The sequence below is a fragment of the Brevundimonas sp. Br13 genome, from assembly GCF_055391505.1.
In genome coordinates, this window is record NZ_AP044008.1 from 1,628,095 (window position 1) to 1,739,432 (window position 111,338).

A 111,338-nucleotide genomic window follows, 5' to 3' on the forward strand; every position below is an offset into this window, starting at 1 on the left:
GGTGTAGGCGGCGGCCGCGATCGCGAGCGTGCGCAGCCAGGCTTCGGTCAGCTCCGGCGTCTCGGCCCAGCGCCAGACGCCGTCGGCTTCGACCCCGACCTCGCCGGGACGGTTGACGACGACCTCCGTCACCGTCTCCGGCTCCAGAAAGGGGCGCAGCGGCGCGAGGTAGTGATCGAGGACGGAGGTGTCGTCCATCACCGGGATCGCAGCCGATAGACGCCGGCGAAGTCCAGATCCTGGGCGACGAAGATCGATACCTCCGCGCCCTGGCCCTTTCGCAGCGTCGGCGGGATATCGACCGAGCCCTGCAGGGCGACCCCGGCCGCGTCGGACGGGAGGCGGGCGGTCGCGCCGCCGTCGTCGCGGCCCACGGCGGCGTAGACGCCGTCGTCGACGATCGACAGCAGCAGCGCGCCCCCGAACCGATCCCAGAAGCGGGTGTCGACCACGCCGTCGAAGCCGGATCGGCCGAGCGCATCGGCGGCCGGCGAGGCGAGGGCGACGGCGACTCCCGTGGGCGTCACCGCCCGGGTCCAGAGGACGAACAGACGGCGCCGGCCTTGCTGGAGGCCGCCGCGATACTCGCCGAGGACCCGGGTGCCCCGCTCCATCAGCACCACGGCGCCGTTGTCGGACCAGGCATCGCGGGACAGGACACAGGTCACATAGCCCGGAGTGGTGCTGTCCATGGCCGTCTGCAGCACGCAGGGGACGCTGGTCCCGGCGGTGATCAGCAGATTGCGGTCGGGCAGGCGGTGCGCGCGGGCCTGACCGACCGGGGTGACCTGCCTGAGCTGGTCCAGAGAGGTCTGCGGTCCCGCAGGCGCGCCGGGCGCCGGTGCCTGCGGAGGAATAGCGGAGCCGCCGCCCGCCCGGCTGTAGGCCAGCAGCGGCGCCCGCCGCGCGCTTTCAGCCAGAGCGCGTCGTTCCTCCGCTGGCGACGGACCGGAGCGGGGCGCGCCTTGAGGTCCGGCCTCGATCGGCGGAACGGAAGGCCCGTCGTCGAGCACGGGGGCCTGGGGATCGACGATCGGGTCGCTGAGCAAGGGCGCCGGGTCGCGACGCGCGGGCTCGAACGGCGCGGTCTGGCGCGGCGGGTCATCACGCGTCGTCGGGCCTTCGGCGTCGCGGTCGCCCCGATCCCAGCTCGCGATCAGGAAGACGCCGCAACCGGCGGCGAGCGCGGCGAGGGTGATCATCTTGCCGCGCGGTCCGCCAAACCGTCCGGCGATCGGCGAGACGCCGCGGTCCGCCGCCGTCGAGGCCGGGGACGGACTCTCGTCCGGAGGCGGCGCCGCGACCCCGGTCATGACGGATCTCCGAGGGGAGCCCGATCGACGACAGGCGAGGCCGTGCCCGTGCCCAGGCCCCTGCCGCGCGGATCGAAGGCGTCGTTGAACAGGCAGAGGACCGATGATCCGCGTCTCAGCCGCAGGCCGCGCGCGACTCCGTGGACGACCACCAACTCACCGCGCACGTCGTAGGGGATAAGCCGCTCCGAGCCGTCCTCGGCGACCTCGAACAGGGCCGGCAAGGCCTGAACCCCCGGAAAGCGCAGGATAGTGAAGCGGCCGTTGTCGCTGACCTCGCTCGGCTGCAGGGCCGCGTCGCCCTGTGCGGACCAGGCCAGATTGCGCGGACCCTCGAGCACGCCGCGGTCCAGTTCGAGGCCGATCAGGCGCTGTTCGACCGCCTCGGCCTGAACGGCAAGGGCGCGGGCGGTCTGGGCCTGATCGTCGGCCGGGTAGCGGAAGCGCACCTGATAGGCGAGGGCGGCGCGGTCGCCAGGGTCGCGCGCGACCAGTTCGAAGGCGTAGTGGCGGATGACGCCGGCCCGCTCGGTGACCACCAGCAGATTGGTCGCCTGATGGCGCTCGCGCGGCTTCAGGAACAACACCGACCCTTCAGCGGCCACCTCCCAGGCGACGCTGTCACCGATCGCGGCGTGGCGGATGATCTCTTCGGGCGAGAAGACGATTTGCGTCGCCGTCCGGAAGGCGCCGGCGATGCGATAGACCGCCGCCGGGTCGTAGACGATCTCCCGGATCCGCGGATCGGGGGGCGTTTGCGCCATCGACGGAGCGGCGAGGACAAGCCCGGCGATCAGCGCCAGGGCGGACAGGGGGCGTATCATCGGATGACCTCCGGGTCGGCGCGGTAGGAGGTCACCTGGAAGCCGAGAGGGTTTCTCAGCCGATCCGGCTCCGACATCGGCGCGCGCGTGTAGGTGAAGGCGATGGTGGCGATCCAGTCGCTGTCGACGGTCTGCTGGGCCTGCCGGACCGTGCGTCGGAAGCGGACATTGGCGACGCCGTCGTTGATGAAGCCGATGGCGCGGATCGCCACGATGGCCTCGCCGTCCGGACCGTAGAGATTCTGCGGACTGGCCGGGTTGGAGCCCCGGAACAGATCAGCCCAACGGCGTTGCTCGCCGGGCGCTGAAAGGATGGACACCAGCTGGAAGGCGTCTTCCGCCGCCGGGTCGAGATAGCCCTCCCGCTGACGCACATACTGTCCGAGGAAATATTTGCTGACGGCTTCCTCGTAGCGGACGGGCCCGTCCTCGGTGGAGAGGCCGCGCATGACATCGACCGCCCCGGTGGCCTGATCGACCCGGATCACGAAGGGCTCGGTCGATTTGAGCGGCGTCAGCAGGGCGACCGCTCCGGTCGAGATCGCGGCCAGACCCGTGGCAAGCGCCGCGGCGGACCAGGCCAGGCGGCGCGACCGCAGCGCCGAGGCCAGCCGGTCCTGGTCCCATCGCCGCGCCTCAATGAAATAGCGCTGCAGCTCGGAGGAGGGGACGCCGCTCATGCGCAACCTCCCGTGTCCGATGAGGCGACGGGTTCGGCGGGACGCTCGGCTCTGGGCGTCAGCACCGATCCGTGGGGATTGGCCGGTCGCCGGGCCATGCCGTCGCAGGTCGGGAGGGCGGGATCGCCGCCATGAGCGCAGGCGCCCAGAAACAACAGGGGGACGAGCAGGAAGGGACGGTAGGTCATGTCAGGCGCCTCTCGGTCGGATGGAGCCGCCGCTCCTCGGGGGCTGGCGGCTGGATTCCTGCGGCCCCTGGGCGCGGCCCGAGCCGCGTCCGCCCAGGGCGGCGGCGTTGGCGAAGTCGGCCAGGCCGGCGCTAGCGCCGCCGGCGATCCCGGCGGCGATGGCGGGGGTCTGCAGGAAGAAGATCGCGCCCAGCAGGCACAGGGCGATGAAGATCAGGCCGCCAATCATCGGATCGGCGCCCTGGATCGCGCCCCATTGATCTCGCACCAGCGACAGCACGAGCTGGAAGATGACGATGATCAGGGCGAACAGGACGAGATAGTTCACCGCCTGGCTGAGCCAGCCGAAGAAGAAGCGCCGGGTCGCGTCGAAGAGGGCGCAGGCGATGAAGATTGGGCCGAGGGTGACGAGCAGGGCGAGGGCCAACTTGGCCACCAGCACAACGCCGAAGCCGAGGGCCGCGGCCAAGGCGCCGACTAGGAAGACCGCCGCCGACACCACATAAGGGCCGGGGTTGAAGGCCGACGCGTCGCGCGAGATGTCCTCGCCCAACCAGGCGGCATAGGCGAAGAACTGGTCGAAGGCCGCGCCGACGCTGGGCGTATCCGCTCCGCTGACCGCGCGGGTCAGGGCGTTGGGCAGTCCGGTGAACAACGGCTCGGTGACGAAGGTGGAATAGGCCGCTGTCGTCGCCAGCAGATAGAGGAAGGCCAGCTTCAGCGAGCGGACCGCGAAGTCCATCACCGGTTCGCTGATCGCGCCGCGCAGGATGGCGACGCCGTAGAGCACGACATAGAGGACCAAGGCGATCCGCAGCGGACCTTCGACCTCGGCGATGACCGAGGACAGGCGGTCGCCGAGAAAGACGTTCAACCGCTCGTCGATGAAGTCGTAGCTGGGCTCGAAGACGCGGAAGCTCATGGCCGGTCCTCAGAACGCCTGCTCATAGGCGCGCATCCGGGCGTCACGCCGGGCCTCGGCCAGGCCGCGGCGCGCCGCCTCGCACTCCGTTTGCGTCCGGCCGGCGTCGCAGGCGGCCACGACCCGGGCCGCCGCGTCAGGGTCGGCCGCGAATTCCCCGGCCGTTCGGTCCGGCGCGCCGCAGCCGGCGAGCGCGAAGGCGGCGAGCAGGGCGATCCGCGTCACTGGAAGGCCCTCTCGTAGACGCTCATGCGCGCCGTGCGGGCGGCTTCGGCCCGTTCCCGGGCGCGTTGCTCCTCCAGCCGGGCCTCGGCCGCCTGGGTCAGGGCCAGACCTTGCAGCCGCACCTGTTCGTTCTGGATCAGAGCCTGTTCCGCCGCGAGCCGCGCCTCCAGATCCATCACCGCCCGGGCGTTGGGCGCGGTGTCGAGGGCCGAGCGCAGCGTCTCCAGACCCTCAAGCCGCCGGTCGGCGGCTCCGGCCACCGCCTCGCCCACGGCGAGATCGCGCGCCGTGCGGGCGCCGGCGCGTTCGAGGCTGTCCCGGTAATAGGCGTCGGCCGGGCTCAGATCGCCCGTCGGCGGCGTGTACAGCCGGGTGTCGCGACGGATGGCGTTGGCGCGGTCAGCCAGGTCGCCGAGCGCGCCGAGGTCGCCGTTCGCCGCCGCCCGCATCGACCGCATATCGGGCAGGGGATTGCGCACGGTCGGCAGGCCGAGCTCGCCGGCCAGGGCGTTGACGTCGGACAGGTTGTTGAGACTGTCGAACAGCCGCTGGCCCTGTTCGACCTGGGTCTGCAGCGCTTTCAACTGATCCAGGGTGGTGCGTGCCTCCTCGATCATCTGGGCGAGGGCCCTCGGGTCGTGGACGATCTGCTGGGCCCGGGCGGCCGGAGCGCCAGCGACAACGAGGGCGGCGACGGCCGCGGCGGACAGGATTCGGGCTCTCACAGGAACCTCCTCTGGTTATGGAAGGGGGCGCGCCATTGCGCGTAGTCGTCGCCCGCCTCGGCGCGCAGACGGTCGAGCAAGGCGACGGTCTCGGTCCGGCCGGACAGGATGGCCAAGGCGTCGTCCATGCCGCGCAGGTCGAGTTCGACCACCACGCTGTCGTGACCCTGTTTGACCAGGAAGCGGTGCGACTCCGGGGTCAGCACCTCGCGGACGAGCCGGAACTCCTCCTGGGTCAGGCCGAAACCGTCGACGTAGTCCCGGGCCTGGCCGTGGGCGTTGGGCAGGAAGATCTTGGTCGCGCACTGCTCGAGGATGGCGTGGGCGATGGGCGAGCGGAGCGCGTCGGCCGGCGACTGGGTGCCGAACACCATCAGGGCGTTCTGCTTGCGCCAGGTCTTGAGACCGTCCCGGGCGAGCTCGGTGAAGGCCGGATCGTCCAGCACCTTCCAGAACTCGTCGATGTCGAGCACGAGGCGTCGGCCATCGACGCGCTCGGCGATGCGATGAAACAGATACAACATCGCGGGCGTGCGAACCTCGTCATGGTCTAGCATCTGGGTGATGTCGAAGCCGGCGAACCGCGCCTCCAGGCTCAGGGCGTCCTCCTCATTGTCGAGTACCCAGCCCAGCGGACCGCTGCGCTGCCAACGCTCCAGGCGCGCGCCCACGCCCCCGGCGTCGCCCTGGCCGAGCAGGCTGCGCAGGGCGGCGATGGATCGACGCTCGCGAGGCAGGGCCTCCAGCGCCGCGACGCCCTGATCGATGGCGCGCGCCTCCGGAACCGTCAGGGTTTCGTGGGGGCGGTCGACCAGGGCGCGGACGAGGCGAACCAGGAAGGCGCGGTTCGCCGGCGTCGGGTCGAGCGCCTTGAATGGGGCGAAGCCCGTCGGCTCGCCGTTGCGCAGGGCGAGATAGGTCCCGCCGCAGGCGCGCACGAAGATCTCGGCCCCCCGGTCCTTGTCGATGAACAGCTGCTGGGCGCCGAAGCGTTCGAGCTGGGCCAGCATGAAGTTCTGGACGACCGTCTTGCCCGATCCGGACGGCCCGCAGATGAAGGTGTGGCCCAGATCGCCGACGTGGAAGTTGAACCAGAACGGCGAGCCGGCCGTGGTGCGCAGCACCGCGACCGCCTCGCCCCAGTGGGCGCCGCGCGCCTTGCCGACCGGATGGGCGTGGAACGGCGCCAGGGCCGCGAAATTGCGCGAGGTGATGGCGGCCGGCCGGGTGCGGCGGGCGAAGGCGCCGGGGAACTGGGACCAGAAGGCCGCCTCCAGTCCGAGATCCTCCCGGGCCACGACCAGACCGGAATCGGCGAGAATGGCGCGCGCCTTGGATAAATGGTCCGCCAGCGCCCCCGGCGTATCGCCGTGCACGAGGATCGAAGCCTGGTGCTCGCCCATCACGAAGCGGTTGCTGACCAGGTCGTCGAGCGCGTCCGACAGGCCGGTGATCTGAGAGGCCGCGCGGTCGCGCGCGGAGACCATCTGGTTCTGCTTGCGCTCCATCACCGTCCGCGCGGCGGCCTTGGACAGGAACGCGAAGGACTGGCTCGCCACGAAGCCGAAGCGGACGCTCAGCAGATCGTCCCACAGCCCCGGCCGGGTCGTCGCCGGATATTCCTTCACCGCCAGGACGCCGGCGTAGCGAGCGTCGGCGACGTCCCGCAGCTCCAGGGTCTCGCGACCGAAGATGACGCGCACCGTATGAACGGCCGCGCCGAGGTGGCCGAAGACGATCGGAACCGCCGAGCGCCGACCTGTCAGAACCAGTCGCATCACCTCCATCGGCTCGGAGAACCAGAGACCGTCACGTTCATACAGGCCGAGCCGGAGCGGCGCGTAGCGGTCGAGATACTGGATCAGGTCCCGGCCCGCTTCCTCGATCCGCTGGAGGTGGGCGGTCTCGACCTCGGCGTCCGCCCGCCGCGCCGCCTTCAGGCGACGCGCCAGGGCCGCGGCGCGATCGCCCGCCTCGCGGCCGGGGTGGAGGACGAGGGTGACGAAGAGCTCATTGATCCAGAGCCGACGCTCCGCGACCCGATCGTCGTAGAGCGCGCCCAGTTCGCCGGCGAAGTCCGAGCGGAAGCCGGCGGACCGCTCGAGTTCGGCCGGGCGGCGCACCACATGGTGCCAGATCGCCAGGCGATCGTCGGCCAGATTGCGCCAGGCCTGGTTCAGCTTGATATGCCAGTCGTTCAGATCGCGCGCATCCGCGGTCTCGAAACTGGCCCCGTCGATCTGGAAAACCATCATCAGGGCGCCGTTGTCGAGCGCCACCACGGCGTCGGAGACGTGGCGCGCGTAGGGCAGATGAGGCCGGGCGTCGGCCTCGCGCCGCAGGCGCATCGCGCTGACGCCGCCCTCAGCCACGGGCCAGCTCCGTCGGACGGTAGCGCCGGATGAGAGGCAACGGTGTCGCCGAACTGCCGCCCCAGAGGGCGGCGTTGCGCGACCGGCCCTTGGTGTCGACATAGACGAACAGCAGCCGGAAGGCGTTGTGATCCGCCCGACAGATCGCCCGGAACACCAGGTGCAGGGCCGGCGCGACGAGGAGATAGAGCAGGCTGCCGCCGACCAGGAAGACGACGCCCGAAAGGATGACATTGACGCCCATGGCCTCCATGGGGACGCCCAGGATCATGGCCGGTCGGGTGCAGGCCAGGAACAAGGGGTCTTCGGTCAGGCGCTCTTCAGCCATGCGGGCCTCCGGCGGACAGGCGCGACAGGGCCAGGCCGATGGCGACGCCGGAGGCGAGGCCGGCGAAGATCTGGGCGAAGCGCTTGGGCGAGATCAGCTTCAGGCCGAGCATCAGGACCAGCGCCAGGAGCACCGAGGCCGATCCGATCACGACCCAGGAGAGGGCGTCGTCCATCAGGCGCCGCCCGTGATCAGATTGACGATCTCGGCCGCGCCGAAGACGACCACGATGCCGAGCACCACGATCGCCGCGCGCCGCAGGTCGAACAGGCCGAACATCCAGAGAATGCCGACGACCACGACCGCCAGGACGGCGAGCAGCCGCGCGGTGTTGCCGGTCAGCATGTCGACGACGTTCTGAAGCAGGCCTTCGACGTTGGCGGAGGCGAAGGCCGGCTGGACCAGAATCAGGCTGGTCGCCAGGGCGATGGCGCCGACGGCGCCGAACCGGCGAGAGGAGATGGAGGCGGTCATTCAGAACTCCCGGTCTGGGTGGCGGTGAAGGTCAGGACCAGGCTGGTCCGGGCGCGCGCGAAGACGTCCCAGTCCGCCGCTGGCGCGGTCTGGACCGGGTCGGGCAGCGGCGCGGTCGCAAGGGGCTGGACGGGGCGCAAGGCCTGAACGCCGAGGCGGACGGCGGCCGCCTCGACCCGGGCGACATAGCCGTTGCGGAAGCCGCGCTCGGGATGACCGGTGTTGTAGCGGGAGAGGGCGATCCTCAACGTCGTCTGCGGATCGACGCCCTCGGCCGGCCGATAGCCCGCGCGAAGCACCTGACCGGCGGCGGCGAGGTTTCGGCAGGGATCGAAGGCCGCCTCGACCGACAGGCCGAGCCAGTCGAGGTTGTCGCTGTTGATCTGGGCGACGCCGAGATCGAGGTTCGCGCCTCGGGCCAGAAGGTCGCGCGCCACGCGCGCCGCCTCGGCGGCGTCGCGTGGCGTCCGCGCCGGCCGGGGGCCGCGGTTGACCCCGATGGCGTTCGGATTGAAGCGGCTTTCCGCATAGGCGACGGCCGCCAGGGTTTCGGGGGCCACATGCGGGGCGCAGGCTTGGGACAGGCTGAGGATGAGGGCGAGGTCCAGCAAGGGAGGCTCCATCGTGAGCCCCGAGCAAAGCCGATGAGTCCCGGCCGCCGCGACCCGCGACCCTCCCGCCGGGCGTTTACGGTAGGAAGGTCCAGGGTTCAGGCGGCCGCTGGGCGGCCGCGAGCCGCGCCACGGCCTGGACGCGCGTCCGCACCCCGAGCGCACGGCAAGCGCCCATCAGATGTTCATCGACCGTGCGGGCGGACAGGCCGACCCTTTCGCCGATCGCCGCCGATGTCAGACCCTCGGCGGCCAGGGCAACGCACTGCTTCTGCCGATCGGAAAGCCGGTCGAGCGTGGAGGAATCTGAAAGAGGGTCGGCGGGTAGCGGGCGCATCCGGTCATGAGGCGCCGAATGGAACCCTTGGACCAGTCCGTAAGCCCGCCACCCGGGATCTACGGTGCGCCCTTGTCCGAGCCGCCGTCGTCTCCGGTGGGGGAAACGAGCCGATGTCGCCGTTCCTCAAGCCAGGCGTCCGCCGCGCTCTCCCGGCGGACGGACTGCGCGGCCAGCTCGCGCAGGGCCTTGGTGAAGGTGTTGATGATGGTCAGGGACTCCAGCTCCGCGATCGCGTCGCCCGCCTCCTCGTCGAACTCTTGCAGCACGACCGCGAGAATGGTGGCGAGCTTATTGTCGGCGCACCGCAAGGCGAAGGCGGGCGACCCGAGCGCCAGCGCCGCGAGGATCGCGTGGGGATCGCTGTCCGTGACCTCGGCGAAACGATGGACGCGCTCGATGTTGATGCGTCCGCCGCCGGACTCGAAATGCTCGTAGGAGCGCAGCGCCATGTTCATGGACTTGGCGACATCCGCCGCCCGCAGCCGACGATGGGTGCGGATCAGCCGAAGGGCGGTGGACAGGGTCTCGCTCTGGGACTGACGGTCGGCGCTCTCCATGACGTCGCTCCAACTCCGTTTCCGAGCACCGCGACTCGCGCGCACCGCACCCCTACTGGTTGAAAAATGAAGCAACCGTGCATCAAATGAAAGGTGGGAAACAAACGGGTCTATAAACCTTGTGTATTTGCGCAAAATATCTGCGGGTCGCACGCGAAATATTTGCGGAAGTCGCCGATTACATGGTCGCATTCTCATCGCAACCCGAACTCGGCGTGGGTCGCGGCTTGAGCGCCCTCGCTGGGGGTTGGTCGTGATGCGATCGCGAGACCCCTATAACGACGCCCTGACCGCCTTGGCGGCGTTCGCCGGATCAGGCCGCTTCGGCTGGGGAGAGCCGTTGGTCGCCACCGCCTTGGCCGCCGAACTGGAGCTGTCCCAGACGCCCGTGCGCGAGGCCCTGGCCCGGCTCGCCGGCGAAGGTCTGATCGAACATCGCCCCGGGCGTGGCTACTACGCCCCCAGTCCCAGCGCCGACGACATCGTTGATCTCTACGAAATCCACCGGCGGCTGGTGCATTTGGCGATCGACCTTCTTGACGCCGCCGGAACGACTGTGGCGCTCCAGAGCGTCGGCGAGAGGAGCGAGGAGCGCTTCTACGCCGCCCTGGTCCGGTCGCCGGGGCGGGCGGTCTTGGCGCAAACCCATTGGCGCCTGACGCTGCGGCTTCGACCCATTCGGATCGTCTCGGCCGAATTGGCGCCGCCGGACCTGGCCTGGATCGTCGGTGTCGAACGCCACGTCGCGGACGGCGCGCTCGTCGCGTTGCGGCGCGAGGTCGATCTGCATCATCGAGAGAGATCGGCGCTCGCCACCGCCGTCGTGGCAGTCATGCGACAATCTGTCGAAAGTATAGGACAGATATAGTTTGAATATAGAGCCTCGCGGGCGCTGGCTTAGGGTGCGGGGCGTTTGGCCCCGTTCAAGGAGGCTACGACATGAAGACCAATCCCCTTCCGGGCCTGATCGGGCTCGGCTGCGCCAGCGCACTGACCCGCGCCGGCGGCGGCGTCGAAAAGATGGAGCTGATCCCGCTCTATTTCTACGACGACGCGTCCACGACCCAGATCGTCGGGCTCGGTTCCGCGGTGGAGCAGACCCGCGCCGACGGCCCGGGGCACAATCGGGAACTCAACCCGATCTACACCTACGTCGATCCCTCGGTCGCCCGCATCGGCGGGGCCGCGGAGCAGACGCGGGCGGACCAGCCCAGCGGCAATCGCGAGCTGATCCCGGTCGAGCGTTGGACCGCCTGAGCGCGACGGCTCCGACGGGGGGCGACGGCGGCGACGCCGCCGCCCCTGCCGTGCGCCTGTATTTCGCGCCGGACGTTCACCACGCCTGCGTCGGTGGTGACGCCGTCCTGCTCGACGTGCGCGGCGACGGTTATCATTGCCTGCCGGACGGCGCCGCCCTGTGCCGGCGGCTCGCGGGAGGCGGTCTCGTCCGGATGAACGGCCCCGTCTCGGCCCTGATCGCGGCGGGGTTGATCGGAGCGGAGCCTTCGCCGAAGCCCCGGGTTCCGCCGGCTCGCCCGGTGCGTTCCGTGATCCACGCCGGAGGGCGTCTGGACCTGATGCGGGACCTGATCCCGGGGCTCTGCGCGATGCACGAGGTGCGGGCCGCCCGGCGCGGGGCCGGCCTGTCGCCTTATGTCAGTCTGGGCGGCGCCGAGCCTCGTGACGACCCTATGGCCGCGATCGAGGCCGGTCGGCGGTTCTGGACCCTGATGGCCTATTTGCCGATCGAGGGGGAATGCCTCGTCCGGTCGGCGCTGCTGGTCCGTTTTCTCCGGCGTCAGGGGCTTCGGGCCGACTGGGTGTTCGGCGTGCGCCTGTGTCCGTTCACCGCCCATTGCTGGGTGCAGGTCGGCGAGGTCTGTCTCAACGATGATGTGGAGCGGCTCGTGGCCTACACGCCGATCATGGTGCGATGAGCGGCGACGCCGGCTATCTCCTCGTCGCCGACGCCGCGGACGCCCGCGATCCCGCCGTCGAGGCGGCCCTGGCGGCGCTACTGCGGAGCGGCTGGACCCTGCGGCTCGACGGCTTCGGTCTGAGGATTCTGACCGGACCGCGTTTCCCATGGCCCGTCGCGCAGGTTCATCGCGCCCATGCCCTGATCGGGGAATGGCGCGGGGAGGGCGCGCATCCTTCCGCGATCGCAGGCCGCTTCCCCGAAGGACGCCCGCTCGGCGCGGGCCTCATGAGCGAAGGCTGGGGCGCCTATCTGATGGTCTGGCGAGATCGCGACGGCCACCTGAACCTGGTGCGGGATCCGACCGGAGCGGTGGATGTGGTGTGGTGGCGGCGAGGTCCCGTCACCTTGGTGACCGACTGTCCTCCGCCGGCGCTCGACGCCGTCTTGCCGGACACGCTCGCGATCGACTGGCCACAACTGGGCGCCCTTCTGGCGACGCCTTCGCTTCTGACCGACGGATTGCCCCTCCAAGGTTTGACGCCGGTCGGCGCCGGTTGCTGGAGCCGGCCGGACCAAGACCTTCCCGACGAACCCCTGTGGCGGCCGGCCGACTTCGTCCGTCGGGGCGCCGACGACGCCCCGGACGCTCTCGTGCGGGTCGTCGATCGCACCATCGACCGCACCATGCGCTCGCGTCGCCGGGTGGTCTCCGAACTCTCCGGGGGACTGGACTCGGCCATCGTGGCGGGAAGCCTGAGGGCGACGGGGCACGCCGAGCGCGCGGTCTTCATCAACTACTATGGCGACGACGCCGAAGGCGACGAGCGTCGTTACGCGGAGGCGGCCGCGGCGCTGAGCGGCGTTCCGCTCGAGACCGTTCGCAAGCCGGTCGAGGCGATCTCCGACGCGGACTTCACCACCCTGGCCTCCGGACTCCGTCCCGCCCTCCAAGGGGTGGACCCGGCCTATGATCGGCACGCCGCGGGCCGACTGGCGGCGCTGGGCGCCGACGGCCTGTTGACGGGACAGGGCGGCGACAGCGTCTTCTTCCAGGCCCCGGATCCCCTCGTCGCCGCCGACCGGTTCCGCCGCCAGGGCTTGCGCGCCCTCAATCCGGCCTATCTGGCGGCGGTGGGCCGCTGGACCCGCCACTCCGCCTGGACCGTCGGCCGACTGGCGGTGCGCGGCCGGACGCAGACCGGATCGGGGCCGCGTCACCGGTGGCTCGACGACGCGGCCGAGCTTGCGCCCGCCAAGCGGGGGCAGCTGGAGCGGTTCGTGAACTGTCAGCTGTTCTGGACGGACTGTCTGAGGGCGCGCCAGGCCCCGCTGCTCAATCCCTTCCTCAGTCAGCCGGTCGTCGAACACTGCCTCGGCGTGCCGTCCGACCGGCTGACCCTGGGCGAACGGGACCGGGGCCTGGCCCGCCTGGCCTTCTCGGAGCGCCTGCCGCCCTTGATCGCCGAACGGCGGGACAAGGGCGATCTGAGCCACTTCTACGGCCAGGTCGTACGGGACAGCGCGCCGGCGCTCGCCGCCTTCCTCCTGGAGGGACGACTAGCGGCCCAGGGCGTCCTCGACCGGGCGACGCTCGAGGTTGATCTCGACCCGGCCCGCCTGCTCTGGCGCGAGGGCGCCAACGCCCCGTTGCTGGCCGCCGTCCTGGAGGCCTGGGCGCGCCACTGGGAGGGTCGGATCGCGCGTCGCCGGACCGAGGTAGCGCGCCAGCCAGTCGAGGATGTGGGCGTGTAGGTCGCGCAGGTTGCCGGGGCTGGCGAGCACATGGCCCTCGCCATAGTAGGTCAGCAGAGCCGCGTCCCGGTTTAGTCGGTAGAGGACGCCGAACAACTTGCCCATGCGCGGCCGCTCCAGATCGCTTTCGATCAGCAGGGCCGGCGCCCGCAGGTCCGCCGCCGAGAACAGCGGGCTCATCTCGACATAGCGGGCGGCGTCCGCCGGGAAGGCGCCGATCGCCGCCTGGCCTGTCTCCGCCCAGCCGGACAGCTGGCCGATGGGCACGCCCTCGTCGGGTGCGGAGCGGAAGAAGGGCGGCAGTTCGAAGGCGCTGATCAGGTCGGCGTAGCCGTTGGAGGCGATCACCGCCGCGACCCGGTCGCTGTGGGGCGCCGCGTTGAGCACATTGAAGGCCCCGTAGCTGTGACCGAGCAGGGCGTAGCGGTCGGCCCGGACCCGGCCAGTGGCGCCGGCCGCATCGGCGATGGCGTCGATCTGCGCGGCAAGGGCCGCGCCGGACCAGCGCCCATCCGGCGGGTTCGGCAGGCTGACATAGAGAACCGCATAGCCGCCCCCGGCGATGACCGCCGGATTGTTCTGGAGCATGGCGGAGCGGCGCGTGAGCGGTGACGGCGGACGCGACGAGACGCGGCCGGGGTAGACCTCGACGACCAGCGGCGCCTTGACCCCTTCCGGCAATCCCGGCGGCAGGAGCAGCCAGCTCTTCAGCGCCTGGCCGGCAGGACCGGTGTGCGCAACTTCGATGATTTCGCCCCAGTCGAAGGTCGCGCGATCGAGGTTGATCTCCGCCAGGGTCAGGCCGGCGTTGGCGCGATGGAGCCGGAAACGGGCGGATCCGTCGGCGGAGTCCTGACGGGCGACGACGAAGGCGCCGTCAGGGCTGGAGGCGACGCGGGTTTCATCCGGTTCCAGCGGCGAGACGCAGACCGGCGCCGCGTCGATCGCGGCCTTGGCGCAGCCGTCGCTGATCAGGGTGCGGCCGGGGGTCGCCTCGCGCACATAGGCGGCGCGGAAGCCGGCGTCGCGAGCCTCGCCGAGGTCGCTGATCCGGCCGGCGACGTCCGGGCCTCCGTTCAGGGACAGAAGCCGGTCGCCGCGCTCGATACGGGTCTCGCCGTTCCAGTCGACGAGCCGATCGCCCGTCTGGGCCGGGATCGGCGCGAGACCGCCCGGCACGCGCCATTGGGCGACGCCGGCGTCATCCAGGACCCGGAGCACGGGCGTGTCGCCGAGCCAGCCGCCCAGCGCCACCGGTTCGTCCCACGGGCTTCGCTCCGTCGCCGGCTTGTCCGCGAACCTGGAGACCAAGCCGTCCAGCCCGATCGCGACATAGGCGCCGGACCGCTCGAAGCCGGCTTGGCCCACGTGGCGCGCGAAGGCGAGAAGCCGACGGCTGTCGGGGCTCCACGCCATCAGATAGGGGCCGTAATCGAGAGCGGGGTCGATCCGGGTTTCGGCGCCGGTGTCGATGTCGATCAGGCGCAGGGCGCGTCGGCGGATCGGGTCGCCGACCAGGACCGGGCGATCGGGATCGGGCTGCAGATCCTCGCGGTCCTCCAGCACGGCGATACGGGCGCCGTCCGGCGACAGGGCGAGATCGAAGATCGCACCCGCGGCGAGCGGCGTCTGCGCGCCGCTACGCACATCCAGGCGGAGGAGCGACAACGGTGGGCGATGTTCGCGGGTGTCGCGGGCCGAGCCGCTCGGAATGAAGGTGCCGCCGACGGATCGGCCGGACGCTGTCGCCGCCCAGAGCGCCGCGATACGGTCCTGGGCCTGGAAGCCGGTGCGGGCGATCTCGGGCAGCTGTCCGCCCGGCTGCACGACGACGAGCAGTTCGTCGACGGTTCGCCAGAGCGCCGTCAGCCCGAGCCGCGGGTCTTCCGGCGCGAGCGCGGTCCAACGGACCGCGCCGGTCTCGAGCGACAGGACGCCCAGCCGCCAGCTGTCCGGCGTCAGCTCGTAGACGATCAGCCGGCGACCGTCGGGCGAGAACCGTCCAGCCGTATAGCCGGCGGAATGGTCCGGGGTCTCCAGGGTGCGGACCACCTCGCCAGAGCGCGCGTCCACGATCTGGACGGCGCTGAGGAGGCGGTCGGTGTCCCTGGACAGCTTGTAGGAGGGCGCGCGGTCGTAGCGCGCCCGGCGTTCCAGCGCGATCCAGCGGCCGTCCGGACTGACGCGCGCATCGCCGAGACTCTCCTGACGCAGCAGGGCGTCGATGGTGAAAGGGCCGGAGGACTGGGCGAGCGCGGGACAAGCGAAGGCGAGCCCGGCCGCAAGGCCGAGCATCAGAACTGTGCGGTGCATCACCAGCTCCGGGTCAGCTGGAGCGAGACGTAGCGGCCGATGACGTCCGAGTTCGCCGCGTCATAGGCCACGCCTTCGGGCGCGTCGTAGAAGGGCGGATCACGGTCAAAGAGGTTCTGGATCGTCAGGGCGACGGCCGTCCCGGCGAACGGACCCGTCTCCGGCGCATAGCGCACCTGAAGATCGGCCGTGGTCCAGGAGCCGATGCGACGCCCGGAGGTGTCGGCGTAGTCGGAGACATGATCCACCGCTCCGCCGAGGGTGAGCGGGCCCCTCGTCCAGCTGAGATGGGTGCGACCCCGCAGGCCCACGGGATAGTTCGGTCGATCCAGCTGGGAGACCACGGGGGAGGTGGGCGTGGCCCGGGCGTCGAAGCGCTCCAGCCAGGTCAGGCTGCTGGTCAGATCGAAGGCGTCAGGGCCGACCGCGAAGGCGTAGGCGACCGTGAGGTCGGCGCCCTGGACCTGGACGCTGGCGGTGTTGACGTAGCGGGCGTCGACGATGGCGCCGTAATCGGTGGCCGGGAACAGGTCACGCAGGTTGGTGGTCGGCAAATCGAGGATCGCCTGCATGTCGGCGCGATCCTGGGCGTTGTTGGCCGGATCGATGATCCGAACGAACGGGCTCAGGGTGGTGTCGCTCAGCGCGGTGAGGATGTTCTCCAGAGCCGGTTGGCCGATCCGGTTCTCGAAATCCGTGCGGAAGGCGTTGACGCTGATCCGGAGACCCTGAACCGAGGCGGGCTCGAAATCGCCCCCAACCGTCCAGGTGTCGGCGGTTTCGGGCTCCAGATCCGGATTGCCGCCATACAGGATCATGGTCAGGATCTGGTTGGGTCCGCGGGGCAGGATCGAGGGACTGGCCGTCGCCGCGTCATTCACCTCGCGCAGGGCCGGCGCCCGGAAGGACCGGCCGTAGTTGGCCCGCAGGCGCGCGCCCGCCATGGGTTCCCAGACCAGACCGACCTTGGGGCTCGTCGTCTGACCGACATCGCCATAGTCCTCGAACCGGGCCGCCAGCGACAGTTCGAGCCGTTCCAGTCCTGGACGGCTGTTGCCGGCCCCGAACAGGGGAATCCGCGCCTCCGCATAGACCGCCGCCACGTCGCGCTCGCTGGCGTTCAGCGCGCCCAGGACGGGCGCGATGCCGGAGGTGAAACTGTCCACCTTGCGGTCGAAATTCTCGCGCCGGAGCGCCGCCCCGACCGCGAGTTTCAACGGGCCGCCGGGCAGCTCCAACAGGTCGCCGTCCAGCATCACGTTCGCCGTGGTGATGCGGCTCTCGCTCCACAGATGGGTCCAGCCGCCCGTGATGAAGTCCAGCGCGGCCTGCGGATTGACGTTCCCCGCCCCGAACGGATTGAGAAAGCCGTCCCTGGCGGCGCTGTAGCCCGTGGCCGGATTGTCCGCCAAGGCGCCCAGCGCCTCGCGCAGATAGGTCGATTGCAGCGTGCCCGACGACCCGAAGCCGGCTTCTTCCGCGCCGTAGGCGAGATAGCTCGACAACCGCCACGAGCCGCCCAGGTCGAGATCGGCGCCGATCGTCGCGGACAGGGTCTCGACCTCCCCGGATTGCACCGGGTTGGGCGTCTGACCGGCGAAGGAATAGGCGATCAGGTGCGAATTCGCGCCCGTCGGGGATTCGAAGAAGGGGTTATTGCGGTTGACGGTCAGCAGCGTGGCGATCGGCGACGATCGGGTCTCATAGTCGCGCCGGGCCCAGCGCGCGTCGCCGGACAGGGTCAGCCGGCCGCCGAGATCCTGCCGTCCCGCCAGATAGGCGATATGGCGGGTCTGCCGCGGAAAGACGTTCATGCCGAACCGCTGATTGGTGCGGTTCTCCTGCCCCGGCAGGAAATCGCCCGGAGCCAGGTTGGTCCCGTCCTGACCGCCCGGGATGGCGAAGGCGGAGACATAGGCGCCCGACGCCGGGTCGATCACCATGATGTTGCCGGGGTTGCTGTAGTTCAGTCGGCGATCCGATCCGCCGAAGCGGCGCAGATCGGCGTCACCCGCGCGATCGCGTTCGGCCGCGGGCAGGGCTTCGCGGTCCTGGTATTCGTAGACGCCCATAAGACTGCCGCTGCCCCATCGCCGCCCGATCGTCTGGGCGAACAGGACATCGGAGAAGGCGCCGTCGGCGGCCGTGCCGTAGCGCGCTCTGGTCTCGGCGCCGTCGTAGTCGTCACGCAGGACCACATTGATGACCCCGCCCACGGCGTCGGCGCCGTAGAGAGCCGAGGCTCCGTCGAGCAGGACGTCGATCCGCTCAACGGCGGCCGTCGGAATCGACGAGACGTCGGCGAAATCGCCCTTGGAGCCGGTCCCGGCGATCCGCCGGCCGTTGACCAACACCAGGGTCGCGTCGCTGCCGAGGCCGCGCAGGTTCACCCCATTGGAGTAGTTGGCGTTGGTGCCGCTGCGGTCGCCGCCGTTGCTGAGGGTGGCGTCATTGGCGGTGCCTGCGAAATTCTGCGGCAGCGCCGCCAGGGCTTGAGCGACGGTCGCGTGGCCGTCGCGATCAATCTGGTCGCGGCTGACGACCACCACCGGCGAGGGGCCGTCGAGCACCCCGCGCAGCAGGCTGCCCGTGACGACGACCTCGTCCAGCTGGACGGCTTCCAGCTGTTCGGCCTCGGCGCGTTGCGACGGGTCGATGAGGACGAACACATTGGGCCGGCTCCGTCGATAGGTCAGGCCGGTGTCGCGCAGGAGCAGCGCCAGCGCCGTCTCGACGGAATAGTCGCCCGAAAGTGACGCCGAGGCCCGGTCCGCCACCAGGGCGCTCGGATAGAGGATCTGCTGACCGCTCTGGCGAGCGAAGGCGGGGAGGGTGCGCGCCAGCGGCCCTGCCGGGATGTCGAAGCGACGCGCGGACTCGGCCTGCTGGGCGCAGACCGGCGTCGCCGACGCCATCAGAAGCGCCGCGAGCGCCGTTGAAGTGAAGCCCTGTCTCATGTGTCTCCCCCGGTTTCTTATCCGCATTGATGCGGGACCGGGAGGAGACGACCGGTCGCGGGCCTTACCCTAAGTCCGGGGTCAGATTATTTTTCGATGCGCCCGAAAGCACCACATGACCGTCCTCGGCCCGTTCGGCGGTGAGCGGATAGAGGTCGCGCAGCGCCGCCACGAAACCCTCGACGTCGCCGGCGTCGAACACCCCGCTCACCCGGATGGAGGAAATGTCCCCGGCGCGCAGTTCGATCGGATGACGGGTGTAGCGGTTGACCTCAGCCACGGCGACGCCGATCGGCGTTTCGTGGAAGGTCAGTCGGCCCGCCGCCCAGCTGGTCGCCGCGGGTAGATCGGTCGTGACCACCCGGGGTCGGGGGACGGACGTCACCAGCTGCTGTCCCGGCTGCATCGACCAGCGCCGGTCCGCCTGTTCGCCCTCGCGCACATCGACCCGGCCCTCGACAAGCACCACGCGTGCGCCCGTCCCGAAGCGCCGGACGTCGAAGCTCGTGCCCAAGGCCGTAACCTCGGTGTCGCCGGCCTTGACGACGAACGGCCGGTCCGGGTCGCCCTCAACGTCGAACCGGGCCTGGCCCGTGACGAGGGTGACCAGCCGGCGGCCCCCGGTCAGGCGAACGTCGATCCTGGAGTCCGTGTCGAGCGTGATCGTCGAGCCGTCGGCCAGTTGAACGACGCGGCGTTCGCCGACCTGGGTGAGATAGGGGGTCGGCTGCTGCGCTGACCACAACCACCAGCCCACGGACAGGGCCGCGATCGCGGCGCCGACGGCGCCGACGGGGGCGAGAACACCGAGCAGGCGGGGGCGGGCCCTGCGGCGGGAGGCGGCGCGGGTCCGGGCGTCCGCCGAAAGCGCGGCCATCTCGGGTTGGTCGGCCAGGGTGCGACTCGCGTCCCACATCGCCTGCATGCGATCGAAGCTCTCGGCGTTCCTGGAGTCCCGTCGCCAGGCGCTGAAGGCCTTCACGTCCGCCGTGGTGACCTTGCGCTGGTTGAGCCGCGCGAACCAGTCGGCGGTCTCCTTGCGTCTGATGTCGGCGTCAGCCTCGGTCGTCATCAGTCTTCGCCTAAAGGTCCAGCCGCAGCGCGCAGTAGTCGAGCGCCTTGGACATCCGCCACTCCACCGTCTTGACGCTGATCTCGAGCTCCTTGGCGATCTCGGGATACGTCATACCGTCAAAGCGGCTCAAGACGAAGACGTCGCGGTAGAGTTGCGGCATGGATCGTATGATCTGGGCGAGCAGAACCTGATCGAACTGGGGCGCGCCTTCGGATTCGGGGGATTGGAGGTCGGCGTCGCTTGGCCGACGGCGCCTATGTTTGGCGTCATCGCGCACCAGATTGAGGGCGACCCGGAGCAGGAAGGCGCGGGGATGGGCGATCCCGCCGTCGGCGAAGGGCGCGATGCGGATATAGGTTTCCTGCACGACGTCGGCCGCATCGTCCGGACCGATCCGAGCCCGGAGGCGACGGTTCAACCACGCAGCGTAGCGGCGGTACAGGCCGTCCAGGCCGCCGCCGACCTCCGCTTGCAATGGCTTCGCTTCGCTCACCCTGCCTCTCCGACCGCAATTCAGACGGCTGGAATCCGGGGCGCGAACGGACAGCCGGGCGCAGGCGCTCACACGCCTGACACGGTGATCCGGTCAGCGACAGCCACGCCGCGCGTGGGTCGTCGAAGAAGATATCGCACAGGGGATTCCAAGCCCCTGCCGACGCGTAGGTCGGCCTTGGCGAGCATGAATCAAACGGAATCCCGACGCAAGCGGGAGGGGTCGGGCGTTGGAATCCTCTGCGAACGAGGCCCGTTACTTCAGCGCGCAGCGCCGCCTCCGTCAGCGACGAACCCCGGCTCCGGCTGTGCGCCTATCTCGCGGCGCCCGACGGCCCCGCTGTAGTCGCGACCTGTCTGCGGTTCAACCGGCGGGGAGGCTTCCGTCCCGCAAGAAACCTGCGGGCGACCCGCAATTCATCGACGTTGCCCGGGCGCGAACCCGCCGTGTACGGAGGGAGTCGGACAACCGGTGGTGTAATATGGAAGCTGTATCCGAAGATCCGGGCCGTGGATCGCACGCGGTCACCCTGAGCCCGCGCGAACAGGAATGTCTGCAATGGGTCTGTCGCGGGAAAAGCTCTTCCGACATCGGAATCATTCTGTCGCTGTCGCCCCGCACCGTGGACAGCTATCTTGAGAAGGCCTGCTCCAAACTCCGGGTCCGGACCCGGATCGAAGCGGTCGCCTCGGCGGTCCGGCAAGGTCTGATCGACCCGGGATGAGGGGAGGGGGCGGGCCAGGAACTTCTGTGATGAAGCCCGGCGTTTCGCCGCCGATCGCCGCCGACGTTTGCACGTCCCCTGGCTCTTGATCGGCGCCTATCGTTCCCGGAACCCGCCGCCGGCGAGTCTAGATCGGCCAGCCCAAGCGCGCCAGCCGGGCTTGACCCCCGGCAGCAGTGGAGCAAGACACCCAGATGGCTAAATACGCGCCGCTCGCAGCCTTTCTCCGACGTCAGAAGAGCGCCGAGGTGGACCTGTCCTTTCGGGACATCGAGCGGATCGTCGGCGGCATTTTGCCCAAGGCGGCGTCGCTGGAGGTTTGGTGGCGCGTGGATACGGCGAGGGCGCCGATGCCCCAGCATCTCGCCTTCGCCGAGGCGGGTTTCGTCGCTGAACCGCGGACGCGGGCCGAGACCGTCCGTTTCATCCGGATTGCGGCAGGCGGCGCCCCAGGGAGCGAGGCGCGGCTCAGCGCGGCGAAGACCGAGAGTTGACGCCTGTCCGCTCCGGGCAGACCTCCGATCAGTCGGAGCGCCTGCCGGAGCGGTTCAGATCGGCCGGTCAGTTATGGTCGGCGTGACCTTGGGGAGCCGGAGCATCCGAGGGCGCCGGCGCGGGCGGCGCGGGTTCGGCGGGCGGCGAAGCGTCAGACTTCATCTTGTCGCAGCAGCTCATGGCGGCGTCAGCGGCCATGTCCTTGCAACAGTCGCAGCCTTCGGCGGCCAGGGCCGCTCCAGCGCTCAGGGCCAGGATCGCGCCGGCGGCGGCCAGCAGGTTGGAAACTCGCATCGTCGTTCTCCTAGTGAACCATGAAGTTGACAGACCCGGACATCTTGTGCCCGTCCGCGCCTTCCGCCGTCCAGGCGGCCCTGTAAGTGCCCGCCACGAGGCGGGGCAGGGCCACGCTGACGGTCGCGGCGGCCGGCGCGGCAGGGGCGTTGACGACGACCGGGGCACGTCCTTCGGCGGTGAGGGTCACGGTCTTCAAAATCATCGCGTGCGGGAAGTTGACGCTGAAGCGTTCGGGCGAACCGGATGTCATGGCGCCATCGGCAGGGACGGTGACGATGCCCGATTGCGGCGCGGCGGCTTGAGCCGGCATGGCATGGCCAGCGTGCGGGTCTTGGGCGGCGGCCGCTCCGGCGAAGGCCAGGGCTGCGGTGAGGACGAGGGTGCGGATCATCAATGATCTCCTTCGGTTAGAACCAGGCGTTGAGACCGACGACGAAGCGTGTGTCGTCTATCTCGCCGCCTCGGGCTTTGATGTAGTCGGCGGTATCGCCGAGCGCGCGGCTCCATTCGACGCCGACGTAGGGGGCGAGCTCCTTGCGAAACTCATAGCGGAGACGCAGGCCCGCCTCGACCGAGGACAAACCGGAACCGAGCTCCAGTTCCGGAATGTCGCTGGCGGAGGCGTCGATTTCGAGGCGCGGCTGGAGGATCCAGCGCTGGGTGATGCGCTGGTCGTATTCGGCCTCGACACGAGCGGTCAGGTTCCCCTCGGTCGACAGGAAGGAGGCGGCGTCGATCTCCCACCAGTAGGGCGCCAGACCCTGAAGGCCGAGAACCAGATGCGTCGTATCATCGCCCTCGAGGCGGAAGTCCTGGCGCACGCCGGGCTGGAGGTCTCAGAAGGGCGTCACAGCCGGCTGTAGCGCCTCGGATGATGATGACGAGGACCACCGCCCAGGGGCATCAACCTAGACCGGCGCGTTGAAGGTCAAGGTCGCGTTGTTGGTGACAAACCGCTCTCCGGGTTGCGACGGCGCGTCAATAGTTACCGCGACCAGCATGATGGGGCCGCTCACGCCATCCTGAAGCTTCAACCGGCCGTCGGCGTCGGTGACGACCGTGCGACGTTCGCGAGGGCCGAAACGGATAGTGACGGGGTGCGCCGCTAACGGCTCACCGTTTCTGATCAGCTGAAAGCCGGCGGGCATCGATTGACCCGGTTCGAACAGCGGCAGAAACTCCACCTCCAAACCCGTTGGGCCCTGCGGGATCGGGGTGCAGGTCTGGAAACACACGAGAGATTTCGCTAGGCGGCGCGATCGGATCTGGAGCGTCGCGCCAGCGGGAAGCAAACGATGGACTGTCGCGATGTCCTCCGCCGAGAACGGGTGCTCGTCAAGGTAGGTCTCGACCTGGTCAGGGCGCCAGTTGGACTCGCCCCAAACCGTCTGAAGAGTGACAGCGGCCATGCCCTCGTCGGCGCTGGAGACGGTTAAACGGAGGGATTGCCGATGGGCGTCCACGGCGACTTGGGCGGGCCTGCCGTTCACCATCGCTCGTGCTTCTCCGACCCGCGCCAGCGGCGAACCGACATTGAGAGCGGGAAAATCTGACGACGAGGTCGCGTGAACGATAAGCGGTTGTCCGGCCGGTCCGACAAAGCGCTCGGGGATGAGAAAGAAGTCGTGGGCGACCGCGCCGCCGGCGACGAGGCTGAGGCTCGTGGCCAAGGTCAGCATCAGACGAGTGTTCATGAGATAGGGCCTTCCTTTGCGTGATTTCAGCAGGACGCGCCGAGTATCGGTGGGATCAGAAGCGAGCCATCAGTCCGACGTAGTATCGGCGTCCGACCAGATCGTAGGTGGACGGGTCGGTATTGGCGGCGATCGCGGGCGCATAGACGGGCGGCTGTTCGTCCGTCAGATTGTTGACGCCCGCGCGAAGTGAGACGGTCGAGTTGATCTCAAATCCAGCGTTCAGATCGAAATAGTGGATGGCGTCGATGACTTGGCTTCGATTGTTGAAGTTCTCGACCTCGCCTTGGTAACGCCAGCGCAGACCGAGGGTCCACGGATCCTGAGTCCAGTTCAGGGTCGAGAGCGCCTTCCATTCCGGGAGGGTTAGACCGAAGCTGTTGGAAACGGTGCCTTTGCGATCGGTGTAGGGGCCGCCCGGGATGTCCTGCCGCTCCCATTCCAGCAGCCGGGTGCCAGTGACGTTGAGGGCTAGGGCGCCCCAGTCTGGTGCGCCTATGTCGGTCAGATCGAGCCGCCAGTCGATCTGGAAGTCGATCCCCTTGGTCTTCAGCGTGCCCAGGTTGGCATTTGTCTCGAACGTGCTGGTGATCTGGCCGGAGTTCGGATCCCGGCTGAACAGGCGGCAGAACACGTTGTTCGGATCGTAGGTCGGGTTGGAGACGCCGTCCTGATTGTAGCAGCGGCGCAGCTGTTCGGTCGTCGAGACCGTGCCGACCACCTGCTCGATGGTGATGTCATAGTAGTCGATGGATCCGGATACGCCGCTAAGCCACGCGCTAGACAACGGCGACTGTAAGATCGCGCCGACCGTGAAGGAGTCCGCGGTCTCCTCCTGCAGGTCGGGATTCCCGCCGGTTACGCCCGACACTTGCGAGTTGGAGAAGGTGTAGGAGTCGATCACCTGCGCCGGGACATTCTGCGCCAGACAGAGGCTCCGCACCTGGCCGGCGTTCGCGGCGCCGGGCGCGCGATAGGCGCCGCGGATGTCGCAGGGGTCGCCGGAGAACTGCCGCACCCCGGTCGAGGACACGGGTACGCCGATCGACGGGAAGCTCAGGTTCTGGGCGGCGAAAAGCTCCCCGATCGAGGGCGCGCGCACCGCGCGTTGCACACCGCCGCGCAGCCGCAGCCCGTCGATCGCCTCCCAGCTGAGGTCCGCCTTGTAAGACGCGACCTGTCCGATGGTGTCATAGTCTGACACACGGTAGCCGAGGTTGGTCTCAAGCTGGCGAATGAACGGCAGGTCGGCGAGCAGCGGGATCAGTACCTCGGCATAGAGTTCCGACACCGTATCCGATCCCGACAGCGGCGTGCCGGAGTTGCCGGCCAGTTCAGGTCCGGTGACGCCGTTAAGGGTAAAGGTGCTGATCAGCAGGTTGTCGGGCGAAAAGTCGTAGTTCTGCTCTCGGTAGGCCGCGCCGACAGCCGCGCGCACCTCGCCGGCGGGCAGGGTGAACAGCCCACCCTGCAGATTGGCTTCCACTACACGCTGATCGTTCGTAGTTTTATTGCGCGGCACCCGGCTGACATAGGCGATACAGCTGGCGCTCAACGGATTGGCGCCGAAGGGGTTGAAACCGCCGGTGCAGAGCGACGCGCCGCCGTCTGACGCCTCCAGGAGCCGCTGAATGGCGGAGCGAGAGAGATAGCCAGTGTAATTGGTGTCGTTGTCTACCCGGCCATAGGTCAAGTAGGCGTCGTAGGTCCAGTCGCGCAGACCGACCAGATCGCCGCGTAAGCCCGTGGTGATCTGGTAGACGCTGTAATTTTCGTTCTGGCGGCGCGGACCGAGCTCGTTGAATCGTTTGTCGAGGCGGAAACTCCCGGCCGGATTGGGTCGCGAGTTGAGGACACCGCGCAGTTCAGTAGGAATGAACGGATTGGTAGATGGGATACGGAAGCCCGTAGTGGGGCCGGTACCCGGGTTGGACGCGAGCTGGTTGCCGGCCTGATACTGAGAAAACAGGACGTCCGTGTAAAACTCGACCGCTTCGGTGAGCTCGTAGCTCGCGGCCGCATACACATTGTACCGGGTCTGGGGAATAATCAGATAGTTGCGATCAACGGTGCTGTAGGTGAAGTCCGTCTGCTGCAACGGACCCGGCTTGCGGAACCCCTCATAGTCTATGCCGCCGGGACTCACGTAATCGCGCGCGCCCTGATAGGTGAACAAGGTTCCGTTGTTGTTGAAGCCGAACGTATCGCCCCGTGCAGCGCCGGAAACGGCGGCGTTGACGGCGGCGGCTGTCGGCAAGTTTGAGGCGTCGAACACCGTCGACCCGAGCGGCGAGGTGCCGGCGAACCCGCCGATGAGCGAGAAAGAGCGACTGGCGTTGAGCACGGACGCCCGGTTGGAATAGCTGGCCGAAAGAACAGCGCGACCCCGTCCCTCGGCGAAGTCCCCGCCGAGCGTTAGGCTGACCGCCTCCGCCTCCGCGTCGCCCTGGTCGGAGGCCCCGTACTGAGCGTCTAGCTTGAAGCCTTCAAAGCGGCGGTCGAGCAGGAAGTTGAGCACGCCGCCCACCGCGTCCGATCCGTAGGTCGAGGAGGCTCCGCCCGTGATCGTCTCGACGCTAGCGATCAGGGGGGTGGGCAACAGGTTGAGATCGACGACCGACGAGGCGTTGGATGGGACTATCCGGCGCCCGTCGAGAAGAACGAGGGTTCGCGTCGATCCAAGACCACGGAGTTGCACATTGGCTTGGCCCGCCAGATTTGGGCTGTTAGAGGCCGCGTTGCCCAAGGCCGTGAACTGCGGCAATTCGTTGATCAAGCTCTCGATGTTGACCGATCCCGTCGCCTGGAAATCCTCTTGGGTCACGGTCACGATCGGGCTGTTGGCGATGTAGTCCTGTCGGGCGATGCGAGACCCGGTGACGACAACAGCTTCCAGCTCTGCGGCCGGTTCGGATGACGATGTCTCGGAGGAGGGACGGTTTTGCGCCGCGACAGGCAGGGCCGTCGCTGTCGCCACGATCGTGATTCCGGTCAGGACAGAGGAGGCGACGAGCCGGCTCCTGAAAACTTATTGGCCAATGGTTTCCCCCTAGCGACATTGCGGCCAAATCGCGGCCCCTCTTTGTTGACTACGCGGCGTCTCCTCCCTTCCCTCATATGTCGCGAATTTTTCAGTCGACCGGGATGGTCGGAGCTCTCGGACGCGTCGAACAACGCTTTCCAAGCCGGTGGGGATTGCTCGAAGAGGTGCAGAAGACCGGATATCGGCGCTCGACGACGGTCGAGGACGTTAGTGCAGTACCTCGCCACCGACAGGATCGACCTGTCTAAGCTGGCCTGCCGCGTCCTGGACGAAAACTTCGACGGTCTCGCCCTTTTCGATCAACGTGGTAGCGCGGACCAGGGCTGACTCGATGGCGTCGACGCTGAAATCGAAGTGGCCGGCGTCTCGGCCATCGCGGAGGACGCGCCAATCGCCTTCGCCTCGAATGACTGTGAACTGGATGGTGTCCGAAAGCGCCGTCAAGAAACTGCTCCAACTGCGAGCCTGGGTGACGATGGTTTCAGCTTACCCGACGTTTCGGGAACGGTTCAAACCAAACACCCCTCAAGGTTGACCCTCGCCGCTGGCGTCGCCGAAATGGGGGTACGGAAGGCATGATCCGTTGGCGGGTGATTTGCGACGGCGGCGCAAAACCGAGTGCGACTAAGCTTCTGCGGCATCGAACGGATCATCGGCGGTCTTCGGCCGAAGGCGTCTAGTGACCTAGGCTGGCGGTCGCACGGCGCAGACGACGCCGATGGCGCGCCGCAGAAGTAGGCTCGGGTTCGGCAGGGTTCGCAGCTGAAGTCGATCTGAAAGCGGAGACGGTGCGCTTCGTCGGAAGAGAGCCCAAACCAATGTGTGCAGACCGGCAGGTCGGATAGCGCAGGCGCCGTGGCGCACCAGCCTCTACCCCGCGTGGTTCTCAGGCGCCCTGTTCCTTCGATTCTTGAGGATCGGGTTCACAGTCTGCGGCGAGCCTGTGGTGCCTGTCGTTATGGCGCGTTGCGAACTGATGGGTAAGGCTCGCGGGATATCCAGTGACCGGTTGAACCGACTGCTAGCGTTTACGCAGGCGCTGGTGGGCCCCGAAGCGCATGAACTTTCGACTATGCGCCGACGAGCAGTAATCGGCGAATTCTCGCGTGATGCTCGAGTTCCGCGTCTAGGCGATCGGCGAGGCGGCGCTTAGCGACCTGCGGTCTGCGACGCGGCGGCGCCTCTACAAGGCGTTGTCGTCCAGACCGGCGCCCTGCCGGTGACAGCGGTTGAGCGGACCCGCTGTGCCGAAGCGCGACTGGACCGTGACTCACTTTGTCCGGCCTTCCCTTGGTAGATGTGTCTCTGCTTGCCGGCCGCCACCAACTGATCCGGTTTAAATCCCTGAAGCCGAGTTTGTGGATGAACCCGCCGTCGAGTGTTTTTGTCGGGGGCCGGCCGGCTTCAGTTTCATTTCGTGAGGGGCGGGGGCGCGTGCCGCGTAAGAGACAGTAGGGGCGTCCCTTCCTAGGAGTTTGAGTTGACCCGTTTCAAAATCGCATCGCTCGCCGCGACCGTCGCGGCGCTTTCCCTGGTCGCCGGTCAGGCGGATGCACACGCGCGTCTCGTGAGCGCCACGCCGGCCGCCGGCGCTGCGGTCGCGGCGCCGCGCACCATCAGCCTCACCTTCAGCGAGCGCGTGGCGCCGGCCTTCTCCGGTTTCGATCTCGTCAATGCGGCGGGCGCGACCATCCGTGTCCAGACACGGGTGTCCGAGGACGGCAAGACGATCTCGGGCGCTCCGGCGAGGCCGTTGGCGGCCGGGGCCTACGTGGTCAACTGGCGGGTGGCGTCTCCGGACGGGCACCGGATGACGGGGTCCACCAACTTCTCGGTCCGCTGATCAGATGGAGACAACGGTCGTCCTGCTGAGGCTGGGGCAGTACATCGGCGCCGTCCTGCTGTTTGGCGTCCCCCTGTTCTTCGCGTTCAGGATGCCCATGTCGGACGCGGCCGCCGAAAGGTGGCCGCGAACGACGCTGCTGGTCGCCGCCGTGGCGACCGTCCTGGCTGCTCTCGCCAACCTCGTGGTCCAAACCGCCGTGATGGCGGGATCGCTGACCGAGGCGCTGAAGCCGGAGTCGCTGTCCTACGTGGCATTCGGCACGGGCCTGGGCGTCGGCTTCCTGGTTCGCGCGGCGATGGCCCTTTTGGCCGCCGTTCTGCTGATCAGTCTGAAACCGGGACGCGGCGGCTGGATCGTGCTGACCGTCGTCGGCGCTGTGGTCAGCGCCAGCCTGGCCTGGACCGGTCACGGCGCGGCGACGGAAGGCGCGGGCCGCTGGCCGCATCTGATCGCCGATGTCGTTCACGCGCTCGCCGCCGGACTCTGGCTCGGCAGTCTGGTCGCGTTGTTCCTGATGCTGCGGACCCGCCACGGGCACGCGGCGGGCGCGCCGGTGACTCACGCCGCCCTGGAGGGGTTCGCCGGTCTGGGAACGCTCGCCGTCGTCCTGCTGACGATCACGGGTCTGGTGAACAGCGCCTATCTGATCGGGTTCAGCCGGCTCGGGAGCCTGTTGACGACGCCCTACGGCGTTCTTCTGATCCTGAAACTCGTCCTGTTCGCCGGCATGCTGGCCCTAGCGGCCTCGAACCGCTTTGTCCTGACCCCGCATCTCGGATCGGCGCTCGAAGACGATCACGCCCGTCCGCTCGCCTTGCGCCGCCTGCGGCGCAGCCTGGCGCTGGAGACCGTGCTGGCGGCCCTGCTGCTTCTGATCGTGGCGATCATGGGCACCCAGGCGCCCCCCGCCGCCATGATGTGAACCTCGCCGAGCTTTTGTGAAGGATCGGCCTACAGCGCGGGAACGGGAGACTTGGCCGCGGGGGAGGTCGATCGCGACCCCGACTGCGGACGATTGAACCAGGCCTGGGTCGGTCGGTCGAAGGCGTAGCGGAAGACGGCGGCGCCGCCGAAAGCCGCGGCCAGGCCGACCGCCCAGGCGGTCCATTGCACTGACGGACTCCAACTCCGCCAATCGACGGCGTCGAGCACGCCGAACCACACGATCCGGATCACTTCGTTGGTCAGGAAGATCGCGAACGCCATCAAAGCGAGGTGCTCGACCAGCCTGGACGGGCTCCGAACCGGCAAGGCCCCGGTGGCGAAGATGATGACGGTCAGGAGGCCGAGGGTCGCCAGATTATGGGGTCCCAGAGCCTGCAGACCCGCCACAGCGACCACGGCGGAACCGCCCAGACCGGCGGCCAGACGGGGCGGGCAATAGACCTGCCGGGCGAACAGAGCCACGGCGACGCCGAGGGCGAACAGCGGAAAGGCCCGCAGGAAGCCGAGGCGCAACGGCATCTCGTAGATCGGCAACCCGAAGGCGGCGTGGGCGGACAGGTTGGCGGCGAGCAGCCCGCCCACCCCAAGAGCGAGGATCAGCCATGGGGACAGGCCGCGCGCCGCGCGAGCGAGGAAGGGCAGGCTGACGTAACAGCCCAGGAGCGCCGAGAGCGTCCAGGTCGGCGCGTTCCATCCCTCTCCGCCCGGCACCCCATAGGCCTGCACCAGAAAGAACTGGGCGGGAAACCGGGACCAGTCGAACCATTCCGGGTGGCTGGGTGTTTGGCCCAGGATCGCCGCCGTCAGCACCAGCCCCGCCAGGGCGAGGCTGACGGTCATGTGGGCCGGAACCACCCTGAGAAATCGCTGACGGTAGAAGACGGAAAGCGGAATTCGCCGGTTCGCGAGCCGCTCGCCGTAGACGCGGGCGAGAACGTAGCCGGAGTCGATGATGAAGAAGTCGGTCAGCAGATAGCCGCGGTCGAAGACCGGATGGAAGAGCGGCAAGGGGATCGGAGCGGCCTCGCGGAAGTGATAGAGGACGATCATCGCCCCCACGACGAAACGCAGAAGGTCGAGCCAGCCGCCGCGCGCGATCGGCGGCGGGCATCGGCGCTCAGGGTGTGCTGGATCTTCCGTCATCCAGCCATCATCCCCTACAGGCGCCAAGGAAGGCTTGCCCGACACGGTGAACGAGGCCTTGCCGCCGGTGGTCCCGCATAGGGGTTCGCGCGGGGCCGTGTGAGTGCATCAGGCCTGGAGTGGCGACCGGCGGAGGGTAGGGCCGTGGATCAGGCAGACCCTTCCGCTCCCTCGCGCGCTTGTCCTCGGCGGGTCGGTTTCGACCGAGGCGAGCGCCGTCGGGGTTTTCCCAGGAATGCCCAGGCGCCGACCAGCCCCAACGCCGCCATGGCGACGCCGCTGAGCGCCGTCACCGCGTCATAGAGCCAGCCGCCGACCGAACTGGCGTGCAGGGGGTAGAAGGCATTGTAGGCCCGCACGCCGCTCGGCAGGGCGTTGGCGTCGGAGGTCGCCACCGCCCGGCTGGTGGCCGGATCGATGGTCACGGTCGTGCGGCCGTTGGGGTGCCACTCGCCGGGCTGCTTCAGACGGATCGTGGCGGGCCTGCCCGGCGCGGCGGGGCGGACGGCCATGCGCGGGGTCGCTTCAGGGAAGCGGGCCTGGGCTTCCGTCAGCGCGCGAGCCCAGTCGACGTCTCCCGTCCCGACCACCGGCGCCGGCGGCGCCGGGACGGCCCCCAGCAGGGCTTGGGTCGTGCCGTGAAAGACGATGGCCCCTCCGGTGAGGCTGAAGACGACCAGCGGGATGGCGAAGATCAGGCCGAGATTACGATGGCTGCCGATCAGTTCGCGCCGGGCCCCCGAGCGGGGCCAGACCCGCCAGCCGGTGGCGCGCCAGGCGGGAATCCAGACGATCAGGCCGGTCAGGATCATCAGCGCGAGGGCCAGGCCGGCGCCGCCGGCGACCAGCTTGCCGGTGTGACCGGCCAGCAGCTCGTGGTGCAGGTCGAAGATCCAGGTCTCGGCTCGCGCCGCGCCGCGCCAGCTGTCCACCACCTTGCCGTCGGCGTCGGCGTAGCCGAAATCGTCGTCGGCCAGGTAGAGCCGGTGAACGCCGACCGCCCCGCCCGGCAGGACCACCGAGGTGAGGCGGGGCTCGGCCGCCTCGAGCCGGTTGAGCGCCGCACCCAGACGGGCGGCATCGAGATCGATCTCGGCGCGCGCGGCGGGGACGGTGGCGCGGATCCAGTCGTCCTCGAACACCAGCAACGATCCCGTAAGGCCGAACAACACGGCCAGGATCGAGAGGGCGGTCCCGGCCCAGGCGTGGAACGTGCGGATCGCGCCCATCACCGGCTCAGAAACTCTGGGTCAGGGTCAGGGTGGCCGTGCGCCCGCGACCGGCGAAATAGCGAAGGTTGTCGGTCGGGCCCTGAGTGTCGGAGAAATAGGAAATGTACTGCTCGTCTAGCAGATTCTGAACCCCCAGCGACACCGCGCCGAAACCGGTCTCGTAGAGGGCCACGGCGTCGAACACGGCATAACCCTCGAAGCCGTTCGCCGCGGGCTCGCCGTCGAAGTCGCGCGCGAGGAAGGTCTGGGCCTGAAGGCGCAGGGCGATCGGGCCTGTCTCGTACTCGCCCCACAGCAGCAGGCGGTCCGGCGAGATGTTGGCCCCGTTCAGGTCGCGGTCCAGGTCGCCGTCGCCGTCGCTGTCGCTCTGGCCGTCGAGCGCGGCGTAGCTGCCGCCAAGGGTCAGGGCGTCCGTGGCGCGCCATAGACCCTTCAGCTCCAGTCCATCAATCCGCGTGGGCTGCCGCTGCACCTCGAAGATGCCCGAGGGCAGGCGGTTCAGCAGCGAGCCGCGTTCGGCCTCGGACCGGAACACGGCGGCGGACAGCTCGACGCGCGCACCGCGGTATTCCACCCCGACCTCGGTGTTGTCCGACACGACCGGTTCGACGTTGAGGAAGGTGTCGACGTCCTGGTTTGGACGGTTGATGCCGCGCAGCACCCGACCGACGTCCGGCATGGTGAAACCCTGGGCGAAGGAGCCGTGGACGAGGAGAGCCGGCGTCACCTCGAAGGCGGCGCCGACGTTGAACAGGGTCTCCTCGAAGCCCGGCTCGCCGCCCGCCACCGTCTGAGGGCCGTAGGCGTACAGGGTCTGGAAGTCGTCGACCTTAAGCTTCGCCGATTCGTGCCGCACGCCCGCCGACAGGCTGAGGCGGTCGGCCAGGACCGACTGATTCAGCTGCAGGAAGGGCGACAGGCTCTCGTAGGCCGTCTCGGGCACCCAGTTGCGCCCGGTCAGGATCAGTTCCTGATAGGTCCGGTCGCGCAGGCCGTCGAGGCCGACCAGTGCCTTCAGGCCCGTCAGGCCGGGAACCTGGCCCTGCCAGTCGATCTTGAAGCCCAGTTTTTCCGAATTGTTGGCCGACTGGTCGAACAGGGTCCCGACCGGGGCGATGCGGGGATCCTGGAAGTCGGGGAAGCTGCCGCCGCCGAATACGCCCTGGTAATCGTGGGCGAAGACCTGGGCCCGCAGGACGCCGCCGAACAGGTCGCGGTCGGTGTAGGTCAGGGCCGCAGAGGTCACCGCGTTCGAGGGCTGCTCGCCCGGCGCCGCGCCGCGCACGGCGGTGGTCGGGACGCCCGTCGCCCGGTCGCCCGCCACGGTCACATAGTCGCCGTCGCCTTCCAGATCGAACCGGTTGACCCAACCCTCCAGCCGGCGATCGCCGTCTAGATCCCAGCCGCCGCGCGCGAACAGCGAGAGGACCTGCGAGTCCTGCACCTCGCCCTGGGCGCCGTCGAAGCCGATGCGGCGGCCGTCGGCGTCGTAATAGGCCCCGCGGGTTTCGAAGACGGCGCCCAGGGTCAGGTCCAAGGCGCCGAAGTCACGTCCGCCGATGGCGGCGATCTTGGCGCCGACGCCGTCGCCCTGCAGCTCATCGTCGGTTGTGATCTGGGCCATCATCCGGCCCGTCAGGCCTTCGCCCTCGGCCGGCGTGCGGGCGGTGACGTAGTTGACCACGCCGCCGGTGGCCCCGACGCCCTGGATGGCGTTGGAGCCGAAGATGACCTCGACCCGGTCGATGAAGAAGGGATCGATGGTGTAGCCGTCGCGGCTGTCGTCGCGCAGCGGCGTCGACTGCGGCACGCCGTCGACCAGATAGAGCGGCGAACGCCCGCGCAGCGTCTCGCCGAAGCCCGACAGCTTCTGCCGCGTCGGCGAGAAGGAGGGCACCAGGGCCGCCACCGTGTCGACGGCCGAGGCGGCCAGCGCCGTCTGCTGGGCGATGGCCTCGGCGTCGATGAGCTCGACCGTGGCGGCGATCGCGGAACGGGGGGCTTCGATCCGGGAGGCGGTGACTACCACCTGATCCAGAAGCGTCGTGTCCGGGGTGGGGTCCTCCTGAGCCGCCGCGGGAAGCGCGGCCAGCAGCAGCGGCAGAAGGGCGCCGGTGGCGAGGAGACGAGGGGACATGGAGCACTTCAGTGGGAACGACATAGAGGGCGTCTGACCACAGGCCTTCTTGCGAGTCAATCGCACTCGCATCTAGCCAGCCTGGCGTTGGCTTCTTCGTGGCTATCACAGGGGCCGAGCAGCGCTTGACCTGCGGGGCGGCGAGAGGAAAAGAGGTTGATGGCCAAATACGCGCCTCTCGCAACCTATCTGCGGCGTCAAAGGCGGACCGAAGTGGTGCTGACGTTCCGCGATATCGAACGCATCATCAGCGGCCTTTTTCCGAAGGCTGCGGCGACGGAGGGCTGGTGGAAACCTGAGCGCGGCGCGCCCGCGACGCCACAGCATCTCGCCCTGGCGGACGCCGGCTTCGTGGCCGAGCCGCATCTCCGAACGGAGACGGTGCGGTTTATCCGCGACGGAGGTCCTCGCGACGGGTCGATCGGAGGTCGGGATCGGCCGGTTCTCGACGACGGCGGTGTCATCGCCAACGAGCGGACGGCCGTCGCGAAGAGCGAAGAGACCGGTCGGCTCAGCGGTCGCCAGGCTCACGGAGCGCCGGCGGGCTGAGCGCGGCCGGGGCGAGCTCGTCGCGACGCCTGTCGAACCGGCGCCTTATCCAGGTTCGGCCGGGCTTTTCGACGAGCAGATGCAGCGCCGCCGCGATCAGGGCCGTGGCGATGAACAATCCGATCAGTTCGACCGGCGTGATGCGGAAGGTGCTGTCGACGCCGCGCAGTTCGGCCACGACGCCCTTCCAGGCCACGATCACCGGCATGTGCACCAGATAGAGGGCGAAGGACGCTTCTCCGGCGAAGACAAGGCCCGGGGCGGCGAGGGGGCCCTCGCAATCCGCCCGCGCGAGCAGGGACCAAGTCAGAATCACGGGGGCGGCGAGGGCGACGATGATGCGATCGTCCAGTGATAGCTGCATCGCGCCCAGCAGCAGGACGGTCGTGGACAGGGCGGCCGCGGCGGCCACGGGCGGGCTCCAGCGCCAGCGATGGCCCAGCCCGTAAAGCGCCATGCCGACCAGGAATTCCGGGGCGATCCGGAGAATGCCGAGCGAGTCCTCGGCTCGCGGAAGAACCTTGCCGAACGCCTGGACGTAGAAGGCGTCGAGGACGACGAACGCCGCGGCCCCGATCCCCAGCAGCACCCAGGGCCGCGTCCGCAGACGCAGGGCCAGCCAGGCGTAGGCGGGGAACAGCAGATAGGCGAACCATTCCGCCGACAGCGACCAGCTCGGCCCGCTCCAGTTCAATTCCGCATCGGTCGGAAACCAGGCCTGGATGAGAAACAGCGTCTGGAAGAAGGCCAGCAGCCCATAGCCCTCGCCGTCGAAGCGAACGCCCGCGGCGGTCGCGCCCAGCACCATGATCAAGGCGCCCGTCAGAACCGCGACGTGCAAGGGGTAAAGCCGCGCCAGCCGGGCGACGATGAAACGCCGGTAGCTGAAACCGCCGCTTGCGAAGGCCGGGCCGTAGACGTGGGCCAGGATGAAGCCCGACAGCATGAAGAAGGCGTCCACCGCCAGCCGGCTGCGCTCGATAATCGGGCTGAAGCCCAAGGCCGGATCCCATTGGAGCTGATAGTGAAACAGCACCACCCCCACGGCGAGGAAGGCGCGCAGACTGGTCAGAGCCCTGAGATCGGCGGGGTAGCCGTCTCGGGTCGGCGGTACGGATGTCATTCGCGATGGCCCCCCAAGGGCGGCGGATCAGCACCGCCGCCATATTGAGATACGCATCGGGCGGAAACATCCCTCATGCGCGACGCCAGACGGGGCCGGCCGGTCATACGGGACGTCCAAGTCTGGCTCGGGGCTCGGAATGCCCTCGGCCGGTTTGCCAGCCTGGACCGCTGCGCTCTAGGTGAGGCCGCCCCCCAAGACATGTCATGTCCCTCAGCCGGACGAGAGGATGTCCAGGCCGACCGCCTGGCCTGGCGACCGAACGCCGGAAGTCCGTCCCTGACTAGCGGGAAGCGCGGCCGAGAAGTTCGATCAGTTCGGTCGCCTTGGCCTTGCGGTCGGCGAGATCGTCACCCGCGATCGCGCCCATGACGCAGTGATCCATGTGGTCCTTCAAGACCTCGCTCTCGACGCGCGCCAGCGCCGCCCGCACGGCCTGGAGCTGGGTCAGGATGTCGATGCAGTAGCGGTCCTCCTCGACCATTCTGGAAAGGCCACGCACCTGCCCCTCGATCCGGTTCAGGCGGTTCAACACCTTCGGCTTGACCTCGATCTGCATCCTATTCCTCGTTCCGATCGTTCGATCCTAGCTCACCGCCACGCCTTGCGCGATACCCATGCGGGGTATATTTTTAACGGTGAAGTCGTCCGAGGAGCCGCCATGGCCATGTCTTCCCCCTCCCAGCCGGCCGGCCGCGGCTGCTGTTCGAACATGGCGCCTCAGGCCGAAGGGCGGGCAGTCGATCCGGTGTGCGGCATGACCGTCGATCCGGCGACCGCGGCGCATCGGACCGCCCACGAGGGGCAGGCGTATTTCTTCTGTTCGGCGGGCTGCCGGACCAAATTCATGGCCGACCCGGCTCGTTATCTCGGCGAGCGGCCTGAACCGGCTCCCGTCACGCCCGGTGCGATCTACACCTGTCCGATGCATCCGGAGGTGCGCCAGGAGGGACCCGGCTCCTGTCCGATCTGCGGCATGGCGCTGGAGCCGGAGACGGTCACCGCGGAGGCGCCGGTCAATCACGAACTGATCGACTTCACCCGCCGCCTTTGGATCGGCGCGGTTCTGACGCTGCCGGTCTTCGCGCTCGAAATGGGCGGCCATCTGACCGGGCTGGCGATGCGGATTCCGGGCCAGACCTCCAACTGGATCCAGTTCGCCCTGGCGACGCCGGTCGTCCTGTGGGCCGGCTGGCCGTTCTTTCAGCGGGGCTGGGCGTCCCTCCGCAAACGCAGCCTCAACATGTTCACCCTGATCGCCATCGGCGTCGGCGCGGCCTGGATCTACAGCGTGGTCGCGGTGCTGGCGCCGCATCTGTTCCCGGCGGCGGTCCGGCGGATGGACGGCAGCGCGCCGGTCTATTTCGAGGCGGCGGCCATCATCACCGTCCTGGTGCTGGTCGGCCAGATCCTGGAGCTTCGGGCGCGCGAGCAGACGTCAGGGGCCATCCGCGCGCTGCTCGACCTCGCCCCTAAGACCGCCCGGCGGGTTCGCGACGACGGCGGGGACGAGGACGTCACCCTCGACCTGGTCGCGGTCGGAGACCGGCTGCGCGTCCGTCCCGGCGAGAAGGTGGCGGTCGACGGCGAGATTCTGGATGGGCGGGTGACCCTCGACGAGTCCCTCGTGACGGGGGAGTCGATGCCGGTGACCCGGGACATCGGCGACAGGGTCGTCGCCGGATCGCTCAACAAGACGGGATCGTTCGTGATGCGGGCCGACAAGGTCGGCGCCGACACCCTGCTGGCCCAGATCGTCCAGATGGTCGCCCAGGCCCAGCGCAGCCGCGCCCCGATCCAGCGGTTAGCCGACAAAGTCTCGGGCTGGTTCGTCCCTACGGTGATCGGCATCGCGGTTCTGGCCGCGGTCGTGTGGGGGCTCGCCGGCCCCGAACCGCGGCTTTCCTACGCGCTCGTCGCGGCGGTTTCGGTCCTGATCATCGCCTGTCCCTGCGCCCTGGGGCTCGCCACGCCCATCTCCATCATGGTCGGGGTGGGGCGCGGAGCCCACGCCGGAGTGCTGATCAAGAACGCCGAGGCGCTGGAGCGCTTCGAAAAGGTCGACACCCTAGTGCTCGACAAGACCGGCACCCTGACGGAGGGGCGCCCCTCGGTGACGGCCGTCCGGCCAGCCGATGGGTTCGACGAGGCCGAGCTTCTGAGACTTTCCGCCAGTCTTGAGCGGAGCAGCGAGCATCCGCTGGCGGACGCCGTCGTTCGGGCGGCGAGCGACCAAAATCTGGTTCTGTCCGAGGCGTCGGACTTCGACAGCCCCGTCGGGCGCGGCGTCACCGGGGTCGTCGACGGCCGCCGCGTGGCGCTCGGCAACAGCCGTTATCTGGCCGAGATCGGCGTCGACGTGGGGACGCTGGAGGTCGAGGCCGAAGCGCTTCGCCAGGAGGGCGCCACCGCCATCTTCGTGGCCGTGGACGGGGCTGCGGCCGGCGTGCTGGGCATCGCCGATCCGGTCAAGGCGACCACCGCCGAGGCCATCCGCGATCTGAAGGCGTCGGGGCTGCGTCTGGTGATGATGACCGGCGACAACCGCACGACGGCCGAGGCGGTGGCGCGCCGGCTCGGCATAGACGACGTCCAGGCCGAGGTCCTGCCTCAGGACAAGGCGGCGGTCGTCGAGCGGCTGAGAGCGGAGGGTCGGATCGTCGCCATGGCCGGCGACGGTGTGAACGACGCCCCGGCCCTGGCCGCCGCCGACGTGGGGGTGGCCATGGGGGCCGGGTCGGACGTGGCGATCGAAAGCGCCGGCGTCACCCTGCTGGGAGGCGATCTCCAGGGCCTCGTCCGGGCGCGCAAACTGTCCCGGGCGGTGATGAGCAACATCCGTCAGAACCTGGTCTTCGCCTTCGGTTACAACACCCTCGGCATTCCGATCGCGGCGGGACTGCTCTACCCGGTCTTCGGCCTTCTGTTGTCGCCGGCCCTGGCGGCGTTGGCGATGGCCCTGTCCTCCGTCAGTGTTATCGCCAACGCGCTGCGGCTCCGGGCCGTCCGACTCTGATGGATGTCCCCTGGCCAGAAAGCCGTCGCAGACGAGAGCCGCGGGGGGGCGCCAATACGCATTCCGGCGACCGATCCCTCGCCTGATCCAACGGCGTTCGGGAATATTTAATCACGGCGGAACCGTGGCGCCGGGGCTGGATTACGCTGGACGATGTCCGGCGTGGGCAGTCGGGGCAAGGGACCAAACTCGCACCCGCCGCAGCGTTGTCGGACGCATCGTTCGTCTGGCCGTCCGGCGATCCGCCGGCGACCCCCTCAAGCGGAGACGCCCTATGCTCATCCCGACTTTCACCCGCACGTCTCTCCTGGTCGCCGGCTGTTCCGCTCTCGTTCTGGCGGCCTGCAGCCCGTCGGCGGAACCGCCGGCGAACACGGAGGCCGAAGCCTCGGCTCAGACGCAGGAGCCGATGGCCATGGCGCAGACTCCGTTCTCCGCCGCCGAGGCCAAGATGCACGAGGCCATGATGTCCGCCATGGGCGCGGATGCGGGCGAGACATGGGCCCGCAAGATGATCCCTCACCACCAGGGCGCGCTGGACATGTCCGAGATCGTGCTGAGGGACACACAGGACGCGGATATCCGTCGCATGGCCCAGAAGACCATCGAGATGCAGCCCGGCGACATCGCCGAGCTGCGGCGCTGGCTTGAAACGAACGTGGGCGCCGCCGCCGGCGCGGCGGCTCCAGGCGGAAGCGCGGAAAATCCATACGCGACGGCCGAGGCCGAGATGAAGGACGCCATGATGGCCGCGACCGGGGCCGACACGGACCAGACCTGGGCTCGCAAGATGATCGCGCATCACCAGGGCGCCCTCGACATGGCCCAGGTGGTGTTGCGCGAAAGTCAGGACGCCGACATCCGGCGCATGGCGCAGAAAACGATCGAGATGCAGACCGCCGACATCGCCGAGTTGCGCGCCTGGCTGGACTCCCATCCGGCCGGCGCTGCCTGATTGGCGATCGGAATGTGATTGAAGAGCGTTGTCGCGAAAGGACCGATCCATGGAAAAGATGAAGACGATGGACTCAAAGATGAAGACGATGGACTCGATGAAGGGGAGCTACCGTTCCTTCGGCGTCGAGCTCATCGTGGATTTCATCATCATGTACCTGGTGATGTACACGATGATCGCGTCCCTCAATCACTTCTATTTCAACCTCAACAACGTCTACATGACGCTGATGATGGTGTCGCCGATGGCCATCCTCATGCTGATCTTTATGCGATCGATGTATCCGTCGAAACGGACCAACCTTCTGATCGGCGGAGCCGCCGCCCTGGTGTTCGCGGTGAGCTTTTACGGCATGCGGACCCAGGCGGCGGTGGGCGACACCGAGTTCTTGAAATCGATGATCCCGCACCATTCCGGCGCCATCCTGATGTGTCAGCAGGCCTCGCTGACGGATCCGGAAGTGCTGGGTCTGTGCGAGGAGATCGTCAGCTCCCAGGAGAGGGAGATCGCCCAGATGAAAGCCATCCTGGCGAGGCGCTGATCCAGCGCTAGGCGACGGGAGTTTCCGGCCCGGTCGGCTCTGCGGCAGCGTGTCGCGAGGGCCGACCGGGTCGCCTGCGTAAAACCATATAGATCGTCGCCTCGCCGAGGCGCGGTTCTGACTTTGAGGAGTATCTTATGAAGCTGGATCGTCGACTGCTGCTGCGCGGCGCCGTCGCGGGCGGCGGTCTCGCCGCCTTGCAGGGCCTGATGCCCGCCTGGGCGCAGACGGGCTCGCCGGGGCTGCGGTCGGACCTGCCTACCCTGACTGGGCCGAATATCGATCTGACCATCGGTCAGACGCCCTTCACCGTGAACGGGCGCACCGCGACGGCCACGACCATCAACGGCGTGCTGCCGGCGCCGGTGTTGCGGCTGCGCGAAGGCCAGAACGTCCGTCTGGCGGTGACGAACACCCTGGACGAAGACACCTCGATCCACTGGCATGGGATTCTTCTACCCTTCCAGATGGACGGGGTGCCCGGGATCAGCTTCCCAGGCATCAAGCCGCGCGAGACCTTCGTCTACGAGTTTCCGATCAGGCAGTCCGGCACCTTCTGGTATCACAGCCACTCCGGCCTGCAGGAGGCGCTCGGCCACTACGGGCCGATCGTCATCGATCCGGCCGGCGCCGATCCGGTCGCCTACGACCGCGAGCATGTGCTGGTCCTGTCGGACTGGAGTTTCATGCATCCGCACGAAATCCTCGACAAGCTGAAGAAGAGCCCCGGCTACTTCAACCGGCAGCGCACGACCCTGGCGGGCCTCTTCTCCGGCGAGGACCGCATGAGCCTGGAGGAACGGCGCATGTGGGGCCAGATGCGGATGGACCCGCGCGACATCCTCGACGTCAGCGGATCGACCTACACCTATCTGATCAACGGCCATGGGCCGCAGGAGAACTGGACCGGCCTGTTCCGGCCCGGCGAGCGGGTGCGGCTGCGCATCATCAACGCCTCGGCCATGTCCATCTTCAACGTCCGCATCCCGGGCTTGCCGATGACCGTGGTCCAGGCCGACGGCGAGAACGTGCGCCCGGTCGAGACGGACGAGTTCCAGATTTCAGTCGCCGAGACCTACGACGTCATCGTCCAGCCGACCGAGGACCGGGCCTACACCATCGTGTCCGAGGCCATTGACCGTTCCGGCATGGGGCGGGCGACCCTTGCTCCGCGCCTGGGCATGACCGCCGAGGTCCCTCCCCTGCGCGAGGTCCCGAACCTCACCATGCGCGACATGGGCATGGGCGGAATGGATCACGGTTCGATGGACGGCATGTCCGGAATGGATCATGGCGCGATGACCGGCATGGATCATGGAGCCTCGACGCAAGGCGGGGCTCCGATGGGAGACATGGGCGGCATGTCCATGAGCGGAATGAACATGCGCGACCCTGAAAACGCTCCGCCAGACATGGCGGTTGGCGTCGGCGTAGACGCCATCGCCATGGATCCGGCCAATCGCCTGGGTGAACGGCCGATGGGGCTGGAAGACGTCCCGCACCGGGTGCTGGTCTATACCGACTTGGTGTCGCTAGTCCCCAACAGGGACCAGCGCCCCCCGTCGCGCACGATGGAAATCCACCTGACCGGTAATATGGAGCGGTTCATGTGGGGCTTCGACGGCCGCAAGTTCAGTGAGTTGGTCGAGCCCATCCGTTTCGAGCGCAATGAGCGAGTGCGGGTGACCCTCGTCAACGACACCATGATGGCTCACCCAATCCACCTGCATGGCCACTTCTTTGAGTTGGTCACGGGCGGACCGGCCGGGCATCAGCCGCTCAAGCATACCGTCAACGTCGCCCCCGGCGGCAAGGTGACCTTCGATCTAACCGCCGACGCACCGGGCGACTGGGCCTTCCACTGCCACATGCTGATGCACATGCACGCGGGCATGTTCAACGTCGTCACCGTCCGCCCGATGTCAGGAGCCTCGTCATGATCCGTCGGTCCGTGGGTCTCGTCCCTCTGCTCCTCGCGGCCTCGGCCGGCCCGGTGTTCGCCCAGAGCCACGCCGGGCACGGCGCGGCGGCTAACGCCGTCCAGACCGCCGTCCAGCTGCCCGCCGGTTGCGTCCGGCGCGGCGCGCCGACGGCGGATCCGTCCCGCGTCGGAACGCCCGGGGCGCCGGTCTGCCCGACCGGCGCCGTGCCCGAGCGCGCGCCGGCGTCGGCGGATCCCCACGCCGGGCACGACATGTCGACGATGGGCCAGACCGCGCCCGCGCCGGCCATGCCGGCGGGACATGACATGTCGACCATGCAGAGCGGCCAACAGCCGGCCGCCGCCGGTCAGCCGGATCCCCACGCCGGGCACGACATGTCGACGATGCGGCAGACCGCGCCCGCGCCGGCCACGCCGGCGGGCCACGACATGTCGACCATGCAGAGCGGCCAGCGGCCGGCCGCCGCCGGTCAGCCGGATCCCCACGCCGGACATGACATGTCGACGATGGGCCAGACCGCGCCGGCGCCGGCCATGCCGGCGGGACATGACATGTCGACCATGCAGAGCGGCCAACAGCCGGCCACCGCCGCTCAGCCGGATCCCCACGCCGGGCACGACATGTCGACGATGCGGCAGACCGCGCCCGCGTCGGCCATGCCGGCGGGACATGACATGTCGACCATGGGGCAGATGCCCCCGGGTCATGACATGTCGGCCATGGCGATGCCGCCCGACGTGCCGACCAGCGCGGACAACCCGGGACGCCCTCCGGAAATGCCCCTTCCGCCCGGGGCGACCAGCGGCCCCGCTCACGCCGCCGATACCCTGTTCGATCCCGCGGAGATGGCGGCGGCCCGCGAACAGCTTCGCGTCGAGAATGGCGACGTGCGGACCACCGCGGTGATCATTGACCAGCTCGAAGCGAGTTTCGGAGACGGCGAAGAAGGCTACGCGCTGGACGCGCAGGGCTGGACCGGCGGCGACATCAACCGCTTCTGGTGGAAGTCGGAAGTCGAGGGCGACTTCGACGGCGAGGTCGAGGAAGCCGAGATCCAGGCCCTTTACAGCCGGGCGTTCCGGCCCTTCTTCGACTTCCAGACGGGTCTGCGACAGACCTACCGTCCGGAGGGCGATCGAACCGATCTGGTCGTGGGCGTTCAGGGCCTCGCGCCCTACTGGTTCGAGGTCGATGCGGCGGCCTTCCTCTCCAACAAGGGTGAACTCACGGCGAGGGCGGAGGCCGAATACGATCAGCGGATCACCAACCGCTGGATCGTGCAGCCTCGCGCTGAAGTCGTGCTGTCGGCCGAGGACATCCCCGAGCTCCGGATTGGATCCGGCCTGACGTCGCTCCAGATCGGGGCTCGGCTGCGGTACGAATTCCACAAGGAGTTCGCCCCCTATGTCGGCCTGGAATGGACCAAGAGCTTCGGGAATACGGCGGACTTCCTCGAAGCCGATGGGCGAAGCTCGGAAGACACGCGCCTCGTCGTCGGCATCCGGACGTGGTTCTAGCGAAGGTCGGCGGCGGCGGGCCTCGTCTGATCCTTGGCCCCGATAGGCGGTCGCGGATCGTCGCCGAGGCGCGGCGTCCCCGGTCTCGGCGGCTGGAAAGGACGGGGAGGTCTCGGTGAGGCCGCGGCCCCTCTCGGCCGTGGTCATCGACCTCGACGACACCCTACTCTCGGCCTACCGCCGGCCGGATCTGGCCTGGCGGAGCGTCTGCTTGACGATGCAAGCCGAGTTGGGCGGCCTCGCCCCGGATGTCGCGGCGCAGGCGCTGACGCGGGCCGGGCAGGCGTTCTGGCGCGACCCGCGGTGTCATGAGTTGGGTCGCGCCGACCCACAACACGCGCGGCGCCTCATCGCGACAGTGGCCTTCGAGACCCTGCTTCGGGAAGGCCATCCCGCACCGGCTTGCGAAACGGTCTCGAGCCTCGCCGACGCCTTCAGCCGGCGGCGGGACGAAGAGATGCGGCTCGAGGCGGGGGCTGAGGCCCTGCTGCTCGACTTGCGCGACGCGGGCTATCGCCTCGCGCTTCTCACCAACGGCGCCGGACCGTTGCAGCGCGCCAAGATCGAACGGTTCGGTCTCGAACCGTATTTCGATCACATTCAGATCGAGGGCGAAGTCGGCGTGGGAAAGCCCTTTCCCGACGCGTTCAGGCGTGCGTTCGCCGCCCTGGCCGTCGAGGCTCCCGAGGTCTGCGTGATCGGCGACAGCCTCGAATGGGACATCCGTCCGGCCAAGGCTCTGGGCTGTCGGACCGTGCTGTATGATCCGGAACGGGCCCTTGAGGCCGAACCCCGTCGCAGCGACGCCGACGTGGTGGTCAGGACCTTGACGGGCCTGGCGCGTTGTCTGCCTGCGCTTCACACTCAGCGTGAATGAAGGGTTCGGCGTGCGGGATACCGCCGCGTCGCTTTTAAGCCGCCCGCGATCGAGGTGCGCCAGATCGACGATCCGATCGCGCAAGAAAAGCGCCGCGCGGCGAGCCGCGCGGCGTTCCCCACTTCGGTTTCGGCCCCTCAGGAGGCGGGAGGCCGCCTCCTCAGTGAACCATGAAACGGACGACGCCGTTCATCTGATGGCCGTCGGCGCCCTTCGCGGTCCAGGCGGCGGCGTAGGTGCCGGGCGCGAGGGCCGGAAGCGGGGCGCTGACGGTGACCGCGGGTGCAGCCTCCGCTGACAGGGCCACATCGACCGCCTGGTTCGACGGTCCGCCGGTCAGGCGAAGGGACGTCAGGACCATGGCGTGCGGGAAAGTCGCCGAGAAGGTGGTCGGGGCGGAGGACAGCATGGCGTTGTCCGCCGGAGTGGTCGCCACGCCATTGGCCGGCGCCTGCATGGCGGCGTGGTCCTGCGCCGACATGCCGGCATGCGACTGGCTCTGGGCCTGGGCGGCCGACAGAGGAGCGAAGGCCGCGAGGGCGGCGAGAGTGGCGAGTATTGAACGGTTCATCGAAAACTCCTGGACTTCAAGCGAACTACTGTTTGGGCGGCATGGTCATGCCGTCCATCTTCGACATGTCATGGCCGGCCATCGGATCGGCAGGCGGCGGTGTCGGCTCTGGCGCGGGCGCGGGCCGGGGGGCCGGGCGGGGCGCCGATGCCTTGGGAGGCGCGGCCGGGGTTGATGCGGCAGGGGCGGGCGTGGCGGCCTGCGGCGGCGTCGCCTCGGGGGTTGCGGCCGGCACGGCTTCCATCGGAGCCATCGCTGAAGCGTCCGGCGTCGGCTCGGCGTCCACCGGTTGAGGCTCGGCGGCGGGCTGGCAGGCGCCCAGGGTGACCGCCGCGGCCGCGGCGAGGATCGGCAATCTCATGTGGCAAGCTCCTGATAAGAGGGCGACGGTCAGGTATTTCCATCGACGCCTTCATACTGGTTTACGCGGGCGAGCGCCGCAGCCCTCGCCGTCCGGCCTTCATCCGCGTCATTTCGGAGCCGGCGGGACGTCGCCCGCGCCGCCCAGGACATCGAACAGCTTGCGACGGGCGCGCGCCACGCGCGTCTCCACCGTCTTGACGGTCACGCCCAGAATTTCGGCCGCTTCCGCCTGGCTGCGCCCCTCGATCGCGGTGAGCAGCAGCGGGGCCTTGAGATGCGGCGGCAAAAGGCTGATCGCCTCGTTCAGACGGGCGAGTCGGTCGCCGGCCTCCATCCGTTCATCCGCCGGCTCGTCGCCGTTCGCCACGGCCAAGGCTTCCGGCGATGCCAGATCGACGTCGCCCCGGATCAGGCGTCGGACGAACCGGCGGCGGCTCCAGTCCCGGCATTTGTTGAGCGCTATGGTCCGGATCCAGGCTTCGAAGGGCCGGGTCGGGTCATAGCGGCGGATGTTGATCCACGCCGCCGCATAGGTCTCCTGCAACAGATCCCACGCATCCTGTTCGTCGCCGACATAGCGCCGGACGAAGCGGAACAGGGCCGTCTTGGTCTGCTGCATCAGCGCGCCGAAGGCCGCCCGATCGCCGCCGGCGGCGCGCGCTGACAGGTTCGCTGGACTCTCCACCCGGAACGCTAGCCTTCGTCGGGCGCGAGAGCCGCCACGATGCGGTCGTCGAAGACCTCGGCCTGGGCAGGGGTCAGCACCGACCGCATCTCGAAGACGTGGGCTATCGTCTCCTTCTGAAGGGCGCCCATGGCGACGTGGAAATGGTCGACCGCGGCCTGAACCGGGGGACCGTCGCCGTCGCTCTGTTCGATCGCGCGCGCCAGCTCGAGGTTGGCCGCGCGGACATCGGCTTCGAGCGCGGGCCGACGCGCTGCGAACCGGGCCTCGACCGCCTCGATGCGCGTCAACTGGTCAGGCGACAGCTTGAGATCGTGGTGCACGATGTCGTGCAGGGACGGCGGCTCGCGCCGGCTCAGCACCCAGCTGGCGCTGATCCAGGTGCCCGCGCCGCTGGCGACGGCCGCCAGCACGGCCGTCAGGACGATCGCGCGCCAGCCGCGCATCACCGCCCGGTTTCCAGTCTCACCAGAGGCGACAGGCCCGCATCGACCGTGAAGATGGCCATCTCTCCCGGCGGGCTCGGCGCGGCGGCCGCGCCGACGCCGCCCGCCGTCAGACCGGTGGCGAGGGCCACGGCGACCGCGCCGAGACGGACCTGCGTGGCCAGTCTTTCGCCGCGAAGCGTCTCGACCCGGCTCCAGACCAGCGGTTCGAGCCCGTCGAGCGACCGGCCGATGGGCGTCATCGCGGACTCGGCCAGAATGTCATCCAGTTTAAGCGACATCGAACACTCTCCTTGCGCCCCTACATCCTACTACGGCCAAGACCGTGACATCCCTCGGGCGAGGGGGCGGACCTCGCGCTGCGTAGATAGCAGAAGGGACAGGAGTGGAGAGGGTTTATGACATCACGCGGATTTTTCCCGGCATTGGGACTCGCGCTCGCCTTGTCGGTGAGCGCGCCCGCGATCGCGCACGAGGATCATGACGCCCCGGCGGTTCGCGGCCAGAGCGCCGCATCGACCGCCGAGGGGCCGCAATCGGACATGACGGCCATGCCCGGCATGGCGGCCGACATGGACCACGGGGCCATGATGGCGGACGAGGGTCCGAAACCCATGCCGCAGCGCCTGTACCGCTGGCTCGGCGCCATGCACCCGGCCGCGGTGCATTTTCCGATCGCCCTGTTCCTCGTCGCCGCCCTCCTCGAGATCGCCGCCCTGACCCTCCGGCGTCCGGTCCTGACCCAGGGCACGCGCGTCATCATCGCCTTGGCGGCCATCTCCGCGGTCGGCGCAGTGGCATTGGGCTGGTTCGCCATGGGGATGCCGGGACGGGACGACGCGACCCACGCCTCTCACAGATGGCTCGGCACTTCGATCGCCGCGCTGGGCCTCCTCAGCTGGTGGGCGAAGGAGCACTGGGTCCGCCGGCCGGGGCCCGGGCGCGAGAGAGTCTACATCGGCCTGTTGACGCTCACCGCCGTCGCCGTCGTGATCAACGGCCTCTTGGGCGGCATGCTGACCCACGGCGTGAGACATCTGATGTTCTGAAGGCCGCGCCGTCGTTCAACCTTCTCGTTTTTTCACCCACGCCCGTCCGACACACCTTTCGCGGCCGGCAAACAGGAGCCTCGCCCACGATGTTTCGTTCAACCTTCGCCGGACTGGCGGTCGCCGCTCTCCTCGCCACCGCCTCGCAGGCCCAGACCGCGGACGAACAACAGGTCCGCGCCGTGGTCACCGCCTACAAGACCGCCATCGAGCGGATGGATGTGTCGCAGACGCCGGCCCTGTTCTGGTCCGACTCCGAAATCTTCGAGAACGGCGGCGTGGAGGGATCGTTCGCCTACTATCTGGAGCACCATCTGGGTCCTGAGTTCGCCGATCTCGCTGGGTTCGACTTCCGCGACCACGACATGAAGATCGAGGTCGATGGCGATACGGCCTTCGTAAGCGAGACCTACACCTACCACATCACCTTCAAGGACGGCGCGCGAGCTCCCATAGAACGCCGCGGCGCCGCGACCAGCGTCCTGCGCAAGCGAGGTGACGAGTGGAGGTTCGACATCTATCATTCCTCGGCGCGGCCTTTCCGTCCGGCGGCCTGAGCGCGACCGCGACGGTCAGCGCCGTTTGCACATCGTTTTCTTGAGGTCTCATGGGGTCCCAGTCCATTCCACTCTCACGCCGCAGTCTCATCGCCATGGGAACGGGCGCCCTGGCGGTCGCGGCCTGCGCCCCGGTCGGTCGCGCGTCGAACGAGCTCGCCGTCTACAAGACGCCGACCTGCGCCTGTTGCACGGCCTGGGTGGATCACATGCGCGCCGCGGGCTTCGAGGCGCGGATCAGCGAGCTTCCCAGTCTCCGCTCGATCCGCAGCACCCAAGGCGTGCCCGAAGCCCTCGCGTCCTGTCACACCGCCCTGATCGGGGGCTATGTTCTGGAGGGCCATGTGCCGGCCGAGGACGTGAGACGGCTTCTGGCCGAGCGTCCCAAGGCCGTGGGCCTGGCGGTTCCGGCGATGCCCCTGGGGTCGCCGGGCATGGAGACGCCGGACGGCCAGCGCGAGCCCTATGAGACCCTGCTGATCCTCGAGGGCGGCGGCACACGCGTCTTCGCGCGTCACGGCTAGTCGGGTTCGTTCCATGAAGGTTCTCAGGCTGTCGACCCAGCTTCACAAATGGGTCGCCCTCGTGGTGGGGCTGCAGGTTCTGTTCTGGGTCGGCGGCGGTCTGGTCATGACCGTCATTCCGATCGAGACGGTGCGTAGCGAACATCGCGCGGCCGAACTCAAGCCGGCTCTGCTTGAGGTTGGAGCTCTTCCGACCCTCGCCGTCGTGGCCCGTCGCGCGGGCGTGGCCCCTGTCGAGGCGGAGCTGCGCACGACGCCGCGCGGACCCGCCTGGACTTTGAAACCGGCGGACGGAGAGCCCGTCGTCGTGTCCGCCGTCACGGGCCTTCCGTTCGGGCCGATGTCCGCTGGCGAGGCCTCGGCGTTCGCCCGGACGGGCTACAAGGGCGAGGCGAAGGTGTCCGACGCCGTGCTGCTGGCCATGGCGCCTCAGGAAACCGGCCGGACAGGACCGCTCTGGAGGGTCGATTTCGCCGACCGCGAACGGACGACCTTCTATCTGTCGCCGGCCACCGGAGAGGTCGTGACGCGCCGCTCGGGCGTCTGGCGGTTCTATGACTTCTTCTGGCGGCTCCACATCATGGACTGGAAGACCGGCGAGAACTTCAACCATCCGCTGATCATCATCACGACCTTCCTCACCCTGAGCATCGTGATCACCGGGATCATCCTGCTATGGATCCGCCTGGCGCGTGATCTGAAGGCTTTCCGGGCGTCTCGGCGGACGGGCGGTTCGAGTTGATGCGGGTTGCGCCCGGGCGCGGGCGGGTGGTCAGGTCAGGCGGTGAGAGATTTCGGTCAGGCCTCGCAGGTCGGAGCCGAAGCGCGCGATCGATCCCCGGTGCCGGTCCAACTCCCCATAGGGCAGATATCGGACGTCCAGGTCCGAGATCCGGCTGAAAGCCGGCCGCTGGAGCTGGGCCCGGACATCGCCTTCCCGGCTGTCCGGCGCCACCAGAAAGAGACCGGCGGACGTGTGGAGTTCACCCGAGAGCGCCAGATCCAGCATGCGCACCACGCCGGAATAGATGGTGGTGGAGTGCTCGACTTCGAAGGCCGCCGCTACGCGATCCGGCGAGGCATCGAGCCAGAGGACGTCGATCAGACGGATCGACTCGGCGCCAGCGCCGTTCGCCAGCGCCGTCGGAAGTTGATCGAGACAGCCCTCGCCGAGACGCGCGCCGTCATGGAGCCGGCTCCGGTCGTTGGCGGCGATCCAGACCCGATAGCCGAGCGCGCGTCCCAGATCACGAAGCCAGGCCTGGATTTCCGTGTGCGTGCGATCCGTCTCGCGTTGCTGCGCCGTCGCCTTCTCGAACTTCAGGGCTTCCGCGCGGGCTTGGGCGAGCCGTTCTTCCCACCCCTGGCGCGAGAGCGCGTCACCGGCGGGGGGCGGCGCCGGATACCGCCCTGACCCGACATCGAACAGGAATCCCGCGAGGGCGCCCAGATCGTTCGACAGAAGGTCACGATATCGGGCGTTCAGCGCCAGGAGGCCCTCCCGCATGGCCAGATAATGTTCCCAGCTGCCGAGCTTCACCTTCGAGCCGGTGATCGCGTTGTAACCGTTGACGATGGCGGTGTTGAACGGGGGCGCATGCGTGGGGTGCAGGAAATAGATCAGGTTGGCGACGGCCGGCCCGAGGCCCTTGATCTTGAGTTGATCGATCGTGCGGATGCCGGAGAGAATCTCGTCGGCTGTGGAACAGCCGCTGCAATGATGCAGCAGGCGGCCGAAGGCGCGCTGGTTCGCCGGGTTCTCGTAGATGTCGGGGATCCTCAACTTGGGCTTCCACAGAAAGGCGTGGTCGGCGCCCTTGAAGATCTGTCGCTGCTCGGCGACGGAATGGACGATGGTCTCCAGGGACGAGCCGCGATAGGCGACACCGAAGCGGCCCGTCTCGATCTCCTCGACTACCTGGCCGATGCCCCGGCGGATCGACCGGAAATTCTTCAGCCGTTCATCCCACAGGAACCAGGTCTGGTAGGTCGCCGAGGGATCGTTACGCCATTGCGCGATGAGGTCTCGAAGTCTGTCCGGCACGCCATCCTCTCAGATCCTGAATCTTCCCTCCCAGCGTAAGCGGGTCTGCGCTGAAGCGCCACTGGAGCGGCTCTTCTGCGGTCGATCATGCTCCCGACGGACGGCGATGAAGGGCGTTCGTCATGGTCGCGACTGAAGCGGACGGCGCGCGCCGTCCGGCGCGGTCGCGTCTTGACTCGAAGGGCCTCGAAGCGCCTATCTCGGCCGCCATGTGGAATATTGTCCGCGTCCTTCTGTTCGCCCTCGCGGTGGCCGGGTTCATCGGCCAGTCGTCGGCGCACGCCACTCCGGTTCAGGTGTTCGAGGCGACGGCGGCAATGCCGGAGGCGGACTGCGCCGAGATGATGGACATGGCGGACGAAGCCGTCGACGACGCCGAAGGCCCGTGCAGCAAGATGACGCCGGATTGCATCGCCAAGATGGGCTGCGCCGCCGTCGCCTCGCCGATGCCGCCCGCGCCGGCGATCGAGCATCCGCTCGGGTCGGGGGCGAAATCGTTCGCCGAGGTCGATGTCGCGCTGGAAGGCGCGGGTCCGCTTCCACTGAAGAGTCCGCCCAAACCGCTGTCGTAGACTGCTTTCGCTGATCGGAAAGCCGCGCACCGCGTCGCGGCGTCCGCCGATCGACTGAGGTCTGCGCCTGCGTCACGCCGCGAGGTGGACGCGGCGGTTATCGAGAATTCTCATGATCATTCGCTTCGGCACGGCGGCCTCTGTCGTGCGCCGTCTTTCGGCCGTTCCCTTGCCGCGACGCGTGCGGCGGCCTTGCTGGTTGGGCGCCGTTCACCGGCCGTGGCCACTGTCGGCAGTCCTCGTGGTGGCACTCTGGACCGCGCCGGCCCGCGCCGATCCTCAGACCTTCGACGAGGCTCTGGCCCGCGCCGCCAGCGATGCGCCGCGCCTGAGAGCCAGCGCTCTGGGCGTCGACGCGGCTCGGGCCGCCGCGCCCGCCGCCGGGCGTCTGCCGGATCCGCGTCTCAAATTCGGCCTCGACGGTTTTCCGGTGACTGGGCCGTTGGCGGGCCAGTTCGGCGAGGACGATTTCACCGCCCTGCGGATCGGGGTCGAGCAGGATCTGCCGAGCCGGGCGCGCCGCCGGGCGGAGCGGGACCTGGCCGAGGCCGCCGTCGGCGTCGCCGTGGCGGATGAGGCCACCGCCCTGCGGGAGGTTCGGATCGCGGCCGGCGTGGCCTGGATCGACCTCTACTACGCGGACCGCAAGCTGGCGGTCGTCGATCAGATTCTGGCGACCCTGCAACCCCTCTGGGAGGCGGCCCCGTCCGGCGTGGCCTCGGGCTCCGAACGGCCGGCCGCCGCCCTGATCCCGATCCAGCTGAAGGCGGCCCTGGACGACCGCCGGAGCCGGCTCCTCGCGGATCGGGACGCGGCCCGGGCCGAGCTGACCCGCTGGACCGGCGATCCGGCGGCGAGCACGCAGGGAGAGCCGCCCCGGGCGGGACTCGATCCCACGCGTCTGCGAGCGGGACTCGAGGATTTGCCGGCGCTCCGGGCCTACGCCGCCGAGCGACGTCGCGCCGACGCCGAACTGGATCTGGCGCGCGCCGGCCGCCGGCCGGACTGGTCGGTGGAGGCCAGCTATCAACGTCGCGATCCCCGGTTCGGAGACATGGTGTCCGTGGGCGCCAGCGTCAGTCTGCCGCTTTTTCAGAGAGAACGTCAGGAATCCTTGATCGCCGCCCGGGCGGCCGACGCGCTGAGAGTGAGCTCGGAGCGCGATGCGACGCGGCGACGCCTGGAAGCCGATCTGCGGCGCGCCCTGGCCCGGCAGGCGACCGATCAGGACCTGTGGATCCGGGCGCGGGACGTGGTGCTGCCCGCTGTGGTGCAGCAATCAGACCTGGAGACGGCGGCCTATGCCGCCGGCCGCATCGGGATCGGCGACATCATCCGTGCTTTCACCGCCGTGGCGGAGGCCCGGCTCGACGTGCTGGACAAGGAAGCGGCGGCGGTTCGGGGCGCCGTCGAGATCAGCCTGACCTATGGGGGTGACAGATGACCGGATTTGGCGACAAGCGTCTGGCGATGGCGGCCGCGGCGCTCCTGCTGGTCGCCATCGGGGCCGGCGCGGGCGTCCTGATCTCCCAGCGGACGGGAAGCGGGGCGAATGACGCCGCTACGGAGCGGAAGGTGCTCTACTGGTACGATCCAATGGTCCCGAACGAACGGTATCCGGGGCCAGGCAAGTCGTCCATGAACATGGACACCATCCCGAAATACGCGGACGAGGTGGGTTCGGGGGCTGGCGTCCGCATCGATCCGTCGCTGACCCAGAACCTGGGCGCCCGGTTCGCCTTCGTGCGTCGCGGCGTGCTGGAGGCCGATGCCGAGGCCACCGCCGTCATCGACTTCAACCAGCGCGACATCGCCGTGGTCCAGGCGCGCGCGGACGGATTCGTGCGAAGGGTCTACGATCGCGCGCCGGGCGATGTGATCGCCGCCGGCGCGCCCCTGGTGGACCTGCTCATCCCGTCCTGGGGCGGCGCCCAGGCCGAATATCTGGCGGTGCGACGCACCGGCGATACGTCCCTGATCCGCGCGGCGCGGCAGCGACTGGTCCTGTTGGGCATGTCCGAGGCGTTGATCGCCGCGATCGAGCGCAGCGGGCGGGCGCGAAACACCATCACGATCACGGCGCCCGCCGGCGGCGTGGTCAAGACCTTGGGCGTGCGTTCGGGCATGAGCGTGGCTCAGGGCGCGACCTTGGCCGAAATCAACGGCCTGACGACCGTCTGGCTCAACGCCGCCATTCCGGAGGCGTTGGCGGGCCAGCTGCGGGTCGGGCAATCCGTCGCGGTCACCCTGGCCGCATTCCCGGGCGAGCGCTTCACCGGCCGCCTGACCGCCCTGTTGCCGGAGCTCGTCGGCGATAGCCGTACGGTCACCGCGCGAATAGAAATGGACAGTCGGGGAGGGCGTCTCAGGCCCGGCATGTTCGGCCGCATCACCTTCGGCGGCGGTTCGACCTCGGCTCTGCTCGTGCCGACCGAGGCGGTGATCCGGACCGGCGAGCGTGACCTCGTCATGCTCGCCCTCCCGGAAGGCCGCTTTCAGGCGGCGGAGGTCCGCATCGGACGGGAAGCCGGCGGCCGGACCGAGGTTCTCGCCGGCCTCAGGGAGGGCGAACGGATCGTCGCGTCGGGCCAGTTCCTGATCGACTCCGAAGCCAATATGTCGGGGGTCGCGGCCCGGCCGATCGGGGAGGTCGAACGGGCCGCCGCCGCGCCGTTGGCCGAAGGCCGGTCGGTCGCCGGCGGGCCGGCGGCGTCCGCTGCGCGCGCGAGGCCCGCGCAATGATCACTGCCGTCATTCGCGCCTCGGTCAAGGGGCGTTTCCTCGTCCTGATGGCCGCCTTCGCCCTGCTCGCGGCCGGCCTGTGGGCGGTGCGAAGCACGCCGGTCGACGCCCTGCCGGACCTGTCGGATGTGCAGGTCATCATCCGCACCAACTTCCCGGGCCAGGCGCCCCAGATCGTCGAGAACCAGGTCACCTATCCGCTGGCGACGACCATGCTGTCGGTGCCCGGCGCGCGGACGGTGCGGGGCTACTCCTTTTTCGGGGACAGCTTCGTCTATGTGCTTTTCGAGGACGGGACCGATCTCTACTGGGCCCGGTCCCGGGTGCTGGAATATCTGAACCAGGTTCAAGCGCGGCTTCCGGCCACGGTCCAACCGGCGCTGGGTCCCGACGCCACCGGCGTGGGATGGGTCTATGAGTACGCCCTGGTCGATCGGACCGGCCGCCACGATCTGGCGCAGTTGCGCAGCCTGCAGGACTGGTTTCTCCGCTACGAGCTGAAGACCGTGCCGGGCGTGGCGGAGGTCGCCAGCCTGGGCGGCATGGTGCGGCAGTATCAGGTGGTGCTCGACCCCGTCCGGCTCGCCGCGTACGGCGTGACCCATCAGACCGCGGTGGAGGCCATCCAGCGCGCCAACGGCGAAACGGGCGGGTCCGTGCTGGAGCTTGCCGAGGCCGAGTATATGGTGCGCGCCAACGGCTATCTGACCGAGCTGGAGGACTTCCGGGCCATACCGCTCCGCACCGCGGCCGGCGGGGTTCCGATCCGGCTCGGCGATGTCGCCACGGTTCAGATCGGTCCGGAGATGCGGCGCGGGATCGCCGAATTGAACGGGCAGGGCGAGGTCGCCGGCGGCGTCGTCATCCTCCGGTCCGGCGGGAACGCGCGGTCAACGATCGCCGCCGTCGCCGAGAAGCTCGAGACGCTCAAGGCCGGACTGCCCCCGGGCGTCGAGGTCGTGACCACCTACGACAGGTCCCGGCTCATCGATCGGGCGATCGAGAACCTGAGCGGCAAGCTGATCGAGGAATTCCTCATCGTCGCCCTGGTCTGCGGCCTGTTCCTCTGGCACGCGCGATCCGCGCTTGTCGCCATCCTGACACTGCCGCTCGGCGTGCTGGCGGCCTTCCTGGTCATGAATGTGCAGGGGGTGAACGCCAACATCATGTCGCTGGGCGGGATCGCCATCGCCATCGGGGCCATGGTCGATGCGGCGGTGGTCATGATCGAGAACGCCCATAAGCACATCGAGCGATGGGAGCACGATCATCCTGACGACAGGCTGGACGGCGAAACCCGCTGGGCCGTGATCACCGAGGCCGCCGTCGAGGTCGGGCCTGCGCTGTTCCTCAGCCTGGTGATCATTACCCTGTCGTTCATCCCCGTGTTCAGCCTGCAGGCGCAGGAAGGCCGGTTGTTCGCGCCTCTGGCCTTCACCAAGAGCTATGCGATGGCGGCGGCCGCGATCCTGTCGATCACCCTCGTCCCCGTGCTGATGGGCTATCTGATCCGCGGGCGGATACCGGCGGAGCGGAGCAATCCGATCAATCGCTGGCTGACACATGCCTATTGCGGACCTTTGGACTGGGTGCTCAGATATCCGAAGCGGACCCTGCTGATCGCCCTCGCGGCCTTCACGACCACGGCCTGGCCGTTGAGTCAGCTGGGCGGCGAGTTCATGCCGGCGATGGATGAAGGCGACCTGCTCTACATGCCGTCCGCACAGCCCGGCCTGTCCGCCGCCGAGGCCGCGGAACTGCTGCAGCAGACGGACCGCATGATCCGCACGGTGCCGGAAGTGGCGACCGTGTTCGGCAAGGCGGGCCGGGCGGAAACCGCGACGGATCCGGCTCCGCTGGAAATGTTTGAGACCACCATTCAGTTCAAACCGCGCGATGAATGGCGCCACGGCATGACTCCGGAGAAGCTGGTCGAGGAGCTCGACCGCGCGGTTCAGGTGCCGGGATTGTCCAACGTCTGGGTTCCGCCCATCCGCAATCGCATCGACATGCTGGCGACGGGCATCAAGAGCCCGGTCGGCGTCAAGGTGTCCGGCGCTGACCTCGGTCAGATCGACCGCATCGCCGCCGAGGTCGAAGAGATCGCCCGATCCGTGCCAGGCGTGAGCTCGGCGCTGGCCGAGCGGCTGACGGGCGGCCGTTACATCGATATCGACATCGACCGCGACGCGGCGGGCCGGTACGGGCTCAACATCGCCGATGTGCAGTCGATCGTCTCCGGCGCGATCGGCGGCGAGACCATCGGCCAGACCGTGGAGGGCGTGGCGCGCTATCCCATCAGCGTGCGCTATCCGCGCGAGTTGAGGGACAGCGTGGAGCAGCTGCGAGCCCTGCCGATCCTGACGCCTTCAGGCCAGCAGATCACCCTGGGCACCGTCGCCGATCTGCGGGTCGCCGACGGGCCGCCGATGCTGAAGTCCGAGAACGGCCGGCCGACCACCTGGGTCTATGTCGACGTGCGGGGACGCGACCTGGCCTCGGTCGTCGCGGATCTGCGTCGAGCGGTGGCCAGCGATGTCACCCTCACGCCTGGCGTGAGCATCGCCTACTCGGGCCAGTTCGAATATCTCGAACGGGCGACCGCGCGGCTCAGGATCGTTGTCCCGGCCACGCTGGCGATCATCTTCATCCTGCTCTACCTGACCTTCGGGCGCTTCGACGAAGCCCTGCTGATCATGGCCACCCTGCCGTTCGCCCTGACCGGGGGGATCTGGCTGCTCTATCTACTCGGCTTTCACCAGTCCGTCGCCACCGGCGTCGGCTTCATCGCCCTGGCCGGCCTCTCGGCCGAGTTCGGCGTGGTGATGCTGATCTATCTGAAGCACGCATTGAAGGATCGCGGAGCCGACCCCGATCGCGGACAGGTCGAAGACGCCGTTCGCGAAGGCGCCCTGCTGCGGGTCCGGCCCAAGGCCATGACGGTCGCCGTTGTCCTCGCGGGCCTGTTTCCGATTCTGATCGGCCACGGCGCGGGCTCGGAAGTAATGAGCCGGATCGCCGCGCCGGTGATCGGAGGCATGATCACCGCGCCTTTGCTCTCGATGCTCGTTATCCCGGCGGGCTATCTTCTCCTCAGGCGCCGCAAGGCCCGTTCGACCCTCTCAACCCAAGGAGCGACTCCATGACTCGAACCTTTATCGCACTCGCCGGCGCGGTCATGATGCTATCGGCCTGCGGCCAACCCGCAGACCCGGCCGCCGAACCGGACGCTGCCGCTCCCGTCGACACGGCTTCCGCGGCCGGCGCGACGGACACGGCGACATCCCCTGCTGCGGGCTCCAGATCCGGCAGCGGCGCGGGCGTGGTCACCGCCGTGGATGCGGCGGCCGGCACCGTGACGATCAATCACGAGGCTATTCCGGCGGTCGGCTGGCCAGCGATGACGATGAGCTTCACGGCAGACCCCGCCGTGGTACAGCAAGCCGCTGTCGGGGATCGCGTCGAGTTCGACCTGACCGTTCAGGGCAACGCGGGTGAAGTCACCGCCATTCGCCCGGAATAGCCGGACTCGCCTTCACCGTTCGTGCGGGGCGTTGTCAGCGCACGCACGGTGAAGGCGGTGCTCCATCAACGGCTCGACGGAGTGATCGTGCCAGCCGCCTCCCGGCACGCCTCTTCGCAGCGGCGGCAGGCCTCGGCGCAGATGCGGCAATGTTCATGCATGTCCGCGTGCTTGTCGCACTCCGCGGCGCAGGCCGCGCAGATGTGGGCGCAAACCTCGAGCTGGCCCTTGATGACCGCCTCGTTGCTCCCCGTGCGGCGCGCGCCGACCGCGCCGGCGGCCGCGCAGACGTCGGCGCAGTCGAGGTTGAGCCGAATGCATTGTACGAGATCGGCGACCATGGCTTCGCCGAGACAGGCGTCGGCGCAGATGCGGCAGGTCGCGGCGCACGCGTAGGCCGCCTCGACGGCGCGGATCAGCGCGTCGTTGGTCGAGCCTTTGACGTGAGGATGGGCGCTGATCATGGACTGGATATGCATGGGATTCTCCGATGGCGGACTCGGTCAACCCGCCGGAACGGCCGCCGTTCCCCGGTGATCGCGTGCGCCGTGAAACGTGAACAGCGTGCCTCCCCGGACGCACAGCTAGGCTGGGATCACGCTGTCCGGTCATGCTCCTGAGGGCCTATCTGCGGTCGGCAAGCGCCCCATCCTCCACCCGAATACGCCACGCCAGAAGCATGGCGTTAGCGATGGTCCATGCGAGGGCGATCCAGATTTGGCCGAACGCGAGCGGCAGGACGAGGATTTCGAGGGACGCGATCACATATTTTGGGTGACGAGTGAACCGGTAGGGGCCGCGTCTTGGAACTGCAGCGCGATCACGATGGTCACGGCGAGGCCGGCGCAGAATTGGCGGAGCAGTCGCGTCAATACAGGTTTCCTGACCTTCGACCCATACTGGGTGACCCGGACTCGCGCAACGACTCGATCGTCGCACGGGTTTGAAGGCCGTCAGGCTTCCTTGAGCCGACGGGTCACGCCAGCCGCTGCGACCGCCTCCGGAGCGGGTTGTAGATCCAGCCTGTTCGTCAGATCGTTCGGTTGTGGTATCCCGTGTCAGCGAGGTATATCGGCTCGCTTCTCTCGCAAACCAAGCTTTCGGCATTGTCAATACATCTCGAAAGATGTCGTGATCACGCGCTTTTTACATCAGACTATTTCTTCATTGTTTTCAACATTCCTCGATCTATTCGGACTGCGACACGGCGCTGTTGACGCCCATTGGCATAAAGCCCATATGGATCAAATCATTACCAGCGTTCGTGTAATCGAGTGGGAGTGAGGGACGACGGGCATGCAGGGGCGGCCTCTGGTGAGGGGATTTCGTTGATGACGGAGGAACTTTAGCGGACGGGTTCGGTCGGTGCGATCCGTAGCCTTACGGTGGTAGATCTACGGGGGCGGGATGGTGTTGGCTACGGTCTCCCGGAGGTCCGCTCCTGACTCCAAGGCGACCTAAGGAATGTCAGCTTCTAGGCAACTAACTTCCAACCGCGACCGCTCGATAACGAGGATAGGGTTAGACCCTTGGCTGATATCGCAACGCCAGTTGCTGGACGTAACGGCTGCGCTTGAGTTAGTTATGCTTGCTGACGCCGGGGTGAAGCTATGGGTACAGCTTGGATCGGCTGGGTTGCTGTGGGCATTTTGGCCGGATCAGCGCCGAACGCCCTTGCGGCGGTCTCCCAAGTTCAGGCTGCACCCCAAGAGGCGGCCCAAGGCGACGCTACAGTCGCTCTGACCTATGCGGCCGCTCAGCAACGTATTCGCTCCAACTCCAGTCTCGGTCGCGCTGCCGGCTATGGGATGCAGGCCGCCAGGGCCCAGGCGGATGTGGCTGCCGGGCTAAATCGGCCGACCGTAGCGCTCGATGCTCAGTTAATCCATTATCGCAAGACATTCGATCTCTCGCTGGGCGACACGCTGGACCGCGCACAGGCCGAGCTCGGCGCCGCCATTCCTGGGCTCATCGCGGACTTGCCCGGCGTGCCGGGTGACGTGTTGCAGAGTGTCGGTCAGCGGCTGGAAGCGGCGCTTCCCGAAATTTTCGCCGCCTTGCCGCAAGATGTCCGACTGCAGGTCGACGATACGACCTTTCGCCCCACGGTGACGGCGCTCCAGCCGATCTATACCGGCGGCGCAATTCCAGCCTTACGACGAGCGGCAGCGGCCAATGTGGATCTGGCGCAGGCGAAGCAGCAGGAAGCGGTCAGTCTGGAGGACGTAAATCTGGCGCGGGCGTACTTTGGCCAGGTGTTGGCAGCCGAAGCGCTGAAGATCGCACGCGAGACCCGTGACGGCTTCGATCTGCATTTGCGCAACGCTCGACTGTTGGAATCGCAAGGCGTGCTCAGCCACGCCCAGACGCTTCAGGTCGAAGTCGCCCGCGATGCGGCTCAGCGGCAGGTCAACAGGGCCGAACTGGAGCACGACAACGCCGTGGCGTCCCTCGCCAGGGTTGTTGACACCAATGGCCCCGTCGTTCCAACCACGCCCCTGTTCGTAAACCGTGACCCAATCGGTCCAGCCGGCGTTTTTCTTGACCAGGCAAGCCAGACGAACGCTCGCCTTGCGCAGGCTCAAGCCGGGCGCGATCTGGCCGAGGCGGGCGCCGATCTCGCGGCGTCACGAATGAAGCCGTCCGTCTATGCATTCGGAACCTACAACCTGAACCCAGACGACGCTCTGCCGACCGAGCCGGATTGGGCGGTTGGGATCGGCGCCCGTTACACTCTGATTTCGACGGTGGATCGACGACGCATGCTGGGCGCAGCGCGCGCTCAGGCCTCGGCTGCTGCGGAGGTGGAACGACAGGCCCGAGACGACGCCCGATTGCTGGTCACGCGAGCGTATAATCAGGCAGAGTTGGCGCGTCGTCAGTTTCTGAGCATGGACAGCAGCCTAGAGGCCGCCAGCGAGAATCTTAGAGTTCAGGAGGTTGGGTTCCGTGAAGGCGAGGCCACAGCCGCCTCGGTCGTGGACGCCCGCAATCTTCTGGGGGCCGCGCGTTTGCAACGCGCAGCAGCAGCTTACGAATATGATCTCAGCCTGGCCGCCTTGCTGGCGGCGTCGGGAAGCGATCTGACCTTGAACGACTATCTGCAACGCGAAGACCGGATAAGCGCGCCATGAGCGAGACGCCTCCCTTTGCCGATGCCCCGACAAACGGTGCGCCGACCATCGCGGCCAGTCGTACATCTGCACGGCGACGTATTCTGCCTGTGATCGTGGGCGTCGGCCTCGTACTGCTGATCGGCTTCATCATCGTGGGCCTCTTCCTCGCGGCCCGTCCTGCCAGGGATCAAGTTCAGGGCATGGTCGAGGCGGAGACCTTCACTGTTGCGACCAAGGTGCCCAGTCGCGTGGAGCGCTTCCTGGCTTCAGAGGGCGATCAGGTGAAGGCAGGTCAAGAGTTGGCTCTGATGAGCAGCCCGGAGGTTGCAGCAAAGGAGGCTCAGGCCCGGGCCTTGCTTCAGTCGAGTGAGGCCATTCAGTCGATGAGCCGCGAAGGCGCTCGCCGCGAGGATGTGCAGTCGGTCGAGTCCGTCTGGCGCGCCGCGCAGGCGACGGCTCGTTTGGCGGACCAGACTGCGCGGCGGGCGGAGAACCTGTTCGCCGAAGGCGTGATTTCCGCCCAACGCCGTGACGAAGCCGTGGCCGCTCGCGCTGCTACAGCCTCGCAGTCCGAAGCCGCCCGTCAGCAGTATCTGAAGGCGTTGGCAGGGACACGGCCGCAGGAAAAATCCGTTGCCGACGCCAATGTGCAAGGCGCGCAGGCCGCCGTCGCCGAGGTCCAAAGCCTCCAAAGTGAGACACGACTGCTTGCTCCAAACGACGGCGAAGTTGCGGAGCGTTTCGCCAATGTCGGCGAGCTCGTGCTCACGGGCGTGCCAGTCTTCACAATCGTGGACATCGGCGACCCTTGGGTTACGTTCAGTGTGCGCGAGGATCAGTTTCGCGATCTGAAAATCGGCGCGATCGTGCGTGGCGACGTGCCCGCACTCGGCCTCGCTGACGTGGCCTTCCGGATCACCGCCATCAATCCTCAAGGCGAGTTCGCCACTTGGCGCTCAACCCGGCAGTCCAGCGGCTATGACGTGCGAAGCTTTCAGGTCAAGGCCAAGCCTGTTCGACCCGTCAACGGCCTGAGGCCTGGCATGAGCGTGCTGTTCGATTGGTCCGCACGGTGAGACGCCTCGCGGCCGTCATTGTATCGGCCGTTCGGGACGAGGCGCGCGTCTTGGTGACCCGACCGTGGGACGCGTTCGTCGCCTTTGGTCTGCCGCTGATCCTGCTGATGGTTATCGCGGCGATGCTGGCCCCTGGAGTGATCCGTCAGGCCCCGGTCGCCGTGGTGGATCAGGACCATTCGGCCTTCAGCCGCGCCGCAATTCGCAACATGGAGGCAAGCGCCGATGTTCGCGTGACCCATGCTCCAGCGACGATGACGGAGGCCATGGCCTTGATGCGGCGAGGCGAGATTTACAGCGTCGCTCATTTTCCAGCAGATTTTTCTGATGGGGCATTTCGTCGGCCGGAACAGGTGACCGTGTCGTTCAACGGCGCCTTCCAGACGGTCGGCGCCTTGTCGGCCTTGGGGCAGAGCGCGGCCATCGCATCAGCGGCCGGCCAGCAGTTGCAAGAACGCGCGCGACAGAGAGGATTGCCCGAAACAGCCTTGCAACTCCCCGCTGTCCAGGTGTCGGTCGTCGGCAATCCGCAACTCAGCTTCGAGCTTTTTCTCGGCGGACTTCTGGCGCCGGGGGTTCTTCATCTGCTGGCGGCTTGTTCCGCGGTGCTGGCGGTTGGTCGGCTGATGCAGGGCGGCTCCTTCAAACGCTTCAAGACCGAGACGGACGGCTTCACAACGACGGCTCTGATCGGGCGACTCATTCCGCACTTCGTGATCTTCAGCCTATGGGGGTTGGCCTGGATCGCTTGGCTCAGCGGTGTCCGGGGCTGGGGTGTGGCAGGGTCTCTCCCTCTGCTGATCCTCGGCATACTCGCCTTGATGGCGGTGAGCGTTGTCTTGTCGGCTTTTCTGGTCGCCGCGCTTGGCGAGGTGGATATGGCGTTCTCGGCCACCGCCATCTATTCGGGCGCGGCTATCGCCTTTTCCAACGGCACTCTCCCTCTGGACCATGGACCGCGCTTCGCCCGAATCTGGAGCGATATTCTTCCGTATACGCACTATCTACGCCTGCAGACGGGCCAGCTAGTCACGGGTGCGACTTCCGCATCGGCATGGCGAGACTTAATGTTCCTGAGCGGCGTCGCCGTCGTTGGTCTTATTCTATCGGCGCTGTTCATCCGGGGACGAGCGCGTCTTGTCCCCAAACCAGAAGATTTGCACTTTCCGCTTCCGCAACAGGGCGTTATCGCCGCCTTCGCCGCGACTTTCCGGAACCTGCCGCGTGCGCGACCGGTCAGCAGCCTACTGATCCTGGCGGTCGTCTTTTACGCCTTTTACTATCCGGCCGCCTATGCCGGACAGGCCGCGACGGGACTACCCATCGCCATAGCGACCCCGACGCAGACAGCGCTGACCCGCACCCTTGTCGAAGACCTGAATGCTTCGCGCGAGATCGAGGTCGCCGCCGTGATTTCATCCCCCGCTGAGGGCTTCGAACTGATGCGGCGCGGCGTGGTCGATGGTGTCGTCGTCCTGCCTCAGCGTTTTGAGGCCGATCTGTTCAGGGGGGCGCCGACGGGCGTGGCCATCTGGCTGAACGGCGGTTATCTGGTTCGTGTCACAGCGGTCGGCAGAGCCGTCGTCGCCGCAGCAGCGCAGGTCGCCGAGGCGCAGTTGAAAGGGCTGCCTGATATTGCCCGCGCCGTCAGATTGGCGCCGACCCTGAAGCAGGTTTCCCTCTTCAACCCAACTGAGGGCTATGGCGGCTATGCCGTGCCGGCGGTCAGTCTTATCATCCTGCAGCAGACGCTATTGCTGGGCGCGGGCGTGATCACAGCGGTGCGTCGAGAGACCGGTGCGGCTACGCTGAAACGTAGCGCGCGCTTGGGTCTTTGGCTGGCGCTTACGGCGATTGGGACAGCGTCCAGCCTCTTCTATTTCGGTTTCGTGTTCTGGTTTCAGGACTATCCCCGCGCCGGCAACCTGATCGGCGTTCTACTGCTGGCGCCCATTTTTTCAGCAGCGGTCGCCGCTGTGGGTCTGCTTCTAGGCGCGCTTTTCGATCGCCATGAGAGGGTCTTGCAGGTTCTGGTCGGCACTTCCGCGCCTTTGTTTTTCCTGTCCGGCGCTGCGTGGCCGCATTTCATGATGCCTGACGGTCTCGTCTGGTTCGCGCACCTTTCACCTTGCACCGCTGCTGTTCAGGCCTTTGTTCGCCTGAACGCCATGGGCGCCAGCCTTTCAGAAGTCTCAGGTTTGGCAGCCATTTTGACAGCCCTCGCCGTCGTCTATGGCGGTTTGTGGGTGGTGCGTGGACCAGTGCGGTCTGACCTGCGTCAATGACGTCAGGCGCGAACAAATCAGTTAGCTAGAGAGAAACAAACTCTATCTCGACATCGAAAGGGATGGTGACACTGCGGATGTCGGATCCTATCGCGCTTTGGCTGACGTTCGCGCTATCCATCGAAGCTGAACTGTTCAAACATCGGCGACGGGCTTAGAGCAGAACTCAGCAAGCAACCAGTAACCAAACCCACGTCGAGCTTCTAAGTCGCGTTCTTGCAACGCCGACAGTGGCCGCTTCTGGCGCATCAGCGTTGTTTGGAGCGTATCTTGAGGAGGGGGGGTGTTGATCGTCGGAGGTGGCCATGAGCCAGCCCGATCTGTTTCGTTTACCCCGCAAACCCTGGAACGCTGGTCGAATGACCGGTGCGAAGGCCCCACTTAAGCCAAAGCACATCTGGGTGATCCGTCAGCACCTGAAGTCCGTTGGATCGACACGAGATCTCGCGATGTTCAACATCGCATTGGACGCCAAGCTGCGGGGCTGTGATCTGGTAAACTCCGTCTGGGCGATATTGCTCAAGGCGGCGTCATTCGGCAGCGGTCGACGATCATCCAGCAGAAGACCGGTCGGCCCGTGCCGTTCGAGATCACGGAGGCCGCGAGGGAAGCTCTGGCTCACTGGTTGGAGCTCCGAGGAAGACGGCGTGACGACTGGCTGTTCCCCAGCCGCAGCCGGGATGGAGAGCACATATGCACCAGGCAGTACGCCCGGCTGGTCGATACCTGGGTGAGAATGATCGACCTGAATCCCAGCGCCTATGGCACCCATAGCCTTAGACGGACCAAGGTGGCCTTGATCTATAAGAAGACCGGAAACCTACGCGCCTGCCAGCTCCTTCTCGGGCACGGAAAGCTCGAGAGCACCGTTAGGTATCTCGGCATCGAAGTCGACGACGCGCTGGAGATTTCAGAGCAGATCGACCTCTGAACAGGCTTGGGGCGGCCCGCCGTAAAGCGGACTGCCCTATGTCTCAGAAGCGTGGAAAGCGGACGCTCAAACGGGTCTGAGATCACGGCTGGCGGTAAGCGGATGATCCTTGGCTATGGCCATGATGATCATCCCTGTTGACGACGATTAGACGATTAGCTAATAGTCATAGCATGAGTTCGGTCTTCAAAGCCCTTTCGGATCCCACGCGTCGCCGCGTCCTTCAGATGCTGCGTGCGGGCCCGCTGAGCGCCGGTGCGATCAGCGATCAGTTCGACGTGTCTAAGCCGACCATGTCGGCGCACTTCGCCGTGCTGAAAGAGGCTGACCTGGTTCACACGGAGAAGGCCGGCAAGGCCGTCATCTATCATCTGAAGCTCTCGGTGCTGGAAGACGCGCTGCTGGGCTTCGTCAACTCTTTCGAGCCGAGTGTCGGGACTCCGGCCGCCAAGGACACAGCGAAATGAACAAGGATCTGATCAAGAGCCTGATGGTGGCCGGAGGGCTGATCGCCGTGGCGCTCGCCGCCACCTCAGCTCGATCGATGGGCCTCATCGACGGCGATGCCGTGACCCGCCTGGTCATGGGGGCCACCGGGCTGATGCTTGTCTGGTATGGCAACAGAATGCCCAAGACCTTCGTGCCGGCGGCAAAGGCGCGCCAGGTCCAACGCGTCGGAGGCTGGTCCATGGTTCTGAGCGGCTTGATCTACGCCGGGCTCTGGGCGTTCGCGCCGCTTGACCTCGCCTTCACGGCCGGTTGCGCGGTGGTGGTCGCTGGCTTGGTCATGACCATCGGCTACTGCCTGTCGCTGAGACGCAAGGCGGTCGCCTGAAGCGCCGAGCGGGTCCTACAACGCGTCGCCAGCCAGTGACCACAGGCCTGTCCGCCTGATCGCGCCCACGATCGACTGACCCAACTTTTCCCCTCCTCGATCTCACGCGCGGACTGATCCGCGTGATCGATCCCTCATGCCCGGAGATCATCCCATGATCCAGCCAACCTTCCTCCGTCGCGCCCTTGTCGGCGCGGCGCTCGCGCTGAGCGCACTCCTGTCGAGCGCGGCGACGGCCCAGACGCCGTCATCGCCCCGCCCGGCACTGTGGGTGCTGAGTGACGCGGATTCGACCGTTTACCTGTTCGGCACAATCCATTTCATGCGACCGGACACCAACTGGCGGACTGACGAAGTAGCGGCGGCGCTGGCGGCGTCTCAGTCGCTGGTGCTCGAGGTCGCCGACCCCGAAGACCAGGCCGCGGTCGTTCCGCTGATCCAGCAGTACGGCAGATCGCCCGAGCGACCTCTCTCCACCCTGCTGAGCCCTGATGAGTTTAAGCGCTTTGACTCCGCCGCCAGCGCGCTCGGCGCGTCGGGGGCTCAGATGGACACCCTCAGGCCTTGGCTCGCCGGCGTGATGCTGTCGGCCGCCATTCCGGCGCGGGGCGGGTTCGATGCGGCTTCCGGCGTGGACGTCCTTCTCCGCGCGGACGCCAAGCGTGCAGGGTTGCCGCTCAAGGGGCTGGAGACTCCCGAGGACCAAATCCGAATGCTCTCGGGCTTCCCTGAAGACGGCCAGCTTGCCTTCCTTCGCAACACCCTCGACACGTTTGACCAGGCGCCCACCGAACTGGCGCAACTGGCGGACGCCTGGGGCCGCGGCGATGTCGACAGGATCGCCGACGTTACGCTCGACCCGATGAGGACGCGCAGTTCTGCAGTTTATCAGACCGTGATCGTTGAGAGAAACCGTCGCTGGGCGGGTCAGATCGCCCAGATGCTGGATGGCTCAGGCACGACATTTGTCGCCGTGGGCGCGCTGCATCTAGCAGGAGACCATAGCGTTCAGGACTTCCTACGCCAGGGCGGGTTTGCAGCGGTTCGCGTTCAGTGAGGTCGGACGAGGGCCGTTAGCGCGGCCCTCACCAGTCATTGCATTCCGATGTGGTTAGCTTTCACCGCAGGGTCCGGAAAGGGTCGGATTGCGAAGGAGGCATCGCGTCCGAAAGCGGACCTCTGGCCCACGGGTTCAATGTCGCGTTCGTGGCTTGGTCCGCATGACCGCTCATGGCGCTGAAGAGCAGCTGAGCGGCGAACGTGCGGGTGGCGGACTCGGTCTGGCCTCATCAGCGGAGTGCGACTTACCGCAAGGTCCGGAACGTCACCGAGTAGCGCAGCGCCGTCATCGGCGTGATGCCGTGTTCCCAGTCGGCCCTGGCCGGGCCGTCGAGGAGGTAGGCCGAGCCTGGCGCGAGATCGAGATGGCGGCGCTCCCACCCATCCGGCGTCCGCCGCCGGAAGCGCAGGCGGCAGGGCGCGCCGAGGGAGACGCCGACGACCTTGTCGTATTGCGGACGGTCCCTATGCCAGCCGATGCCGGCTCCGGCCTGGTACTCGGTGACCAGGGTCTGGACGATCGCCGCCGCCGGAACGCCGGCGAAGGCGGCGGCGCGGTCGCGCAAGGGCTCCAGGAAGGCGGGCAGGGGCGCCGCCTCGTCCAGGCGGGCGCGGCTGAAGTCGTAGCGCCAGCCGAAGGAGACCACGCGGCGCGCCCCCAGCCAGCCGTGGAACGCGAAGGGCGCGAACGGCAGAACGGCGAAGGCGTCCGTCAAACGATCCCGCTCGGCTTCGTCGACCATCGCCCCGACGTAGCGCAGGCCCGCCGGCTCGAGCGGCGGACCTCCGAACAGATCGGCCTGAGGGCTGGTCATGGGAGGACAACGCATCACACCGCCGCCGGCGCCGCCTCATCCACCCAGCGCCTCCGCCGCCTCGGGATAGCGCTGGAGCAGGCGGGCCGCCCATTCCGCCTTGCGCGGCCAAGGCCGCTGGGCCTCCCGCCGACGTTCCAGAACCATGGCCGCCGCCTCGCGGTGGGCGGGCCAGTCCATCAAGAAGCCGAGAGCCGCGCCGAAGTCGTCCGAAGCCGCCGCTTGGGCGAAGGCGCGGTCCAGCGCCTCGACATCGTCGAAGTCCGGCAGGCGGGCCAGGTAGTCGCGCAAGGGCTGAGGCGACAGGTCGCGTTCGAACATCGCCCAGCGCAGGTCCTGGGCCTCCTGCCGGTTTCCTTCGGCCTCCAGCACGTCGATCGAAGCCAACTCCCAGGCCGGCGTCAGCGCGGGCCGTCCGGCGGTGGGATTGCGGCCGAAAGTCCAGCGACGGTTCGACGGCGAGGGCCGAAGCGCGGTCTCGAGCGCGGCGCGCGCCTCGCCGATCCGCCCCGCCGCCAGCAGCCGGCGGGCCGCGCCGGCGGCGAAGTCGGGCGCGCCCTTCTCCTCGGGGGTCGCCAACGACAGCCACAGGTCCAGGTCGCCGGCCCGGTCCGCCAGCCGCCGGATCGCGCCGCGCGCCGGCCGGGCGCTCCGGACGGCGGACGGCAGGGCGTCCAGCAGGCGACGGGCGAACTCCGGCGTCAGGGCGTCGTCGGCGGCGCCGATCCAGCGAGCGTAGTCCTGCGGATGGCGGCCAACCGCCTCGGCCAGGGCGTCGAGCGCGGCCGGATCTTCGCCGGCGGCGGCGCCCGCCAGCGTCCAGAGGTCGGGCGCCGCGTCCTCGAAGGCGAACACCAGTTCGCCACGCGGGTCCTGCACGCGCGCCGTCAAGCCGCGGAACAGGTCGAACCAGGCCAGCAGGCTGGCGAAGGCGGCGCGCGCATCGGCCGGCGCCAGCCGGTCCACGATCGTGCGGCGGTGCGCCTCAAGGTCCCGGATCAGCTCCCCGCGCTTGCGCCAGGAGACGCGGACGCGCGCCGCCGCGAGCGCAGCGATGCGCTTGTCGATCTCCGCCGCCAGCCGGTCCGGCCCGGCCTCGGCCGCCAACTCCAGCCGCAGCCGGCGCTTCAGGTTGGCGTCGCCGACGCTCGCCTCGGCCAGCAGCTCCGCCAGGCGCGGCGCGCCGAGCCTAGTCAGATTGGCCGCGTTCAGGCGGGTCGGGGCCGTCGGCCGTCGCGCCATCTCATCCTTCCAGTTCGATCCAGGCCGGCGCGTGGTCGCTCGCCTTGTCCCAGCCGCGCACATGGCGATCGACGCCGGCGTCCGCCAGCCGCCCGGCCAGCGCTGGGCTGAGCAGCAGGTGGTCGATGCGCAGGCCGGCGTCGCGCTCCCACGCCTGGCGGAAGTACTGCCAGAAGGTCCAGGGCGGCTGATGCGGGAAACGTTCCAGCAGCGCATCGGTCCATCCCTGGCCGACCAGCCGGGCCCAGGCGGCGCGGCTCTCGGGCTGTAGCAGGGCGTCCTTCTTCCAGGAGCGGCTGTTGTAGATGTCGGCCTCGGTGGGCACGACGTTGAAATCGCCGGCCAGCACCACGGGCGCGCCGCTGTCCACCAGGGTCGCGGCGTGGCCGATCAGCCGCTCGAACCAGGCCAGCTTGTAGTCGAACTTCGGCCCCGGTTGCGGGTTGCCGTTCGGCAGATAGAGGCCGCCGATCAGCACTCCGGCCACCGCCGCCTCAATGTAGCGGGCCTGAGCGTCGGCCGGATCGCCGGGCAGCGCCCTCCGCGTCACCACCGGCGCGCCGATGCGCGACAACAGGGCGACGCCGTTCCAGCGTCCCTCGCCGACCCAGGCGGCGTCGTAGCCGGCCGCCTTCAGGGCGGCGGCGGGAAATTGCGCCTGGGACGCCTTCAACTCCTGCAGGCAGGCCACGTCCGGACGGGCTTCCGCCAGCCAGCGCAGCAGCGTCGGCAGCCGGGTGTTGACGCCGTTGATGTTGAAGGTGGCGATCCTCATCCCGTACCCGCGCCGTTCATGTCGTTCAGGCTGCTAATCCATTCGACGCCGTCCGGGTTCAGCCGTCCATGCCTCGGATCATCCCTTCGAGCGCGGCGACCTCGCGCTTGCCTGAGATATATGTAAGCTCAAGCTGAAACCCTTGCTTGCACTGGGATTTCCTTTCGCAGGAGAGGAGAGTCCCATGCCTAGAGGCGACAAGTCCGCCTATACGGACAAGCAGGAACGCAAGGCCGACCACATCGCGGCCGGCTATGTGAAGCGCGGCGTATCGGACAAGGAAGCCGAACGGCGCGCCTGGGCCACCGTCAACAAGGACGACGGCGGCGGCAACAAGAGCGGCTCCGGACGCGGCCGGCACACGGGTCATCCCGCCGCGCACAAGGGCGGGCGCAAGGGCGGCCAGGCCTCGGCCAGCCGCTCACGGGCCGACCGTTCCGCCGCGGCCAAGAAGGGCTGGGAGACGCGGCGCCGGAAGGCCGCGCACTGAGTCATGGCCATGAAGATCTATCGCGTCTCCATCGGCGCCGAAGGCGGACCCAGCCGCGAGGTCAAGGTCCCGTCCAAGACCGACGTCCAGGCCGCGGACGCAGCGGCCGAACTGATGCAGCCGGGCGAAACCATACTGAGCATCATCGAAACGGATGATCCCTATCAGGAGGTCGATGCGCCGCCGCCGGGAACTCAGACCCACCCGGATCAGATCACATGACCGGCGGCGCCTCCGGTCTGGTTCAGGGCGGCCTGGGCGGCCCCGAGGACCAGTTGCTCGAGGCCGGCCAGGAGGAGGTCTTCTCCCGCGCCGAGGTCGAGAGCGGCCGCATCGAACACCATGCCGACACCCAGACCCGGCCCGATCAAAAGGAGATCGAGCCGTCATCCCCCAACGCAGAGAAAGGAAACGACCATGGTTGAGAAGACCCTCGACAACCTGTTCTACGACACCTTGAAGGACATCTATTACGCCGAGCGCAAGATCGTGAAGGCGCTGCCCAAGATGGCGCGCGGCGCCCAGTCGCCGGAGTTGAAGGCGGCCTTCGAAAAGCACCGCGACGAAACCGAAGGCCAGATCGAGCGCCTGCAGCAGGTGTTCGAGATCATCGGCAAGCGCGCCATGGGCAAGACCTGCGACGCCATCGAAGGCATCCTGGCCGAAGGCGACGAAATCCTGGAGGAGTACGAAGGCACGGAAGCGCTGGACGCCGGCCTGATCGCCGCCGCGCAGGCGGTGGAGCATTATGAGATCACACGCTACGGCACGCTGAAGCGCTGGGCGACCCTGCTCGGCTACGCCGACGCCGCGCGCCTGCTGGACGAGACGCTCCAGGAGGAGTCGAACACCGACGAGAGCCTGACGGCCCTGGCGGACGCCAAAGCCAACGCCAAGGCGCAGGGCAAGGCCGCCTGACCCATGGGGCAGGGGCTGCGTGACGCCATCCCGGAAACGGCGGTCCATCTCTGTGTCGACATGCAGCGGATGTTCGTCGAGGACACGGCGTGGCGCACGCCTTGGGCGGAACGCGTACTGCCGGTCATCGTGCGCCTGTGCGAGGCGAAGGCCGAGCGCACCTGTTTCACCCGCTTCGTTCCGGCCGAACGGCCGGGCGAGGGCCAGGGGACCTGGAGACGATACTGGGAGCGCTGGCCTTCGATGACCCTCCAGACGCTCGGAGAGGGCATGGTCGAGTTGGCCGTTCCGCTGCAGCGCTTCGTCCCTCCAGGGCGCCTTCTGGACAAGCGCGTCTATTCGCCCTGGATGGGCGCGGACTTCGACGCCGCGCTCCGCCGCGGCGGCGTCGACACCCTGGTGGTGACCGGCGCGGAGACCGATGTCTGCGTGCTGGCGACCGTGCTGGGCGCGATCGATCTGGGATATCGGACAGTCGTGGTGACGGACGCCCTAGGCAGTTCATCCGACGAATCCCATGACGCCCTGATGGACCTTTATCACGAGCGTTTCTCACAGCAGGTCGAGACGGCCGACAGCGCCGAAATCCTGGGTGCTTGGCGCTAGATGGGCTCCAGCACCGCTGTCTCGCCGTGGCGGGCCCGCAGCCGCCACGGCGCGCCCCGTATCCACAAACGGTCGCACTCGATCACATCCCACCCTTGCGGCAGGACGACGTCCCGGCGGGCCCAATGTCGGGGATCGCCGTCGTCGATCCTGAGCGCCGGCAGGCCGAGCAGGAGACCGATGATGAAACCGCCGATGTTGGCGAAGAAGGGCCCGGCGGCGACCCCGTCCACCTTGTCCAGTCGATATTCGAGCGTCTGGAGGAAACGCCCGTGCTGATAGAGGGCGAAGCCCTCCTCCTGGAGCATGAGCGACAGCGTCCGATCCCCAAGCCAGGCCGCCCAGACGCCGTAGAGGGCGGCCAGCATTGGCGAACCGGCGTAGTCCTGCCATTGATCGAGGTAAAAGCGCAGGGTCCGATCTCGGGTGTCGGACTCCATTTCAGCCCAGTAGGGAAAGACGCCCATCAGCGCGCCGGGCGTCGCCGCCTTCTCTTCAGTGACGCGATATCCATCGTGATCGGCGATGGCGCCGTCGTCGCGCAGCGTGGGCCTCAGCCCTTCCAGGACCTCGCTCCACTTGGCGGGCGCCTCGAGGCCGATCATCCGCGCCATGTCGATGGCGCGGCGCAGCACCACCGTGGCGGCGAGGATGGTCAGGGCGTCGTTGTCGGCGGTCTCGATCCGTTCCGCCGGACCCCCGATGTCGCGGAAGACGAAGCGGTCCCCGTCGACCGACGCCCGGTCGACGACCCAATCCGCCACGCCCGAAAGCACCGGCCAGGCCGCCTCGCGCAGGAAACGGTCGTCGCCGCTGGCGTCGGCGTAGAGGGCGAAGGCGCGCGCCACGTGCAGGCTGACGTGATCCTCGCGCGCCGCGGCGGTCGCGCCGCCGGGCGCCGCCTCCTCGCCGTGGGCCGATCCGGCCTCCCAGGGGAACTTCAGCCCCGCGCGCCCGGCCATCTTGGCGTTGTTGCGGGCGGCCGGGACGCCGCGCACGCGGAAATCCAGCATGGCCCGCGCCGCCTGGGGCTGCAGCAGGGTCAGCGGCGGGATGGCGAAGGCGTCCACGTCCCACATCACATGGCCGAAATAGTAGTGATAGTTGGTCCAGGTCGCGAGGCCGAAGATGGAGGTCGACGACGGCGACGACGGATGGACCGAGGCGTTCAGATAGAAGAAGGCGGCGTCAGCGATCCCCTGCCACCGCTCGCCCGCCCCGACCAGGCGGATGCGGCCCTTCCAGAGGTCGGCCCAGGCTTCGTGGTTGAGCCGGCGCAGGGCGTCGAACCCGTTCTCCGTGGCGGCGGCCAGGAGGCGCACGGCCTGGCGATGCGGCTGGTGATGCAGCACGTCCGGGACCAGGGACGCCATCTGGCGAAAGCGGTGACGGCCGGCCCGGGCCTTTAAGCGATAGGTGGTGGAGAGCGGCCCGGTCTCGTCCCAGGGTTCCTGGGTGCGCTCGGCCTCTGGGGCCGCCGTCGTCGCCAGGGCGATTCCGCAGGCGCCCAAGCCGCCCTCGGACCGCCACAAGATCGCGCCGTCGCACACCGGAGGCGTCTCGCCGGGCGTGTCGAGGCGACGCTCCGCCATCGATCCGCGTACGCCCGCCGGATCGACCCGCGCCCTGAACGTCAGTTCGCAGGCCTGGTCCAGCGTGACCTGGACCTCCTGGCAGACCACGGTCGGATGCGAGCGGCTGGCGAAGGTGACGACCTCGACCTCGGCCCTGCCGGCGGGTAGCCGCACTCGAAAGCGCGTGGTCAGTTCCGCTGTCTCGAAGTCGTAACTCTGGTCCACGGGTTCGAAGCCGCCCATGACCTCGCTCGCCCAGACTCCGTCGAGCGCGATGTCGCCGCCGAGCGGATAGGGCGCCGCGACGGCGGCCTCGACGTGCCGCTCGTGATGTTCGCCGACGAAACCGCTGACGATCGCCATGCCGGGAACCAGGGGCACGTCGCGCACCCGCAGTCCGATCACGCCGTTGGAGACATAAGCGGGCAGATCCTCCGCCAGGGCGCCGGTCGCCGGCGGCGGGCTGATCGGCCGGTGCGGATCAGACCGCGCCATAGGGCGGATCCTGGTGCAGGGCCGCGTGGCCGGTGCGGCGCTCGTGATGGCGGTCGATCTCGTCGACGATGGCCAGGCCGCGCTCGCGACCGACCAGTTCCAGCAGGGCGTCCAGCTTGGCTTCCATCCGGTCGTCGTTCTCCTTCGACGACGGCGAGCCGACGTAGAGGAAGTAGGCCAGGCCGACGACCTGCCACAGCAGTTGGAGGAACTCGGATTGCCAGTTCTCGAAGGTGTCGCGCCCCATCTCCAGAAGGTACGGTGTCAGCGCGGGCGTCTGTCCGTGCTCGCGCGCCTCGTCGATGAAGGCGTACCAGCCGAACAGCCAATGCAGGCCGATGGAGATGGCGAAGAAGGCCAGGGTGATCCAGGCGTAGGCGTAGCGTTTCAGCATGATCGCTCCTCCACCGCTGCCCAAGTCGCTCGCCGCCCCCCCGGTTCCGCTCAGCCCTGGCCGGCGGGCGGCGACCTCGCGGTTTCGTGACGCAGCGCCCACACGCGCCAGGCGTTCTGTAAGATCAGGGAGGACTGCGCCATGACCGAGAACCGGCGGGCAGAAACGGCGGACGAGTCCGTCGATGTCGCATTGCTGGCCCAGCAGCTGGCGGAACGCGGCTTCTATGTGATCGGCGAACTGCGCGGGCCAGCGACGCGGACGGGCGAGCGCATCCGGCCGGAAAAACCCCGCACGCGCCCGCCGACATCGATCAGTGAGGCTTGAGGACCACCTTGGTCCATTCGTTCTGGTTCTCCTTGAAGTTCTTGTAACCCTCGGGCGCTTGTTCGAGCGGCAGACGATGGCTGATCAGATCGGTGGTGTCGATTTTGCCCTCCAGGATCATCTGCAGCAGCTGAGGCAGGTAGCGCTGGACGTGGGTCTGGCCGGTCTTCAGCGTCAGTCCCTTTTCCATGAAGGCGCCGACCGGGAACTTGTCGGCGAAGCCGCCATAGACGCCCGGGACGGAGACCGTACCACCCTTCCTGACCGCCATGATCGTCTCGCGCAGGACGTGGGGACGGTCGGTGCCGAGCTTGGTCTCCTGTTTCACCGCATCGACGATATTGTCCGGTGAGAAGCCGTGGCTCTCCATTCCGACCGCATCGATGCAGCTGTCTGGTCCAAGGCCAGCTGTCATCTCCAGCAGGGCTTCGCGCACTTTGACCTCGTGATAGTTCAGGACTTCCGCTCCGTTCGCCTTGGCCAGCGCCAGTCGGTTGGGATGGTGGTCGATGGCGATCACGCGACCGGCGCCCTGCAGGATCGCGCTCTTGATCGCGAACAGCCCGACCGGGCCGCAGCCCCAGACGGCGACAGTGTCGCCAGGCTGGATTTGGCAGTTCTCAGCCGCCATCCAGCCCGTTGGGAATATGTCCGAGAGAAACAACACCCGCTCATCCTCGATGCCCTCCGGGATTTTGATCGGGCCGTAGTCGGAATAAGGGACGCGCGCGTACTGAGCTTGTCCGCCGGCGAAACCGCCGGTCAGATGCGAATAGCCGAACAAGCCTGACACCGACTGGCCATAGGCGATTTCTGACGCGTCCGCCTTGTCCGCCGGATTGGAGTTGTCGCAGGCGGCCGGCATCGACTTCTCGCAGAAGAAGCATTTCCCGCAGGCGATGACGAAGGGGACGACCACCTTGTCGCCCTTCTTCAGACTGGTGTTGCCGCGGCCGACTTCGACGACCTCGCCCATGAACTCGTGACCCAGGATGTCGCCGTTGGACATCCCGGGGATCATGCTGTCGTAGAGATGCAGGTCTGAGCCGCAGATGGCGGTGGCGGTGATCTTGATGATGGCGTCGCGAGGATTGACGATCTGCGGGTCGGGGACAGTATCGACTTGGACGTTGTGCTTGCCGTGCCAGGTGAGGGCGCGCATGGGCGACTCCTTAGAATTGGGAAGGGGGATCAGATGTGACGGTCGGACCGAGGCGCGGCGTGGGGGGCCTTGGACGTCGAGATCTCGCCCGTCTCCATCAGTTGCTTGAAACGGCGCAGTTCGCGGCGCGCTTGGAGACGTGGCTCGCGCTGCATCACCTTGGCGACGACCTTGCCGATGACGCCGGAGGGCGGGTCGTAGCTGATGAACAGTCGCACCTCCGTGCCGCGACCAAAGGCGTTGTCACGGAATTCGATCCAGCCCTCGTGATCGACGTCCGAGTCCTTGCTAGAGGTCCAGGCGATGCGTTCACCGGAGACGTCCTCGGTGATCTCGCTGGTCAGTTCGATGTCTTTGTCGGCCGGCCCGGCGACGATCCAGCGAGAACGGCCGGACTCCAGAAGCTCGACCGATTTCACCGTCTCCGAGAAGGTCGGCATATTCGTCAGATCGCGCCAAAAGGCGTAGAGGTCGTCGCGGGGGCGATTGATCAGGACGGCCCTCAAGCTTGAGGCCTCGTATTCGCCCTCGCGCCGATCCTTGTCGACAAAGGCGGTCGAGCCAACGTCGGCGTCGGTGGAAACTTCACTATTGGACATAGGCTTAGCTCCGATGGGCTGAACCTCGTCAACCACCCGCGATGGGCTTCGTTCCAGCTTGAGCGGAGGAACAGGCACCTCGGTTAAGGGTGGGAAGAGCATCTAGCCCAGGTGCCGTCCTCATGACCGACATCCTCAACCCGACCGCCGCCGAAACCGTCCGTCGCCTCGCCGTCGTCACCGACGCTTCCTTCGGCATCGGCTTTGAATTGGCAAAGCTCTTCGCCGAGGACGGATACGACCTCATCATCGCCGCGGACACCGCGCTTGCCGAGTTCTCCCAGACCTTGACCGGGCTCGGCGACCTGGTCTCCGCCTGGCGACGGAAGAGGGCGTCAGTCCTTCTACGCCGCCATCGGCGCTCGCCCGGTCGATGCGCTTGCCGCCAATGCGGGGCAAGGGCAGCGGCTGGGCAAGGCCTTCCTCGACCAGGACTTCGACGACGTGGTCCATGTCATCAACACCAATATCACCGGCACGATCCGGCTGGCTTGGCTGATCGGCCGTCATATGCGAGAGCGCAGCCAGGGCCGCATCCTCTTCACCGGCTCCATCGCTGGCCTGATGCCGGGCAGCTTCCAGGCCGTCTACAACGGCACCAAGGCTTTCCTGGACAGCTTCTCCTTCGCCCTGCGCAACGAACTGAAGGACAGTGGCGTCAGCGTGACCGTCCTGATGCCCGGACCGGTCAACACCCATTTCTTCGAGCGCGCCGGCCTGATGGACACCAGGGTCGGCCAGGACGAGCACAAGGCCGAAGCCGCCCATGTCGCCAGGACTGGCTATGAGGCCATGAAGCGCGGCGACGGCGACGTGGTCGCGGGCATGAAGAACAAGGTCCAGGCGGCGATGGCCGCCGTCACGCCCCAGACCGTGCTGGCAGAACAGCATCGCAAGATGGCGGAGCCGGGATCGGGATCGTAACGGAAGCTCTGGCGGGAACGGACCCTCACTGGGGAAGTCTCATTCCCGCCCTTGGTCCAACTTCCGCTCCTGGCGCGACTGAGACATCTTACTTGGAGAAGGCCTGTTCGAAGATGGGCGTACGGACCCGCATCGAGGCCGTGGCGGCGGGCGTTCACAGCCGGATTCTCACGCTAGTGCAACGGCGTGCCCCAGCCCTTCCGCAACGGGATTGGTCGGAAAGATCCCAATTATTTAACGTGAGTTCGAGTCCCGCTTGAGGATTCGAACAGAGGTGGCCGACTTTGGGGCAGGGGAGGACACAACCTTTTCATTCCTAGGATGACCGCTTTGCGCCCCACATCCGGCCGTTCGGCCTTGTAGCCGACGATCCCGAAAGCCGCCCTTCGTTCCGCCAGCGCTCAACTGGTTCAGACCCGACATTGCGCTCACGGCCCAACAGGTGTGGCCACCATTATGTTCGGAGTGCAGCAATCAGGGCGTCCCGAGCCATGGCCACGCGCGGGTGTCGCAGCGATGAGCGTGCCCAGACGAGGTAGTAAGCGTTGCGCGGCACCGTGACCGGGGCGGGTATCTCGATCAGCGTGCAGGCAGCGCGTTCGCTGCGGGTGAGATAGCCGGGCATCACCGTCCAGCCGAGACCCGCGCACAATCCCGATCGCAATACTCTCAAATCGGGCGCGGTCAACGCGGGCTGGCTCGTCAGCTCGAGCTGGTTTGCATGGAGCCAGGTTCGCAGCAGCGGCCGGTCGAGGTCGTAGGCGAGGTGGGCCGTCCGGTTGAGCCCGTCGGCAAGCGGCAATTCGGCAATCCGCATGGCCACGGCGGGCGAGGCTACGGCGCGCAGGTGCTCTTCGCCCAGCGCATGGAAGGCCAACCGCGGATCTTCGGGTTGCGAGGCGGTGACGGCCAGGTGCACCTTGTCTTCGAGGAGCATGGCATAAAGCGCCTCGCGCCCGCCGATATGCAGCCGCAGGTCCAGCCCTGCTTCCAGCAGCGGAGCCAGTCGGGGCGTGATCATTTCGCCCAGCATGTCCGACGGCGCGGCGATGTGGACCGTGCCCGAGATGCGGGACGAACGGGCCCGCGCGCTGGCCAGTGCCGATTCCGCCGTGTCGAGGCTGCTTCCGATTGAAGCAGCGAGATCGTCGGCGATCGCTGTCGGTCGGACGCCGCGCGAATGGCGATCGAACAAGGGACGGCCCAGTTGCGCCTCGAGCGATGCGATGTGCTGCGACGCCGCCGGTTGGGTGATGCCGATTGCCCGGGCCGCCTCGCTCAGTGAACGACGGCGGTAGACTTCGACGAAGGTGCGCAACTGCAGGAGGGACATTCCGGTTCCATAACTGGATTTATGGCCGTCCGCCATTCCCGCTGGATTTCATGATGCCGTTCCCTGCGTATCTAAGCCGCCGAAAGGAACGATTGAATGCAAAATCGCCGCCAACTGCTGAAAGCACTCACCGCTGTCTTTGTGGCGGGTGCGGCTGCGCCGGTTGCGTTTGCTCGTGTCCCCGACATCAATGGAGAAGGACAATTGACGATGACCCGCATTCTCATGGTGGCCACCTCCGCCGACCGAATGATTCCCGGCACCGAACCGACGGGTGTCTGGCTCGAGGAACTTACCACCCCGTATTATGCCTTCCGCGATGCGGGCGCCGAGGTGACGCTGGCCTCGATCAAGGGCGGCGCCATCCCCGTCGACCAGCGCAGCGTCAACGCCGACGGCGAGAACGACGCTTCGGTCGAGCGCTATCTTAAGGACGAGGCCCTGAAGGCCGAGGTTACCAGCACCCCTGTATTCACAAGCATCGATCCCGCCGGCTACGACGCGCTGTTCCTGCCCGGCGGCCACGGCACCATGTTCGATTACCCCGGCAGCGACGAACTGGCCCGCCTGGTCGAACGCTTCGACCGCGAAGGCAAGATCGTTGCCGCCGTCTGCCATGGACCGGCAGGGCTGGTCTCGGCGAAGAAGGCCGATGGCACGCCCCTCGTGGCTGGCCGCCGTGTCGCGGGCTTCACCGACAGCGAGGAACGCGCGGTCGGCCTCGACAAGGCCGTGCCGTTCCTGCTCGAAACGCGCCTCAAGGAACTTGGCGGCAAGCACGAGAGCGGCCCCGATTTCGCCCCATTCGCTTTGCGCGACGGCAACCTTGTGACCGGCCAGAACCCCGCCAGCGCAACCCGCACCGCGGAGCTCGTGATGGAAGCCCTCAAGGACAAGGACGCCTGATCATGCGGTATCTCCACACCATGCTGCGCGTCGCCGATCCCGAGGCGGCGGTCCGGTTCTTCACGCTGCTGGGTCTCAGGGAGACCCGGCGCATGGAGAACCAGGCCGGGCGTTACACGCTGATCTACCTTGCCGCCGACGAGGATTTCCGCGGCGACGGCGAGCAGGGCGATGCCGAGGTCGAGCTGACGTACAACTGGCCGCCCGAGGATGGCAGCGCTTCCGAGAAATACACGGGCGGCCGAAACTTCGGCCATCTCGCCTACGGGGTCGACGACATCTACGAAACGTGCGCGCGGCTGCAGGCGGGCGGCGTGACGATCAATCGCCCCCCGCGTGACGGATACATGGCGTTCGTCCGCTCGCCGGACGGGATCTCGATCGAACTGCTGCAGAAGGGCGAACACAAGGCTCCGGCCGAACCCTGGGCCTCCATGCCCAACACGGGCGAATGGTGATGGCGAAATTGTTCGAACCGATTGAGGTTGGCGGGCTGCGGCTCGCCAACCGCATCGTCATCGCGCCGATGTGCCAGTATTCGGCAGTCGACGGCGCGATGACCGACTGGCACCAGATGCATCTCGGCCAGTTGGCGCTCTCGGGCGCGGGCGCGCTGACGATAGAGGCGACCGCGGTCAGCCCGGAAGGGCGCATCACCTACGGTGACGTCGGCCTGTACGATGACCGTACCGAAGCGGCGATGCGAAGCGTGCTCGAAAGTGTGCGCCGTTGGTCGGACATGCCGCTGATCATCCAGCTGGCCCATGCCGGCCGCAAGGCGAGCTGCGCCAAGCCGTGGCAAGGCGGAACGCAGATCGCCCCCGATGCGGAGAATGGCTGGCAGACCGTGGCACCCAGCGCCATTCCCTTCGCTCCGGACGACAATCCCCCTGTCGAACTGGACAAGTCAGGGCTTGCCCGCATCCGGGAGGCGTTCGCGGATGCCGCCCGGCGCGCCGGCAGGCTCGGCATCGAAGCCATCCAGATCCACGTCGCGCATGGCTATCTGCTCCACGAGTTTCTTTCGCCGATCTCCAACCGGCGCGGCGACGAATACGGCGGCAGCCTCGACAACCGGATGCGGTTCCCGCTCGAAGTGTTCGATGACGTGCGCGAAGCGTTTCCGGCCGACCGCCCGGTGACCGTCCGCGTTTCTGGGACCGACTGGGTTGAAGGCGGCTGGACAGCGGAGGAAACCGCATTGTTTGCACAGGAGCTGGAGCGGCGCGGTTGTTCGGCAATCCACGTCTCCGGCGGCGGCCTCGACCCGCGCCAGCAGATCCCTGTCGGTCCCGGCTATCAGGTGCCGCTGGCGCGGACGGTCAAGGACGCGGTCGCCATGCCTGTCGTGGCGGTCGGAATGATCACCGATCCGCACCAGGCGGAGCGCATCCTCGAAGACGGGCATGCCGACGCCATAGCGATAGCCCGCGCTGCGCTGTGGGATCCGCGTTGGCCCTGGCACGCCGCCGCCGCGCTTGGTGCATCGGTCAAGGCACCCCCGCAATATCTCCGGTCCGAGCCCCACGAAGCGGGCCGCATCCTCGAGGAAATGACCCTATGAAAACCTCCGTCAAACTGCTTCTTGCCGCTGGCGCTGCCCTCTCGCTTGCCGCCTGCTCGACGACCCGCGAGGGTGCATCCGCGCCCCAGATCGAACAGGTCGCGACCTTCGATGGCGCGATGCCGACTGGCGTGACCGTCGCCCCCAACGGGCGCATCTTCGTCAACTTCCCGCAATGGGGCGACAACGCGCCGTTCACGGTTGCCGAGCTGGTCGACGGCAAGGCGGTGCCTTATCCCGACGCCGCGACCAACCAGCCCGATCCGGCCGACCCGGCTGGGCATTTCATCTCGGTGCAGAGCGTGGTGGCCGACGGCGCCAATCGCCTCTGGGTGCTCGACACGGCGGCGCCCAAATTCTCTCAACCACAGGCCGGCGGTGCAAAGCTGGTGGCAATCGACCTTGCGACCGACCGGGTGGTGAAGACGATCGTCCTGCCGCCCAGCGTGGTGCTGCCCACGACCTACCTCAACGACGTGCGCTTCGATCTGCGTCAGGGTGCCGAGGGCGTCGCCTACATCACCGACAGCAGCAACGAGGGGATCGGCGGCATCATCGTCGTCGATATCGCAAGCGGGCGGGCGATCCGGCGCCTGTCGAACCATGCGACGACCAACCCCGAGCCCGGCTTCACCCCGGTTGTCGATGGCGCGGTGCTCATGAACCGCCCGGCTGACGGCCCCGCGACGCCGGTCACGATCGCAAGCGACGCGATTGCGCTCAGCGCCGACGGCAGCCTGCTGTATTACGGTCCACTGTCGGGCCGCACGCTGCACGCGGTGCCCACGGCAATGCTGCGCGATCCCGCGGTGTCCGAGGAGGCATTGGGCCGCGCGGTCCGCAGCCTGGGGCGCAAAGGCGCCTCGGACGGGATAGCCGAGGATGACAAGGGCCGCGTGTTCGCCGGCGATTACGAGAACAACGCGATCCGCGTGCTCGACCAGGGCAGCTGGACGACGGTGGTCAGCAACCCGCGCATCAGCTGGCCCGACACGCTGTCGATCGGCACCGACGGCTACCTCTACTTCACCGCCAACCAGCTTCACCGCCAGCCAGGCTTCCACGACGGGCGGGACTTGCGCCGCAAGCCCTACGAGCTGCTCCGCATCAAGGTGGGCGCGGCTCCCGTCCTGTTGCGCTCGCGGTGACCCCATCAGGCCGGGCGGGCTCGCGCGGGGCCGCGATCCGGCGAAAAATCAACAACTGACTTGAAGGAATACAGTCATGACCAAGGGTATCGAAGGCAAGGTCGTTCTCATAACCGGCGGCAGCAGCGGCATCGGCGCGGAAACTGCGCGTCTTCTCGCGGAACGCGGCGCCAAGGTGGCCATCGCCGCGCGGCGCAAGGACAGGCTCGACGAGGTCGTCGCGGACATCGCCGCAGTTGGCGGAACGGCACGTAGCTACGCGCTGGACGTGACCGACAAATCGGCGGTCCAGTCCGTCGTCGCCTCAATCATTGCCGACTTTGGCCGCCTCGACGTGCTGATCAACAACGCCGGGCTGATGCCGATCCGTCCGATGGCCGAGGTCAACACCGACGAGTGGGACCAGATGATCGACGTCAATCTGAAGGGTACGCTCTACGGCATCGCGGCGGCCCTTCCCGGCTTTCTCGAGCAGGGCAGCGGCCACATCATCAACCTGAGCTCGGTTGCGGGCATCAAGGTCTTCGCACCAGGCGGCACTGTCTACTCCGGCACCAAGTTCGCCGTCAGCGCGATCAGCGAGGGCTTGCGCCACGAGGTGGGGGAAAAGGTCCGGGTTACGTCAATCGAGCCTGGAGCTGTCGAAAGCGATTTGAAATTCACGACCTCTGGCGCGGCTGCCGAGACGGTGCTGGACTTCTACAAGCAGGCCATCCCGGCGGCATCGGTGGCGCGTGCTATCGCGTTCGCTGTCGAACAACCTGATGACGTCGACGTCAACGCGATTGTCATCCGTCCGACCGCACAGCAGTTCTGATTGCAATGAGGAGGCGGGGCCGCGTGTGCTCCGCCTCATGGGGAACGTATCGGCCCGCTCGTCCGTTGCTTTGCCGAATAATATGTGTCCGTTTCACTTGAGGAGTCATTTATGCCCAAACTTGCCCTGTATGTACCGCTGAAGGCCAAGCCCGGAAAAGAGCGCGATGTCGCCGATTTCCTGACCTCGGCATTGCCGCTCGTTCAAGCTGAGGCGGGCACTCTGACCTGGTATGCGATCGAGGAAGGTCCCGGTGCGTACGCGATCTTCGATACGTTCGACACAGAGGAGGATCGGCAGGCCCATCTTGACGGCAAGGTTGCCGCCGCACTGATGGAGAAGGCAGAAGAACTGTTCTCTGAACCGCCGCAGATTCACAAGTTCACCCTACTGGCCGCGAAATAGCGGAGCGGTCGGCACCCTAAGCTGCCGTCTGACTGCAGGGTAAGGCTCGTGTCTCTATCCGGAATGGATGGCCCGGTCGGATCGGGAAATGAATAAATGAATACGACAGGTCATCCGCGAAAGTGGATGGCCTTGTCTTTTGCGATTATCACACTTCTGAATTTACTGATAAGGTGCCGTTGATGTGTCCCGACGTAAGGGCGCCATTAGTTCGCGGGAGATTCTTGAGCACATCAATTCGGCGCGTTATTCGGCCGTTCTGGCCCAGTCATTCAGAAAACCGCCGTGAATTGATCCCAGGACGGCCCTACGGGAAGGAACCTCTCAGGTAGCGAAAGGTTCAGGAAACTGAGATCACTTGGAAGGGTGCGATGTCCTCCGCCGTTGCGATGGACCGGATCATCGCCAAGCTCTCGATTTGATGACTCGTTGAAAAGAGCTGCGAAAGGAAAAGATCCGTGAAAGCTGTCGTGTACAACGGGCCCAAAGATGTTTCTGTCAATACCATCGACGATCCCAAGATCGAAAAGCAGACCGATGTTATCATCCGGCTGACCACGACCAATATCTGCGGGTCGGACCTTCACATGTATGAAGGCCGTACCAGCTTCGAGAAGGGCAAGGTCTTCGGCCACGAAAACCTTGGCGAGGTCATCGAAGTCGGCTCTGCCGTAGATCGCATCAAGAAGGGCGATCGCGTGTGCATGCCGTTCAACGTCGGTTGCGGTTTCTGCGAAAATTGCGAACGCGGGTTGACGGGTTTTTGCCTCACGACCAACCCTGGAACCGCTGGCGCAGCGTATGGCTTTGCCGAGATGGGTCCGTGGCAAGGTGGTCAGGCCGAGTTTATGCGCGTTCCTTATGCGGACTTCAATTGTCTGAAGCTGCCTGAGGACGCTGAGGAGAAGGAGGATGACTATGTCATGCTCTCCGACATCTTCCCGACGGGTTGGCATGGCGTCGAACTGTCAGGTTTCCTGCCTGGCGAAAGCATCGCGATCTACGGCGCCGGTCCGGTCGGTTTAATGGCCGCGCACTCAGCCGAAATCCGCGGCGCCTCTCAGATCTTCGTGGTCGATTCTCACGATGACCGCCTGAAACTGGCCGAGGCCATGGGCGCCATTCCGATCGACATGCGCAAGGGCGATCCCGCCCAGCAGATCCTTGACGCGACCGGCGGCCTCGGGACCGACCGGGGGGTTGAGGCGGTCGGGTATCAGTGTTGCGATCGCCACGGCAAGGAGCGCAGCAATTACACGATGAACTGCCTCGTCAAAAGCACGAAGGCCACCGGCGGAATCGGCGTCGTCGGCGTGTTCATTCCGGAAGACCCGAACGCGCCCGACGATCTCCAGAAGGAAGGCAAGATGGCGTTCGACTTCGGCAACTTCTGGTTCAAGGGCCAGAAGATCGGCGCCGGCCAGTGCAATGTAAAGCACTACAACCGGCGACTGATGAAGCTTATCGAGCAAGACCGGGCCAATCCTGCCCAAATCATCTCGCACCGACTGCCGCTTGATCAGGCACCAGACGCCTACAAGCATTTCGACGAGCGCGATGCTGGTTGGACGAAGGTCGTGCTCAAGCCGGGCGCCTGACCTTAGTTTTCGACGGAATAGGAAATAAATTATGACTTTGGAAGGCAAATCAGTTGCCATTCTGATCGCACCCCGCGGGACGGAAGAACCAGAATTCTCGAAGCCCAAGCAAGCTGTCGAGGACGCTGGTGGCAAAGTGACCGTGGTCAGTTTTGAGCCGGGCAAGGCTCGCACAGTCAATAGCGATCTTGACGAGGGCGGCAGCTATACTATCGACAAGACGTTTTCCGAGGTCAAAGCCGACGATTTCGACGGACTTGTTGTGCCCGGAGGGACTGTCGGTGCCGACAAGCTGCGCGGCAGCGTCGAGGCAATTGGTTTCATCCGGGCTTTCTTCGATCAGAAAAAACCTGTTGCGGCTATATGCCATGCACCCTGGACATTGATCGAGGCGGGCGTGCTTAAGGGTCGCACCTTGACGTCCTACCCGACGCTGAAGGTCGATATCGAGAACGCCGGCGGTGCATGGACCAATGAGGAAGTCGTGGTCGACAACGGCCTTGTTACCAGCCGCGATCCCAATGATTTGCCCGCCTTCTGTGCCAAACTCGTTGAGGAGATCGCAGAAGGTGTGGGCGCGGCGCTCGCAGCAGGGAATTAAGACGGGGCGTTTCGACGAACCATGTGAGGGCCCTCTCCTTGGAGAAGGTCCGCACAAAGCAAGCGTGGCGGATGGCCAGCGATGGCCGTCCGCCACGCCGCGTATCGCACGAACACGGCACACCTGACGGGCACTCAAACCCTAAGCCGCGTCAACCGCGGTGACACATCGCCGGCTCCCGCTTCCAGATTCGACCCATTCCAACGTGTGGTTGAGATGCACCTGATCGAACGTGCATTCCGCCAGATTTACGACTACAGCGCCGCCTTGAGATAGCGGGCGGTGAGACTGCCTTCCGCTTCCGCAACGACGCCAGGGACGCCGCTGGCAACGATACGGCCCCCATCTTCCCCGGCCCCCGGTCCCAGGTCGATGATCCAGTCCGCCTGTGTGATGGCGCGCATGTCATGTTCGACGACTACGACGGTATTGCCGGCGTCTACGAGGCCCTGCAGGTGTTGCATGAGCCGGTCGCCATCGGAGGGGTGAAGCCCCGAAGTTGGCTCGTCGAGGATGTAGATCGTGTTGCCGCGTTGAGCGCGTTGCAGTTCAGTCGCCAGCTTGATGCGCTGCGCCTCCCCGCCAGACAGCTCGGTCGCCGGCTGACCGAGCCTCAGATAGCCAAGACCGATCTCCCGCAACACGTCGAGGGAGCGCATCACAGATGCCTCGCCAGCGAAGAAATCGCACGCATCGTCGACCGTCAGTTCGAGCACCTGGGCGATATTGCGCCCGTTCCATTCGACTTCGAGCGTTTGCGGGTTGTAGCGAGAGCCATGACAGGTCGAGCAGGGGGCAAAAACGCTCGGCAGGAACAGCAGCTCCACCATGACGTATCCCTCGCCCTCGCACACAGGGCAGCGGCCTTGCGCGACGTTGAACGAGAACCTTCCCGGGCTGTAGTGCCGCCGGCGGGCGAGCGGCGTATCAGCGAATATCCGTCGCACATGGTCGAACATGCCGCTGTAGGTGGATAGGTTCGAGCGCGGCGTGCGGCCGATCGGTTTCTGATCGACCCGGACCAGCCTGCGAACATGCTCCATGCCTGCGACAATGCGTCCTTCAGTGTCGTTCTGCGCAACATCGAGCAGCGGGTCGATATCCTCCTCCTCGGCCACGGGGGAGCCGCCGAGGTGTTCCGTGACGAGCTCGGGCAGCGCCTGACTGACAAGACTGGATTTACCCGATCCCGAAACGCCGGTGACAGCGGTGAAGCAGCCGATGGGAAACTCGACGTCGAGACCATGGAGATTGTTCCGTCTGATCCCTTCCAGGCGTAGCCATGCCTTGGGATCGCGCGGTGTGCGCTCACTGCGGAGCGGCTCTGCGAACAGGTAGCGGCGGGTGATCGAATTCTCGACGTCGGCAAGCCCCTCTATCGGCCCGCTGTAGAGGACTTCGCCGCCCTTTTCCCCGGCTCCTGGCCCGACATCGACGAGCCATTCCGCGCGGCGGATCACGTCGAGATCATGTTCGACGACGAACAGGGAGTTGCCCGCCGCCTTGAGACGCTCGAGGATGGTGAGCAAGGCTTCGCCATCTGCCGGGTGCAACCCTGCCGAAGGCTCGTCAAGCACATAGACCACGCCGAAAAGCTGTGACGACAATTGCGTGGCAAGCCGCAAGCGCTGCAGCTCTCCGGAGGAGAGCGTCGGCGTGCTGCGGTCGAGCGAAATGTAGCCAAGGCCAAGATCGATGAGCGGCTCTAGCCGCTCGATCAATTCGCAGGCAAGGCGTTGGGCGGCGATCCGCTTCTCGTCGGAGAGATTGGGCGTGCGGCGTACGTCGGGCGCGCTCTTGTGCGCCGAGCCGCCCGCCGCAACCCGTTGTTCGACCGCTGCATCGCGGGCCGCTTTTTCCAGAACATGGCCCTTTGAGGGGGCGGAGACCGCCCCATACGCGCCATGCGCGACGGGGATCAGCAAGTCTTTCAGCTTGAGCACCGTCAGGTCGCCGAACTCGGCAATGTCGAGGCCGGCGAATTTGACCGACAGGGCTTCGCGCTTCAGGCGCTTGCCGTCGCAGGTCGGGCAATCGCGGCCGATGATATATTGCGAGACGCGCTTCTTCATCAGCGCGCTTTTCGTGTTGGCGAAGGTCTCCAGCACATAGCGGCGGGCGCCGGTGAAGGTGCCCTGATAGCTCGGTTCCATGCGGCGCTTCAGCGCCACGCGGGTCTGTTCGGGCGTCAGACCCGCATAGACCGGCACCGTCGGCGCCTCTTCAGTGAAGAGGATCCAGTCGCGATCCTTTTTCGGCAGGTCGCGCCACGGCGTATCGACGTCATAGCCGAGTGACACGAGGATATCGCGCAGGTTCTGGCCATGCCATGCCGCCGGCCAGGCGGCGACTGCGCGTTCCCGGATCGTCAGCGTGTCGTCGGGCACCATCGTTTCTTCGGTCGCGTCATAGACGCGCCCGATGCCGTGACAGGTCGGGCAGGCCCCCGCGACCGTGTTGGGGGAGAAATCCTCCGCATAGAGCATCGGCTGATGGCGCGGATATTCGCCGACGCGCGAATAGAGCATCCGCACCAGGCTGGAGAGCGTCGTCACGCTGCCGACCGAGGATCGCGCGTTGGCCGAGCCGCGCTGCTGCTGCAACGCGACCGCAGGCGGCAAACCGTCGATCGCGTCGACCTCCGGCACGCCGGCCTGGTCGATCAGGCGACGGGCATAGGGCGCAACCGATTCCAGATAACGCCGCTGGGCTTCGGCATAAAGGGTGCCGAACGCGAGCGATGACTTGCCCGAGCCCGATATGCCGGTGAACACCACGAAGGCGTCGCGCGGTACATCGACGTCAATATTTTTGAGGTTATTCTGGCGCGCGCCGCGAACCTGCACGCAAGCGGGCGGCCCCGTATGCCCATGATCGGTGGCCGGCGTCGTCGCGTGAATATCCTTGCTCTTCAATTCAGTCTTCCTGCCCTATACGCCCGTGCGGCCCGTGGTTCATCACAGCCGGGTAACAGATGAATGCATTTCCGACTCAATACATCCAACGGCCAGGCTGGCCCGATGTTCGGTACCTTTTAAATATTTTTCCAGCATTAGACCAAAACCATTTTCCCGTTGGGTCGCGCGACGAGGCCAGACACACTCCGCTGGTAAGCGCCTGGGCCAGGCGGCCCTGGTCCGTGCCGCTATCGGCATGTAACGACCGCACTTCGGCGCTTGTTACCGCATCGCGACGCGTTGCCCATTTGCCAGAGCGCGCTTCATCATGGCAGGGGTCGGGACATGATGACGGCCGAGTTGTCGATCCGAGCGCCTCGCGCCGCTTCGGATCGGCGGGTCAGTAGTGAATGACCGTGCGGATCGACTTGCCTTCGTGCATCAGTGCGAAGCCCTCGTTGATCTCCTCCAAACCCATCGTGTGGGTTACGAATGGGGCCAGATCGATATCGCCTCTCATCGCGTCCTCGACCATGCCGTCAACTCCTCGCCCGGTTCCGGTCGGTCGCTTGTGGAGTGGCTACGCAGAAGCCGCTGTGCCGACCTATTCGTGCGAATCCGGCAAACCTCTCGGCTAGCCTGGACCGCAGAATACACTCCATCATGGTGGAGAAGCTCCAAGTTGATACTGATGTCGTTTGGGTCAAAGATGTCGTCGAAGGTCACAACAGACTGCGAAAGGCCTCGACATCACGAAAATTTTATTGATTAGAATTTCACCAATGTTTTCAATACCTCGAGATTTGTTCGGCCTACGGATCGGTTTCCTATCGATGTCGAACAAAAAATCCAAAACATTCAATGTTCTGGTCCGGCTTCAGTAATCGAATGGGAATGAGAGGCGGCGGGCATGCGGGTGCGACCTCTGGCGAAGGTGGGGGTTGCTGACAGGGCGACATTAGCGCTCTGGCTCGGCCAATGCGATCCTGTAGGACTACGGCGGTAGATTTGCAGGACGTATGCTCAGCCTATGCTCTTGAGTTGCGCCAGTTGTTGGCGCTCGATCCGCACTTGCCCACCCGTGCCCAGGTCGAAATCGCTGCGATCGGGACATCCGCCTCAAGCACTTCCGCCGCGTCGCAACCCGCTTCGACAAGCTGGCAAGAGACATCCTCGCCGCCGTCCTGCTGGCCTCGACCCGCCTCTGGCTCAGGGCTTATGAGTCCAGAACCTAGGCGAACGGAGCGTCGACGGTCGTTTTTATCGACCGTCGATGCCGGCTTTGTAACAACTGCGCGACAGCGCCCGAAAAAAGGAGGGCATCCTCCCGGTGCGGGTGATTTCAGAGATCGCGGGCTTGCTGCCTTGTGAAGGCGCGTGCCAGTCTCTGTGGCCATGGGGGTTTCAGAAGACACAGCGCGTTGGCTTGCGCGAAGCGTGATGCCGCATGAGCCTGCGCTGCGCGCATGGTTGCGCCGGGCGGCATCGCCAGCCGACGTTGATGATATCGTGCAGGAAACCTACGCGAAACTGATCGGTGTCGCGGATGTCGGATCCATCCTTAACGTGCGCGCTTATCTTTTTCGCACGGCCCGGTCTGCTGCAGTCGATCGCTTAAGACGGAAGAGCGTGGTGCCGCTCGACGCCGTCGCAGATATTGACAGACTTCAGGTGGCGGCAGATGCGGTGACGCCAGAAGACGAAGTCGCGGGCCGAAACGAACTTCGGCTTCTCGCGAAAATGATTGACCGCCTTCCCGATAAGACACGCCGCATCTTCATTCTCAGTCGGGTCCAAGGACGCTCTCAAAAAGAGATTGCGCGGGAGACGGGATTCCCGGAAAGCACCGTCGAAAAGCACATAGCCAATGCCTTTGTCCTCTTGATGGCCGCATACGCCGATGGAGGATATGATGCTCCAGATGCGTCTAGGTTGCGAAACGTGCGGATCGGACGAAGGGCGGATGGCAGAGACGGAAACGGCTGAAGAGATCGATCGCCGCGCCGCCCTGTGGGCCGCGCGGCTTGATCGTGGGCCGTTTTCACCGGCGCATCAGCGGGAATTCGACGCCTGGGCGGGAGAGGACCCACGTCGCCTGGGCGCGTTCGCCCGCGCCCGCGCCATAGCGGTTCATACCAGACAAGCGGCGGCCTTGGCAGGCGGACCCGTCGTCGAACAACCGATGGTCGCGCGACGCTCTCTGCTGGCGGCGGGCGTCGCTGTGGCGATGTTGAGCGGAACGGGTCTGGCCGCCGCCTACTGGCGGCGGTCTCAACGTCTCGACACGCAGCGCGGCGAGATTCGCTCGGTAACGCTGTATGACGGCAGCGTCGTCACGCTCAACACCCTGTCGCAGGTCAGCGTCCGCTATACGCGATCTGTGCGGGAAGTCGTCCTCATGTACGGCGAAGCCCTGTTCGAGGTGGCCGTCGATCCCGTGCGGCCGTTCGTCATGCGGGCTGCGGGCGCGGTGCTGACCACCTATGACGGCGCATTCCTGCTGAAGCGGCTGAATCAGGCGCCGCTCGAGATCGTCGCCTTGGCGGGATCGGTCCATATGCGGGTCGGGCGGGACAGGGCGCACATCCTGACCGCCAACCAGCTGATCAGCCTGGCCGGCGGCGAAGCGACCAGCCCTCGTTTCGTCGATGCGCCCCAAACCGGGCGGCTTCTCGCCTGGCGTGACGGAAAGATCGAGTTCCACAACGACAGCCTCGAACAGGCGGCCGCCGAGTTCGCGCGTTTCAGCGAAGTTCCGATCCTGCTGGCGGATCGGGACGTGGCCGAAATGAAGATCACCGGCCTGTTCGAAGCGAATGATCCTGCGGCCTTCGCCCGGGCGGCGGCGCGCAGTCTGAACCTCCGCGCGGAAATCAGCTCGACCCGGATTCAGCTTCTTCACGGTTAAATATTTTCCGGACGCTGGAGGATTTCTGTTCCATGAACCGTCTTGTCTATGTCCGGTGCGCCGGGGGAACATAGACAGACGGATCGGGGGATCTCATGGTGTCGTGGAAGAGTTGGCTGGCGGCGGGCGTCGCCGGCGGGGTGCTTGTCGTGGCCGCCCATGGGGCCGCTGCTCAGGTGAGGCAGTTCAATGTGGCGGCCCAGCCGCTGGCGCAAGCCATTCCTGACTTGGCGCGTCAGGCGGGCGTGACGATTTCAGCGCCCACCGGCCACCTCACGGGCCGAGTCGGACCCGCCGTCTCGGGGCAGATGGACGTCGAAGACGCGCTCAGCCGCCTGCTTGACGGCACCGACCTCTACGTCGCCTCGCATGAGGGATCGACCATCATCCTGCAAAAGCGAACGCACGGCGACGGACGCGCAGCCGAGGTCGAAGAGGTCGTGGTCGTCGGTAGCCGGATCAGGGGGACACGCATAAACGAAGCCCTGCCGGTCACCGTCGTCGATCAGTCTGATCTGGATGCGATCGGCGCCGCAGACGGCGACGATCTTTACCGCTCCATCGCACAGATGGGCGACGTCGGTTTCAATGAGGCGGACAGCGACAACGGCGGGATCAACAATGCGCGGGGCGATGTGGCTTCGATCGATCTGCGTTCGATCGGCACGGGCAATACGCTGGTGCTGCTGAACGGCCGGCGATTGGTGCCTCACCCCGGTACGCAGATTGAAGGCTATGTGCCGGTTCAGACGGTCAACACCAACGCCATCCCGACATTCGGCCTGCGTCGGGTCGAGGTTCTCGCGGACGGCGCTGCGGCGCTTTACGGCACCGACGCGGTGGCCGGCGTCGTCAACAACGTCCTGCGCGACAACTTCGAAGGCTTCACGGTCCAGGCCGCCATGGGGCACGACGAAGGGGGAATGGAGGAATATTCCTTCGATTTTCAGGCGGGCAAGGACTTCAACAACGGCAAGACCAACGTCTCAATCATGGGCGGCTACCTGACCCGGGATCCGCTCTACATCTGGGAACGCGACTATGCGACGGTCGCGGGACGGGTGGCCGCCTTCAACGGCCGCGCCTCTGGCCTCGACTATGGGACCTACAGCACGATCACGGCCTGGGCTGAGGGCATCAAGCTGGATCCGACGACCTACAAGAACGCGGGAACCACCACGCGCGTCAACGGAACGACCCTGACATCTACCGCCGGCACCTTCCACGTTCAGCCCAGCACCAACGCCGGCTGCATCGCCGGCGCCTATACGACGGGGACCTGTTTCGACAACTCAACCCTGTCGACGACGAGCGAGGACAACAATCTCCGATATGATCTGGACTCTATGCGGACCATCAGTTCGGCGGTGGACCGCGCCAATCTGTTCACCTTCATCAACCACGAGTTCGATAACGGCGTCGAGTTCTTCGGAGAGCTGAGCTACTACTGGGGCGAGACTTGGTCGCAGCGCCAGCAGGACACGCCGCTGGACACGCAGCGCGTCCTCATGTCGCCGACCGCCTACTGGAATCCTTTCGGCGCCACGGGCGTGACGGCTCGGCTGAGCGGATTGTCCGGGGTGCCGACAACGGGTTCAGCGATCCAAATTCAGGACTACCGTTTCGCCGATCTCGGCTATCGGGAGGTCGAGGTCGAAAACGTCACCACCCGATATCTGGGCGGTCTGCGCGGCGAACGCTTCGGCTTCGATTGGGAAAGCGCCTTGCTCTACAGCAAGGCCGAAACGACCGACGAAATGGACGGGGTCAGCATGACCTTGCTCCAGGACGCGATCAATAGGACGACGCCTGACGCCTATAATCCCTTTGTGGGCGGCGATCTGAACAGTCCCCGGAACGGCGCGACGGGTTTGAATAACCAGGAGACGATCGACAGTTTCATGGTCAAGGTCTACCGCTATGCCGAGACCGAGCTCATGCAGTGGGACTTCAAGGTCTCCAAGGGCGACTTCTATCCGGTGCCGGCTGGAAATGTGGGCCTGGCGGCGGGGGTAGAAGCGCGTCGCGAAACCTTCGCTGAAGATCGCGACCCGCGTCTGGACGGAACGATCACCTTTACGGACCTGGCAGGCGTCGTATCCCAGAGCGACGTGATGGGCGTGTCCTACACCCCGGACAGCTCGGGCGCCCGCAACGTCTACTCGGCCTTCCTCGAACTGGCCGTACCGGTCGTTTCGCCCGAGATGAACATCCCGCTGGTGCAGTCGATCGACCTCCAGATTGCGGGTCGCGTGGAGAACTACACCCTGTTCGGAACGGTCGGGGCCCCGAAGATCGCGCTGGCCTATCGCCCGACGCCTTGGCTGATGTTCCGCAGCGCCTGGTCGGAAGGCTTCCGGGCGCCCAACCTGCTGCAACTCCACCAGCCGGATTTCGAACGCTCCAACAGCCGGCGTGATTACGCCGCCTGTGCGGTGCAACTCGCTATCGGCGCAATCCCGACGCTGACGACCAGCAACGACTACTGCACCAGCGAAGATCGGATCGAAAAACGGTCGGGGAACACGGACCTCAAGGCGGAGACCTCCGAGAACCTCAGCCTGGGCCTGGTGTTCGAACCCGAACTCTGGTCCGACCGGTTCGGCGACCTGACGCTGACCGTCGATTACTGGAAGATCCGGCAGGAGGATCTGGTCGGAATTTTCGGCGGTACGAACCAACTGATCAGGGACTACTACCTGCGTCAGATCGGTAGTTCGAACCCCAATGTGGTTCGCGATACGCCCAACGCCCAGCAGATCGCCGATGCGGCCGCAGCGGGCCTCGCGCCCGTCGGCGACCTCTTGTACATCACCGACGAGTACATGAACCTGCAGCCGCGCGAGTCTGAAGGCCTCGATTTCCGCCTCTTCTACACGCTGCGCGACACCCCGGTCGGCGACTGGCGGCTCAGCCTCAACGCCAGCCAGAAGCTGAAACTGTATCAGGAGGCCAGCGAACAGCATCAAATCCTGCTGGACGCCCTGGCCGACGGCACGATCGCGGGCGTGACGGTCGGCGGCGTGGAAGACCTGATCGGACAGAACGGCCGGCCGGAATGGAAGTTCACCGCGTCCCTGACGTGGGACCTGGGGCAGTGGACCTCAGGCTGGTACACCAGCTACGTCTCCGACTTCGTCGACACCAGCGCCACCTATGTGGATACCGACGACTATTGGGTGGTGGACGAGTGGCTGACCCACAACCTCTATGTCCAATACGAATTCGACAAGGGCGGCCCGCTGGACGGCGCCCGGGTCCGGATCGGCGCGCGCAATCTGTTCGACGAGGACCCGCCGCTGGCCGACGACCGGTTCGGCTACAACGGCAGCGTCCATTCCAACCGCGGCCGCTGGTGGTACGCCAGCATCCGCAAGTCCTTCTAATGGCGACGCCCGGGCGAGGCTGAGGCCTCGTCCGGGCCTCTCTGGAAATCGACATGTCCTCCCTTGCGCCTTCGGCGGGCTTGGCCCGACCGGTGCGGATCGTCACGCGCCTATGGTTCGCCACGCCGCTGTGGCGACGGATCCTGCTGGGTCTGGGGCTGGGCGTGCTCGCGGGCCTAGTGCTCGGAGAACGCGCCCAGGATCTGAAATGGATCGGCGACCTCTTCGTTCGGCTGATCCGCATGTTGGTGACCCCGCTGGTGTTCGTGACCGTCGCCGCCGGCGTGTCGGCCATGTCCGACCCGGCGCGTCTCGGAGCGGTCGGTCTCAAGACCATGGTTCTCTACTTCGGCTTGATGCTGGTGGGCGCCGCCGTCGGTCTGGGCCTGGGCGCGCTGATCCAGCCGGGCGCCGACGTCGATCTAGCGGGCGTCGCGCCCGCGCCTCTGGCCGACGCACAGGATCTCGCCGCCGTCCTCGCCGACATTGTGCCTTTGAACCCTATCGCGGCCATGGCCGAGGGCGACATTCTCGCCGTCATCTTCTTCGCCTTGTTGATCGGCGCCGCTCTGTTGGTGACGGGCGAGGACGGACGCCCCTTGCAGAAAGTTCTGGAGTCCGGATCGGCCGTGCTTCTGCGCGTCGTCCAGTTCGTAATGGAGCTGGCGCCGTTCGGCGTCTTCGCCCTCATCGCCTGGGTGATGGGAACCAGCGGGCCGTCGGCCTTCGTCAGCGTCCTGCGGCTGTCTTGCTGTGTTGTTGTCGGCGCGGCGTTTCAGACCTTCATCGTTCACGGCGCCGTACTGCGTCTTCTGGCGCGAACGCCGGCTCTGCCCTTCTATCGCGACATCGTAGACGCGGTGGCGGTGGCCTTTTCGACCTCGTCCAGCGCCGCGACCCTGCCTATGGCGCTGCGGGTGGCCCAGAGAAATCTCGGCGTCAGCCCGGCGATCGCCTCGACGGTCTTGCCGCTCGGAGTGACCCTGAGCATGGACGGCACCGCCCTCTACGTCGGCCTCTTGGCCGCCTTTTCCGCCCAGGTTTTCGGCGTGGCCCTGGGGCCAGCCGACTATCTCGCCATAATGGCGGTCACCGCCATGGTGGCCCTGGGCGCCGCGCCCGTGCCTTCGGCCTCCCTGTTTCTGCTGGCGGCAGTGCTTTCAGTCATCGGTCTGGGGCCGGAGCAGACGGCCTTGATCGTCGGCTTCATCCTGCCCTTCGATCGGCCCCTGGACATGATCCGCACCGTGCCGAACTGCACCAGCGACCTGGCCGTCGCCGTCGCCGTCGCGCGGATGGAGGGCGAACTGGATTTCACAGCCTACAAGGAGAGACCGCTCGAATGACCCGTCCTCAACGCCATCTCTCGGCGCTCCTCGCCGCCCTTCTGGCCGCGGCGCCGGCCGTCCAGGCGCAGGAGCAGCCGCAAGCCCCGCTGAACTCTGATGCAGTTCACCACACGGCGATATCGAACGCCGTCGTCCGGCAGGGCTCGGCCACGGCTGAACAGCGGCTCGGCGAGCGGGTCGTGTTTCGCAGCATGGACGAGCCGCGAACCGAACTGGTCGGCTATCTGTTCCGGCCCGAGGGACCAACGCCCGAATCCGGCGCGCCGGCGGTCGTCCTGCTGCACGGCAGGGGCGGGGTCTATTCGTCCCTGGCCGACGGGGTCTATGAGGCGCGGAACCTGACGCTGCGACTCAAATTCTGGGCCGCGTACTGGACCGACCGGGGGTACTACGCCCTTGTCGTCGACAGTTTCGGGCCGCGAGGCTATCCGACCGGTTTCGCGGCCGGGACCTACAGTTCGCGACCGCCAGAGATCAACGAAGTGACGATCCGCCCCCTGGACGCCTATGGCGCGCTGCGGTTCCTGCGCAGCCTGGAGGGGGTGGCGGATGACCGGATCGGCCTGATGGGCTTCTCCAACGGCGCCAGCACTGTCCTTTCGGCCTTGGCTGACGACAAGCCCGGCGACATGCGGCGGATAGGCTTCCGGGCGGGGCTTGCCCTCTATCCGGGCTGCGGCCTCCAGGGACGGTTCCGGCGGGAGTACAAGGCCTATGCGCCGGTCGAGGTCTTCATGGGAACGGCCGACCAGGAGGTGTCGCCCGAAAGCTGCCGGACCCTAGTTGATCGCGCCCAAGCGGCGGGCGCTTCAGTGAACCTGACCCTCTATCCGGATGCGGCCCACGGATTCGACGATCCCAGCCGCAGCCGCCAGGCGGTCGCCGCCAACGCAGCCGCGACTGAGGATCTTCGCGGCCGCGTCGATCGCTTCTTCGAAGTTCAGCTGGCGCCCCGCTGACTCCAGATCCAGGCGGGCAGGGGCGTCGGCGTCCGGCCGACGCCCCTTTCAGAGTCAGGAGCCCGCCGCTGTCGCCGGGCCGTAGAACAGGGCGTTGAACAACAGCCGCACCGAGGCCCGGGCCTGCGCGCGATTGATTACGTCCGGCCCCAGGATGATCAGCCGACCCTGCCCCATAGGCGCATCGACCACGGCGGCGGCGCCGGCCAGTTTCTCGGGCCCTATGGCCCAGCCGCTCGACACCACAGGGGTCGCTGGGTAACGGGCGGCGATCCGGGCGCCGTCGCGCACGGTGAAGGCCGCGTTTTCGTCGAAGAAGACATCCAGTCGCGCCGGCAGGCCGTAGGCCAGGGGCTCGGCCGGATCGACGTCCATCGCCAGCAAGGCGCCGGGGATGAAGAAGTCGGTGGAGGGCAGGGGCCTGTCCGCGTTCGAGAGCACGTCCTCGATCGGCGCCCCCAGGGCCAGGGCCAGTTTATGGGCCGATCCTGCGGTCACGATCGTGCCCCCGGCCTCGGCGAAGCGGGTCAGTTGCGGCAGGGTCTTCTCTCGCGTCACGGCGCCCAGCCAGGACCGATAGGCTTCGGGAATCGTCTCGGGATCCGGCTGTCCGCGCCCGCTCCCGTTGGGGAAGTCGCCGGGCAGCAGATCAGGCGCGAACACCAGGACGTCGAAATCCCTGTTCAGGTCACCTGCGTCGAGACGCTGGGGGTAAATGACCTCGAAGGGGAACTCGAACTGCTCCAGCAGCCAACGGGTCCAGCCTGCGGACATGGAGCCGCCGTAGCGATCCACCAGACCGATCCGCACCGGCTTCAGCGCCATGGCGTCGCCCGCCGGCGCGCGCGACACCGCTTCGGCGTTCAGGCCCAGCTCGGCGACCGCCTGTTCGACCAGGACGCGCGACGTCTCGCTTTCCGGAATCCACAGGGCGCCGGGCGCCAGGGTGCGCGCGCCGAGACGAACCTCGGTCTTCTGCCAGAACACCGGCTGCCCCGCCTTCAGCAGACGGTTGCTCAGGATGAAGCTGTTGATCGCTGCATGATCGACGACGAAGCCCGCGTCGCCCCGTCCGCGAATCTTACCGGCGGGCACGGCGATCAGGTCCGGCACGCGCTCCAGCGGCGCCTCGAACGGATCGAGAATCCGGTCGAACCTCACCCCCATCTGCAGCGCCAGCGTATAGCCGGTCGCGTCATAGGGCAGGACGGGGGGACCGTCGGGATATCGCAGGTCGTGCGGATGATCCTGCGGTTCGAACATGTCCAGCACATGCGGCCGATAGGCCTGGTTCGTCCGCACGATGAAGGATCCCGCCGGATAGGAGGTTCCGGCGATGGAGAAGGCGCGGGTCGCGCAATCCACGTCCACGCCGGTCTTGATCAGGCTGTTGAGGAAGGCGATCGCCGTCGGCAGATCGGCCTGGTCTGCCGGGATGACATAGGCGCGCGGATCGCGCAGCGCCGGATCACGCAGCACCTTGTCGTAAAGGGCGGGATCGGCGGTGCGGCCGGTCTGGCCCGCAGCCGCCTTCAGGGCGTCGATCCGCGACGGCGTGACGCGCCAGGTGTCGGTCTCGCCCCGCGCGATGGCGTTCGCCCCCATACGCCAGATGTTGAACAACAGCCGGTCGCGATTGCGCGAGGCATAGTCCAGCACCGCCCGATTGATCGACAGCGAATAGTCGATCGACTGCCGGAACCGCCAGGTCTGCGGCGCGATCGGGGCCGGCAGATCGTTCCGCGGCAACTGGTTGTCCGGAACCAGGGCGATGCGGCTCGGCGTCGGGTGCCCGGTGATCTCCGTCAACAGGCCGATGGCGTTATGAAAATAGGTGATCGACCGCTCCATCCCGTTGTTCCAGGTCGAATAGGGGGCGCCGCTGCGCATGGTCGCGCCGGGCTTTCCCTCGGCGACCAGCCGGTTGTGCATGGCGGCGGCGACTTCCGACAGGGTGGTCATCGCCAAGGGGTCGTAGTTGTAGTTGAAGGGATCCCGGAACGGCGGCATGAACACGACCGTCCCGGCCGGCGCCGGCTGATGGTGGTTGTAGACGATCTGAGGGAACCACTCCCGGAACAGCATCCGGTTGACGTTGGTCGTCTCCGTCATCGCCGACAGATAATAGTCGCGATTGTTGTCGTGGCCGACGTAGGCCTGATAGAGGCGCGGCAGGCTGGCAAACTCCCGCTTCTCCGGGTCCTCCTCCCGCATGTACCAGTCCGCCACCAGATCCCAGCCGTCCGGATTCAGTGGCGCGAACAGGATGATGACGTCGTCCAGCACCCGCAGGGCCTCGGGATCCTGAGCCGTCACCCATTCATGGACGGCGGCGATCAGGGCCTGGGGCGGCACGGTCTCGGTCGCATGCAGGCCGCCGTCGATCCAGACCACGGCCTTGCCCTCGGCCGCCAGGGCGCGCGCCTCGGCTTCGTCCACGCCTTCGGCCTTGGCCAGACGGCGGGCGATGTCGCGATAATGATCCAGGCGGGCGATGTTCGCCGGAGACGAGACGGCGGCCACATACTGCGTCCGCCCCTCGGTCGTCTTGCCGACCTCCATCAGCTTCATGCGGTCGGACTGGGCGGCGAGCGTGTGGAGATAGGCTTCGAACTGCCGATAGTTGATCAACTGATAATCGTCGCCGACGTCATGTCCAAACGCCGCATTCGGGGAGGTGATATGGTCCGTGTGAGCGGCTGCTGGTCCCCCAAGCAGCGCGCTCGCGATTACAATCGCCGCCAAAATTCGGTTTAACATCTTCTATCTCCGTTCCCGTCCATTGATTTGGACGCACGGCGACCCGGGTTTCCTCCAACATGGCAACGCAGGCGCTCTAGGAAACGCATCGCACAAACGGGACCATGTCGCGGAGCTTGTCTCCTGGCAGGGCCGTCGGGTTTTCTAGATCCACGGTCGGCAATCGCACTCCTTTGGTTGGGACCCGCAGACGCTAGCTCGCTTGGGTGATCGACGCCATCGGTGGTGTTCACGACGCCGCCATAAGAGTGGCCCACCAGAATAACGTCGCCCTATTCCGGTCCTGCGCGAGGTCGATGGAACCTCCTTGGTCGCTACGCCCGACCACGAGCCGGCCGCCATGATCGCCTATGTGGAGGGACTTGGGCGCCGACCGGCCGTCAAGCCGACGGCGCCCGACTGAGCCTTTGATCTGTGTCAGGCCGGCTGTCGGATCCGCGCCCTCGCTTTCCCATATGATCGGCCAGATCGCGACATCAGATGGGATGTCGACGCTGTTCAGGATGTGCGAGGTGGTGATGCGCCCATGGTTTCGGAAGCCAGCGTGTCGCCCGTTTCGCGAGGCGCAGCCCGTCGCGCCAGAATGATCATTCCTATCGACGTCAGGACGGGGCCGGCGGCCATGAACCCGCGCAAACCCTCCGGGGTCACGCCCGGATGAATTGCGGCGGCGACGATCAGCACGCCCAGCGCCAGGGTGATTTTCGCCAGGGCGCTGAAGATGGCGAAGGCGAGGCCCTGACGGTGGGCCGGAAGGCGGGACGCCCAGTCGCTGAAGCTGGCCCATTTCGCCATGCCCAGCCCGCCGTTGCCCAGGCCGAACAGCCAAGCGCCGGCGATGAAGGCGATCGGCGCGTCGAACGGCGCCAGGAGGAAGACCACGGCCCCGGCGGCCTGGAGCAGAGCCGAAACCGTGAAAAGGGCGATGCGGCGGGACGGAGGAAAGATCATGAGCCAGAGCGGTTGGCCGCAGCAGACGCCTGCGGCGGCGGCGATGATGAGGGCGCCGCCCGTCGTCGATGACGCGAAGGCGCGGGTCGCGAAGTAAGGCTCCAACTTCTGAAACAGAGAAGGGCCCAACATCATCAGGACCATCATGGCGAACAGGGGCCATAGGGCCGCCAAGCCGAGGCCCGATCTCTTCAACGGAGACTGCACGTGAAGGTCGGCTGTATCCGTTGGGCCCCTGAGGCGCCGGTTCAACAAGATCGCCCTCGTGATGGCGATCAGGGCCGCGATCAGCGCCAGGGCGATGAGCATGACGCCGCCGCCGCCGCGCCGCTCAGCAGCGATCAAGGGACCGACCACCACGGCCACGCTCAGATTGCCCAGGCCGCTGGCGAAGATGCGCGTGACCGCGACACGCGACCGCGCCTCAACCTCTGCGGTCGCATTGGCCATCAGGGAGTTTTGAGAGACGTCATAGACGGCGAAGGCGAGGCGAAACAGGACGCCCGTCGTCAGGGCCCAGCCGACGCGCATCGGAAAGGGAAGCAGGGCGGTTGCGACCACCCCCACCAAGGCGACGCCGCTAAAGATCGCGCCGAGGGATTGCAGGCCAGCTGCGCGCCTCATGCCCGCCGACCGGCGAAACAGAATCCGCCCAGCCTGAAGGTCGAAGATCGCGCTGATAAGAAAACCGATCGCCAAGACGCCGGCCATATGGGCGGGCGTCAGACCTGCAACCTCGGTCAGAAAGAAGGCGAACAGAACCTCTCCGCCGTACCAGAACAGACTCTTTCCGTAGTGAGCTGCACCATAGACGGCGGTTGTGGACCACCGGTCACGCCTGCCCAGCACCGAAACGCCCCCCGTCTCCCGGAAGCTTTTCTGACGCGTCCTAGAGGCTTTCACCTTAGCAGCCGCTTGTGACGGTCTCGCAACTGGGGCGCTGGGCGTCGCCGCAGCCAATCTGGGCGGTTTGGGCAGGCAATACCTTAGTCCTGGTCAATGGACGAGGCATCGCCGGCGCGGCCGGGATCAAAGACGGTTTCGCAAACCTGAGCGGTATTCCGCTGAGCGCCGCGGAGCGCGCGGATATCACCCAGGCGGGTTCCTCGGCCGTTTACGGATCAGACGCCCGTCGCTCACCTCACCACCAGATCGAATAGACGAGGATCAGGAAGGCGATGACGCCGAGCCCGGCGAGGTTGAAGCCGAGCGAGGTCTTGTAGCTGATCTTGTCCAGCTTGATCTTCATGGCGTCGGGCTTGGCCGGCGCCAGCAGCGATACGACCACCGCCGCGATCAGCGAGACGATGAAGACGACGCCGACGCGGTTCATGAAGGGGAAGATGAACTGACCCGTCTCCTGCAGCCACCAGAAGACGGCCGACAGAACCACCGAGCCGATGGCGGCGGTCAGGGCGCCGGCTTCGGACGCGCGCTTCCAGAACAGGCCCAGCATGAAGATGACGACGATGCCCGGCGTGAAGAAGCCCGTGAACTCCTGGATGAACTGGAAGGCCTGGTCGAAGCCGCCCAGCAGGGGACGGGCGGTCAGGATGCCGATGATCACGGCGGCGACGGCGGCGATGCGGCCGACCGTGACCAGTTGATGCTCGGGCACGTCCTTCTTGATCTTGGCGTAGAGGTCCAGGGTGAAGATGGTCGAGATCGAATTCACCTTGGACGCCAGCGAGGCGATGATGGCGGCGATCAGGGCGGCGAAGACCAGACCCTTCAGACCGACCGGCAGCAGGTTCATCATTGACGGATAGGCCTGGTCCGGCGCCGACAGGTTCGGGGCCAGCACCAGGGCGGCCATGCCGGGCAGGACCACGATCACCGGCATAAGCAGCTTCAGATAGGCGGCGAAGGCGATGCCCTTCTGGGCTTCGGGCAGGGACTTGGCGGCCAGGGCGCGCTGGATGATGTACTGGTTGAAGCCCCAGTAGCTGATGTTCATGATCCACAGCCCGCCCAGCAGGACGGCGATCCCCGGCAACTCCTGATAGTGAGGATTATCCGGCGACAGGATCATGTCGAACTTGTCGGGGAACTCGGTCAGCAGGGTGTTGAAGCCGGCCAGCGCGCCGCCCGCGCCGCCGATGGTCGACAGGGCGATGAAGCCGATGATCAGGCCGCCGCAGACCAGCAGGGCCACCTGGACGATGTCGGTCAGGGCCACGGCCTTCAGACCGCCCCACAGCTGATAGGCCAGGGCGAAGACGCCGATGGCGACGATGGCGTAGTCCTGGTTGAAGCCCGTGACCGTGTGAACGGCGATGGCGCCCAGCCACAGGATCGAGGTCACGTTCACGAAGACGTAGAGCAGCAGCCAGAAGACAGCCATCACGTTTCGGATCGTCGGCCCGTACCGCTGCTGCAGGAACTGCGGCATGGTGACGATCTCGTTGCGCAGGAAGATCGGCAGGAAGAATTTCCCGACGATCAGCAGGGTGAGCGCCGCCATCCATTCATAGGAGGCGATGCCCAGGCCGATCACATAGCCGGACCCGCTCATGCCGATGATCTGTTCGGCCGAGATGTTGGCCGCAATCAGCGAGGCGCCGATAGCCCACCACGGCAGGCTCTTGGAGGCCATGAAATAGTCGGTGGAGGTCTTCTGCTCGCCGCCCTTGCTGCGAGAAACCCACTGGGCCAGGCCGAAGATGAAGACCGCGTAGATCGCCAGGATCGCCAGATCGACGCTTGCGAGCGACATAGTGTATCCCCCCGTTCGGCCCATTCATTCGAGCTCGAACCGGAGCCTAGGTTAGGCCCCTGAACGCCGCAACGATTTTAATAGATGCGGCTGGACGTGCTGGAGCCGCTGTCCTTGGGGGGAGCCGGCGATGACCCGCTCGCAGATGTCGGCCGCCCGCGTCCTGCACGCGGCCTCAGGCCTGATGTTCTACGCTCCCTTGGAAGAGATTCCCGAGGACGAGCGTGATGCGACGCAGCGGTGGTCCGGCTCCGCTCAGGCGGTCGCCAAGTCGATAAGGCGTGGGCGGCGCCATCCAGGATTGCCCGTTCGGTAAGGATCGGCGACGTAGAGATGAAATGTTGATGACGCCTGTCAGCTTGGTCTGATCGCTCCGTCTCTCTGTCGTCTGCGCCTTCGGCAGACCTCGGGGGATCACACCAATGAACATCAAATCGCGCTATCTGGCGGCGGCGGGAAGCCTGGCCCTGGTCGCGGCCTTCCCGCAATGGGCGGTCGCCCAATCGCAGTCGCAATCGCAGTCACAGTCACGGTCCGCCTCGACCGAGGCGGAGGAGGTCGCTCAGCCCAATCCGGCCGTCCTGGATGACGTCGTCGTCACCGGCTATCTGCAAGGCCTGCGTCGCTCGATCGACGAGAAACGCAAGAATGACATGATCTCGGACAGCGTCAGCGCCGACGACATGGGCAAGCTGCCGTCGTCGAACCTGACCGAAGCCGCATCGCGCATTCCCGGCGTCTCAGCCGTTCGCAACCACTTCACCGGCGAGGGCGACCGGGTCGTCATCCGGGGTATGGCGACCGAGTACAACGCCTATGCCGTCAACGGCGTCCGCATGGGCGGCACGGGGTCGCCGAACGACAACTTCTTCCGTGGCGTTCGGCTCAGCTTCCTGCCGACTTCGGGCGTGGACGCCATCACCGTCTATAAGAGCCTGCTCCCCTACATGGACGGCGACGCCATCGGCGGGACGATTGACATCAAGACGCCGACGGCCTTCGACTACGCTCCGACCTATGCGGCCGGTTCGATCGAGGGAACCCTGCTGCAACAGCGCGAAGACCGAACCTCATGGGCGGCTGACGTCGCCTTCGGCAAGCAGTTTTCGGATCGGCTTGGCCTCTATGTGACCGGCAACTACTCCGAGCGCGGTTCGCAGTTCGAGCAGATCGGCAACTCGGGGGACAACATGCCCCGCACCTGGTACAGCACGACCGAGAGCCTGGATTTCGATCCCAAGACCTTCGTGTCGCGGGGTCTGGAGATGTCGACCGGCGACACGGATGTGACCCGCTGGGGGTTCAACGGCTCGCTGGACTACCGCGGCGACAACCACAGCTTCCACCTGCGTGGTCAGTACAATGAATATGAGGAAACGCAGTTCAGGAACCGTCTGAACTTCCGCAACGAAGGCGGCACCAAGGTCTCGGCCCGTCTGGAGCAGATGGACAAGACGCGAGGCGACCTGGTTCAGCCCGCTGACGCCGTCGTCGGCTACGACCCCAAGCTGGGGGCGATCTACAACTACACCCCCGCCCAGATCGTGGACCGCGACAAGGACGGAAAGATCACCGACGCCGACAAGGGCGCCGCCGGCTTCTACAGCCTGAACGGCGCCTCGGGCGCCTGGGACCCCAAGGGCTTCCGTCTGCGCCGCTATTGGGAAGGCGGCACGACGGAGGGCGTGCTGCAACTGATCAACCTGGGTGGCGAAAGCCGGTTCGGCGCCTTCACCCTGGACTATGACGCCTCCCATTCGGAGTCGGAAGACAACATCATCGACAGCTACGACATGTATTTCGGCCGCAACGCCTATCTGTGGAAAGGCAACGAGGGCGTCGAGATCGTCAGCCAGGATGATCCGCAGTATCTGAAATGGGTGCTGAACCCCGCCGGCATGGCCGCCGTTCAGGATCTGAAGGAATACACCGCCTCCGGCCTGAGCGGCGAATACGGCGGCGCCAAGGAGACCTTGAATCAGGCCCAGTTCAACCTGCGCTACGAACCCGCCGGGTCCTGGCTGCAAGAGGTGCGGGTCGGCGCCAAATACTACAAGTCCGAGCGTGAACGCCGTCAGGGCACGCTGATCGATCTGGCACCCACGGGAACCATGGCTGACTATTCGGCCCTGTTCGGCGAACCGGTCACGGACATGTTCGACGGCCGCTACACCGGCCTCTACCAACTCGGCGCCGTGATCGACACGGACAAGATGATGGCCGAGATCGATCGCGCCAAGGCAGGGAACTCCACCCTGCTGGCCCTGAAAGAGACGGAGTCGCTCGATTACGCCTCCACCTGGTTCTACGACGAACAGGTGGTGTCGGCCTATGTGATGGGCACGGCTCGCTTCGGCGCCGCCGAGATCATCGCCGGGGTTCGAATGGAGGACACCGACAACGAAATCCGCGCCTGGACGGAAGATCCGGTGCGGGGCGAAGACTACGCCCTGGACAACACCGGCTTCACCAACTGGCTGCCGTCGGTGCATCTGAACTATGATCTGACGCCCAGCGCCAAGCTGCGGGCGGCGATCTGGACCAGCGTGTCGCGCCCGGACATCAACCGGATGACCTCGGTCAAGGAATACAGCTACGACCAAGATCCCGACGGCGACGGCAAGACCAATCCGACCACGGAGTGGGTCCTGACCGGCATCGTGCAGGGCAATCCCGGACTGAAGCCGATGACCTCGATCAACTATGATCTGTCAGCGGAGTATTACAACGGGCGGACCGGCGCCTATTCGGTGGCCCTGTTCTACAAGGACCTGGACAAGTTCCTGTACCGGTCATCGTCCTCCGTCATCCAAGACGGCACCTTGGGCGAGTTCGACGATCCGTCGGGCGTCTCCGTCTCCATGCCGATGAACGGCCGCAAGGCCGAAATCCACGGCGTGGAGATCAACGCCCGTCAGCAGCTGCATTGGCTGCCCGCGCCGTTCGACGGCCTGGGCGTGGCCCTGAACGCCACCATCCAGCGTTCGTCGGCCGAGACCGGCCTGTCCTGGCATCCGCAGGGTTACACCCTGCCGTTCATGGAGACCCCAGACCACATCGTGAACCTGGAGCTGTTCTGGGAACGCAACGGCTGGGAAGCCTATGTCGCCTATAACTACCAGGACAAGTCGCTGGAAGACATCGAGGACTTTGGCAACGACCCCTATGAGCAGGACTACCACTTTGTGGACCTGATGATGCGGCGTCAGATCACGCCGAACCTGACGGCGACCTTCAAGGTGCAGAACCTGATGGACAGCTATACCTACTACTACACCTTCGGCTCCGGGAAGGGCGGCGTTCGCGACTATATCGAGAACGGCCGCTATCTGAGCCTGAACCTGAACTGGCGTCTCTGACGACGTCCGGCCGCTCGCGGAAGACACCGCGAGCGGCCTCTTCTTCTCCAACCGAGGTATTCCCATGCGTCTGTCCCTGCGTCTCGCCGCGGCCCTGTCCTGCAGCGTTCTGGCCTTCGCCGTCGTCCCGGTCGCCCAGGCTGAGAGCCTGCCCGAACGGGTCATTGTCAATCTGACCGAAACGCCGGCCACCAGCCTGGCCTTCAACTGGCGCGCCGAAGCCGGGGGCGGGGAGGGGTTTATCGAATATGCGCCCCTGACGCCCGGACCGGCCTATCCTCAGACTGCGGTGCGGATCGCGGCGAAACGCACCGCCGCCGCCTTCACGACCCGCGATCAGGAGCAGGTTTCCGCCGACTACTACAGCGTTCAGCTGACCGGCCTGACGCCGGACACCCAATATGTCTATCGCGTCGGCCGTGAGGGCGCTTGGTCGGCGTGGCGTCAGGTCAGAACCGCCGCCGCCGAGGCCCGCCCCTTCACCTTCCTCTATATGGGCGACGTCCAGAACGACATCCGCTCGATGGGCGGTCTGGCCGTGCGTCGCGCCCTGCGTCAGACGCCGGACGCGGCCTTCATGCTGTTCGCCGGCGACCTGATCAATCGGGCCGACAATGACGCGGAATGGGGCCAGTGGTTCGACATGGACCCGCATCGGCTGGCGGAGACCCCGTCGCTGATGACGCCTGGCAATCATGAATATATGAAGCCCGAGGGCGCGGAGGCGCAGCAGCTGGCGCCCCAGTGGCGGCTTCAGTTCAACCTGCCGGACAACGGCCCTTCCGAACGGCTCAGCGAAACCGTCTATCGCGTCGATTATCAGGGTGTGCGCGTCATCTCGCTGGACGCCGACATGATGGATGAAGACCCTCAGTCGGCGCGTGATCAACTGGCCTGGCTCGAGCGTCAATTGACGGACAGTCCGGCGCGCTGGACCGTCATCCTGATGCACTATCCGCTCTATTCGACGGCGCGGGGACGGGACGGCGCCGAGTTGCGGGCGGTGCTTCAACCGGTGCTGGATCGCCATCACGTCGATCTGGTCCTGGCCGGTCACGACCACACCTATGGACGCGGGCGGCCGCACGATCAGGGACCGGTCTATATGGTCTCCAACGTCGGGCCGAAACAGTATCCGCTGGGCGACATCAACTGGCCTGTCCGCAAGGGCAGCGGGATTCAGGTGTTCCAGCAGATCGAGGCGACGCCGGATCGGCTGACGGTGCGGGCCTTCACCATGGACGGTCTGCTGTATGACGCCTTCCAGCTCGACAAGACCGGCCAGGGCCCGGCGCGCCTGACCGATCTGAAGCCGGCGACGCCGGAGCTGATCCTGCGGCGGGAGGACCGGTGATGCGCTGGCGCGTCGGTCTGGTCGGGCTGATCGCGGTCGCGGGGCTGGCGGCGACGCCGGCCCTGGCCGGTCCGGTCTGTGGAGAGACTGCGGCGATGTCGCGTCTTCAGACCGACCTGGCCCAGCCGCGCGGCGTCTTGCTGATCGCGGCTCACCGGGCGGGGCATCTGACTTCGCCCGAAAACTCCTTGGCCGCCGTCGACGAAGCGGTGCGCGAGGGCGCCGACATCGTCGAACTGGACGTCAAGGTCTCGGCCGACGGCGTGCCCTTTCTGATGCATGATCGGACGGTGACGCGGACCACCGGCGGCGTCGGCGAGGCGGAAAGCCTCACCTATGGCCAACTGCGGGATCTGCGACTGGCGAACAGCGCCGAACCGCCGCCGACCCTGGTTGAGGCTCTCCGCAGGACGTGCGGTCGGGTGCTGGTCGATCTGGATATGAAGACGGATCGCGTCGCGGCCGTGGCGGCGGTGGTGGAAGGATTGGGGATGACCGACCAGGTCGTCTTCTTCGACTCGGACGGAGAGGTGCTGCGGGCGGTGCGACGGCTCCTACCCCGCGCGCACGTCATGCCGCGCGTCGATCGTCCAGACGGTCTAGGGGCCGCGCTCGCGGGACTTGCGGATGTGGCGATCGTGCATGGCGATCCCGACTCCCTGACCCCGGACCTTCGGCGCGGCGTGCGCAGCCTGCCGGCGCGAATCTGGGTCAACAGCCTGGGCGAGGTGGATCACGCCGTGGCGAGCGGCGCACCGGATGTCTGCGCTCGTCTGGAGGGGCTGCTGGCGATGGACGCCAACGTCATCCAGACCGACCGACCGCGCGCATTGCGGAGCGCCGCGGCCGACTGCGGGCTTTCGGCGCGTCCGTGATGGAGGTCCCGCCGTCATGGGGGGACTGGAGGCGGGACGCCGTCGATCCGTCCCGCGTGCGGTCGGGCGGCTTTGGCCGGTCCAGCACAGGCCCCACCCCCGATCCGGCCGGTGGACGGTTCAGGGCGGCGCAGGCGTCGGTGCAAGTGAGGACGCCCCGCCGGGGGTGGGGACTGATACTCGAGATCGTGTTGGGCGAGGACGCCTGGTTCTGCGTCAGCGACGAGGCGGGCCTTTATCCCACGCGCCGCCACAGGGTCAGCGCCGGCGCGCCCTTGCGCCTTCGCCTTCCGGTTCGGGCGGACGGCGGCTACGACCTGACCGTCTCGCGCCTGGGCGGCGACTTCAGGCGGCGATTTTCGGGGCGGCTGGCGTCGAAAGACCAGGTCAGAAGCTGCGGCTGATCGCCAAGGTCACCGTGGGCCCAGTACGGATGTATTCGCGCAGATCCTCCGATCCCGAACCGAAGGTGTACCAATAGGTATGACTGTTCAGCAGATTGCGGACCTGGATCGAAGCGAAGCCGTCTGCGCCCCACCGCCGTCGAAGACTGACGTCCACAAAGCTGTAGGGCTGTTCGTACGGGTCGTTGGCGAAACTATCCATGCCTTCCAGGAAGCCCGACTGGCGGTTCCAGCCGGCCGCCGCCTCCCATCCGCCGCCTTGCCAGAACAGTTCGACGCTCGCCAGGGTCTCGGGCGTCTCGGTGAAGGGGAGACGATCGCCGCGGCGCCAGCTGATGTTGGCGTCGGCGCGGCTGAGCTGCCAGGTCAGATTGGCCGAGACGCCCAGGCCGTCCAGCGGCGCGGGCGCCCAGTCCAGGTTGTGACGGATCGCCAGTTCCATTCCGCTGATCCGCGCCTTGCGCCCGTTGGCGTAGGCCCGCACGGGCGCGCCATCCTCCTCCCCCCGCTCGATCAGCCCGCCGTCGCGAATCGAGCTGGTGGAGGCCCGATAGAGGAAGTTGCGGATATCCTTGTGAAACAGGGCGGCTGACCAGGCCGTTGATCGACCATAGCGTTCCAGCGACAGATCATAGCCGACCGCCTCCATGGGTTTCAGATCCGGATTGCCCTGGCGGATTTCCTGAAGGGTCCAGTCGGTCCTGGGATTGGTCTTGCCGTCGCGGTCGGGGTCCTGGTCATAGACATACTGCCGCGCCGTCGTCATTCGGGCGATGTCGGGCCGGGCGAAACTGGTCCAGACCGCAGCCCGCAGCACCCTGTCGCCGTCAAGGGCACGCCGCAGATGCAGCGACGGCAGCACATTGGTGAAACTGTTGCGGCGATGGTCTCGGCCGTCGCCGCGAAGCGCGTCCAGGATGGGATAGCTGACGTCGGATCGGGTGTGTTCGATCCGGACACCGCCCGTGATCTGGGTCTCATCCCATCGGGCGGCGGCCATGACATAGGCGGCGGCGTCCTGTTCCTTCAACCGAAAGCGTTCTGTGTCGGTCTGAGCCTTGAATTTGGGATCGATGGTGAAATAGGCGCTGTCCCCGCGATAGGCCCGGTCGATCTCGGCCGCCATCCGCCGATTGTCCAGGACGACGCCCAGGCGGTGGTCGCCGACATAGCGGCCGTCGAACATGTCGGTGACCGGCGTACCGAACAAGCCGTCCAGGTCGGCCAGGGTTTCCGGTCCGATCAGGTCGGGCCGGGCGGCGCCCGAGTTGCGGCGGCTGGAGCGCATGTATCGGCCCCCGACTTGTACCGACTCCAGCCAGCCGCTGCTCGGCGTATAGGTCAGATCGAACTGCGCCTGGCCCAGGGTTTCGGACGTGCGCTCCCACTCCTCGCCCAGATGTCTGAAATCAAAGGCGGCGGGGTCCTGAACCGCAGCCATGCCTGCGGGGTTGAGCCCCCACAGGCGAAAGCGCGGGTCGCCGGTCTCGATCACCTTTATCCCGCGATTGCCCAGCCATTCGACCGCGTCCGTCCGGAATTCCAGAAGCGCGCCGCCGTCCAAATCATCCCTGGACCGCGACAGCGACAGGTCATAGGCGATCCGCCAGGGACCGCCCCATCGCCGTCCGCCCAGGTTCAGGGAAGACAGGAGGCCCGATTCACGGGTCGATTCCCAGAACCGTCTCAATCGGAACCCCATCGGATCCCACACGCCCGAAGCGCCCGCCAGGCTGTAGACGGAGCGGACCTTGCGGTCGGCGTCGGTGATCCGTCCGTCTCCGTCCACATCCTTCACGTCTGCGGTCGAATAGCCGTAGATGCGCCCCAGGCTGGGATCAGACCCAACCACCATGGCGTCCGGCTGAGCCAGACCGGTTCTCCGGCTGTCCACCTGGACCAGCCGCTCGGTCCCCGCCAGGCCGTCGTTGCGGAAGTTCAAACGGTTTCGATACTCCTCGCCCTCATAGCGGTTGTACTGAAGCCGCAGGTGAAGGTCCTGGTGTGCGCCTCGCCAGTCCAGGCTTCCGTTCAGACCCAGGCGACGCACCTGGGTCTCGCCGACCGCCAACTCCATGCCCCTCATGACGAACCGGTCGAAATCCCAGCCGGTCGAATAGACGGTGTCGAACCAGACCGGCGGCAGGTCGTCGCTGTCGCCGCCGACCATCTCGAACTGCGAGCGGGCGTCGCTCCAGTTGG

At 66.8% G+C, this 111,338-nt stretch carries 106 protein-coding genes and 3 pseudogenes (2 of these 109 only partly in view); 57 read left to right on the plus strand and 52 right to left on the minus strand.

Annotated elements, in window-relative coordinates:
• The 15 genes from virB11 to ACZ5M6_RS08050 all read right to left on the minus strand — a co-directional run.
• Positions 1-198 carry the start of a P-type DNA transfer ATPase VirB11 gene (virB11, locus tag ACZ5M6_RS07980; RefSeq protein WP_054765301.1) on the minus strand. 810 nt of this gene lie to the left of the window's left edge, so the window shows 198 of its 1,008 coding nt (coding positions 1-198); it begins with the start codon at positions 196-198; the stop codon falls past the left edge of the window.
• Complete coding sequence (virB10, locus tag ACZ5M6_RS07985; RefSeq protein ID WP_197273290.1) at positions 198-1,313, minus strand: type IV secretion system protein VirB10; 1,116 nt, start codon at positions 1,311-1,313, stop codon at positions 198-200. Before virB10 ends, virB11 begins: the two co-directional genes overlap by 1 nt.
• Complete coding sequence (locus ACZ5M6_RS07990) at positions 1,310-2,137, minus strand: TrbG/VirB9 family P-type conjugative transfer protein (protein ID WP_201462399.1); 828 nt, start codon at positions 2,135-2,137, stop codon at positions 1,310-1,312. The genes virB10 and ACZ5M6_RS07990 overlap by 4 nt, the downstream gene beginning before the upstream one ends.
• Positions 2,134-2,817, minus strand: a complete 684-nt coding sequence (locus ACZ5M6_RS07995) for a VirB8 family type IV secretion system protein (protein WP_201462400.1) — start codon at positions 2,815-2,817, stop codon at positions 2,134-2,136. The genes ACZ5M6_RS07990 and ACZ5M6_RS07995 overlap by 4 nt, the downstream gene beginning before the upstream one ends.
• A complete protein-coding gene (locus ACZ5M6_RS08000; protein WP_201462401.1) occupies positions 2,814-3,005 on the minus strand; it encodes a hypothetical protein in 192 nt (63 codons plus the stop codon). The genes ACZ5M6_RS07995 and ACZ5M6_RS08000 overlap by 4 nt, the downstream gene beginning before the upstream one ends.
• A gap of 1 nt (position 3,006) precedes the next feature.
• Entirely contained in the window at positions 3,007-3,927 is a 921-nt protein-coding gene (locus ACZ5M6_RS08005; protein ID WP_112862330.1) for a TrbL/VirB6 family protein, read from the minus strand.
• A 9-nt stretch (positions 3,928-3,936) separates the two neighbouring features.
• Positions 3,937-4,152, minus strand: a complete 216-nt coding sequence (locus ACZ5M6_RS08010) for an EexN family lipoprotein (RefSeq protein ID WP_201462402.1) — start codon at positions 4,150-4,152, stop codon at positions 3,937-3,939.
• A complete protein-coding gene (locus ACZ5M6_RS08015) occupies positions 4,149-4,877 on the minus strand; it encodes a TrbJ/VirB5 family protein (RefSeq protein ID WP_233455738.1) in 729 nt (242 codons plus the stop codon). The genes ACZ5M6_RS08010 and ACZ5M6_RS08015 overlap by 4 nt, the downstream gene beginning before the upstream one ends.
• A complete protein-coding gene (locus tag ACZ5M6_RS08020; RefSeq protein ID WP_233455739.1) occupies positions 4,874-7,249 on the minus strand; it encodes a VirB4 family type IV secretion/conjugal transfer ATPase in 2,376 nt (791 codons plus the stop codon). The genes ACZ5M6_RS08015 and ACZ5M6_RS08020 overlap by 4 nt, the downstream gene beginning before the upstream one ends.
• A complete protein-coding gene (locus tag ACZ5M6_RS08025) occupies positions 7,242-7,577 on the minus strand; it encodes a VirB3 family type IV secretion system protein (protein WP_055808227.1) in 336 nt (111 codons plus the stop codon). The genes ACZ5M6_RS08020 and ACZ5M6_RS08025 overlap by 8 nt, the downstream gene beginning before the upstream one ends.
• Positions 7,570-7,752, minus strand: a complete 183-nt coding sequence (locus ACZ5M6_RS08030; RefSeq protein ID WP_055808230.1) for a hypothetical protein — start codon at positions 7,750-7,752, stop codon at positions 7,570-7,572. The genes ACZ5M6_RS08025 and ACZ5M6_RS08030 overlap by 8 nt, the downstream gene beginning before the upstream one ends.
• On the minus strand, positions 7,752-8,051 hold the full coding sequence (locus ACZ5M6_RS08035) for a TrbC/VirB2 family protein (protein ID WP_055808232.1): 300 nt from the start codon (positions 8,049-8,051) through the stop codon (positions 7,752-7,754). Before ACZ5M6_RS08035 ends, ACZ5M6_RS08030 begins: the two co-directional genes overlap by 1 nt.
• Positions 8,048-8,662, minus strand: coding sequence for a lytic transglycosylase domain-containing protein (locus ACZ5M6_RS08040; protein WP_055808481.1), 615 nt, complete (start codon positions 8,660-8,662; stop codon positions 8,048-8,050). The genes ACZ5M6_RS08035 and ACZ5M6_RS08040 overlap by 4 nt, the downstream gene beginning before the upstream one ends.
• Positions 8,663-8,738: 76 nt before the next feature.
• Positions 8,739-8,999, minus strand: coding sequence for a helix-turn-helix domain-containing protein (locus ACZ5M6_RS08045; RefSeq protein WP_201462404.1), 261 nt, complete (start codon positions 8,997-8,999; stop codon positions 8,739-8,741).
• A 59-nt stretch (positions 9,000-9,058) separates the two neighbouring features.
• Complete coding sequence (locus tag ACZ5M6_RS08050; RefSeq protein ID WP_201462405.1) at positions 9,059-9,559, minus strand: helix-turn-helix domain-containing protein; 501 nt, start codon at positions 9,557-9,559, stop codon at positions 9,059-9,061.
• Positions 9,560-9,815: 256 nt separating this feature from the next.
• Here ACZ5M6_RS08050 and ACZ5M6_RS08055 point away from each other — a divergent pair, with 256 nt between their 5' ends.
• The 4 genes from ACZ5M6_RS08055 (at position 9,816) to ACZ5M6_RS08070 (ending at position 13,232) form a co-directional block, all read left to right on the plus strand.
• The gene (locus ACZ5M6_RS08055) at positions 9,816-10,427 is read left to right on the plus strand and encodes a GntR family transcriptional regulator (protein WP_055808237.1); all 612 of its coding nucleotides are present in this window, start codon (positions 9,816-9,818) and stop codon (positions 10,425-10,427) included.
• Positions 10,428-10,498: 71 nt separating this feature from the next.
• Positions 10,499-10,816, plus strand: coding sequence for a hypothetical protein (locus ACZ5M6_RS08060; protein ID WP_112862326.1), 318 nt, complete (start codon positions 10,499-10,501; stop codon positions 10,814-10,816).
• Complete coding sequence (locus ACZ5M6_RS08065; protein WP_055808242.1) at positions 10,804-11,496, plus strand: lasso peptide biosynthesis B2 protein; 693 nt, start codon at positions 10,804-10,806, stop codon at positions 11,494-11,496. Before ACZ5M6_RS08060 ends, ACZ5M6_RS08065 begins: the two co-directional genes overlap by 13 nt.
• Positions 11,493-13,232 carry an asparagine synthase-related protein gene (locus ACZ5M6_RS08070; RefSeq protein WP_082503526.1) on the plus strand — a complete coding sequence of 580 codons (1,740 nt, stop codon included), beginning with the start codon at positions 11,493-11,495 and terminating at the stop codon, positions 13,230-13,232. Before ACZ5M6_RS08065 ends, ACZ5M6_RS08070 begins: the two co-directional genes overlap by 4 nt.
• Positions 13,233-13,250: 18 nt before the next feature.
• On the opposite strand, the pseudogene ACZ5M6_RS08075 reads toward ACZ5M6_RS08070, so the two are convergent.
• From ACZ5M6_RS08075 to ACZ5M6_RS08090, 4 genes and pseudogenes are all read right to left on the minus strand, one after another.
• Positions 13,251-15,545: pseudogene (locus tag ACZ5M6_RS08075) on the minus strand (S9 family peptidase); the annotation flags it as partial.
• Positions 15,545-18,502, minus strand: a complete 2,958-nt coding sequence (locus ACZ5M6_RS08080) for a TonB-dependent receptor (RefSeq protein ID WP_161638706.1) — start codon at positions 18,500-18,502, stop codon at positions 15,545-15,547. The pseudogene ACZ5M6_RS08075 and the gene ACZ5M6_RS08080, both read right to left, overlap by 1 nt.
• Before the next feature lie 64 nt (positions 18,503-18,566).
• A complete protein-coding gene (locus ACZ5M6_RS08085; protein WP_055808249.1) occupies positions 18,567-19,574 on the minus strand; it encodes a FecR family protein in 1,008 nt (335 codons plus the stop codon).
• 10 nt (positions 19,575-19,584) lie between these two features.
• Complete coding sequence (locus tag ACZ5M6_RS08090) at positions 19,585-20,070, minus strand: RNA polymerase sigma factor (protein WP_055808252.1); 486 nt, start codon at positions 20,068-20,070, stop codon at positions 19,585-19,587.
• A 481-nt stretch (positions 20,071-20,551) separates the two neighbouring features.
• Here ACZ5M6_RS08090 and ACZ5M6_RS08095 point away from each other — a divergent pair, with 481 nt between their 5' ends.
• Together ACZ5M6_RS08095 and ACZ5M6_RS08100 are read left to right on the plus strand one after the other, a co-directional pair.
• Entirely contained in the window at positions 20,552-20,794 is a 243-nt protein-coding gene (locus ACZ5M6_RS08095; RefSeq protein ID WP_082503529.1) for a response regulator transcription factor, read from the plus strand.
• A 194-nt stretch (positions 20,795-20,988) separates the two neighbouring features.
• Positions 20,989-21,288, plus strand: a complete 300-nt coding sequence (locus ACZ5M6_RS08100) for a DUF7662 domain-containing protein (RefSeq protein WP_112862320.1) — start codon at positions 20,989-20,991, stop codon at positions 21,286-21,288.
• Positions 21,289-21,355: 67 nt separating this feature from the next.
• Here ACZ5M6_RS08100 and ACZ5M6_RS08105 read toward each other — a convergent pair whose 3' ends face one another.
• From ACZ5M6_RS08105 to ACZ5M6_RS08130, 6 genes and pseudogenes are all read right to left on the minus strand, one after another.
• Entirely contained in the window at positions 21,356-21,583 is a 228-nt protein-coding gene (locus ACZ5M6_RS08105; protein ID WP_112862319.1) for an ammonium transporter family protein, read from the minus strand.
• A gap of 10 nt (positions 21,584-21,593) precedes the next feature.
• Positions 21,594-21,977 (minus strand): copper resistance protein CopC, encoded by a 384-nt coding sequence (locus tag ACZ5M6_RS08110; RefSeq protein ID WP_201462408.1) that lies wholly within the window; start codon positions 21,975-21,977, stop codon positions 21,594-21,596.
• 16 nt (positions 21,978-21,993) lie between these two features.
• Positions 21,994-22,410 (minus strand): annotated as a pseudogene (locus tag ACZ5M6_RS08115) (copper resistance protein B); the annotation flags it as partial.
• 84 nt (positions 22,411-22,494) lie between these two features.
• Positions 22,495-23,280, minus strand: a complete 786-nt coding sequence (locus ACZ5M6_RS08120; RefSeq protein WP_082854036.1) for a DUF4198 domain-containing protein — start codon at positions 23,278-23,280, stop codon at positions 22,495-22,497.
• 55 nt (positions 23,281-23,335) lie between these two features.
• Positions 23,336-26,257, minus strand: coding sequence for a TonB-dependent receptor domain-containing protein (locus tag ACZ5M6_RS08125; protein ID WP_233455741.1), 2,922 nt, complete (start codon positions 26,255-26,257; stop codon positions 23,336-23,338).
• Positions 26,258-26,530: 273 nt separating this feature from the next.
• Entirely contained in the window at positions 26,531-26,767 is a 237-nt protein-coding gene (locus ACZ5M6_RS08130) for a hypothetical protein (RefSeq protein WP_066551015.1), read from the minus strand.
• A gap of 1,036 nt (positions 26,768-27,803) precedes the next feature.
• On the opposite strand from ACZ5M6_RS08130, the gene copC reads away from it, so the two are divergent.
• Positions 27,804-28,166 carry a copper homeostasis periplasmic binding protein CopC gene (gene copC / locus ACZ5M6_RS08135; RefSeq protein WP_066551017.1) on the plus strand — a complete coding sequence of 121 codons (363 nt, stop codon included), beginning with the start codon at positions 27,804-27,806 and terminating at the stop codon, positions 28,164-28,166.
• Between the two features lie 4 nt (positions 28,167-28,170).
• Positions 28,171-29,091 (plus strand): copper homeostasis membrane protein CopD, encoded by a 921-nt coding sequence (gene copD, locus ACZ5M6_RS08140; protein WP_066551019.1) that lies wholly within the window; start codon positions 28,171-28,173, stop codon positions 29,089-29,091.
• Between the two features lie 29 nt (positions 29,092-29,120).
• Here the strand turns inward: copD and ACZ5M6_RS08145 are convergent, their stop codons facing one another.
• From ACZ5M6_RS08145 to ACZ5M6_RS08155, 3 genes are all read right to left on the minus strand, one after another.
• Entirely contained in the window at positions 29,121-30,257 is a 1,137-nt protein-coding gene (locus ACZ5M6_RS08145; RefSeq protein ID WP_201462409.1) for an acyltransferase family protein, read from the minus strand.
• A 149-nt stretch (positions 30,258-30,406) separates the two neighbouring features.
• Positions 30,407-31,486 carry a PepSY-associated TM helix domain-containing protein gene (locus ACZ5M6_RS08150; RefSeq protein ID WP_054765324.1) on the minus strand — a complete coding sequence of 360 codons (1,080 nt, stop codon included), beginning with the start codon at positions 31,484-31,486 and terminating at the stop codon, positions 30,407-30,409.
• A gap of 7 nt (positions 31,487-31,493) precedes the next feature.
• Positions 31,494-33,626: a TonB-dependent receptor gene (locus tag ACZ5M6_RS08155; protein ID WP_287396173.1), complete on the minus strand. Its 2,133-nt coding sequence runs from the start codon at positions 33,624-33,626 to the stop codon at positions 31,494-31,496.
• A gap of 159 nt (positions 33,627-33,785) precedes the next feature.
• Here ACZ5M6_RS08155 and ACZ5M6_RS08160 point away from each other — a divergent pair, with 159 nt between their 5' ends.
• Positions 33,786-34,175: a toxin-antitoxin system, antitoxin component gene (locus ACZ5M6_RS08160; protein WP_191555437.1), complete on the plus strand. Its 390-nt coding sequence runs from the start codon at positions 33,786-33,788 to the stop codon at positions 34,173-34,175.
• Here the strand turns inward: ACZ5M6_RS08160 and ACZ5M6_RS08165 are convergent.
• Both ACZ5M6_RS08165 and ACZ5M6_RS08170 read right to left on the minus strand, forming a co-directional pair.
• Positions 34,138-35,298, minus strand: coding sequence for an acyltransferase family protein (locus tag ACZ5M6_RS08165; RefSeq protein ID WP_054765326.1), 1,161 nt, complete (start codon positions 35,296-35,298; stop codon positions 34,138-34,140). The two genes, ACZ5M6_RS08160 and ACZ5M6_RS08165, sit on opposite strands and share 38 nt — an antisense overlap.
• Positions 35,299-35,581: 283 nt before the next feature.
• Positions 35,582-35,857 carry a metal-sensitive transcriptional regulator gene (locus ACZ5M6_RS08170; RefSeq protein ID WP_287396179.1) on the minus strand — a complete coding sequence of 92 codons (276 nt, stop codon included), beginning with the start codon at positions 35,855-35,857 and terminating at the stop codon, positions 35,582-35,584.
• Positions 35,858-35,965: 108 nt separating this feature from the next.
• On the opposite strand from ACZ5M6_RS08170, the gene ACZ5M6_RS08175 reads away from it, so the two are divergent.
• From ACZ5M6_RS08175 to ACZ5M6_RS08200, 6 genes are all read left to right on the plus strand, one after another.
• Positions 35,966-38,314: a heavy metal translocating P-type ATPase gene (locus ACZ5M6_RS08175; RefSeq protein ID WP_054766888.1), complete on the plus strand. Its 2,349-nt coding sequence runs from the start codon at positions 35,966-35,968 to the stop codon at positions 38,312-38,314.
• A 274-nt stretch (positions 38,315-38,588) separates the two neighbouring features.
• Positions 38,589-39,269 (plus strand): DUF305 domain-containing protein, encoded by a 681-nt coding sequence (locus ACZ5M6_RS08180; protein WP_054765328.1) that lies wholly within the window; start codon positions 38,589-38,591, stop codon positions 39,267-39,269.
• Between the two features lie 49 nt (positions 39,270-39,318).
• A complete protein-coding gene (locus ACZ5M6_RS08185) occupies positions 39,319-39,810 on the plus strand; it encodes a DUF305 domain-containing protein (protein WP_224761373.1) in 492 nt (163 codons plus the stop codon).
• Positions 39,811-39,947: 137 nt separating this feature from the next.
• Positions 39,948-41,750 carry a copper resistance system multicopper oxidase gene (locus tag ACZ5M6_RS08190; RefSeq protein WP_054765329.1) on the plus strand — a complete coding sequence of 601 codons (1,803 nt, stop codon included), beginning with the start codon at positions 39,948-39,950 and terminating at the stop codon, positions 41,748-41,750.
• Positions 41,747-43,270 (plus strand): copper resistance protein B, encoded by a 1,524-nt coding sequence (locus ACZ5M6_RS08195; protein WP_224761375.1) that lies wholly within the window; start codon positions 41,747-41,749, stop codon positions 43,268-43,270. Before ACZ5M6_RS08190 ends, ACZ5M6_RS08195 begins: the two co-directional genes overlap by 4 nt.
• 139 nt (positions 43,271-43,409) lie before the next feature.
• On the plus strand, positions 43,410-44,147 hold the full coding sequence (locus ACZ5M6_RS08200) for an HAD family hydrolase (RefSeq protein WP_165906565.1): 738 nt from the start codon (positions 43,410-43,412) through the stop codon (positions 44,145-44,147).
• Between the two features lie 160 nt (positions 44,148-44,307).
• Here the strand turns inward: ACZ5M6_RS08200 and ACZ5M6_RS08205 are convergent, their stop codons facing one another.
• The 5 genes from ACZ5M6_RS08205 to ACZ5M6_RS08225 all read right to left on the minus strand — a co-directional run bounded on the left by ACZ5M6_RS08205 (position 44,308) and on the right by ACZ5M6_RS08225 (position 46,493).
• A complete protein-coding gene (locus ACZ5M6_RS08205; RefSeq protein ID WP_066551038.1) occupies positions 44,308-44,718 on the minus strand; it encodes a copper resistance CopC family protein in 411 nt (136 codons plus the stop codon).
• 25 nt (positions 44,719-44,743) lie between these two features.
• Entirely contained in the window at positions 44,744-45,079 is a 336-nt protein-coding gene (locus ACZ5M6_RS08210; RefSeq protein ID WP_066551041.1) for a hypothetical protein, read from the minus strand.
• A gap of 108 nt (positions 45,080-45,187) precedes the next feature.
• Entirely contained in the window at positions 45,188-45,766 is a 579-nt protein-coding gene (locus ACZ5M6_RS08215) for an RNA polymerase sigma factor (RefSeq protein WP_054765333.1), read from the minus strand.
• An 8-nt stretch (positions 45,767-45,774) separates the two neighbouring features.
• On the minus strand, positions 45,775-46,212 hold the full coding sequence (locus ACZ5M6_RS08220) for a Spy/CpxP family protein refolding chaperone (protein ID WP_054765334.1): 438 nt from the start codon (positions 46,210-46,212) through the stop codon (positions 45,775-45,777).
• Positions 46,212-46,493 (minus strand): hypothetical protein, encoded by a 282-nt coding sequence (locus tag ACZ5M6_RS08225; RefSeq protein WP_066551049.1) that lies wholly within the window; start codon positions 46,491-46,493, stop codon positions 46,212-46,214. The genes ACZ5M6_RS08220 and ACZ5M6_RS08225 overlap by 1 nt, the downstream gene beginning before the upstream one ends.
• Positions 46,494-46,661: 168 nt before the next feature.
• Here ACZ5M6_RS08225 and ACZ5M6_RS08230 point away from each other — a divergent pair, with 168 nt between their 5' ends.
• The 4 genes from ACZ5M6_RS08230 to ACZ5M6_RS08245 all read left to right on the plus strand — a co-directional run bounded on the left by ACZ5M6_RS08230 (position 46,662) and on the right by ACZ5M6_RS08245 (position 49,084).
• Positions 46,662-47,261, plus strand: a complete 600-nt coding sequence (locus ACZ5M6_RS08230) for a DUF2231 domain-containing protein (protein WP_191555438.1) — start codon at positions 46,662-46,664, stop codon at positions 47,259-47,261.
• A gap of 89 nt (positions 47,262-47,350) precedes the next feature.
• Entirely contained in the window at positions 47,351-47,818 is a 468-nt protein-coding gene (locus ACZ5M6_RS08235) for a YybH family protein (protein WP_054765336.1), read from the plus strand.
• A gap of 50 nt (positions 47,819-47,868) precedes the next feature.
• The gene (locus ACZ5M6_RS08240; protein ID WP_082382653.1) at positions 47,869-48,342 is read left to right on the plus strand and encodes a DUF411 domain-containing protein; all 474 of its coding nucleotides are present in this window, start codon (positions 47,869-47,871) and stop codon (positions 48,340-48,342) included.
• A 13-nt stretch (positions 48,343-48,355) separates the two neighbouring features.
• A complete protein-coding gene (locus tag ACZ5M6_RS08245; protein WP_054765338.1) occupies positions 48,356-49,084 on the plus strand; it encodes a PepSY domain-containing protein in 729 nt (242 codons plus the stop codon).
• Positions 49,085-49,114: 30 nt separating this feature from the next.
• On the opposite strand, the gene ACZ5M6_RS08250 is transcribed toward ACZ5M6_RS08245, so the two are convergent.
• The gene (locus tag ACZ5M6_RS08250; RefSeq protein WP_054765339.1) at positions 49,115-50,386 is read right to left on the minus strand and encodes a hypothetical protein; all 1,272 of its coding nucleotides are present in this window, start codon (positions 50,384-50,386) and stop codon (positions 49,115-49,117) included.
• A 122-nt stretch (positions 50,387-50,508) separates the two neighbouring features.
• Between ACZ5M6_RS08250 and ACZ5M6_RS08255 the strand changes: the two genes are divergently transcribed.
• The 5 genes from ACZ5M6_RS08255 to ACZ5M6_RS08275 all read left to right on the plus strand — a co-directional run bounded on the left by ACZ5M6_RS08255 (position 50,509) and on the right by ACZ5M6_RS08275 (position 57,223).
• Positions 50,509-50,958, plus strand: coding sequence for a hypothetical protein (locus ACZ5M6_RS08255; RefSeq protein ID WP_224761380.1), 450 nt, complete (start codon positions 50,509-50,511; stop codon positions 50,956-50,958).
• Between the two features lie 112 nt (positions 50,959-51,070).
• Positions 51,071-52,402, plus strand: coding sequence for a TolC family protein (locus ACZ5M6_RS08260; RefSeq protein ID WP_082382654.1), 1,332 nt, complete (start codon positions 51,071-51,073; stop codon positions 52,400-52,402).
• Positions 52,399-53,700 carry an efflux RND transporter periplasmic adaptor subunit gene (locus ACZ5M6_RS08265; protein ID WP_082382655.1) on the plus strand — a complete coding sequence of 434 codons (1,302 nt, stop codon included), beginning with the start codon at positions 52,399-52,401 and terminating at the stop codon, positions 53,698-53,700. The genes ACZ5M6_RS08260 and ACZ5M6_RS08265 overlap by 4 nt, the downstream gene beginning before the upstream one ends.
• Positions 53,697-56,846 (plus strand): efflux RND transporter permease subunit, encoded by a 3,150-nt coding sequence (locus ACZ5M6_RS08270; RefSeq protein ID WP_125900830.1) that lies wholly within the window; start codon positions 53,697-53,699, stop codon positions 56,844-56,846. The genes ACZ5M6_RS08265 and ACZ5M6_RS08270 overlap by 4 nt, the downstream gene beginning before the upstream one ends.
• Positions 56,843-57,223 (plus strand): copper-binding protein, encoded by a 381-nt coding sequence (locus ACZ5M6_RS08275; protein ID WP_054765341.1) that lies wholly within the window; start codon positions 56,843-56,845, stop codon positions 57,221-57,223. Before ACZ5M6_RS08270 ends, ACZ5M6_RS08275 begins: the two co-directional genes overlap by 4 nt.
• A 65-nt stretch (positions 57,224-57,288) precedes the next feature.
• Here the strand turns inward: ACZ5M6_RS08275 and ACZ5M6_RS08280 are convergent, their stop codons facing one another.
• Together ACZ5M6_RS08280 and ACZ5M6_RS08285 are read right to left on the minus strand one after the other, a co-directional pair.
• Positions 57,289-57,702 carry a four-helix bundle copper-binding protein gene (locus ACZ5M6_RS08280; protein ID WP_287395568.1) on the minus strand — a complete coding sequence of 138 codons (414 nt, stop codon included), beginning with the start codon at positions 57,700-57,702 and terminating at the stop codon, positions 57,289-57,291.
• 145 nt (positions 57,703-57,847) lie between these two features.
• Entirely contained in the window at positions 57,848-58,330 is a 483-nt protein-coding gene (locus ACZ5M6_RS08285) for an isoprenylcysteine carboxylmethyltransferase family protein (protein WP_082382656.1), read from the minus strand.
• 533 nt (positions 58,331-58,863) lie between these two features.
• On the opposite strand from ACZ5M6_RS08285, the gene ACZ5M6_RS08290 reads away from it, so the two are divergent.
• From ACZ5M6_RS08290 to ACZ5M6_RS08320, 7 genes and pseudogenes are all read left to right on the plus strand, one after another.
• Positions 58,864-60,357: a TolC family protein gene (locus tag ACZ5M6_RS08290; protein ID WP_464158095.1), complete on the plus strand. Its 1,494-nt coding sequence runs from the start codon at positions 58,864-58,866 to the stop codon at positions 60,355-60,357.
• On the plus strand, positions 60,354-61,415 hold the full coding sequence (locus tag ACZ5M6_RS08295) for an HlyD family secretion protein (RefSeq protein WP_464158098.1): 1,062 nt from the start codon (positions 60,354-60,356) through the stop codon (positions 61,413-61,415). The genes ACZ5M6_RS08290 and ACZ5M6_RS08295 overlap by 4 nt, the downstream gene beginning before the upstream one ends.
• A gap of 53 nt (positions 61,416-61,468) precedes the next feature.
• Positions 61,469-63,700, plus strand: coding sequence for an ABC transporter permease (locus ACZ5M6_RS08300; protein WP_464160109.1), 2,232 nt, complete (start codon positions 61,469-61,471; stop codon positions 63,698-63,700).
• A gap of 305 nt (positions 63,701-64,005) precedes the next feature.
• Positions 64,006-64,631: pseudogene (locus tag ACZ5M6_RS08305) on the plus strand (tyrosine-type recombinase/integrase).
• Positions 64,632-64,804: 173 nt separating this feature from the next.
• The gene (locus ACZ5M6_RS08310; RefSeq protein WP_343829403.1) at positions 64,805-65,098 is read left to right on the plus strand and encodes an autorepressor SdpR family transcription factor; all 294 of its coding nucleotides are present in this window, start codon (positions 64,805-64,807) and stop codon (positions 65,096-65,098) included.
• On the plus strand, positions 65,095-65,466 hold the full coding sequence (locus ACZ5M6_RS08315; RefSeq protein WP_343829404.1) for an ammonium transporter: 372 nt from the start codon (positions 65,095-65,097) through the stop codon (positions 65,464-65,466). Before ACZ5M6_RS08310 ends, ACZ5M6_RS08315 begins: the two co-directional genes overlap by 4 nt.
• 154 nt (positions 65,467-65,620) lie before the next feature.
• Entirely contained in the window at positions 65,621-66,523 is a 903-nt protein-coding gene (locus tag ACZ5M6_RS08320; RefSeq protein ID WP_374390630.1) for a TraB/GumN family protein, read from the plus strand.
• 247 nt (positions 66,524-66,770) lie between these two features.
• Here ACZ5M6_RS08320 and ACZ5M6_RS08325 read toward each other — a convergent pair whose 3' ends face one another.
• The 3 genes from ACZ5M6_RS08325 to ACZ5M6_RS08335 are packed head-to-tail and all read right to left on the minus strand — an operon-like array spanning position 66,771 to position 69,357.
• Positions 66,771-67,340, minus strand: a complete 570-nt coding sequence (locus ACZ5M6_RS08325) for an alpha-ketoglutarate-dependent dioxygenase AlkB (protein ID WP_464158103.1) — start codon at positions 67,338-67,340, stop codon at positions 66,771-66,773.
• A gap of 36 nt (positions 67,341-67,376) precedes the next feature.
• Positions 67,377-68,582: a DUF6880 family protein gene (locus ACZ5M6_RS08330; protein ID WP_464158106.1), complete on the minus strand. Its 1,206-nt coding sequence runs from the start codon at positions 68,580-68,582 to the stop codon at positions 67,377-67,379.
• Position 68,583: 1 nt separating this feature from the next.
• Positions 68,584-69,357, minus strand: coding sequence for an exodeoxyribonuclease III (locus ACZ5M6_RS08335; RefSeq protein WP_464158108.1), 774 nt, complete (start codon positions 69,355-69,357; stop codon positions 68,584-68,586).
• A gap of 184 nt (positions 69,358-69,541) precedes the next feature.
• On the opposite strand from ACZ5M6_RS08335, the gene ACZ5M6_RS08340 reads away from it, so the two are divergent.
• From ACZ5M6_RS08340 to ACZ5M6_RS08360, 5 genes are read left to right on the plus strand one after another with little or no spacing between them, the layout of a single operon-like run.
• Positions 69,542-69,847 carry a plasmid stabilization protein gene (locus ACZ5M6_RS08340; protein WP_464158111.1) on the plus strand — a complete coding sequence of 102 codons (306 nt, stop codon included), beginning with the start codon at positions 69,542-69,544 and terminating at the stop codon, positions 69,845-69,847.
• 9 nt (positions 69,848-69,856) lie between these two features.
• Positions 69,857-70,069, plus strand: a complete 213-nt coding sequence (locus ACZ5M6_RS08345; protein WP_464158112.1) for a hypothetical protein — start codon at positions 69,857-69,859, stop codon at positions 70,067-70,069.
• Complete coding sequence (locus ACZ5M6_RS08350) at positions 70,066-70,272, plus strand: hypothetical protein (RefSeq protein ID WP_066551078.1); 207 nt, start codon at positions 70,066-70,068, stop codon at positions 70,270-70,272. Before ACZ5M6_RS08345 ends, ACZ5M6_RS08350 begins: the two co-directional genes overlap by 4 nt.
• Positions 70,265-70,765, plus strand: a complete 501-nt coding sequence (locus tag ACZ5M6_RS08355; RefSeq protein WP_066551079.1) for a YciE/YciF ferroxidase family protein — start codon at positions 70,265-70,267, stop codon at positions 70,763-70,765. Before ACZ5M6_RS08350 ends, ACZ5M6_RS08355 begins: the two co-directional genes overlap by 8 nt.
• 3 nt (positions 70,766-70,768) lie before the next feature.
• Complete coding sequence (locus tag ACZ5M6_RS08360) at positions 70,769-71,371, plus strand: cysteine hydrolase family protein (RefSeq protein ID WP_066551082.1); 603 nt, start codon at positions 70,769-70,771, stop codon at positions 71,369-71,371.
• Here ACZ5M6_RS08360 and ACZ5M6_RS08365 read toward each other — a convergent pair.
• Together ACZ5M6_RS08365 and ACZ5M6_RS08370 are read right to left on the minus strand one after the other, a co-directional pair.
• A complete protein-coding gene (locus ACZ5M6_RS08365) occupies positions 71,368-73,440 on the minus strand; it encodes a glycoside hydrolase family 65 protein (RefSeq protein ID WP_464158116.1) in 2,073 nt (690 codons plus the stop codon). The two genes, ACZ5M6_RS08360 and ACZ5M6_RS08365, sit on opposite strands and share 4 nt — an antisense overlap.
• Entirely contained in the window at positions 73,427-73,834 is a 408-nt protein-coding gene (locus ACZ5M6_RS08370; RefSeq protein WP_197458446.1) for a DUF6766 family protein, read from the minus strand. Before ACZ5M6_RS08370 ends, ACZ5M6_RS08365 begins: the two co-directional genes overlap by 14 nt.
• 141 nt (positions 73,835-73,975) lie before the next feature.
• On the opposite strand from ACZ5M6_RS08370, the gene ACZ5M6_RS08375 reads away from it, so the two are divergent.
• Positions 73,976-74,161: a hypothetical protein gene (locus tag ACZ5M6_RS08375; protein ID WP_174086240.1), complete on the plus strand. Its 186-nt coding sequence runs from the start codon at positions 73,976-73,978 to the stop codon at positions 74,159-74,161.
• Here the strand turns inward: ACZ5M6_RS08375 and ACZ5M6_RS08380 are convergent.
• Complete coding sequence (locus tag ACZ5M6_RS08380; protein ID WP_174086239.1) at positions 74,148-75,323, minus strand: zinc-dependent alcohol dehydrogenase; 1,176 nt, start codon at positions 75,321-75,323, stop codon at positions 74,148-74,150. The two genes, ACZ5M6_RS08375 and ACZ5M6_RS08380, sit on opposite strands and share 14 nt — an antisense overlap.
• 29 nt (positions 75,324-75,352) lie before the next feature.
• Positions 75,353-75,922, minus strand: coding sequence for an SRPBCC family protein (locus tag ACZ5M6_RS08385; RefSeq protein ID WP_066551089.1), 570 nt, complete (start codon positions 75,920-75,922; stop codon positions 75,353-75,355).
• Positions 75,923-76,276: 354 nt separating this feature from the next.
• Here ACZ5M6_RS08385 and ACZ5M6_RS08390 point away from each other — a divergent pair, with 354 nt between their 5' ends.
• On the plus strand, positions 76,277-76,846 hold the full coding sequence (locus ACZ5M6_RS08390; protein ID WP_464160110.1) for an SDR family NAD(P)-dependent oxidoreductase: 570 nt from the start codon (positions 76,277-76,279) through the stop codon (positions 76,844-76,846).
• Positions 76,847-77,300: 454 nt separating this feature from the next.
• On the opposite strand, the gene ACZ5M6_RS08395 is transcribed toward ACZ5M6_RS08390, so the two are convergent.
• Positions 77,301-78,179: a LysR family transcriptional regulator gene (locus tag ACZ5M6_RS08395; RefSeq protein WP_066551092.1), complete on the minus strand. Its 879-nt coding sequence runs from the start codon at positions 78,177-78,179 to the stop codon at positions 77,301-77,303.
• Positions 78,180-78,275: 96 nt separating this feature from the next.
• Between ACZ5M6_RS08395 and ACZ5M6_RS08400 the strand changes: the two genes are divergently transcribed.
• The 8 genes from ACZ5M6_RS08400 (at position 78,276) to ACZ5M6_RS08435 (ending at position 85,218) form a co-directional block, all read left to right on the plus strand.
• On the plus strand, positions 78,276-79,085 hold the full coding sequence (locus ACZ5M6_RS08400; protein ID WP_197458447.1) for a type 1 glutamine amidotransferase domain-containing protein: 810 nt from the start codon (positions 78,276-78,278) through the stop codon (positions 79,083-79,085).
• 2 nt (positions 79,086-79,087) lie between these two features.
• Positions 79,088-79,543, plus strand: a complete 456-nt coding sequence (locus tag ACZ5M6_RS08405; protein ID WP_211306070.1) for a VOC family protein — start codon at positions 79,088-79,090, stop codon at positions 79,541-79,543.
• Positions 79,543-80,649, plus strand: a complete 1,107-nt coding sequence (locus ACZ5M6_RS08410) for an NADH:flavin oxidoreductase/NADH oxidase (RefSeq protein WP_464158121.1) — start codon at positions 79,543-79,545, stop codon at positions 80,647-80,649. Before ACZ5M6_RS08405 ends, ACZ5M6_RS08410 begins: the two co-directional genes overlap by 1 nt.
• Positions 80,646-81,797: an L-dopachrome tautomerase-related protein gene (locus ACZ5M6_RS08415; protein ID WP_464158123.1), complete on the plus strand. Its 1,152-nt coding sequence runs from the start codon at positions 80,646-80,648 to the stop codon at positions 81,795-81,797. Before ACZ5M6_RS08410 ends, ACZ5M6_RS08415 begins: the two co-directional genes overlap by 4 nt.
• A gap of 76 nt (positions 81,798-81,873) precedes the next feature.
• Positions 81,874-82,614: an SDR family oxidoreductase gene (locus ACZ5M6_RS08420; protein ID WP_066551102.1), complete on the plus strand. Its 741-nt coding sequence runs from the start codon at positions 81,874-81,876 to the stop codon at positions 82,612-82,614.
• Positions 82,615-82,725: 111 nt separating this feature from the next.
• Complete coding sequence (locus ACZ5M6_RS08425; RefSeq protein ID WP_066551104.1) at positions 82,726-83,019, plus strand: putative quinol monooxygenase; 294 nt, start codon at positions 82,726-82,728, stop codon at positions 83,017-83,019.
• A gap of 458 nt (positions 83,020-83,477) precedes the next feature.
• Positions 83,478-84,617 carry a glutathione-independent formaldehyde dehydrogenase gene (locus ACZ5M6_RS08430; protein WP_464158128.1) on the plus strand — a complete coding sequence of 380 codons (1,140 nt, stop codon included), beginning with the start codon at positions 83,478-83,480 and terminating at the stop codon, positions 84,615-84,617.
• Between the two features lie 31 nt (positions 84,618-84,648).
• Positions 84,649-85,218, plus strand: coding sequence for a type 1 glutamine amidotransferase domain-containing protein (locus ACZ5M6_RS08435; RefSeq protein ID WP_072493507.1), 570 nt, complete (start codon positions 84,649-84,651; stop codon positions 85,216-85,218).
• A 254-nt stretch (positions 85,219-85,472) separates the two neighbouring features.
• Here the strand turns inward: ACZ5M6_RS08435 and ACZ5M6_RS08440 are convergent, their stop codons facing one another.
• Both ACZ5M6_RS08440 and ACZ5M6_RS08445 read right to left on the minus strand, forming a co-directional pair.
• Entirely contained in the window at positions 85,473-88,133 is a 2,661-nt protein-coding gene (locus ACZ5M6_RS08440) for an excinuclease ABC subunit UvrA (RefSeq protein WP_269465529.1), read from the minus strand.
• A gap of 382 nt (positions 88,134-88,515) precedes the next feature.
• The gene (locus ACZ5M6_RS08445; RefSeq protein WP_439897218.1) at positions 88,516-88,650 is read right to left on the minus strand and encodes a hypothetical protein; all 135 of its coding nucleotides are present in this window, start codon (positions 88,648-88,650) and stop codon (positions 88,516-88,518) included.
• Positions 88,651-89,555: 905 nt separating this feature from the next.
• On the opposite strand from ACZ5M6_RS08445, the gene ACZ5M6_RS08450 reads away from it, so the two are divergent.
• The 5 genes from ACZ5M6_RS08450 to ACZ5M6_RS08470 all read left to right on the plus strand — a co-directional run bounded on the left by ACZ5M6_RS08450 (position 89,556) and on the right by ACZ5M6_RS08470 (position 96,717).
• Positions 89,556-90,101, plus strand: coding sequence for an RNA polymerase sigma factor (locus ACZ5M6_RS08450; RefSeq protein ID WP_464158134.1), 546 nt, complete (start codon positions 89,556-89,558; stop codon positions 90,099-90,101).
• Positions 90,079-91,023, plus strand: a complete 945-nt coding sequence (locus ACZ5M6_RS08455; RefSeq protein ID WP_464158136.1) for a FecR family protein — start codon at positions 90,079-90,081, stop codon at positions 91,021-91,023. The genes ACZ5M6_RS08450 and ACZ5M6_RS08455 overlap by 23 nt, the downstream gene beginning before the upstream one ends.
• Positions 91,024-91,118: 95 nt before the next feature.
• Positions 91,119-94,409, plus strand: coding sequence for a TonB-dependent receptor (locus ACZ5M6_RS08460; protein WP_464158138.1), 3,291 nt, complete (start codon positions 91,119-91,121; stop codon positions 94,407-94,409).
• A gap of 53 nt (positions 94,410-94,462) precedes the next feature.
• Complete coding sequence (locus ACZ5M6_RS08465) at positions 94,463-95,755, plus strand: dicarboxylate/amino acid:cation symporter (protein WP_464158140.1); 1,293 nt, start codon at positions 94,463-94,465, stop codon at positions 95,753-95,755.
• Positions 95,752-96,717, plus strand: a complete 966-nt coding sequence (locus ACZ5M6_RS08470; RefSeq protein ID WP_348683445.1) for a dienelactone hydrolase family protein — start codon at positions 95,752-95,754, stop codon at positions 96,715-96,717. The genes ACZ5M6_RS08465 and ACZ5M6_RS08470 overlap by 4 nt, the downstream gene beginning before the upstream one ends.
• Before the next feature lie 54 nt (positions 96,718-96,771).
• Here the strand turns inward: ACZ5M6_RS08470 and ACZ5M6_RS08475 are convergent, their stop codons facing one another.
• Together ACZ5M6_RS08475 and ACZ5M6_RS08480 are read right to left on the minus strand one after the other, a co-directional pair.
• The gene (locus tag ACZ5M6_RS08475; protein WP_464158143.1) at positions 96,772-99,348 is read right to left on the minus strand and encodes a M14 family metallopeptidase; all 2,577 of its coding nucleotides are present in this window, start codon (positions 99,346-99,348) and stop codon (positions 96,772-96,774) included.
• A gap of 627 nt (positions 99,349-99,975) precedes the next feature.
• A complete protein-coding gene (locus ACZ5M6_RS08480) occupies positions 99,976-101,277 on the minus strand; it encodes an MFS transporter (RefSeq protein ID WP_464158145.1) in 1,302 nt (433 codons plus the stop codon).
• A gap of 68 nt (positions 101,278-101,345) precedes the next feature.
• Between ACZ5M6_RS08480 and ACZ5M6_RS08485 the strand changes: the two genes are divergently transcribed.
• Entirely contained in the window at positions 101,346-101,588 is a 243-nt protein-coding gene (locus ACZ5M6_RS08485) for a TonB-dependent receptor plug domain-containing protein (RefSeq protein ID WP_152949854.1), read from the plus strand.
• Here ACZ5M6_RS08485 and ACZ5M6_RS08490 read toward each other — a convergent pair.
• Positions 101,570-103,144, minus strand: a complete 1,575-nt coding sequence (locus ACZ5M6_RS08490) for a sodium/sugar symporter (RefSeq protein ID WP_191558029.1) — start codon at positions 103,142-103,144, stop codon at positions 101,570-101,572. The genes ACZ5M6_RS08485 and ACZ5M6_RS08490 overlap by 19 nt on opposite strands.
• A gap of 130 nt (positions 103,145-103,274) precedes the next feature.
• Between ACZ5M6_RS08490 and ACZ5M6_RS08495 the strand changes: the two genes are divergently transcribed.
• The 5 genes from ACZ5M6_RS08495 (at position 103,275) to ACZ5M6_RS08515 (ending at position 109,136) form a co-directional block, all read left to right on the plus strand.
• On the plus strand, positions 103,275-103,460 hold the full coding sequence (locus tag ACZ5M6_RS08495) for a hypothetical protein (protein ID WP_054765350.1): 186 nt from the start codon (positions 103,275-103,277) through the stop codon (positions 103,458-103,460).
• Between the two features lie 106 nt (positions 103,461-103,566).
• Positions 103,567-106,503, plus strand: coding sequence for a TonB-dependent receptor (locus ACZ5M6_RS08500; RefSeq protein WP_464158149.1), 2,937 nt, complete (start codon positions 103,567-103,569; stop codon positions 106,501-106,503).
• 64 nt (positions 106,504-106,567) lie between these two features.
• Positions 106,568-107,857: a purple acid phosphatase family protein gene (locus ACZ5M6_RS08505; protein WP_464158151.1), complete on the plus strand. Its 1,290-nt coding sequence runs from the start codon at positions 106,568-106,570 to the stop codon at positions 107,855-107,857.
• A complete protein-coding gene (locus tag ACZ5M6_RS08510) occupies positions 107,857-108,732 on the plus strand; it encodes a glycerophosphodiester phosphodiesterase family protein (RefSeq protein WP_464158154.1) in 876 nt (291 codons plus the stop codon). Before ACZ5M6_RS08505 ends, ACZ5M6_RS08510 begins: the two co-directional genes overlap by 1 nt.
• Positions 108,732-109,136, plus strand: coding sequence for a phospholipase domain-containing protein (locus ACZ5M6_RS08515; protein ID WP_464160112.1), 405 nt, complete (start codon positions 108,732-108,734; stop codon positions 109,134-109,136). The genes ACZ5M6_RS08510 and ACZ5M6_RS08515 overlap by 1 nt, the downstream gene beginning before the upstream one ends.
• Here the strand turns inward: ACZ5M6_RS08515 and ACZ5M6_RS08520 are convergent.
• Positions 109,120-111,338: the 3' portion of a TonB-dependent receptor gene (locus ACZ5M6_RS08520; protein WP_464158155.1), read on the minus strand. Its footprint extends 772 nt past the window's final position; only the last 2,219 of its 2,991 coding nucleotides appear in the window; the start codon falls outside the window, past its right edge; it ends in the stop codon at positions 109,120-109,122. The two genes, ACZ5M6_RS08515 and ACZ5M6_RS08520, sit on opposite strands and share 17 nt — an antisense overlap.

What these genes read in the sequence shown, in the direction of transcription:
- virB10 (WP_197273290.1), bottom strand. Translation starts at nt 1,313, where the DNA reads ATGACCGGGGTCGCGGCGCCGCCTCCGGACGAGAGTCCGTCCCCGGCC.
- ACZ5M6_RS07990 (WP_201462399.1), bottom strand. Translation starts at nt 2,137, where the DNA reads ATGATACGCCCCCTGTCCGCCCTGGCGCTGATCGCCGGGCTTGTCCTC.
- ACZ5M6_RS07995 (WP_201462400.1), bottom strand. Translation starts at nt 2,817, where the DNA reads ATGAGCGGCGTCCCCTCCTCCGAGCTGCAGCGCTATTTCATTGAGGCG.
- ACZ5M6_RS08000 (WP_201462401.1), bottom strand. Translation starts at nt 3,005, where the DNA reads ATGACCTACCGTCCCTTCCTGCTCGTCCCCCTGTTGTTTCTGGGCGCC.
- ACZ5M6_RS08005 (WP_112862330.1), bottom strand. Translation starts at nt 3,927, where the DNA reads ATGAGCTTCCGCGTCTTCGAGCCCAGCTACGACTTCATCGACGAGCGG.
- ACZ5M6_RS08025 (WP_055808227.1), bottom strand. Translation starts at nt 7,577, where the DNA reads ATGGCTGAAGAGCGCCTGACCGAAGACCCCTTGTTCCTGGCCTGCACC.
- ACZ5M6_RS08030 (WP_055808230.1), bottom strand. Translation starts at nt 7,752, where the DNA reads ATGGACGACGCCCTCTCCTGGGTCGTGATCGGATCGGCCTCGGTGCTC.
- ACZ5M6_RS08035 (WP_055808232.1), bottom strand. Translation starts at nt 8,051, where the DNA reads ATGACCGCCTCCATCTCCTCTCGCCGGTTCGGCGCCGTCGGCGCCATC.
- ACZ5M6_RS08045 (WP_201462404.1), bottom strand. Translation starts at nt 8,999, where the DNA reads ATGCGCCCGCTACCCGCCGACCCTCTTTCAGATTCCTCCACGCTCGAC.
- ACZ5M6_RS08050 (WP_201462405.1), bottom strand. Translation starts at nt 9,559, where the DNA reads ATGGAGAGCGCCGACCGTCAGTCCCAGAGCGAGACCCTGTCCACCGCC.
- ACZ5M6_RS08055 (WP_055808237.1), top strand. Translation starts at nt 9,816, where the DNA reads ATGCGATCGCGAGACCCCTATAACGACGCCCTGACCGCCTTGGCGGCG.
- ACZ5M6_RS08060 (WP_112862326.1), top strand. Translation starts at nt 10,499, where the DNA reads ATGAAGACCAATCCCCTTCCGGGCCTGATCGGGCTCGGCTGCGCCAGC.
- ACZ5M6_RS08070 (WP_082503526.1), top strand. Translation starts at nt 11,493, where the DNA reads ATGAGCGGCGACGCCGGCTATCTCCTCGTCGCCGACGCCGCGGACGCC.
- ACZ5M6_RS08080 (WP_161638706.1), bottom strand. Translation starts at nt 18,502, where the DNA reads ATGAGACAGGGCTTCACTTCAACGGCGCTCGCGGCGCTTCTGATGGCG.
- ACZ5M6_RS08085 (WP_055808249.1), bottom strand. Translation starts at nt 19,574, where the DNA reads ATGACGACCGAGGCTGACGCCGACATCAGACGCAAGGAGACCGCCGAC.
- ACZ5M6_RS08095 (WP_082503529.1), top strand. Translation starts at nt 20,552, where the DNA reads ATGGAAGCTGTATCCGAAGATCCGGGCCGTGGATCGCACGCGGTCACC.
- ACZ5M6_RS08100 (WP_112862320.1), top strand. Translation starts at nt 20,989, where the DNA reads ATGGCTAAATACGCGCCGCTCGCAGCCTTTCTCCGACGTCAGAAGAGC.
- ACZ5M6_RS08105 (WP_112862319.1), bottom strand. Translation starts at nt 21,583, where the DNA reads ATGCGAGTTTCCAACCTGCTGGCCGCCGCCGGCGCGATCCTGGCCCTG.
- ACZ5M6_RS08110 (WP_201462408.1), bottom strand. Translation starts at nt 21,977, where the DNA reads ATGATCCGCACCCTCGTCCTCACCGCAGCCCTGGCCTTCGCCGGAGCG.
- ACZ5M6_RS08120 (WP_082854036.1), bottom strand. Translation starts at nt 23,280, where the DNA reads ATGAACACTCGTCTGATGCTGACCTTGGCCACGAGCCTCAGCCTCGTC.
- copD (WP_066551019.1), top strand. Translation starts at nt 28,171, where the DNA reads ATGGAGACAACGGTCGTCCTGCTGAGGCTGGGGCAGTACATCGGCGCC.
- ACZ5M6_RS08145 (WP_201462409.1), bottom strand. Translation starts at nt 30,257, where the DNA reads ATGACGGAAGATCCAGCACACCCTGAGCGCCGATGCCCGCCGCCGATC.
- ACZ5M6_RS08150 (WP_054765324.1), bottom strand. Translation starts at nt 31,486, where the DNA reads ATGGGCGCGATCCGCACGTTCCACGCCTGGGCCGGGACCGCCCTCTCG.
- ACZ5M6_RS08155 (WP_287396173.1), bottom strand. Translation starts at nt 33,626, where the DNA reads ATGTCCCCTCGTCTCCTCGCCACCGGCGCCCTTCTGCCGCTGCTGCTG.
- ACZ5M6_RS08160 (WP_191555437.1), top strand. Translation starts at nt 33,786, where the DNA reads ATGGCCAAATACGCGCCTCTCGCAACCTATCTGCGGCGTCAAAGGCGG.
- ACZ5M6_RS08165 (WP_054765326.1), bottom strand. Translation starts at nt 35,298, where the DNA reads ATGACATCCGTACCGCCGACCCGAGACGGCTACCCCGCCGATCTCAGG.
- ACZ5M6_RS08170 (WP_287396179.1), bottom strand. Translation starts at nt 35,857, where the DNA reads ATGCAGATCGAGGTCAAGCCGAAGGTGTTGAACCGCCTGAACCGGATC.
- ACZ5M6_RS08175 (WP_054766888.1), top strand. Translation starts at nt 35,966, where the DNA reads ATGTCTTCCCCCTCCCAGCCGGCCGGCCGCGGCTGCTGTTCGAACATG.
- ACZ5M6_RS08180 (WP_054765328.1), top strand. Translation starts at nt 38,589, where the DNA reads ATGCTCATCCCGACTTTCACCCGCACGTCTCTCCTGGTCGCCGGCTGT.
- ACZ5M6_RS08185 (WP_224761373.1), top strand. Translation starts at nt 39,319, where the DNA reads ATGGAAAAGATGAAGACGATGGACTCAAAGATGAAGACGATGGACTCG.
- ACZ5M6_RS08190 (WP_054765329.1), top strand. Translation starts at nt 39,948, where the DNA reads ATGAAGCTGGATCGTCGACTGCTGCTGCGCGGCGCCGTCGCGGGCGGC.
- ACZ5M6_RS08195 (WP_224761375.1), top strand. Translation starts at nt 41,747, where the DNA reads ATGATCCGTCGGTCCGTGGGTCTCGTCCCTCTGCTCCTCGCGGCCTCG.
- ACZ5M6_RS08205 (WP_066551038.1), bottom strand. Translation starts at nt 44,718, where the DNA reads ATGAACCGTTCAATACTCGCCACTCTCGCCGCCCTCGCGGCCTTCGCT.
- ACZ5M6_RS08210 (WP_066551041.1), bottom strand. Translation starts at nt 45,079, where the DNA reads ATGAGATTGCCGATCCTCGCCGCGGCCGCGGCGGTCACCCTGGGCGCC.
- ACZ5M6_RS08220 (WP_054765334.1), bottom strand. Translation starts at nt 46,212, where the DNA reads ATGCGCGGCTGGCGCGCGATCGTCCTGACGGCCGTGCTGGCGGCCGTC.
- ACZ5M6_RS08225 (WP_066551049.1), bottom strand. Translation starts at nt 46,493, where the DNA reads ATGTCGCTTAAACTGGATGACATTCTGGCCGAGTCCGCGATGACGCCC.
- ACZ5M6_RS08235 (WP_054765336.1), top strand. Translation starts at nt 47,351, where the DNA reads ATGTTTCGTTCAACCTTCGCCGGACTGGCGGTCGCCGCTCTCCTCGCC.
- ACZ5M6_RS08240 (WP_082382653.1), top strand. Translation starts at nt 47,869, where the DNA reads ATGGGGTCCCAGTCCATTCCACTCTCACGCCGCAGTCTCATCGCCATG.
- ACZ5M6_RS08245 (WP_054765338.1), top strand. Translation starts at nt 48,356, where the DNA reads ATGAAGGTTCTCAGGCTGTCGACCCAGCTTCACAAATGGGTCGCCCTC.
- ACZ5M6_RS08255 (WP_224761380.1), top strand. Translation starts at nt 50,509, where the DNA reads ATGGTCGCGACTGAAGCGGACGGCGCGCGCCGTCCGGCGCGGTCGCGT.
- ACZ5M6_RS08260 (WP_082382654.1), top strand. Translation starts at nt 51,071, where the DNA reads ATGATCATTCGCTTCGGCACGGCGGCCTCTGTCGTGCGCCGTCTTTCG.
- ACZ5M6_RS08265 (WP_082382655.1), top strand. Translation starts at nt 52,399, where the DNA reads ATGACCGGATTTGGCGACAAGCGTCTGGCGATGGCGGCCGCGGCGCTC.
- ACZ5M6_RS08270 (WP_125900830.1), top strand. Translation starts at nt 53,697, where the DNA reads ATGATCACTGCCGTCATTCGCGCCTCGGTCAAGGGGCGTTTCCTCGTC.
- ACZ5M6_RS08275 (WP_054765341.1), top strand. Translation starts at nt 56,843, where the DNA reads ATGACTCGAACCTTTATCGCACTCGCCGGCGCGGTCATGATGCTATCG.
- ACZ5M6_RS08280 (WP_287395568.1), bottom strand. Translation starts at nt 57,702, where the DNA reads ATGCATATCCAGTCCATGATCAGCGCCCATCCTCACGTCAAAGGCTCG.
- ACZ5M6_RS08285 (WP_082382656.1), bottom strand. Translation starts at nt 58,330, where the DNA reads ATGCCGAAAGCTTGGTTTGCGAGAGAAGCGAGCCGATATACCTCGCTG.
- ACZ5M6_RS08295 (WP_464158098.1), top strand. Translation starts at nt 60,354, where the DNA reads ATGAGCGAGACGCCTCCCTTTGCCGATGCCCCGACAAACGGTGCGCCG.
- ACZ5M6_RS08310 (WP_343829403.1), top strand. Translation starts at nt 64,805, where the DNA reads ATGAGTTCGGTCTTCAAAGCCCTTTCGGATCCCACGCGTCGCCGCGTC.
- ACZ5M6_RS08315 (WP_343829404.1), top strand. Translation starts at nt 65,095, where the DNA reads ATGAACAAGGATCTGATCAAGAGCCTGATGGTGGCCGGAGGGCTGATC.
- ACZ5M6_RS08320 (WP_374390630.1), top strand. Translation starts at nt 65,621, where the DNA reads ATGATCCAGCCAACCTTCCTCCGTCGCGCCCTTGTCGGCGCGGCGCTC.
- ACZ5M6_RS08325 (WP_464158103.1), bottom strand. Translation starts at nt 67,340, where the DNA reads ATGACCAGCCCTCAGGCCGATCTGTTCGGAGGTCCGCCGCTCGAGCCG.
- ACZ5M6_RS08330 (WP_464158106.1), bottom strand. Translation starts at nt 68,582, where the DNA reads ATGGCGCGACGGCCGACGGCCCCGACCCGCCTGAACGCGGCCAATCTG.
- ACZ5M6_RS08335 (WP_464158108.1), bottom strand. Translation starts at nt 69,357, where the DNA reads ATGAGGATCGCCACCTTCAACATCAACGGCGTCAACACCCGGCTGCCG.
- ACZ5M6_RS08340 (WP_464158111.1), top strand. Translation starts at nt 69,542, where the DNA reads ATGCCTAGAGGCGACAAGTCCGCCTATACGGACAAGCAGGAACGCAAG.
- ACZ5M6_RS08345 (WP_464158112.1), top strand. Translation starts at nt 69,857, where the DNA reads ATGAAGATCTATCGCGTCTCCATCGGCGCCGAAGGCGGACCCAGCCGC.
- ACZ5M6_RS08350 (WP_066551078.1), top strand. Translation starts at nt 70,066, where the DNA reads ATGACCGGCGGCGCCTCCGGTCTGGTTCAGGGCGGCCTGGGCGGCCCC.
- ACZ5M6_RS08355 (WP_066551079.1), top strand. Translation starts at nt 70,265, where the DNA reads ATGGTTGAGAAGACCCTCGACAACCTGTTCTACGACACCTTGAAGGAC.
- ACZ5M6_RS08360 (WP_066551082.1), top strand. Translation starts at nt 70,769, where the DNA reads ATGGGGCAGGGGCTGCGTGACGCCATCCCGGAAACGGCGGTCCATCTC.
- ACZ5M6_RS08365 (WP_464158116.1), bottom strand. Translation starts at nt 73,440, where the DNA reads ATGGCGCGGTCTGATCCGCACCGGCCGATCAGCCCGCCGCCGGCGACC.
- ACZ5M6_RS08370 (WP_197458446.1), bottom strand. Translation starts at nt 73,834, where the DNA reads ATGCTGAAACGCTACGCCTACGCCTGGATCACCCTGGCCTTCTTCGCC.
- ACZ5M6_RS08375 (WP_174086240.1), top strand. Translation starts at nt 73,976, where the DNA reads ATGACCGAGAACCGGCGGGCAGAAACGGCGGACGAGTCCGTCGATGTC.
- ACZ5M6_RS08380 (WP_174086239.1), bottom strand. Translation starts at nt 75,323, where the DNA reads ATGCGCGCCCTCACCTGGCACGGCAAGCACAACGTCCAAGTCGATACT.
- ACZ5M6_RS08385 (WP_066551089.1), bottom strand. Translation starts at nt 75,922, where the DNA reads ATGTCCAATAGTGAAGTTTCCACCGACGCCGACGTTGGCTCGACCGCC.
- ACZ5M6_RS08395 (WP_066551092.1), bottom strand. Translation starts at nt 78,179, where the DNA reads ATGTCCCTCCTGCAGTTGCGCACCTTCGTCGAAGTCTACCGCCGTCGT.
- ACZ5M6_RS08400 (WP_197458447.1), top strand. Translation starts at nt 78,276, where the DNA reads ATGCAAAATCGCCGCCAACTGCTGAAAGCACTCACCGCTGTCTTTGTG.
- ACZ5M6_RS08405 (WP_211306070.1), top strand. Translation starts at nt 79,088, where the DNA reads ATGCGGTATCTCCACACCATGCTGCGCGTCGCCGATCCCGAGGCGGCG.
- ACZ5M6_RS08410 (WP_464158121.1), top strand. Translation starts at nt 79,543, where the DNA reads ATGGCGAAATTGTTCGAACCGATTGAGGTTGGCGGGCTGCGGCTCGCC.
- ACZ5M6_RS08415 (WP_464158123.1), top strand. Translation starts at nt 80,646, where the DNA reads ATGAAAACCTCCGTCAAACTGCTTCTTGCCGCTGGCGCTGCCCTCTCG.
- ACZ5M6_RS08420 (WP_066551102.1), top strand. Translation starts at nt 81,874, where the DNA reads ATGACCAAGGGTATCGAAGGCAAGGTCGTTCTCATAACCGGCGGCAGC.
- ACZ5M6_RS08425 (WP_066551104.1), top strand. Translation starts at nt 82,726, where the DNA reads ATGCCCAAACTTGCCCTGTATGTACCGCTGAAGGCCAAGCCCGGAAAA.
- ACZ5M6_RS08435 (WP_072493507.1), top strand. Translation starts at nt 84,649, where the DNA reads ATGACTTTGGAAGGCAAATCAGTTGCCATTCTGATCGCACCCCGCGGG.
- ACZ5M6_RS08445 (WP_439897218.1), bottom strand. Translation starts at nt 88,650, where the DNA reads ATGGTCGAGGACGCGATGAGAGGCGATATCGATCTGGCCCCATTCGTA.
- ACZ5M6_RS08450 (WP_464158134.1), top strand. Translation starts at nt 89,556, where the DNA reads ATGCCGCATGAGCCTGCGCTGCGCGCATGGTTGCGCCGGGCGGCATCG.
- ACZ5M6_RS08455 (WP_464158136.1), top strand. Translation starts at nt 90,079, where the DNA reads ATGGCAGAGACGGAAACGGCTGAAGAGATCGATCGCCGCGCCGCCCTG.
- ACZ5M6_RS08460 (WP_464158138.1), top strand. Translation starts at nt 91,119, where the DNA reads ATGGTGTCGTGGAAGAGTTGGCTGGCGGCGGGCGTCGCCGGCGGGGTG.
- ACZ5M6_RS08465 (WP_464158140.1), top strand. Translation starts at nt 94,463, where the DNA reads ATGTCCTCCCTTGCGCCTTCGGCGGGCTTGGCCCGACCGGTGCGGATC.
- ACZ5M6_RS08470 (WP_348683445.1), top strand. Translation starts at nt 95,752, where the DNA reads ATGACCCGTCCTCAACGCCATCTCTCGGCGCTCCTCGCCGCCCTTCTG.
- ACZ5M6_RS08490 (WP_191558029.1), bottom strand. Translation starts at nt 103,144, where the DNA reads ATGTCGCTCGCAAGCGTCGATCTGGCGATCCTGGCGATCTACGCGGTC.
- ACZ5M6_RS08495 (WP_054765350.1), top strand. Translation starts at nt 103,275, where the DNA reads ATGACCCGCTCGCAGATGTCGGCCGCCCGCGTCCTGCACGCGGCCTCA.
- ACZ5M6_RS08500 (WP_464158149.1), top strand. Translation starts at nt 103,567, where the DNA reads ATGAACATCAAATCGCGCTATCTGGCGGCGGCGGGAAGCCTGGCCCTG.
- ACZ5M6_RS08505 (WP_464158151.1), top strand. Translation starts at nt 106,568, where the DNA reads ATGCGTCTGTCCCTGCGTCTCGCCGCGGCCCTGTCCTGCAGCGTTCTG.
- ACZ5M6_RS08510 (WP_464158154.1), top strand. Translation starts at nt 107,857, where the DNA reads ATGCGCTGGCGCGTCGGTCTGGTCGGGCTGATCGCGGTCGCGGGGCTG.
- ACZ5M6_RS08515 (WP_464160112.1), top strand. Translation starts at nt 108,732, where the DNA reads ATGGAGGTCCCGCCGTCATGGGGGGACTGGAGGCGGGACGCCGTCGAT.